The sequence below is a fragment of the Microbispora cellulosiformans genome, assembly GCF_008728085.1.
GTDB lineage: Bacteria > Actinomycetota > Actinomycetes > Streptosporangiales > Streptosporangiaceae > Microbispora > Microbispora amethystogenes.
In genome coordinates this window covers 114,434-229,776 of record NZ_VYTZ01000002.1, presented here as the reverse complement: position 1 = coordinate 229,776, position 115,343 = coordinate 114,434, and the positions used below count along the sequence as shown (strand labels likewise).

Here is a 115,343-nt window from a genome sequence, read left to right as displayed (position 1 = left end):
CACCCTCTTCGCGCAGGATCTGTCCCGCCACGACGGCCACGTCGAACGGCTGCACGCCGGCCGCCTTCACACGAACGCGGACCTGACCGGCACCCGCGTGCGGCTCGTCCACCTCAATCAGCCGCAACACCTCCGGACCGCCATACTCGGCAATCGCAGCCGCGCGCATTCCTCTGGTCACCTTCTGCCCCTCGCGTTGACGAAGTTCGCTTGATGTACAGTGAACTTCATCAAGTGGACTTGATGTCAACGCGGTGATCCGCTCAATCCGGAGTGCGGGATGCCCCAAGTCGAACCCGACATGGTCTGGCTCAAACCCGGCCAGGTCGCGGCCCGTGCCGGCGTCGCCGTCTCGGCGCTGCACTACTACGAGAGCCTCGGTCTCATCTACAGCCGCCGCACGCCGGGGGGCCGACGGGAGTACCGCCGCGACACCCTGCGCGCCATCGCGTTCATCCGAGCGGCTCAACGCGTCGGAGTCTCGCTGGAGAGCATCAAGGAAGCGCTCGACCAGCTCCCCGACCAGGGCGTGCCGACCAAGCGCGACTGGGCCCGCATCTCACGGCAGTGGCACGACGATCTGACTCGCCGGATCGAAGAACTCATCGTGCTCCGCGACCGGTTCTCGGACTGCATCGGCTGCGGCTGCCTGTCCCTGAGATCCTGCCCGTACTCCAACCCGGACGACGTGCTCGGACGGGATGGCCCCGGCGCGAGACGCCTCCCCTAGATGTGATGTCTCAGGACGTCGGTTCCACGAAGTCCTCGATCGCCGGTGGCCGCACGAGGGGAGGCGGGGCTCAGCGCGTCGACGCCGTGGGCTGCGCGCCGCAGCCGTCCTCGATCGGGCTCGGCGTCCCCGGCGACGGCGGCACAGGCGCGGGGGAGGGCGACGGCGGAGAGTGCCGATGCCGGAGCCGCCCCGGACCGGTCGAGGGGGTGGCCGGAGGGGTGGTCTGGGAGTTCAGCGAGTCGCGGATCGCCCTCGCCGTGAGCAGCCGGATCCGGTCCCAGTCGGGATAGGCGGTGTTGACCAGCGGTGGCACGAACTGGAGGCTGGTGACCCCGGCGTGCTTGACCTTCCAGGCCAGCGGCACCAGGTGCTCCAGCATGGGCCTCGGCACGTCGGTGCTGAGGATCCTGCGGGTGGCCGCCGCGATCTGGGTGAACCGCGTGAGCACCGTCGCCGGGTCGGCCTGGCCGAGCAGCGCGCCGAGCAGGCACCGCTGGCGGTGCATCCGGTCGAAGTCGTCGCTGAGGGTGCGGGACCGGGCGTACCACAGCGCCTCTGTGCCGTTCAGGCGGCGGGTCCCGGCCCTGACCACCCCCTCGTCGTACCGGCCGTACACGATGTCGCGGTCCACGGTGAGCACGATCCCGCCGAGAGCGTCGATCATCTTCGCCAGGCCCCAGATGTTGACCAACGCGTACCAGTCGATCCGCAGGCCGAGGATGTAGCCGACCGTCTCCTTGAGGACCTGGGCGCCCATGTGCCGGTGGCCGCCGAACAGTTCGGGATGGTCGTCGGCGTACTGCCACACCGAGAACAGCAGGTCCTCCCGCCAGCCGGGACGGTACTCCGGAAGGCGGAACCCGAAGGGGAACCGGACGGCCATCGGGCTGCCCGGAGGGAACCGCACGTGCTCCAGGTTGCGGGGCAGGCCGAGCAGCACGGCGCGGCCCGTGCGGACGTCGACGCTGGCGACGTTGATGCTGTCGGTGCGCATCCCGATCCGGTCGGCGCCCCAGTCGCCGCCGAGCAGCAGCACGTTGACCCGGTCCCGGCCCGCCCACGGATCCTGTGGCCCCGCCCCCGCACCCGCCGGGCCGCCCCCGCCGGGCGTGGTGAAGATCGCGTCGAGTGTCCGCTCGGACAGGGCGACGTACCGCGCGGCGACCGCGAACGGCACCGCGACGACGACCGCGAGCGTGCCCGCGGCCAGCCCGGTCAGGATCTGCCCCGAGCGCGGCAGCGCCGCGGGGCGCAGGACGACGTACGAGTGGACGACCAGCCAGAACCAGGCGACGGCGCAGGCCACGAAGACCAGGGAGATCTGGCTCAGCCACCCCAGGGCCCGCCCGGCGAGGCCCGCGTCGGCCCCGGCGGCGACGCCCGCGACGCAGACGACCGTGGTCAGGTAGCCGCCGAGGAGGATCAGCCCCGCGCGGCGGCGGCCCGCGCGCAGGTGCGCCGCGCCCGGCAGCACCGCCGACAGCGCCACCCAGGCGATGAGCGCGACGGCCCCGCGCGCCGGCCCGGCGCGACGCGCCGCCTGCGCGGCGCCCTTCCGGCGTGCCAGACCAGGGGTGACCACGGCTCAATTGAAGCGACACGGACCGCGGAAAACCCGTGACCGCCACGAGCCGGACCAGCCCTTGCCGAATCTTGACCGGGGCGCGGCCCTACCAGGGGAAGGCGAACAGGCCGTAGTAGGCCGCGGTCAGGAGCAGCAGGGCCGTGCCGCCGAGCACGCCCGCGAGCACGCTCTTCTGCCAGGGCGTCGGCTCCCAGCCGTCCCGCTGGCCGGCGGCGACCGCGGCGAACGTCGCCACCGTCTGCGCCAGCATCGCGACGGCGAGCAGCCGCACGACCAGCCACCCGGCCTGTACGGCGGGCCAGGCGCCCGCCTGGTTCACCGAGAACAGCACGATCAGCGTGATGAACGCCATGACCGCGGCGAGTTCTCCGAGCCCGATCCAGGCCATCCGGCGCAGCCGCCGCCGGATGGCCGGCCACCGCTCGACGTTCGCCTGGAAGCGCAGGTCGCGTCCGCGCAGGCGGACGACCATCTCGGTCACCGGCGCCGCGACGTAGCCCACCGCGGCCAGGCAGAGCGTCAGCCACAGGATCGTGCTGTCGCCCCACCACGGCGCGGCCGGCACGTCGGCCGCCTCGTAGCGCTGCACCGGCGTCGCCCCCGCGATGGGCACCGAGGGTCTCGCCGTACGCGGCAGGTCCCTGATCCAGTTCGCGAGCGTGGGCAGGTAGCCGGCCGCGAACGTCCCGCCGTTGACCCGCATGGCGTGGTCGGCCCCGGCGAGGAAGCGGATGGTGTAGTCGGCGTCGCCGCCCTGCCGCAGCGCCCGGGTGAGGGCCTGGGTGCTCTCCACGAAGGGGATGGAGGGGTCGTCGGTGCCGTACAACGCGAGCACCGGCTGGGTGATCCCCCGCAGGGCGGGCGCCCCGTCGTAGCGCAGGAAGTCGAAGCCGACGCCGCCCATGACCCTGGTCAGCAGGTCGCGTACGCCGGTCGGGGCGTGCAGGCGCAGCAGTTGCTCGTTGAGCGCCCAGGCGACCTGGCGCAGCGGCGAGACGTTCGGCGAGGAGACGAGGACCACGAACGCCGCCCGGGGGTCGCGCGCGGCGGCGATCGGGACGACCCAGCCGCCCTCGCTCACCCCCCACAGTCCCGCGCGCGCCGGGTCGACGTCGGGCCGCTGGCGCAGCACCCGCAGCATGCGCAGGGCGTCGTCGGCGAGCAGCCCGAAGTCGCGGCTGCGGAAGGAGTAGCCGACCGTCCGCTTGTCGTAGGCGAGCGTCACGATGCCCGCCCGCGCGAGCCACTCGGCCTGCTGGGTGAACTCCCCGCCGTCGCCCGAGCCCGACCCCTGCACGAACACGAACGCGGGGTGGCGTCCGGGGGACAGCGGCGACCTGATCGTCGCCCGCAGCGTCTCGTTCCTCGCCGGCACGAGCAGTTTCTCGGTGCGGAAGGGCCCGCCGCGGAAACCCGCTCCGGCGATCGGCCGCACCTCGGCGGCGGGCTGCGCGGGGATGTCCCGGAACTGGGGCGAGGCGGGCAGCGGCGGCGGGTCGAAGGCCGGAGGGGAGAGCACGTGGCCGATGACGGCGAGCATGACCATCAGCACACCGGCGATCACCCCGAGAGTGCCCCGGCCGATGTTCATGAGGCGCTCCCCATGCGATCTCGTATCCCGAACCCAGGTTAAGTCATTACTCGCTTCCTGCGCGGTGCACGGATGTGACGATTGATGCGCCGTTTGTCGGCGGGACCTGTTAGCTTCCTGCGACATGCGTGTCCTGCACACCTCCGACTGGCATCTCGGCCGCTCCTTCCATCGGGAGAGCCTGCTCGGCGCGCAGGCCGCGTTCGTCGACCACCTCGTCGAGACCGTGCGCGCGGAGCGGGTGGAGGTCGTGCTGGTCTCCGGCGACGTCTACGACCGCGCCCTGCCCCCCGTGGACGCGGTCGCGCTGTGCAACGAGGCGCTCGCCAGGCTCAAGGCGCTGGGCGCGCACACCGTGCTGATCAGCGGCAACCACGACTCCGCCGTACGGCTGGGCTTCGGCGCCGATCTCATGGAGCGCGTCCACCTGCGCACCGACCCCGCCCGGGCCTGGGAGCCGGTCACGATCGGTGACGTCGCGTTCTTCGGCATCCCCTACCTGGAGCCCGAGCTCGTCCGGGGGCCGTGGGAGCTCGCCGAGCGCAGCCACACCGCCGCGCTCTCGTACGCCATGGACCGGGTCCGCGCGCACCCGGCCGCGCGCAGAGTGGTGCTCGCGCACGCGTTCGTCACCGGAGGGGAGGCGAGCGACAGCGAGCGGGACATCAGCGTCGGCGGGGTCTCCCACGTGCCGCTGAGCGCCTTCGACGGCGCCGACTACGTCGCCCTCGGCCATCTGCACGGGCGCCAGGCGATGAGCGAGACGGTGCGCTACAGCGGCTCGCCGATCGCCTACTCCTTCTCCGAGGCCGGTCACCTGAAGGGCTCCTGGCTCGCCGACCTGGACGGCGGGCGGACGGAGTTCGTCCCGGCGCCGGTGCCGCGCCCGGTCGCGCGAGTCCGGGGCCGCATCGACGACCTGCTGACCGACGCCCGCTTCGCCCGGCACGAGGACCACTGGCTGCAGGTGACGCTGACCGACCCGGTGCGCCCGCGCGAGGCGATGGAACGCCTGCGCGGGCGCTTCCCGCACACGCTCGCGCTCGCCTTCGAACCGGACGGCGCGACCGGGAGCCCCGCTCGTACCCCGAGGATCGCCGGGAGGGCCGAGATCGACGTGGCGCTCGACTTCGTCCAGGCGGTGCGCGGCGAGCAGGCCGACGACGACGAACGGCGTCTGCTGGAGGAGGCGGTCGAGGCGTGCCGCATCAGGGAGAGCGTGTGAGCGGCCGGCCCGCGCCGGGTGAGGAGGCACGGTGAGGCTGCATCGGCTGAGCATGGTCGCGTTCGGATCCTTCCCGGGAACGGAGGAGGTCGACTTCGACGCGCTCGGCGAGGCGGGCCTGTTCCTGATCCACGGGCCGACCGGCGCGGGCAAGACGACGGTGCTCGACGCCGTCTGCTACGCCCTGTACGGACGGGTGCCCGGCCAGCGGGAGAGCGCCCGCAGCCTGCGCTGTGACCACGCGCCGCCCACCCGGGGGCCGTCGGTGACGCTGGAGGCGACGATCCGGGGCAGGCGCCTGCGCGTCACCCGTTCCCCCGCGTGGATGCGGCCCAAGCTCAGGGGCTCGGGTCTGGTGGAGGAGAAGGCCAAGGCCCTGGTCGAGGAGCTGACCGAGCCCGGCGGGCGGTGGGTCGCGCGCAGCACCCGCAGCGACGAGGCCGGCGACTTCATCGGCACGCTCACGGGGATGAACGCCGCCCAGTTCTGCCAGGTGGCGCTGCTGCCGCAGGGCGACTTCGCGAAGTTCCTGCGCGCCGGGGGCGAGGAGCGGCGCGAACTGCTGGAGCGGCTCTTCTCCGTCCGGGTGTTCGGCGAGGTGGAGCGGTGGCTGGCCGACCACCGCACGCGCTCCGGGCGGGAGGCGCAGGAGCTGGCCCAGCGGGTCGACTCCGTGCTGGACCGTATGCGCGGCGCGGCGGGAGACCTGGCGCTGCCGGAGGACGCGGCCGAACCGGAGGCCTGGTCGGGTGAGGTGCTGAGCCTCGCCGAGGGCGCGCTCGCCCACGCGGCGACGGCCTGCGCCGCGAGCCAGGCCGGCCTGCTGTCGGCCCGGAGCCGCCTGGAGGACGGCCGGGCCCTCGCCGATCGGCAGCGCAGGCACGCCGCCGCCCTGGCCCGGCGCCAGGAGCTCGACGCGGCGGCGGACGAGCGATCCGACCTGGAGGCGATGCTCGACGAGGCCGCGCGCGCCGACCGGGTGCTGCCGCTCGTCCGCCAGGCCGAGCAGCGTGCGGAGGCCGTGGCGAAGGCCCGCCGGGTGGCCGCCGACGCCATGCTCCGCGCGTTCCCCGGCAACTCGGACGGCGCTTCGGACGGTGCCTCAGGTGGAGCTCCGGAGCGCCCGGGCGCGGGGGCTGGCGTGCCGGGCCTGGACCCGGAGCGGCCGGATCCGGAACGGCTGGCCGCGCTGGAGCGGGAACGGCGCGACGAGATCGCCCGGGTGCGCCAGATCCTCCCGGAGGAGGCGCGCCTGCGGGAGGTGCGGGACGAGCGGGCGGGCGCCGAGCGCCTGCTGGCGGAGCTGTCCGGGGAGGAGGCCCGCCTGGCCGGACGGCTTGTCGCGCTGCCCGGGGAGCGTCTCGGCGTCGAGGAGCGGCTCGCGGCGGCGCGCCGCTCGGCGGCGAGCCTTCCGGGCCTGACCGCCGCCAGGGACGCCGCGCTGCGGCTGCGCGCGGTCACCGAGGAGGCCGCGCTGCTCGACGCGGAGCTGACCCGGCTCTCCGGCGACGAGGCGCGGGCGCGGGCCGACCAGCAGGACCTGCCCGCGGCCCTGGCCGACGCCGGGGAACGGCTCCAGGGCCTGCGCGACATGGCCGCGCTGATTCCCGCGCTGGAGGCCGCCGCCCGGACGGCGGAGGAGCGGCTCGGCAGCGCGCGGCTCCGCGACACGCTGACCGCCGAGCTGGACGCGGCCGAGCGGGACCGCCGCACGACGGTCGACCTGGCCCAGGAGCGCCGGGACCGGCTGCAGGAGGTGCGGCAGGACCGCATCGACGGGATGGCCGCCGAACTGGCGGCCGGGCTCGTGGACGGCCTGCCCTGCGCCGTCTGCGGCGCCACCGGGCATCCCCGCCCGGCCGAGCCCGCCGTACGGGCCGCCACGGCCGAGGACGAGCAGGCGGCGCAGGACGCGTTCGACGCGGCGCAGCGCGCCCGTGAGGCGGCGGAGGCGAACGTCGCGGGACTCTCCTCGCGCCTCGCCGACGCGGAGTCGCGTGCCGGGGACCTGTCCCAGGAGGACGCCGGGGCCGCCCTGGACGAGGCCCGGGACGAGCTGTCGCGGCTGCGCTCGGCCGCTGCGGCGGTCGAGGCGGCCGAGGCGGAGGCAGGGCGGCTCGCCGCCGCCCTGGAGGACGCCCGTGAGCGGGCCGTGCAGCTGGCCGGGCTGCTGACCGAGACCAGGACCAGGCGAGACGCCCTGCTCGCCGAGGGAGAGCGCCTCGCCGCAAGCTTGGAGGGCGACCTCGCGGACGTGGAGGCCCGGCTCAGCCGGGCCCGGTCGGAGGCGGAGACGGAGGAGGAGCTCGCCGCCCGCGCCGCCCGGCTCACGGCCGAGCTGGAGGAGCTGGGCGAGCGGGCCGCGCGGGCCGGGGCGGAGCTGGCCGAGGCCCGCGCCCACCGGGACATGCTGGAGACCGGTGAACGCCGGCTGGCCGGGGTGATCGACGCCGCGCGGGGCGCGGACCCGTCGCTCGCCGCCCGTCTCGACCGCCTCTCGGAGGAGGCCGGCCTGCTGCGTGAGGCGGCCGACGCGGCGCGGACGGCGGCGGCGGCCGGGCGCGAGAGCGAGGCCGCGCGGGCCGCGGCGGCCCGGGCCGCGTCGGGGGAGGGGTTCGCGAGCGTGGAGCACGCCGCCGCGGCGGTCCGCACCCCGGAGGACCGGGAGGTGATGACCGAGCGGCTGGCACTGCTGGACGCCGAGCGCGCCACGGTGGAGGGGCTGCTGGCCGATCCCGAGCTGGTCGCGGCGGCCGCCGAGCCGCCCGCCGGCCTGACCGAGCTGAGCGCCGCGCACGACGCGGCCGAGCACGAGCACGGCGTGCGCACTTCGGCCCGCGACCGTGCGCGGAGCAGGCTCGACCAGCTCACCGCGCTCGCCGGGGAACTGGACGCCGCGGTGCGCGCCCACCGGCCGGCGGAGGAGCGGCACCGCCTGGCCCGGCGTCTCGCCGAACTCGCCAACGGAACCTCCGGCGACAACCGCTGGCACATGAGGCTGTCGGCGTACGTGCTCGGCGAGCGACTGCGGCAGGTCGTGGACGCGGCCAACGAGCGCCTCGACCACATGTCGGGCGGGCGCTACCTGCTGCGGCACGACCTGAACCGGACCGCGGGCGACCGGGGCCGGTCGGGCGGCGGGCTGGGCCTGCGGGTGCTCGACGCCTGGACCGGGGTGGAGCGCGACCCCGCCACCCTGTCCGGCGGCGAGAGCTTCATCACCTCCCTCGCCCTCGCGCTGGGGCTGGCCGACGTCGTGACGCAGGAGGCCGGCGGCGCGGAGATCGGCACCCTCTTCGTGGACGAGGGCTTCGGCACGCTCGACGAGGACACGCTCGACGACGTGCTCGACATCCTCGACGGGCTGCGGGAGGGCGGCCGGGCGGTCGGGGTGGTCAGCCACGTCGCCGAACTGCGCGTGCGCATCCCCGCCCAGCTCCGCGTGCTGAAGAACCGCGGCGGCTCCACCCTGTCGCACGCCTGACCCTCGCGGGGGCGAGTGGGCTCAGGGGGTCAGCAGGTAGGCGTTGTCCTTCCACCAGGTCCAGATGGTCTGCCGGTCGCCCGCCTCGGCGACGACCGCGACGTCCTCGCCGTCGAAGGTCCACGCGGCCAGGTAGGAGCCGTTCGCGCCGGGCTTGCAGACGAGCGTCCCCGTGGCCGTTCCCTCGTGGTTCCAGGGGCCGGAGGAGTCGCCGTTGGCGCAGCCGCGCGACCCCAGGCCCGCGGACAGCCCGGCGAGCCACGCCTTCAGCGCCTTCGCGTCGATGAACCGCATCACCAGCGGGTTCCGCGCCGGGCCGGGGCGCACGACCGCGCAGTTCACCGCGGCGATCACCTTGTCGTTCTCCTGGGCGGGCGCCGGGACGCATCCGGCCAGCACCCGGGAGTCGACGCGGTCGACCAGGGCCTGCTGCCCCACCGTGAACCCGGCCGGAGCCGGCGCGATCGGCGTCGGAGGCGCGGTGCCCATGACGGCCAGGCACTCGGTCAGGCCGAGCCGCCGCGCGCCGGCCGTCCAGGACGGCATCGTGGTGCTCGCCAGCGCCTGCATCGCCGTCATCGTGGCCTGGATCTGGAGCGGGGTGCTCTGGCCCACCTGATGGTTCACGAGGAACGTCGCGATCGTGGTGAACGTGGCCGCGAAGTTCCGGGTGTCGCGCAGGAGCCCGTCGATGTCGCGGCGGTCGTATCCCTCCGGCACCGGGATCTCCGCGAAGTCGGCGCTCATCGCGCGGAACGCCGAGGCGACCTCGTCCATCGACGTCACGACCGAGGCCAGTTCGGGGCTGCGCGTGCCGGCGGGCGGCATCGCCCGTACGGCCTGGGCCATCTGGAGCATGGCCGAGTGCAGCGAGGTCTGCATGTCGCCGACGTCGCGCTGGCAGATGTTGTTGGCCTTGAGACGCCACTCGTCGATCGTCGGCCCGGGGGTCCGGTCCACCAGCGCGATCCAGAACGCGCCCACGGTGACGGCGAAGGTGATCAGGGCGCCGGCGCTCTTCCCCGCCAGCACCAGCTTCTCCCGGCCGGTGCGCGGCCGCCTCGCCGGCGGTTCCTCCGGCTCCTGGTCCGGGCTCACGCGACGGTCACCCCTCGCGCGCGGACGTGCCGCCCGCCCGATCGAGGTCCGCCCGATCGAGTTCGCCTCACCACTCGTCCCTTTCCAGCCAGGCCCCGACCAGCAGACGAACCACACGTAACCATAAAAGGGGGATGGCCACGAGCAGAAGAAATCGAATTGTCACCAGGGATTTTCCCTTCCTGGACTCCCCAACGAAACGCGCCCGCGAGAAAGTGCCCGACCAGCTTACGGAGGGCCGAATCGGGATAATTGTCGTGCCCATGGCACAAACGCGCGCAGATTTATCCCATTCACTCCACCGCCCGGCCGCGATTCGATCAGCCATCAGGCGAAGATTTCCCCCACCTTATGATCTACAACGTAAAGGCGCTCAGGCGGATTCGATCACCTGGGCGATGGCCCGCATCGCCGCGGGCGGATCGTCGGCGAAGAAACGCAGCCGCCGGGCGCAGACGGACCAGCACGAACGACAGGGCCGCCATCATCGGCGTCTGCTCCCCGCTGTATCCGATGGCGTGCCTCACCGGGCCGCCTGCCGCGTCAGCAGGTCCATGGCCCCCGTACGACCTCGGCCTGGGCGGGGGACAGGCCGTCCAGGAAGGCGCCGGCGAACGGGTGCGCGGAGCCGGGCATCGCCGTGCGAGCCGCTCCCGCCTGGCCCGGACGGATGGACACCCCGACGAGAGGTCAACTCGTGCTACATCGGCAGCCAGCGGGAGGCCAGAAGGTAGCCGCCGTAGACGAGCGACGCGGTGGAGACCAGCAGAAACAGCAGCACCCAGAGCGTGCCGGGCACGTGGGTCAGCCGGGCGAGCTGGTCGGCGTCGGAGTCCGGGGCGTGGCCGACCCGGCGCTTGGCCTGCAGTTCGAGGATCGGCCGCACGCCGCCGAGCAGCAGGAACCACGCCGCGGCGTAGGCGCCGGCGGACTGCACGTCGGGCGGGGCGAACCAGGACAGCGCGAAGACCGCGCCGCCCACCACGAGCAGGGACACCGCGCCGAAGACGTTCCTGATCATCAGCAGCATGCACGTCAGCAGCGCGAGCACGGCCCACAGCAGCAGGGTGATCCGCCCGTCCGCGACCAGCCAGGCCGCGCTGAGGCCGATCAGGGACGGCGCGACGTATCCCGCCGCGGCGGTGGCGACCATGCCGGGCCCGGTCGGCCGGCCCCGGGTGAGCGTCACTCCGGAGGTGTCCGAGTGGAGCCGGATGCCCCGCAGCTTGCGCCGGGTGAGCACCGCCACGAGCGCGTGACCGCCCTCGTGCGCGATCGTGATCAGGCCGCGGGAATAGTGCCATGAGATCGGATAGGCGACTACCGCCAGAGCGGCGAACCCGGACAGGACGACCAGCCAGAGCGGGGGCGCGACCTGGGTGGCGGTCAGATGGTTCCAGAGGGCCTTGAGGGGGGTCACGCCCGGAATCGTACGGCGGCGGCTCCCCGCGTGCTCGCCGCGGGCGGCGTCGGGTCGTGGGCGGTGGCGGGTCGCGAGACGGCGCCGGATTAGCCGGGGCCATACGGTCCTCGTGCCGGCGGTTGGATCGCCGGAGATCAGCCGCCCTATCCAGGATGTAGCGGTCGTAGGGATCCGCGCGTGCCCGCGCAGGGCGGTGCGTCGGCGGCCTCGGCGGCGGGGTTACCTTCTACGTGTGGCTGAGCGGCGTATGCGCGGACTGCGCGGATTGAGTGGACTCATGAGGACGAAGCCGGAGCAGGCTCCCGAACACTCCATGGACCCTCGGGCCGGCGAGCGCGAGGACTCCTTCAGGCACAGCGTGATCGACAACGCGGTGTACGTGGACGGCGAGCGGGTGGACTCGCCGCTGTCGCTCGGCGACGCGATCGCCTCGCTGCGCTCACGCCCGGGCGCGATGGCGTGGATCGGCCTCTACCGGCCGGAGGAGGCGGAGCTGATCAAGGCCGCCGAGGAGTTCGGGCTGCACGAGCTCGCCATTGAGGACGCCATCGTCGCCCACCAGCGGCCCAAGGCCGACCGGTACGGCGGCACGCTGTTCGTGGTGCTGCGGGCGGCGCAGTACCTCGACAAGCCGGAGAAGGTCGCCTTCGGCGAGTTGCACGTCTTCGTGGGCCCCGACTTCGTGCTGACCGTGCGGCACAGCGAGGCGCCCGACCTGTCGAAGGTGCGCCGGCGGATGGAGTCGGACCCCGACCTGCTCCGCCAGGGCCCGCAGGCCGTGCTGTACGCGATCCTCGACGCGGTGGTGGACGGCTACGCGCCGGTGGTCGCCGGGCTGCAGAACGACATCGACGAGATCGAGGTGCAGGTCTTCGGCGGCGACCCGGCCGCGCCGCGGCGCATCTACGCGCTGTCGCGCGAGGTCATCGAGTTCCAGCGGGCGACCAGCCCGCTCGTGCCGATGCTCGACGGCTTCATCGCGGGGTCGCCCAAGTATGGCGTGAACGAGGAGTTGCAGCGTTACCTGCGTGACGTGTCCGACCACGCCATCACGGTCACCGAGCGCGTGGCGGGCTTCCGGCAGATGCTCCAGGACATCCTCATCGTCAACTCCACCCTCGTGAGCCAGCAGCAGAACGAGGAGATGACCAAGCTGACGACCACGAGCATCGCCCAGGGCGACGAGGTCAAGAAGATCTCCGCCTGGGCCGCCATCCTGTTCGCCCCGACCCTGGTCGGCACGATCTACGGGATGAACTTCGATCACATGCCCGAGCTGCACTGGTGGCTCGGCTACCCCGTGGCGATCATGCTCATGGGCCTCGTCTGCCTCACGCTCTACCTGGTCTTCAAGCGCCGCGACTGGCTGTAGGACCCTCCGCTTCGAGCACCGAGGCACCGGTTCGGGCCTTGTCGTGACAACTATCTAGATATATCGTTCACGTATCTCGATAGTTGGAGGTTCAGATGCACGACGATGGATGGCCCCCGCAGGCATCCCCGCCGCCACCACCCCCGCCTCCGCCGCACCACGGCGCCGCGCCGCCTCCACCGCCGGTCCCGCCCGGTCTCGGCCCGCGCGTACGGCGAGGCGACGTCCGTACGGCTCTGCTGCGCCTGCTGACCGAGGAGCCGCGCAACGGCTACCAGCTCATCGAGGAGATCGAGCGGCGCAGCGGCGGGGTCTGGCGGCCCAGCCCCGGCTCGGTCTACCCCGCCCTCCAGCAGATGGAGGACGAGGGACTGGTGGCGGGGGAGGACGCGAGCGGCAGCCGCGCCTACCGGCTGACCGGGGAGGGCAGGAGCCACGCCGACCCGCGGGCCGAGCCGTGGGCCGACGTCCGCCGCAGCCTCCCCGAGGACCGGCATGAGCTGCGGCTGCTGTGGGGCCAGCTCGGCGAGGCGTTCGTCCACCTCACCCACGTCGCGGACGACCGGCAGGTCGCCGAGACCAAGAAACTGCTGCGGAGCACCCGGCAGGCGATGTTCCGGATCCTCGCGGAGGACACATGAGCGTGAACGGGGGAGATGTGAACGCGGCGGTGGCCGTGCGCGGGCTGCGCAAGACGTACGGCAAGGTCGAGGCCGTCAAGGGCGTCGACTTCGAGGTCGCGCCCGGTGAGGTGTTCGGCTTCCTCGGGCCGAACGGCGCGGGCAAGACCACCACGATCAGCATGCTGTGCACGCTCGCCACCCCGACCGGCGGCACCGCCCTCGTCGCCGGGCACGACATCGTGACCGAGCGCGACGCCGTACGCCGCAACATCGGGCTGGTGTTCCAGGAGCCGACGCTGGACGGCTACCTGACCGCCGAGCAGAACCTGCGCTTCCACGCCGAGCTGTACGGCGTGCCGAAGGACCTGGTCGGCGACCGGATGCGCCAGGTGCTGGACATGGTCGGGCTGTGGGACCGCAGGGACGGCAAGGTCATGACGTTCTCCGGCGGCATGAAGCGCCGGCTGGAGATCGCCCGGGGGCTGCTGCACTCGCCCCGGGTGCTCTTCCTGGACGAGCCCACGGTCGGCCTGGACCCGCAGACCCGATCCGCCATCTGGGGATACATCGGCAAGCTGCGGCACAGCGAGGACATCACGATCTTCATGACGACGCACTACATGGACGAGGCCGAGTACTGCGACCGCATCGCGATCATCGACCACGGCGAGATCGTGGTGATCGACTCGCCGGAGGCGCTCAAGGCGAGCGTCGGCAAGGACCGCGTGCAGATCCAGACCGGCGACGACGAACGCGCGATGGCCCTGCTCAAGGAGAACTTCGGCGTCGAGGCCGCCGTACGGGAGGGTCAGGTGACGTTCGCGGTCCCGTCGGGGGAGGAGTTCGTGCCGCGGCTGTTCGCGGGTCTCGGCGTGCCGATCAGGTCGGTGAGCGTGTCGCGCCCGTCGCTCGACGACGTCTTCATGTCCTACACCGGCTCCACGATCCGCGACGCCGAGTCGTCGGGGACCGGCAACCAGTGGATGCGCGCGATGGCCAGGGGAAGGTGACCTGATGACGACCGATGTGGTCCGGGTGAGCGTGCCGCGGGCGGGCGGAGGCCACGACCTGCGGGCGGTCAAGGTGGTGCTGCACCGGGAGTTGCTGCGGTTCGCCAACGACCGCACGCGGATCGTGTCCTCGCTGGTCCAGCCGGTGCTGTGGCTGTTCGTGATGGGCACCGGGCTCGGCACGCTGGTGCGCGGATCGGTCCCCGGGGTCGACTTCCGGACGTTCATGTATCCCGGCATGATCTCGATGACCGTGATCATGACGGCGATGTTCTCCGCGGGGTCCATCGTGTGGGACCGCGAGTTCGGGTTCCTGCGCGAGATGCTGGTCGCGCCGGTCAGCCGGGGCGCGATCGTGGTCGGCAAGTGCCTGGGCGGCGCCGTCGTCGCCACCCTGCAGGGGGTGATCATCCTCGCGCTCGCGGGGCTGGTCGGCGTGCCGTACTCGCCGGGCCTGATCCTCACCCTGCTCGGCGAGATGTTCCTCGCCGCCTTCACGATCACCGCGTTCGGCGTGACGCTGGCCGCCCGGATGCGCACCATGCAGAGCTTCTTCGGCGTCATGCAGATGGCGATCATGCCGATGATGTTCCTGTCGGGCGCCATGTTCCCGCTGGCCGGCCTGCCGTCGTGGCTGCACGTGCTGACGACGGTCAACCCGCTGACGTACGCCGTGGACCCGATGCGCCGGGCGGTGTTCGGCCACCTCGACGTGCCGCCGCAGGTGGACGCGATGCTCAACCCCGGCGTGAGCTGGTTCGGCCACCGGCTGCCGGTGCCGCTCGAACTCGGCCTGGTCGCCGCCGTCGGCGCGGTCCTGCTCGCCGTGGCCGTGGCCCAGTTCCGGCGTACGGACTGAGCGGCTCCGGGCACGGACCGACCGGTTCGGGTCAGTCCTCCCGGCGCTCCCGGAAGACGGCAACGAGCACGCGCAGCGCGAGGACGGCGCTCACCACCAGCAGGTTGTAGCCGATCAGCTGGTAGAGGGTGACGGCGGCGGTCACCCTGGGCCCGCTCTCCGAGCCGAGCAGCAGCACCGCCATGAGCCCTGCGGTGGCCGCCAGCACCGTCAGGAGAGCCTGGTGCAGCAGGCCGGTCACGTGCCTGCGGTCCCGGGGGTCGGCGAACAGGCGCACGTTGACGCTGAACCTGCCGCTCTCCGCCGCTCCGACGATGCGGTCCACACTCCGGGGCAGCCGCCGCAGCAGGGGCAGCAGGCGCACGGCCTCCTGGACCACCGCCGTACGGATCTCCTCCCGCCCGCCGGGTGGGGCCAGGCGGCGGCCGGCGAAGTCCCGCGCCTCCCGCACGATGTCGAACCCGGGCGCGAGGCGGGTGAGCGTGCCCTCGACCGTGCCGAGCGCCCGGAACACCGCGGCCACCTCTGGCGGCACCGACAGCCCGTGGGCGAAGACCATGCGGAACAGGTCGCCGAACATCCGGGAGTCCGGGGCGACGCCGGGGATCAGGTGCCGGGCCATGAAGCGGCCGATCGCCCGCTCCAGCTCGCGCTCGTCGATCTCGTCGGGCCGGGGCACCAGTTCGAGCAGGGCGTCGCCGACGCCCGCCGGGTCGGCGCGGTCCAGCGCGGCGAGCAGGCGCTGGAGCGCGGCCCGGAGGGCGCCGTCGAGCCGCCCGACGGACCCGTAGTCGAGCAACGCGACGCTCCGGTCGGACAGCAGCATGATGTTCCCCGGATGCGGGTCGGCGTGGAACACCCCGTTGAGCAGGATTTGCTCCAGAAGCGTGTGCAGGAGGGTCCTGGCGATCTCCTCCCGCTCGGCCGCGCCGAGGCCGTCCTGGCCGGCGGCGAGCGGAACGCCGTGCAGCCGCTCCATCACCAGCATGCGGCGGCCGCTCAGCCGCGGGTACGGCACGGGGGCCCGTACGGCCGGGTCCTTCGACGACGCGACGACGGCGGCCATGTTCGCCGCCTCGACCCGGAAGTCGAGCTCCTCGCGCAGCGCCTCGGCGAAACCCCGGGCGAGGTCGCCGAGGCCCGCTCCGCGGGCCCAGCGCGTGCGCCGCTCCGCCGTACGGGCGAGGCGGGCCACAATGTCCAGATCCCTCTCCACGACGGGAGCGATCCCGGGACGCTGGACCTTGACCACCACCTCCTCGCCCGACCGCAGCCGCGCGAGGTGGACCTGCGCGATCGAGGCCGCCGCCAGCGGCTCCCGCTCGAACGAGGCGAAGGACTCCTCCACCGGCCCGCCGAGCTCCCCGGTGACGACCCGCTCGATCTCCGCCCAGGGTGCGGGCTCGACCTGGTCCTGCAGCAGGCGCAGTTCGTCGAGAAACTCGGGTGGCAGCAGGTCACCACGGGTCGACAGGACCTGCCCCAGCTTCACGAACGTGACCCCACCCTCGTCGAGGGCCCTGCGCAGGGAGCGGGCCAGCCGCGCACGGCTGGAGGGTGCGTCCAGATCGGGGTCGCGCCCGCGCATATAGGGGCCGAGGCCGTGCCGGACGAGGATGCGGGTGATGCGCAGGTAGCGCCGCGACCGTCCGACCCGCCGCCGTAGCGCTCCCACCGCCTGCACGGGACCCGGGACCGACCCCGACGGCACCAGGGCTTCGGCGATCACCAGGAACACCATCGAGCCCAGCAGGGCGCAGGCGAACGCGAGCAGGAGGAACCACAAAGGGGTGATGCCGGGCTGGTTCCGCGCCACCGAGCCGACCAGGACCTGCGACACCGGACCGGCCAGCATGACGGCGAGGACGGCGCCGAGCAGGGTGCGGACCCTCCCGAAGCGCAGGCCGAGAAGCCGCCGGGCGGCCAGGGCGAACGCGGCGATCATCACGACGGCCGTCACCGCGAGAGCGGTCACTATCAACGCGTCCAACCGTCGCCCCCGATGCAGCGCCCACCGATGATCATCGACTCTAGCCGCCGGTACGAACCGGTCGTACGGGATTTCCGGCGCCGGTCCGCGATCACGCGGGAGGGTTCGCGCGTGCCGCACCCAACCTCTGTGGCCGGTACAGCTAGGGGGTCCCGGCGTACGGGCCGACCCCGCACACCCGGGGGACGGCGGCGAGCGGGACGTCCTCGTCGAGGGCGCGGACCAGCAGCGACTCCACGCCGAGGAGCATGGCGCGGGCCGTCTCCCGGGGCAGGTAGGCGGTGTCGGCGATGAGGCTGAGCTGTCCGGTGTCGGTGGCCGCGCCCACGGTGAAGAACGCCTTGAACCGGACGCCGGGCCAGGCGTTCGTGACGTACGTGCGGGTGTTCGCGGTCAGATCGGCGATCTCGCCGGACGCGGGCCGGGGCACGCCCGGCCAGGTGCCGACGGTGCGCCGGTCGTTGAAGAACGCGTCGAGGTCCGGCTCCCGGCCGCGGAGGCGGCCGATCTCCTCGCGCATGGCCTGCATGGCGAAGGGGTCGTAGTGCGCGTTGCGGTACGCCGTGAAGGCGGCGCGGTGCGCCTCCCGGCAGGCGTCGGCGAAGCCGTCGGAGGGCGGGTCGAGGACGAACAGGCCGTCCTGGCCGACGTTGCCGATCATGGTCCGGGTGCGCGGGTCGCGGCGGTTGCTGTGCACGAGCTGCATGACCGCCCTCTGGCGGCCGCTCACCGTGGCGAGGACGGTCGCGCACGCGCCGAGCAGGACGCTGGTCGTGCTGATGGTCCACCGCCCGGCCAGCGTCTCGGCCGCCGCGGCGAGCGCGACCGACTCCATGCCGACCTCGATGAACCGGGGGTCCTCCGGCTCGCCCGGAGGGTGGTCGAACACGTCGAGCGGCGCCTCCTCCAGGACGGCCCGCCAGTAGCGGATCGACCTGGCCGAGCGGGCCTGGAACGACTCCTCGCGCTCCAGGGCCGCCTGGTCCATCGGATGCCAGTCGGCGGGCGGCGGATCCTCCCCTCTGAGCAGGATCTTCCACTCCTCCGCGAGCAGGCTCAGGGCCTGGAAGTCCACGGCCAGGTGGGAGAAGGTCAGCGCCAGCGCCATGGGCCGCCCGGCCTTGAGGACGACGGCGCAGCGCAGCGGCAGGTCGCCGTCGTGGACGAAGGCCGTCGTGCTCAGCTCGCCGGCGATCCGTTCGGCCGCGCGCAGGGCCCGGTCCTGCCCCGCCTCCACCAGGTCCACGACGAGGCGGCCGTCGCGTCTCACCCGCTGCACCGGGCCCTCCGGCGTGCCGTGGAAGGTGGTACGCAGGGTCTCGTGCCGTTCGAGCAGCACGCGCAGCGCGTCCAGCACGGTGGCGAGGTCGCGCCTGCCGTACACCGGCAGCACCCAGGGGCAGTTGAGGAAGGACTGACTGTCGCCCATCAGGTGGACGGCGCGCCAGATCAGCCGCTGCCCCCAGGTCAGCGTCGCCTCGCCCTCCCGCGCGCCGTGGAACTCCACCGTCGCGCCCGCGGCCCGCGCCGGGGAGCCCTCCGGCGTCGTCACGCGTCTGCCGCGGTCCGGTCACCGGGCTCGGCGGCCCGGGACACCAGCACGGCGAGGGCGTCGACGCTCTCCAGCGAGGACCAGTCGCCGCCGAGGCCGACCTCGACCCCGAAGGTGTCCTCGATCGCGTCGACGAGCCGGACCCGGGCCACCGAGGTCAGGCCGAGCGCGGACAGCGACCGCTCGCCGGCGAGCGCCTCCTCGGCGCCGATCGCGCCGTCGGACACCTCGGCGACCAGTTCCGCCAGGGCCCGCCTGTACCGCCCGGCCGTCATGCCGCACCGCCCGTCATCTGACATCCTCCGTGGTCGCGGGGGAACCATGCCGACCTGGGATGGAAGCATAGGCAAATCGGTTCGGGTATGACAACGAAACAGAAAAGACGCCGTCCGAAAAGTTTCGGAAACGGGTTCTCTCCTTCGAAACGGAACGGCCCGGGGCGTGACACCCGCCCCGGGCCGATCGAGCGATTTCTCTAGTGCTTCACGCGGACCCGGTCGCTGCGGCTGGACGAGCGACGGGCGTCGTCGCCACCGGGGAAGACCACCTTCCAGCTTCCGGAGCGGGTCGCCTTGGTCTTGCCCCAGAACTTGCCGGAGACGTTCGTCCGCAGCGTCTTGACGTAGTGCCAGGAGCCGCCGGCCTTCTTGAACCACACGGTCACCTTCTGGTGGCCGTAGCCCTCCCAGCCGTCGTCCCACACCTGGAGTGTGCCGCGGAAGGTCAGGTATCTGCCGTACCTGACCGGCTCGGGGGAGGCGTCGAAACGGATCACCCGGGTGTCGGCGGCGGGCGGCGGCACGGGCCGGGGAGCGCGGACCGTGACGTAGTCGGACGAGCTCACCGAGCCCGTCGCGCCGGTGACGGTCTCGAACTCGGCCCGCCACCAGCCGGAGGTCCTCGCCCTGACGTCCGCGGCGAAGAAGCCGCGGTCGCCGGTCCAGGCCGAGGTGACGTAGTGCCAGCGGTAGCCGCCGTCGGGCTTGAAGAGGATCCGCACGCGGTGGTCGGGGTAGCCGCGCCAGAAGTCCCCGCCGTCGATCTCCAGCCGGCCGCGCAGGCGCAGGGTGTCACCGGCGCGTACGGGGTCGGGGGAGGCGTCGAAACCGGTGACGCGGGTGCGCCTGGCCGCGTCCCGCACGTCGACCCGGTCGCTGTCGCTCGTCGCGGGCTCGGCGGCGGTGGTGCCGTCGAACTCGGCGCGCCACCAGCCGGACCCGCCCGCCTTCTCGTCGGCCGAGAAACGGCCGCGCCCGTCGGTCGTCACCCAGCCGACCCGGCCGTAGGAGCCGCCGACCGGCTTGAAGGCGAGGTACACCCGCTGGCCGGCGTACCCGCGCGACGCGCCGTAGGTGAGCGTGCCGGTCAGCCGGACGACGCCGCCGCGGTCGACCACGTCCGGCGAGGCGGCGAAGTCGAGGCCGGTGCTCCAGTGAACCTGGAACTCCTTGGTGGCGGTGCCGCCCCCGGTCTTCACCTCAAGCTTCCAGGCGCCCGGCTCGTCCCTGAAGGTGAAGCCGTACCTGGCCGTGTAGGCGCCGGAGCCGGCGGAGCCGACGGCGAGCGGGACGGCCCGGCCCGACCCGTCGAGGAGCCGGGCAGCGCCCGCGTCCGCCGCCTTGTAGGTGAAGGTCGCGGTCGTGCCCGCGCCGCCGGCGACGATCACGGGGCTGGGGGAGACGGCGAGGTCGCTCGGCGCCGGAGCCGGAGACGGCGCCGTCGCCGCGCCGGCGGTGGCCGGGAGCGCCACGGCTCCGCCCAGGGCGACCGCTCCTCCCATGGCCGCTGCCGCGATCACGGCACGCATGCGTTTCAACATTCCGCTGAACCATCCTTCCCGGTGGTCGAACGGTGAACGCGGCCTGAGGGTGCCACGTCATTGCTCTCAAGTAGACGGGCGATAACCGGCATAGGTTGAGAGTAATGACATTCGTCATCAAATTGTGTCAATTAAGGTGATCAATAGCCGGAACGATGCCGGGAGTTCCCACTGCGCGGGACGGGGAGAGCATCCTGCGACATAATCGGCCGTGTGGTACGGGAAGCAGTGGAGACCCATTTCGCCGAGGCCGTGGGGGCGCTGACCCCGGGGCCCTCCGGGGACCCGGATCTGCCGGTCCGGCCCGGCTCCGGCCTCACCGGCGCCCGGTGCCGGGAACTGTTCGCGGTGCAGCTCGGCAGCCGGCTCCTGGACGTCGCCGCCCGCCTGATGCGCGGGCGCGACGAGGGCTTCTACACGATCGGGTCGTCCGGTCACGAGGGGAACGCCGCCGTGGCCGCGGCGCTCCGGGCGACCGACCCCGCGCTGCTGCACTACCGGTCGGGCGCGTTCTACCTGGCCCGCTCCGCCCAGGCCGGGCGGCTGGCCGAGGAGGGGCTGCGCGACGTGCTGCTGGGGGTCGCCGCGTCGGCCGAGGAGCCGATCGCGGGCGGCCGGCACAAGGTGTTCGGCCACCCCGGCCTCGCCGTCATCCCGCAGACCTCCACGATCGCGAGCCACCTGCCGAGGGCGGTCGGCGTCGGCTTCGCGATCGAGCAGGCGCGCGCGCTGGGGCTGCCGTCGCCGTGGCCGCGCGACGCGGTCGTCGTCTGCGGATTCGGCGACGCGTCGCTGAACCACGCCTCCGCCCTCACAGGCCTCAACACCGCGGCGTACGGCAGCCATCGCGGGCTGCGGGTGCCGGTGCTGTTCGTGTGCGAGGACAACGGCCTCGGCATCAGCGTGCGGACCCCGCGCGACTGGGTCGAGCGGGCCAGGCACCCGGCGCTGGAGTATTTCCACGCCGACGGCTGCGACCTCGCCGACGCCTACGACGCCGCGACGCGCGCCGCCCGCCACGTGCGCGACAACCGCGCCCCCGCGTTCCTGCACCTGCGCACGGTGCGGCTGATGGGCCATGCGGGCTCGGACGTCGAGAGCGCCTACCGCACCCGCAAGGAGATCGCCGCCGACCTGGAGCGCGACCCCCTGGTCCGTACGGCGCGACTGCTGGTGGAGGCGGGTCTCGCCCAGCCCGACGAACTGCTGGCGCGCTACGAGGCCGAGCGCGACCACGTGCTCAAGCTGGCGATGGAGTGCGGGCGGCGGCCCCGGCTGACCTCGGCGGCGGAGGTGATGGCGCCGCTCGCGCCGCGCGACCCTCGGGACGTGGCGGCCGGAGCCCTGCGGGCTGCGCCCGCGCGGGAGCGCGAGCGGGCCTTCGCCGCGCCGCCGGAGTCGGAGGGCGGGCTCACGCTCGCGCAGGCCGTCAACCGCGCGCTCGCCGACGCCATGGCGGCCGACCCGGGAGTCCTGGTGTTCGGCGAGGACGTGGCCCGCAAGGGCGGGGTGTACGGCGTCACGCGCGGGCTGCTGCGCAGGTTCGGCGGCGAGCGGGTCTTCGACACGCTGCTCGACGAGCAGGCCGTCCTCGGGCTCGCGCTCGGCAGCGGGCTGGCGGGGATGCTGCCGGTGCCGGAGATCCAATATCTCGCCTATCTGCACAACGCCCTTGACCAGATTCGTGGCGAGGCGTCGACCCTGCAGTTCTTCTCCAAGGGCGCCTACCGCAATCCCCTGGTCGTACGAGTCGCCTCATATGCCTATCAAAAGGGATTTGGGGGACATTTCCATAATGACAACTCAATTGCCGCGTTGCGCGATATCCCGGGTTTGGTCATCGCGTCTCCGGCGCGGCCCGACGACGCGGCGGAGATGCTCCGCACGTGCCTGGCCGCCGCCCGCGTGGACGGCGGTGTGTGCGTGTTCCTGGAGCCCATCGCGCTCTACCACACCCGCGACCTGTTCGAGGAGGGCGACGGCGGCTGGCTCGCGCCGTACGCGCCGCCGGCCCGCTGGGCGGAGACGCACGTCCCGGTCGGGCGGGCCCGTTCCTACGGCGACGGCCGCGACCTCACCATCGTCACCTACGGCAACGGGCTGCGGATGAGCCTGCGGGCGGCGGCGCGGCTCACGGCGGAGGGCATGGGCTGCCGGGTGCTCGACCTGCGGTGGCTGTCACCCCTGCCGGTCGACGACCTCATGCGCGCGGCCGACCTCACCGGCCGGGTGCTCGTCGCCGACGAGACCCGGCGCAGCGGCGGCGTCTCCGAGGGCGTGATGGCGGCGCTGCTCGACAACGGCTTCACCGGCCCGATCAGCCGGGTGACCTCCCGGGACAGCTTCGTACCGCTGGGCCCGGCGGCCGACACCGTGCTGCTGTCCGAGGCCGAGATCGAGCAGGCCGCCCGCGCCCTCCTGACCAGGGGTTGACAGAACGGCCGGTCACCCGATCTGACACCATTACCCGATCTGACACAGGGCGGCGCGGGCCATGGTGTGCAGCAGGCCGGCCATGGCCTCGGGGGAGAGCTCTCCCGCGCTGTGCGGGGTGGAGTTGAGCAGGCCGAAGACCGCGTGCGCGGCGGCCCTCAGCCGGGCCTGCGGGCAGTCGGGGTGCAGTTCGGCCAGCACGGCCACCCACTCCTCGGCGTACAGCCGCTGGAGCCGCCGGATCGCCCGCCTCGCCTGCTCGGGCACGTTGTCGAGCTCGCGCTCCTGCACCCGGATCAGCGCCGGATGGCGCAGCGCGAACTCGATGTGCCCGGCCAGCAGCGCGTCCAGGGCCGCCTCCGCGGTGTCCGGGTCGGCGGTGGTGGCGAGCCGCGCCCCCTGCTCGCGCAGCCGCTCGCTGATCCCGAGCAGCATCTCGGTGAGCAGGGCCTCCTTGCCGCTGAAGTGCCGGTAGAGCGCCGGCCCCGACACGCCCACCGCGGCGCCGATGTCCTCGATGGACACGCCGTGGAAGCCGCGCGCCGCGAACAGGGCGGCGGCCGCGTCGAGGATCTCGGCCCGCCGATTGCGGGTAGGGGTCTTCACGGCACCATGGTAGACGGAGCAAGTTAACGATGACTAACATTCCAGCATGAGCACAAGCGACTGGCCGGTGCTGGAGAGCCGGTGCGACCCGGGCGGCGAGGCGTACAAGCGCGACGCCGAGGCGAACGAGCGCCTGGCGGCGGAGCTGCGCGAGCGGCTCGCGGCCGCGGCGCGCGGCGGCCCGGAGCGGGCCCGCGCCCGGCACGCCGAGCGCGGCAAGCTGCTGCCCCGCGACCGTGTCGACACCCTCCTCGACCCCGGCGGGCGCTTCCTCGAACTGTCGCCGCTCGCCGCGACCGGCATGTACGACGACCAGGCCCCGGCCGCCGGGATCATCACCGGCGTGGGCCGGGTCGGCGGCCGCGAGGTCGTGGTCGTGGCCAACGACGCCACCGTCAAGGGCGGCACCTACTACCCCATGACGGTCAAGAAGCACCTGCGCGCCCAGGAGGTCGCGCTCCATAACAATCTGCCGTGCGTGTACCTGGTCGACTCGGGCGGGGCGTTCCTGCCGAAGCAGGACGAGGTCTTCCCCGATCGGGAGCACTTCGGGCGCATCTTCTACAACCAGGCGACGATGTCGGCGCGGGGCATCCCGCAGATCGCGGCCGTGCTCGGCTCCTGCACCGCGGGCGGCGCCTACGTCCCGGCGATGAGCGACGAGGCGGTGATCGTCCGGAACCAGGGCACGATCTTCCTCGGCGGGCCGCCGCTGGTGAAGGCCGCGACCGGCGAGACCGTCACGGCCGAGGAACTGGGCGGCGGCGAGGTCCACGCCCGCGTCAGCGGCGTCACCGACCACCTCGCCGAGGACGACGCGCACGCCCTGAAGATCGTGCGGGACATCGTCGGGTCGCTCGGCCCGAGAGGCCCCCGGCCCTGGGACGTCGCGCCGGCCGAGCCTCCGCTGCACGACCCGCACGACCTGTACGGGATCGTCCCCCAGGACACCCGCCGGCCGTACGACGTGCGCGAGGTGATCGCCCGGATCGTGGACGGCAGCCGGTTCCTGGAGTTCAAGACCGAGTACGGCCCGACCCTGGTGACCGGGTTCGCCCGCGTCCACGGCCACCCCGTCGGGATCGTGGCCAACAACGGCATCCTGTTCGGCGAGTCGGCGCTCAAGGGCGCCCACTTCGTCGAGCTGTGCGACCGGCGGTCGATCCCGCTGGTGTTCCTGCAGAACATCAGCGGCTTCATGGTCGGCAAGGCGTACGAGGCCGGGGGCATCGCCAAGCACGGCGCGAAGATGGTCACGGCGGTCGCCTGCGCCCGGGTGCCGAAGTTCACCGTGATCATCGGCGGCTCGTTCGGCGCGGGCAACTACGCGATGGCCGGCCGCGCCTACTCGCCCCGCTTCCTGTGGATGTGGCCGAACGCCCGCATCTCGGTCATGGGCGGTGAGCAGGCCGCCACGGTCCTGTCCATGGTCGGCGACGCCGACCCCGACGAGATCCGGGCCCGCTACGAGCACCAGGGCAGCCCCTACTACTCGACGGCCCGCCTGTGGGACGACGGGGTGATCGACCCGGTGGACACCAGGACCGTCCTCGGCCTGGCGCTCGGCGCCGCGGCCAACGCCCCCCTCGAACCCGTCGGCTACGGCGTCTTCCGGATGTGAGGCAGTGTGATGACTCGGGTTCTCTCGTGATGTTCACCAGCGTGCTGATCGCCAACCGGGGCGAGATCGCCGTCCGGATCATCCGGACGCTGCGCGCGCTGGGCGTGCGCGCGGTCGCCGTCCACAGCGACGCCGACCGCGACGCCCGGCACGTGCGCGAGGCCGACCTCGCCGTACGGCTCCCGCGCGGCTATCTCGACGCCGACGGGATCGTCGAGGCGGCCCGGACGAGCGGCGCCGAGGCGATCCATCCCGGATACGGCTTCCTCGCCGAGAACGCCGCGTTCGCCCGCCGCTGCGCGGAAGAGGGCCTGGTCTTCGTCGGCCCGACGCCCGAGGCCATCGAGGCGATGGGCGACAAGATCCGGGCCAAGGAGACGGTCGCCCGCGCGGGCGTGCCGGTCGTCCCCGGCGGCGCCGAGCCCCGCGACGACCTGACCGAGGCGGCCGGGCGCATCGGCTTCCCCGTGCTGATCAAGCCGTCGGCGGGCGGAGGCGGCAAGGGCATGCTGCGGGTCGCCTCGGCGGAGGACCTGCCCGCGGCGATCGAGTCGGCCCGCCGCACCGCCGTGGCCGCCTTCGGGGACGGCACGCTGCTGCTGGAGCGGTACGTTGACGGCCCCCGGCACATCGAGATCCAGGTCATGGCCGACGCGCACGGCAACGTCGTCCACCTCGGCGAGCGCGAGTGCAGCCTGCAGCGCAGGCACCAGAAGATCGTGGAGGAGGCGCCGTCCCCGCTGCTGGACGACGCGACGCGGGCGCGGATGGGCGCGGCGGCGGTGGAGGCCGCGCGGTCGGTCGGCTACGTCGGCGCGGGGACGGTCGAGTTCATCGTCCCGGCCGCCGACCCGGGGGGCTTCTCCTTCATGGAGATGAACACCCGGCTCCAGGTCGAGCACCCGGTGACCGAGATGGTGACCGGCCTCGACCTCGTCGAACTGCAGCTGCGGATCGCCTCCGGCGAGGCGCTGCCGTTCGGGCAGGACGAGGTGCGCCTGCGCGGCCACGCGGCCGAGGCCCGCGTGTACGCCGAGGACCCCGCCCGCGACTTCCTGCCCACCGGGGGCCGGATCCTGGCGCTGCGGGAGCCCGCCGGGCAGGGCCTCAGGTTCGACTCCGGGCTCGCCGAGGGCATGGTCGTGGGCAGCGACTACGACCCCATGCTGGCCAAGGCGGTCGCCTGGGCCCCGGACCGGGCGGGCGCGCTCGCGGCCCTCGACCGGGCGCTCGGCTCCACGGTGATCCTCGGCGTCACCACCAACGTCGGTTTCCTGCGGGCGCTGCTGGCCGATCCCGAGGTCGCGGCCGGGCGGCTCGACACCGGCCTGGTCGAGCGCCGGCTCGGCGACCTGGTGAACGGCCCTGCGGGCGGTGGCGTGCCGGACGAGGTGCTCGCCGCCGCGGCGCTCGTCTTCCACGCGGACTTCGCCGGGTCCGCCGGCGGTCCCTGGGACGTCAACGACGGCTGGCGGATCGGCGAGCGCGCCTGGACGGTCCACCACCTCGGTGTGCCGGTGCGGATCGCGGGATCGGCGGACGGCGCCGAGGTGGAAGTTAATGGTCGTTCACTCGGCCGGGCGCGGCTGACGCGGCCCGGCGACGGCGAAGCCGTCGTGTCGCTCGGCGGGGTCACCCGCCGGTACGCGGTCGCCCGCGACCGCGGCACGCTCTGGCTCGCCGAGGGCGGCCGGGCCTGGCCGGTCACCCGGCACGAGCCCGGCGACCCGGGAGACCGGGCGGGCGGCGCGCTCGCCGGGGACGGCGTGCTCCGCAGCCCGATGCCGGGAACGGTGCTGCTGGTGAAGGCGGCCCAGGGCGACCGGGTCACCGCCGGGCAGCCGCTGGTCGTGGTGGAGGCGATGAAGATGGAACACACCCTGACGGCGCCGGACGACGGCGTGCTCGCAGAACTGCGGGTGCGGCCGGGGCAGACGGTGGACCTGGACGCGGTGCTGGCGGTGGTGACACCGTGCGAGTGACGATCTACGAGGTGGGGCCGCGCGACGGCCTGCAGAACGAGTCGGCCGTCGTGCCCGTGGAGGTCAAGCGCGAGTTCGTCGCCCGCCTCGCCGAGGCCGGACTGACCACGATCGAGACGACGAGCTTCGTCCACCCCAAGTGGGTGCCCCAGCTCGCCGACGCGAGTGAGCTGCTGGAGAGCCTGCCCCGGGTGCCCGGGGTCCGCTACCCGGTGCTCGTCCCCAACGAGAAAGGCCTCGACCGGGCCCTGGAGCAGGGCGTCACCGACATCGCGATCTTCGGCAGCGCCACCGAGTCGTTCGCGCGGCGCAACCTCAACCGTACGGTCGAGTCGCAGTTCGAGATGTTCGCGCCGGTCGTCGAGCGGGCCCTGGCCCACGGCCTGCGGGTCAGGGCGTACGTCTCGATGTGCTTCGCCGATCCCTGGGAGGGGCCGGTCGCGCCCGCGCAGGTGGCCAGGATCGGGCGCAGGCTGCTCGACCTCGGCTGCCACGAGCTGTCGCTGGGCGACACCATCGGCGTCGGCACGCCCCGCCACGTCGAGGACCTGCTCGACGCCTTCGCCGAGGCCGGTGTGGGGCCGGAGCGGCTCGCCGTCCACTTCCACGACACCTACGGCCAGGCCCTCGCCAACACGCTGACCGCGCTGAGGCGGGGGATCACCGTCGTCGACTCCTCCGCCGGAGGCATCGGCGGCTGCCCGTATGCCAAAAGTGCCACCGGCAACCTCGCGACCGAGGACCTGGTCTGGATGCTCGACGGCCTCGGTGTCGAGACCGGGGTGGACGTCAGGTCGCTGGCCGCCACCAGCCTGTGGCTCGCCGGAATCCTGGGCCGGCCGAGCCCCTCCCGCGTCGTCCAGGCTCTGGCCAAGGAGATCTGAGATGCTCAACGACGAGCACGTCGAGCTGCGCAAGTCCGTGGAGGAGTTCGCCCGCGAGGTGGTCGCCCCCGTCATCGGCGACTACTACGAGCGGTGCGAGTTCCCGTACGACGTCGTCCGCAGGATGGGCGCGATGGGCCTGTTCGGCCTGCCCGTCCCGGAGGAGTACGGCGGCATGGGCGGCGACTACTTCACGCTGTGCCTGGCCCTGGAGGAGCTGGCCCGGGTCGACTCCTCCGTGGCGATCACCCTGGAGGCGGCGGTGTCGCTGGGCGCGATGCCGATCCTCCGGTACGGCACCGACGAGCAGAAGCGGCGCTGGCTGCCGGGCATGGCGGCGGGGGAGATCCTGGGGGCCTTCGGGCTGACCGAGCCCGGCGGCGGCTCCGACGTGGCGGGCGGCATGCGCACCACCGCCGCCCTCGACGGCGGCGAGTGGGTGATCAACGGATCCAAGGCGTTCATCACCAACTCCGGCACCGACATCACCGGGGTCGTCGCGGTGGCGGCGATCACCGGCCGCCGGGAGGACGGCCGGCCGGAGATCTCCACGATCCTCGTGCCGTCGGGCACGCCAGGCATGACGGTGTCGAAGAAGTATTCCAAGGTCGGCTGGTCGGCCTCCGACACCCGCGAGCTCTCCTTCACCGACTGCCGCGTGCCGGAGGAGAACATCCTCGGGGAGCGCGGTCGGGGCTACGCGCAGTTCCTGCAGACGCTCGACGAGGGCCGGGTGGCGATCGCCGCGGTGTCGGTCGGCCTCGCCCAGGGCTGCGTGGACGAGTCGCTGCGGTACGCGCGGGAGCGCCGGGCCTTCGGCCAGGAGATCGGGGGCTACCAGGCCATCCAGTTCAAGATCGCCGACATGGAGGCGCGGGCGCACACGGCGCGCCTGGCCTACTACCACGCCGCCGAGCGGATGGTGGCCGGCCTGCCGTTCAAGAAGGAGGCGGCGATCGCCAAGCTCGTCGCGTCGAACGCCGCGATGGACAACGCCCGCGACGCCACCCAGGTCTTCGGCGGCTACGGCTTCATGAACGAGTTCCCTGTCGGCCGCTTCTACCGCGACGCGAAGATCCTGGAGATCGGCGAGGGCACCAGCGAGGTCCAGCGCATGCTCATCGCCCGCGAACTCGGCCTGCCCACCTGACCCCGTTCCGCCTTGGCCCATCCGAGCTCGGCAACTCACCCGTTGTAAGCCGACCGCGATTCACGCCTCGCCGAGACCGGGCTGATCTTCACTCCGACGTGATCAAATCTGCGACGCTACGAGTTCAATCTCAGGTAGAGCGCGTGAGCTTCTCGTTCGTGCTCCGCGACATCTCCCGGGTCGCCTCCCATGAGCTGGTGCGGCACCGGCCCGGCTCTCGGCCACCTCCGGTGTGATGGGCTGGCCAGGTAGGCGCAGCGGGTGACGGATTCAGCCACGGGGTTTCCTGTCGGCCGGCATCACGTCTTTGATCAGGTCCTAATTCCGCAGGCCTAGTACGGCTTCTGGTCGGCGACGCGGTTGATTGGGATGAGCGTGCCGTCGAGGATGGTGTAGGCAAGCCGGCAGGCCTGGGCCGCAGCGGCGTGGACGTCGTCGGCCAGGGAGGCGAGAAGGTCGACCGACTCGCGCACGTACCGCCAAGCGGTGGCGGTGCCGATCGCAAAGTCCGCGGTCAGGCGAGCATAGGTGCCCCCTTACGCAGGTGAGCCGGTACCAGCAGCGCCTGCTGCCCTGGCTTCAGGCGCCGCCACCGGTTGCGGCGGTCGGCGCGGCGGACGTGGATGAGTTCGGACAGACGGGCAAGGGTGCGGTTCGTCAGGGGAATCGCGGCAGGGATGCTCCTATGGATGTCAAGCCGCCGTTTGAAGATCGCTTGAGGTGGTAGCGGGCGGTATCAGAACGCGATAGACCTCCCGAGCGATATACCGCTTGAGGCACCGCATGATCTCTGGCTTTGATAGGCCATCCTTCGTGCGACGGGCGACGTAGTCGCGGGTGCGCCCGTCCCAGCGCATCCGGCACAGCACGATGCGGTGCAGAGCGCAGTTGGCCTGGCGGTCGCCACCGCGATTGAGGCGGTGGCGGTCGGTGCGGCCGGAGGAGGCCGGCAGCGGAGCCACCCCGCAGAGCATGGCGAAGGCAGCTTCTGAGCGCAGCCGCCCGGCATTCTCGCCGGCGGTGACCAGCAACTGCCCGGCCACGTCAGGGCCGACACCGGTCAATTTCAGCAGGGCGGGATTGATCTGCTCGATGAGCGGGGCGATCAGCTCGTCGAGTTCGGTGATCTCGGCGGTGAGCCGCTGATGGCGGAGGGCCAGAACGCGTAGCGCGATCCTGCCCGCGGTGGCGGGGTCACCGGTGTGGACCCGCTCGCAGCGCCAGGCGGCGCAGGTGACGATCAGTTGCCGGACGGTCAGGCCGCGCAGCTGATCGCGCAGCGGCTCGGGGGCGGTGACGATCAGGGCTTTGATTTGCCGTTGGGTATCAGCGCGCTGGTCGACGGCCGAGCGGCGGGCCACGCGCAGGTTGCGCAGGGCCTCCACGTGGCCGTCGCGCTGCTTGGGGATGCCGGTGCGGTGCTGGGCGAGTGCGGCCCGGGCGGCGGCCACGGCGTCGACGGGGTCGGATTTGCCCTGACGGCGGCGGGTCTTGCGGTCGGGCCGGTCGACCTCCACCATCGCCACGCCCTGGCGGTGCAGGTAGCGGGCTAGGCCGGCACCGTAGGCGCCGGTGCCTTCGATACCGACCAGCATCAGGGTGCCGAAGGTACCCAACCAGGTCAGTAGGGCGACATATCCGGTGGCGGTAGCGGGGAACTGCTCGGTGGCCAGGACCCGTCCGGCGCTGTCGAGCGCAGCGGCGGTATGGGTGTCTCGGTGGGTGTCGACGCCGCCGACGATCTCGCCGGGACCGGTGACCTGAGGTGTAATGGAAGCGATCGCCGTCCTGTTCTCATCCTCTGGGGGAAGGGCGGCACGCACCAGCCGGGCGGGCGGACAAGACAGTGATGGGGCCTCTGGCCAGGCTCCTATGAGGTCACCCCGTCGCGTCGGTGAGTGCAGGTGAACGCCTCCCGAGTGAGGCCGACAGATCCCGTTGAGGACCCGAGGTCAGTAAGACAGTGGGTCAGAGCTCGCCGGGAGGCGTTCATCTACATCGTCACTGTAAGACAGCATCGAGCCTCCTGGGCCCCTCCTGACCAGCATGATCAGGATGAAAATGGCTCAGTGGCCAGGGTCTGCGCCGTCGGCCACAGCCGTCACTCGATCTTCAAATGTCTTCACAGACTCCGAGTGATCACTTAGGAGAGTGGTGGCCATACCGCCGAGGTAAGCGGCCTGAGCTGCATGGACGTCCAGCAAAGCCCAAACCTCTCCCACGATTATCCCAGGCACGCGTCCGCCCATGACTTTGGTGGTGCCCTTGGCCGCCCCCGCCCCCGCCCCCGCCCCCGCCCCCGCCCCGCGGCCACGCCCAGCTCACCGACACAGTGCACGAAACGACATCAAGTGTGCAGAAAAAGACAAGACACTCATATCCGTTCGCTTGCATGCTGGTTCGAGCGGATTCCGGCAAGCGGTCGAAGCGTAGCGTTACGCAGGATGAAAAAGGCTCACTGTGATTAGGCCTGCTGTCGATACGACGAGGTGCACATGGTAGGAGGATTGCGCTCCCTGCCTTAGTTCAAGGGGTTGACTTACGCGCTTTACGTAGGACAGTCTCCATCTGTAAGTGCAAATTAGGCTCATCCGTATCAAATGGACGATTCGCGTCTCGCTCTGCGAAGGAGATTTCCGTGAGAACCACAGGATCCTCACCCTCGCCTACACTCAAGAAGAGCCGTTCCAAACTGACCCGAATTATCGGCGTGATCGGCATGGTGGTCGCCGGCTTCGGTGGCACACTCCTGATGCCAGGTCAGGCAAATGCTGACGGTACGTACCGGTGGCAAAACGTCTGGACGGGCGGTTACCTCGAAATCTGGCAGTCCAGCACAAGCGACGGCGCCCGGGTGATCACCTGGCCGTACAATCCCGACTCGTTGAATCAGTGGTGGAGTGACTACAAACAATCAGATGGATACTACAGGCTGGTCAACTACAACAGCGGGAAGTCCTTGGATCGGTATGACCCGCCAGGCTCTGGCGCCTCCGACTGCAGCGTCTACCAGTATTACTGGACGGGGCAGTCGTGGCAGCACTGGAGGATCGCGAGCGCCTGGTCCAACTCCTACGGCCGCTACTTCGACCAGTGGATCAACAAGGCGGGCTGTAATGGCAACGTCTATTGGGACCATCTGACATCAACATCGAACGGTGATAGCGCAGAGCTCGACTATTCCGACCACTGCGAATACGATATGGGCTATCCCCAAGCGAGGTGCTGGTGGAAGCGGAACGGCGTCTAAGTCTTCGGGAAGGTGACTTGCAATGCCATACAACCCCCGTGTGCTCGCGCTTTCGGTGCTTGCGCTCGTCGGATCGGTCTCAGGGTGCGGTGCTTCAGTTGCTGCAGTGACCGGGGCGGAGCCTCAACCGGTCACGTCCCAGTCGCCGGCGTTATCCGAACTGCCGCCGACCAGCGGCCCGCCCATGGCCACCTCGACTGCCGAACCGTCGGTTGGAGCCATTCCGCACATCAGAGACGCCAGACCGGTACCGATGCCGCTCGACCGTTACATGACAGCCATCGATGACGTCAAGCGAATTGACAAAGCCCGCGACATCGCGGCTGCCGAATGCATGCGCAGGCTCGGTTTCACCAACTGGACGGCAGACACCATCCGCACCTGGGACCCCGCTGACTACACCGAGTACGACTACGTGGAGTACCTCGATCCGGATCTCGCGGCCAAGTCCGGATACCCGCGGCCGGCAGTCGGAGGAGCGAGCGTAAGCGCCCTTCGTGAGGATGGTCGAAGGCGGCATGAACCGACGAAGGAGGAGCGCAATGCCTTCGAGGGCGGGGCGAGGCAGACGGCCGCAGGTAAAGCCATCCCGGCGGGTGGTTGCGTCGAAGATGCAAGCTCACGGATTCACGGAGGCGAAGCCCGCCTTCCGGTCGACCCGCGGTCGCTGGCGGTAGATTCTCGACTGTCGGCATTGCATGACAGCAGGGTCCGGGAGGCCTTTGCCGCCTGGTCCGCGTGCATGGCACGCCATGGTCTCCCGTACCCGGATCCGGTGCTGTTGCGCAACGACCCGAGATGGGCCTCACGAGAAGCGTCGGAACCCGCCGGCGAAGAAGAGCGGAAGACGGCGTTCGCCGATGCGACATGCCAAGCGGAAGTCAACTTGGTCGGCGTTTACAAAACCATACGAGCTGCTTATGAACAGTCCCTGGTCGAGCAGAACAAGACAAAGCTAGCCGAGGCTGGACCCGTTTTCGAGGACTGGGTCGACAACGCGAAGGCTCTGATCGAATCAAACGGCTCCTGACAGGGCGGCCTCTGACGACCTGGCCGACAGGCTCCTGACCTGCGGCTGTTCATCGGAATCTCGCCTCGGAGCTGCTGATGGATGTGAGGAAGGTGCACCTGATCTGCAGGATGCGATCCGCTGGAGATCGCCTCCGCGCGAAGAGGGTGCACCTTCCGATGAACGGTACGGCATAGGGTCGCCGCCTTCGGTGCGAGGAGACGGACAAGATGCTCGTATTCAGACAGACAAGCGCACCTCCACCCCGTGCACCAAGGGAACCAGCAGCGCCTGCCGCCCGGGCTTGCGGTTCCGCCGCCATCGTAGGCCTGCCCAGCCCCAGATGGCGCCGCGCGGCCTGATCCACGCCGCCAACCTTCTCGCGACCAGGGCAGTCGCGTCATCGCGACGGGCACGCTGGCGATGCTCATATCTCCGTACCGGGGTCGCCGTCGGCAAACGCGATCAAAGCGGTCATCGCCGCTCGACCAGGTTCCTGTGCCGAACGCCAAGGAGTTTCCCCCCGGTGTGCGGCAGCCTCCTCTTCTCTGCATCGATGGCAGAAGCAACCGCTGCGGCTCAAGGCCCGATGTGCCGCTATTCCGATGGTCTCGCCTCCACAACGGAAAGCACGGAAAGTCCCAATAGGGCGGAACGGAATTACAGTCAAAAGATAGGGGAGTCAATGATCACGCGCGGTGCCTTACTCGCACGTATCGCGGCCCTCGCCTCACTGGTGGTTCCGTTGTTACCAGTCGTTCCTGCCACCGCAGAGTCCGGCCCTGATCGAATGGGCCCGCAGGCAACGAGTTCGCAGATGCAGTCCAGGGATGACTCCGCCGCCCGAGGTCCCGGGGGCTCGGTGGACAGTTCCCGACGTGACGCGGTGCTGGCCAAAGGCTGGCGTAATTCGCCAGATGTGGCGGTGGCGACCGCTGGGGACGGATCGGGATTCCATGTGCTCATGGCGCGGGCGCGTGATGGGTACGAATGGCGGACGCTGGCGACCTTGAGCGAGCCGGGCATGGACACCGACCAATGGATTGGGAACGCGTGCCTGACCGGAACCGGCAAGCATGTCATGGTCGTCTACGCTCCGCGCCACTTCACCAACCGTGCCCGGCTCTTCGCCCGGGGCGCCTTCGCCGCAAGCGTCGACGTGGACAGCGGCGACGTGACGAAGCTCAAAGATCAGGTCACTTTGGCCTACTTCAACCCTGGTTGCAGTGCGGACGGGACGGTCGCGCTCACCCAGGGGGCGGATGAGGAGCACCGCACCAGCAGGCTCCTCCGGGTGGAGACCCGCAGCGGGAAGGTCACCGATTCGGTTGTGATCCCTGGACAGATCAGTTCGGCCGTGCCGTACCGGGACGGCTTCGTGGCCGCCCGGGGTAATGCGCTGGTGTCGCTGTCCACTGCCGGAAAGATGAAGAGCCTGGCCACGGCAGCTTCCGTGCCGTTCGACGTACACGTGGACGCGGAGGGGGGCGTGGCGTTCGCCGAGCAGGCAGACGGAGACATCACCGTCCGCTATCACGCGGAGGGCAGGACGCGTACGTTGGCGAAAGGCCGGCTTGGAGCATTGTCGGTCCGTTCCGGGGGCGACGGCAGGGTCTTTCTTCTGGGTGAGGCGGACGAGATCCGGAGCCTGCCGGGGAAGATGAGCCTCCTGCCCGGCCCTGCCGGCGGGCAGATCTCTTCGGACGGGAAGCTGGTCGTGAAGAGCGCCGCTCGAAGCGGCCTCAGGGAGGGACTGCGTACGGATCCGAAAGACACCGATATCTCGGGCGTCGGAAAGGACAGCGGGGGACCCGAAGCGATCGACGTGGCGGCGGAGGTCCCGGCGACAGAGGCGAAGCTGGACTTCGAGGTCTCACCGGCGGCGAGGCAGGCCCCCCAGATCCGTACAGGAAGCGTGCCGAACCCTCGTCTTGCGACAATCGCCAAAAGCAGTGCGAAGAAGACCGCGGGAGCGGCGGATAAGACGGCCACCACGTCCGCGAGCGGGGCGGCCCTGGCCGCGGAGAGCCCGATCGACGCGGGCTACACGTGCGCTGTCCCGCGTAACGATCCGGAACTGCAGGTGTACCAGCCGCACTGGCGCCAGGTGGAATGGGCCGTCGATCAGCTGGTCCAGAAGCGCTTGCAGGTGACACGTACCAATTGGAAGAGCCTGAAGCTCACCAACTGGTCTCCGCAGGCGGAGTTCCCCGCCTACGACCTTGAGGGTGGAGGGCGGGTGCCGACGAACATCATGCTCGGCATCCTCGCTCAGGAGTCGAATCTCTGGCAGGCTCAACGGAGGGTCGCCGAGGGCGAACTCGGCAATCCCTTGGTGGGGAACTATTACGGGGTCGACATCTACGACAGCGATCCCTCCAACGACTGGGCCATCGATTTCTCCAAGGCGGACTGCGGGTACGGGATATCGCAGCAGACCGACCACATGCGTAAGGCCGGGTCGGAGCGGCCGGGAGAGACGGCGTGGCCTGCGGACAAGCAGAAGGCGGTGGCTCTGGACTATGTCACCAACATCGCCGCGGGGCTGCGCACACTGACGGAGAAGTGGAACCAGATCTGGACCGACAGCCACGCCACCATGAGGGCGAACAACGGTGCTTCGGCCAAGCTCGAGAACTGGTACTTCGCGATCTGGGCCTACAACTCCGGCTGGCACCCTCAGGCGGAGGCCAACGGCACCGACGCCAACGGTGAACCGAACAACGGTGCCTGGGGGCTCGGCTGGACGAACAACCCCTCCAACTCCTACTGGAAACCGGGCAGGCATCCGTTCCTCGACGGGAACACCTACGCGGATGCGGCGACGCCGCAGTATTGGCCCTACCAGGAGAAGGTGCTCGGCTGGGCGGCCTGGCCCATCACCAAAACCTACTGGGACCCGGCACAGGGCAAGAACGTGGAGCAGGCCGGCTACAACGCAGCGTGGTGGAACCACAACGACTACCGCTCGGCCGTGGTCCCCGTCATTCAGAAGGTGACCCTCTTCGCCGTCGACGCCAACGCCTTCTGCACCGCTGACAACAACTGCCGGCCCGGCACCACAAACTACGAGTCACCGGCCACCAGTACAGCCGGCACCTGCCTGCGCGCCGACTTCAAATGCTGGTGGCACCTGCCGAAGGTCTGGAAGCCCGACTGCGCGACGCAGTGCGGGAACGAAGGCACGATCCGGTACTCGGATGACGTCTGGAAGAGCACTGAACGAGAGGACCCGCAGGACTACTGGTACCCATGTCAGACTCCCGGGCTACCGTCCGGCGCAAAGATCGTCGACGACGTTCCCAGCACGGTGCCGGCGTTCCGCGGGGGCTGTAACAACAGCGGCTGGACCAACTCCGGGACTTTCTCGCTCGAGTTCGGCCGCGATTCCGCCGGCCGCGTGCCGGCCAAGGCGGATTTCCAGCAGCTCGGCAACGGCTTCGGCGGCCACGAGTGGTTCGGCTACGCGCGGAACGCGAGCCACAACGGGGCCGTGATGAGAGTCATCGGCACCTGGACGCTGAACCAGCAGATCAACGGACCGGCACAGGTCTTCGTCCATCTGCCGGATCACTTCGGGTACACCAGGCAGGCGCGCTATGACGTGCACACCGCCCAGGGCATCAGGTCGAGGGTCATCTCCCAGCGGCCGGTGAAGGCGAATGCGGGGCAGCAGGCCAACCGCTGGGTGTCACTCGGCGTTTTCGCCTTCTCCGGATCGCCGAAAGTCTCCCTGAGCACGCTCAACGGCGAGGGCGTCGGAGACGAGAGCGTGGTTTTCGACGCCGTGGCCTTCTTCCCGACCACCTGTCCGTAAGCGCCCACTCGTCTGTCAACGGAGCCTCGAAGGCCGTGGCTGAAGTCTGCGCTGCGACAAGGCTGCCCAGTCCATCTGTTCGTCGTGTCCCCCGATAGGCGGAGCATTGTTACCTCCACATCGAAACCGTCTCCTGACACGGTTGGCGGCGCTGACGGTGGTCGGCGTTCTCGCATCGGTTCTCCAGTCGGCCACGCCGTCAAACGCCGAGGCACCGATGTCGGCTCCGACTCCGGCGGCCGTCTCGCCTACACCGGATCCGATCCTCGGGACAGAGTCACCCCGTCCGTATAGTCCCGTAGAACGGCCGGAGAGCGAACTGCATAAGAAGCTCGCAGCCCGCAAACCCGACTTCGGCGATGACGACAAGATCTCCAAGGCCTGGTCACGAGGAGAGATCGGCGTCGACGAGTACGTCCGGAACACGATCCTCAGAATCGCGGATCCGAGCCGGCTTCCGAAGAGATTCAAGTCGGATGCGAAAACGACCCATGAGGACAGGCTCACGCTGACATATGCGCTTTCGCTGGTGGACAAGACGTCGGCAGAGACGCAAGCCTGGGTGCGGAGCCTCGATGTCCGGCCAGGAGAGAGTCGCGGCTCATCCAAGTCGGCCTCCCCCTGGGTCGACTGCGCCACGCCCTACATCCAGTTCCTGAGCTGGTTCACCTGTAAACGGTCGTTCTCGATGAACCATGAGTTCGATATCTACTACAACATCGACGGGTTCTCCATGAACCCCGACTACAACATTCCGATCGACGGACTACCGAACACCGACGTATCCCCGGCGAACGGCGTGCCCGACGCGATCGACAAGATCGAGGCATCACTACGGGTGGCCTGGGCGCAGTACCAGTCGATGGGGTACAGACTGCCCGGGACCACGACCGAGATATACGTCGGTTTCGATGCCAACAACAATCCCGGCGTGACCTTCCCCTTCGGGGATATCTTGGGCGGCGACAGTAAGGTGGTCATCTTTCTACCGGTGGACCCCGCGGAGTTCGAGGACAACCAAGGCACTACCTTGCGCGACGAGGGTTGGTACACCTATCTTATCCGGCACGAGCTCTTCCACGCGGTGCAGTACCACTACCTCCCGAATCTCCATTTCTTCGGCAACCTCATCTCGATCAACTGGTGGATGGAGGCGACCGCGGAGTGGGCCGCTGATGTGGTGTACCAGCAAAACGACCCCAACGGGCCCGATTGGCACGCTTATGCCCGAACCCTGGATTCGTTCCTCGGAAATCCGGAAAGCGCGGTGAACTCGAGCGACGGCCTGGCCGGAAGCAGACAATATGGGGCATTCATACTCGCGCAATACCTGGCCGAGCGCACCGGTACGGTCGACTTCGTCAGAAAGACCTGGGAAGTGATGGACAGCAAGCTCCCGCTCGAAGCCATCGACCAGGTACTGGCCGGCTACGATCTCAATCTGAAGAACGAAATGTTCGGCTTCGCGGTAGCCAACTACCGGCTAAGCGGCAAAACCGCAAGCCTGTCCGCTTTCCTCGGAAGCGCGGACGGGTATGCGCATACGCACGCATCAACCCTCTGGCGCGACAATGCTAATCAAGACGGGTCCAACAACTCGTCTGACGGTCGACCCACGCGATCCGCGGCGAAAACCATGAGCTGGGGTGATTCGGCCAGCGGGAGCACTAGGATCTGGCCTGGCGGCGCCTCCTACATGGAGTTCACTCCTACCGGAACGGGGGATGGCAGACTGTCCGTCCGCGTCGACGCGTCCGACGACAGCACAGTCGACGATGACGAGATGGAGTTGAGCTATCTCCTCGTCGCGTGGAACAACCACTCCTCAATGACTCCATTGCGCTGGGCACGCGCCGACACCAGCGAAGACGAAAAGACGCACGATATCACCATCAAGATAAGCGCGGGGGAGACCGCGACCTTGATCGCCGTCCGTACCGACCTCAGGGCTGAATCGCTGAAAATTCCGAACGATATCGCCTACGGGCAGCCCGTGAACTGGACCGCCTCGATGGCGAGGGAGGCCAGTGCAGGGCCGGACTCTGCGTTGAACACCATGTGGGACGGGTACGCGAACAACGCCGGTTGTGCCGACTGGAGCGGCGGGGACGCCGCCCAAGCCGTGAAACTCTTATCGGGAAAGCGAGCGTGGTTCTTCTCGGACACTTTCCTCGGCAACCCGAGCAAAAGGTCGACCGGCAGCGAGACCAGCTACATCCGCAACTCCATCGTGATGCAGAACGGGTCCGCGCTACGCACCATCACGGGGGGAAGCACCTGCCGGGAGACGGACACCAGTACGGATTTCTGGTCGCGATACGCGAAGACCCCGGTGGGTGAGGGCGGCCAGTTCTGGACCGGAGACTCGATGGTCACCTACGGAAACGAAGTGATCAAATTCTACTACGAGGGGGTGGGAGACGAGAACACACGCGGCGCCTACGCGCGATTCCCGGGCAGCGATCTGGAGACGAAGACGACGCTCGCCGTCACTCCGACGAGACTGCAGGAATGCTCGGCCCGACCTCCGGCCCCCGTCATCTGGGGTTCCGTCCTGCTCAGCCACCAAGGATATACCTACATCTATGGCTGGGAGGCGAGCGGAGCCGCCGCGGAGAAATCCCTCTACCTCGCCCGCACCGACGGACCGGATTACGACCTCGTCGACCAGAGCAGGTGGCGGTACTTCGCCGGCGTGGGGAGCGACGGATCCGCTCAGTGGACGGCGTCCTGTGCCCAGGCGAAGCCGCTGCAGCCAAAGGCCGAAGTGGACTTCAGCGTAGTCCGGATCAACGGCCTGTTCTGGCTGGTGCGGCACACGCCCGCCTCCGCGGCCCCCGGGAAGATCGTCGCGATGCCGGCCAGGAGTCCGTGGGGATTCGGCTCCGAGCAGGTGGACCTGTACACACCGCCAGAGACGAAGACCAATCCTCAATACTCCAGTGTCTACGGAGCGAGGGTGCAGCCTGGCCTGCTCTCGGACACCACCAAGATAGTCCTCTCGTACACGGTCAGTACGAGCGCCGTGAATCTCAGCTGTTGGACGCGCGGCTACTCGTTCCCTGACAACCAGTACCCCCGCTTCGTCGACATTCCGGTGAGCCAGTTCGTCACCTCCAAGCTTCCTTAGCAGGAGCGCAGCCAGAAGTGCGCGCCTCGCGATCCAGCCGGGGCCCGGCAGGCTCCGGCCGGATCGCAGAGCGGGTAGGAGCTTCCGGGCAGACTGTGGGCGTCATTGCCCGGGTATGCTGAGATTGGGCGAATTGGAAGCGACCGAGTATGACTAAGCGCAATACGGTTGGAGCCATAGCGACCATGAAGGTCCACATGCTGTCTACCGGACTGGTCATCGCTGGCGCTCTGGTCTTGAGTGCGTGTCAACCGCGTGCTGAAGCGATGTTCTACATCATCAACACCACGCAGGAAACCGTCACGGTAAAATGGAGCTCAGGCACCAGGACTCTCTTGACCCTTGATCCCGGGGAAGGATATTCCTATGGCTTCGCGGACAGCAGATGCACCGATCCAGAGCCGGGAGCGATCCTGATCGCGACAAGCGAGACCGGAAAGACCTATACCTACGGCCCGCGAATGTGCAAGGGAACGTCCTGGCTGATAGGGAAAGGGCGCGGGTAAGCAATCAGAAGGTTCTGTGACGCTGGGTGATAGGTGCTGATCAGGCGTTGAGTGCGACGGGCGGCATTCAGAGGTTGCCGGTGAAGGCGCGGTGGATCGCGTTGAAGGCGCTCAGTCCGTGTTTGCGGGCGCTGTCGAGGTAGGAGCAAACGGTCAGCCAGTGCGCGGCGCCATCTTCGGATTGATGGCAGCCGGAGATCTTCACCCGCGGTGGAAGGATTCGAGGTAGATCCGCGCCCGCTCGGGCGGGATCTCGGTCAACCCGCTCTCACGGGCCTTGACGGGGTGTTTGTTCAGCTCGGCCAACGCCCAGCGGATCTGTGCCGGCCACCGCTGTACGGGGTGGTCTTCGGCCGCGGCGGTCAACTCTCTGGCCAGGTGGGCACCGCACAGTCGGTGCCGGGCGTGCGGGTAGCCGTTGTACAGCGGCAGCGAATCGTGCACCAGCACCCCGCGACACTGCGGCAGGTGGTCTTCGACCTCGTCCGGATCGTCCAGCCGCGCCCGCGCCGCGCTCGCCGTCGCCGGGGCGCTGGGACAGTCGGTGGGTGAGGTGACCGGCCTCATCCGGGGCCGGCTCGTCGCGCTCATCATCGCGGACGGCGAGCCTTCGCAGTCGCGTCGGCGTGAGAACCGTGGGAGACTTCCTGATTGGACGTATGTGCCCAGGTACTCCTAGAGTCCCTTTCATGACGTCTGGTGATCTCCAGCTCCGTAAAGCCGAGAAATCCGACGCGGACGAGATTTTCGCACTCGCCCGCGAGTTCGCGGTGACGTTCCGGCCCGAGCGCGCGCCGTTCGACGCGGCGCTGCCGCAACTGCTGGAGAACGAGGACGCCTTTCTCATCGTCGCCACCGTGGACGGGACCGTGCGCGGCTACCTGCTGGGCTTCACCCACATCACGCTCTTCGCCAACGGCAGGGTCGCCTGGGTGGAGGAGGCGATGATCGAGAGCGGTTACCGCCGCCACGGCATCGGGCGCAGGCTGCTGGAGGAGTTCGAGACGTGGGCGCGCTCGCGGCAGGCGGGGTACGTCGCGCTCGCGACCCGGCGGGCCGCCGAGTTCTACGGCGCCCTCGGCTACGAGATCTCGGCGACCTACTATCGGAAGATGCTCAGGCCGAAGGCCTGACGTCCGCCCCGCGAAATTTCTCCGGGACCGTGTCGATCCGTGCGCCGCTCGTTCGACGTACGGGTGCGAGGGCCGAGAGGCGGCCCCGCCGGACGAGGAGAACGCGATGGCGAAGTACATGCTGATCATGCGGGGCACCGACGAGTCGAACGCGGCCATGATGGCCGGCATCGACGAGGCGATGGCCGCGACCCGCCGGTTCATCGAGGAGATGGTCAAGGCAGGCGTGCTCCTCGCGGCCGAAGGGCTGGACGATCCGCGCCGGGGCGTCGTGGTCGACTTCGGCGGGGAGGCCCCGGTGGTCACGGACGGGCCGTACGGCGAGACCAAGGAACTGTTCGGGGGCTACTTCCTGGTCGACGTCGCCTCGAAGGAGGAGGCGGTCGAGTGGGCCACGCGGGTCCCGGCGGCCCGCGGGTCCAAGATCGAGGTCCGCCGGGTGGCCGGGAGCGACGAGGTCCCGCAGGCCGGCGAGTGATCAAGGGGCGCGAGAGCCGGGGCCGGGTCTGATGGGCACGGCCGACGTCGAGGCCGTCTGGCGGATCGAGTCGGCGCGGATCGTCGCGGCGCTGACCCGGTTCACCGGTGACTTCGGGCTGGCCGAGGACGTGGCCCAGGAGGCGGTGGCCGAGGCGCTGGTGTCGTGGCCGCTCGCCCCTCCGGCGAATCCGGCCGGCTGGCTGATGGCCACGGCCCGGCGGCGGGCGATCGACGCGATCCGCCGCCGGACCGCCCTCCAGGACCGGTACGCCCTGCTGGCGGCCGCCTCGGCGGCCGGTTCGGCCGTGGACGAGGAGATCGACCCCGACAGGATCGACGACGACGTCCTGGCGCTGATGTTCGTCAGCTGCCACCCGGTGCTCTCACCCGAGGCCCGGGTGGCGCTGACCCTGCGCGTGGTCGCGGGCCTGTCCACCGAGGAGATCGCCCGCGCGTTCCTCGTCTCCGTGCCGACCGTGCAGGCCCGCATCACCAGGGGCAAGAAGACGATCGCGGCGGCCGGGGTGCCGTTCGAGCTGCCGGCGGCCGGCGAACGCCGGGAGCGGCTGGGCGGTGTGCTCAGCGTGCTTTACGTGATCTTCACCGAGGGGTCGACGGCCACGTCGGGTGACCGGCTGCTGCGCCCCGACGTGGCGTACGAGGCGATCCGGCTGGCCCGCACGCTGGCCGCGCTGCTGCCGGACGAGCCGGAGGCGCACGGCCTGCTCGCGTTGTTCGAGCTGACGGCCGCGCGCTTCCCGGCCCGGACCGGCCCGGACGGTTCGCCGGTCCTGCTGGAGGACCAGGACCGGCGGCTGTGGGACGTCTCGGCGATCCGCCGTGGGCTGGCCGCGCTGGCCAGGGCGTCGGCTCGCGGCCTCGGCCCCTACGGCCTGCAGGCCGCGATCGCCGCCGTCCACGCGTCGGCGCCCTCGGTCGAGGAGACCGACTGGGACCGGATCGTGGTGCTCTACGAGGCGCTCGGCCGGGTCGCGCCCTCGCCGGTGGTCGAGCTCAACCGGGCCGTCGCCGTGGCCATGGCCTCGGGCCCGGAGCAGGCCCTGGCCATCGTGGACGAGCTGATCGCCGCGAACCGGCTCCCCGGTTCGCATCTGGTTCCGACCGTACGCGGTGAGCTGCTGGCCCGGCTCGGACGGCGGCCGGAGGCGCGCGCCGAGCTGGAGCTGGCGGCCCGGCTGTGCGCCAACCAGCGCGAACGCTCGGTGCTGCTGCGCAAGGCGGCCGCGCTGAGCTGACTTCTCCGCTGACCTCTCCGGCCCGCCCGGCCGGGGGTGGTCAGACGGCCGAGGTGAGCTGGGCGTCGAGCCGGTAGCCGTCCACGGTCACGTAGACCGAGTCGCCCGGCCGGGCGTTCAGCCGCATGAGCACCGGCTGGAGCGAGTCGAACACCGGCTGCCGGTCACGCCACACCAGGACGACGGCGTTGTTGCCCGGGCCGGTGACCGACAGCAGCGTCCCCGGACGCATGCCCAGCTGGGCGGCGTACCCCTCGGGGACGGCCACCGGCTCGCCGCGCAGGTGACCGCTGGTGACGTCGATGCGCTGCCAGCGGCGCGGGTCGGAGGCCGGGCCCGAGGTCGGACGCGGGTTCGGCACCAGGTGCGGCAGGGGCACGCCCCCGCCCCGGGTGCCGCTCGCCAGAGCGTTCAGCGCGGCCAGCGCCGTCGCGGCGTCGGGCCCGTTGCCGGCCTGGGAGGGGACCGGGATTCCGCCGCGGCCGTGGTGGTGGCCGTTCGCCCCCGGCGTGCGGCGCGGCAGCGGCGCGGGCTTGGCCGCCGGTCCGCCCGCCGGCCCGCGCCGGGTCGGCAGCGCGCCCGCTTCGGACGGCGCGGCCGCCTGCGGCAACGAGTCGAGCCACGCCTTCGCCGAGTGGGCGCGGATGCCGAGCTGGCCGAGCAGCTCCACGACATCGGCGTCGGCGGGCTTGTTCGCCAGGAGGTGGCGGGTCCTGTCGCGCAGCCCGGCCAGGTCGCCGAGCACGAGCCAGCCGTCCTGCAGGCGGCGGTCGGGCATCAGGGTGACCAGCACCCGCCACAGCGGGGTGCCGAGGGCCGGGACCTCGACCGGGTGGGACGGGTCGGCCGCGATGAGCTGCTCCTGGGTGGCCGCCGTGCCGAGCCACTCGGTCAGCCCGAACAGGTGCCCGGTGAGCGGCGCGGTGTCGGGGGAGCGCAGCCACAGCAGCACCCGCTCCTCGGCCGTGCGCTGCGCCTGGGAGAGCAGATCGCGGTCGACGCCGAGGGTGTGCGCGAGTGCGCGCAGGCTCACCGGCTCGGCGGCGAACAGCCGCTCGGCGGCCACGGCGCGGGCGAGCGGGTCCCAGTCGCGGAACAGCCCCTCGACGACCCCGACCATCGGGTGCGCGGACAGGTCGGCCGGCTGCCGCTCCGGCGCCGCCGGAGCCTCCGGCCGCGCCTCGCCGCGGGCCTCCGTACGGGACTGTGCCGTCGGCTGGGCCGGGGACTGTTGGGCCGGGGATTGGGGGAGCGCGGGGGCGGGCTGCCGGGCGAAGGGCTGGGTGGCCGGCCTGACCTGCTCACCGAGGGGCGCACCCGCCGGAGGCGGGCTCGCGGGCTGTACGGCCGCCTGCTCCGCCTGGCTGGGAGGCATCGCGCCCGGCCGCGCGAAGGGCTGTGAGGGGGCCCCGTTGACCTGCGAGGGCGGCTGGGAGCCGGGTCCCTGCGAACCGGGTCCCTGTGCGGTCGCGGGGAAGGGCTGCGAGGTCGCGCCCGGAGCGGCGGGGAAGGGCTGCGATGCGGGAGCGCCCGGGACGGCGGGGAAGGGCTGGGAGGGCGCTCCGTCGGCCTGCGGGGGCACCTGGGAGGCGGGAGCGGCGGGTCCCTGCTGACCGGCGGGCCCCTGTGGGGTGGGTCCCTGGGCGACGGCGGGGAAGGGCTGTGAGGCCGCTCCCGGGGTGGCCGGGAAACCCTGAGCGGTCGCGGCGGGCTGCTGGGGGAACGGCTGCGCCGTGGTTCCGCGTGCCGGGGCTCCCTGGGCCGGGGCCACCGGCGCCGGGGTTCCGTGCGGCGGGGTCCCCTGGGGGGCCTGCGGGAACGGTGCGGAGACGGGACCGGCGGCGGGCTGGGCCGTGGGGGCGCCCGGGCCCGCCTGCGTACCCGGAGCGGCCTGTGTACCCGAAGCACCCTGCGTACCAGAAGCGCCCGATGCGCCCGGCATGGCGAGAGCGCCCGGAGCACCCGATGCGGCCGGAGCGCCCGGCGTACGCGTGCCCGAGGCGCCCTGTGCGGCCGGAACCGCCGACGCCCCCGCGGTGGCCTGTGCGCCCGGGACCGCCTGGGCGGCCGGAGCGGAGGCCTGCTCGCCGGCCGGCCCCTCCAGGTGCCCGAACACCTCTCGGAAGATCGTGGTGAGGAGGGCCTCCGGAGAGGCCGAGGCGCTGGGCGTCCGCAGGTCGACGGGCGTCATGCGGCGGAGCCGGTACCACCCGCCCAGGTGGGTCACCACCGTACGGACCGGTTCGGGCCACCCGGCCATGGCCGGGTCCACGGTGTGGACCTGGAGCGCGGGGAGCAGGTCGGTGAGAGGCAGATGGTCCCAGCGGCCGACGGCCAGCCGGGCGAGCCGTTCGCAGAGCCAGTCAACTCCGGTCGCCCGCACCGCGTGGCCGATGGCGACGGATGCCCACCACCCGCCCGGCAGGCGCGGGTCGGCCAGCATCTCGGCCACCTGCTGAGGACGGCTCCAGCGCAGGGCCGGGACCAGGTCGCTCAGGCAGATCGTTGACTCGGCGTCCATCGGTATGACCGCACCCTCCCGAGAGTGACGCATGTTGCTAATGGTGCAGCTTACGCCGCAAACCAGCAATTGGTGTCAATAGGGTAAAGTTCCCAGACTTCGGACGGCCGCCCACCTGCGCGACCGCCATCGCCCCCGCCTCGCACCCCGTTCGCAGCGCCTCCTCGGGGGTGCCGCCCGCCAGCGTGGCGGCCAGGAACCCCGCCGCGAAGGCGTCTCCGGCACCCGTCGAGTCGATCACCGCCGCCGGGGGAGCGGGCGCCCTGGCGACTATACGGCCCCCACGGGCCAGCAGCGCGCCGTCGGCCCCGAGCTTGACGACCGCGGTGCCGTAGCGGGCGCTCAGGACCTGCCCGGCCGTGTCCGGATCGGACGCCCCCGAGAGCAGCAGCGCCTCCTCCCGGTTGGGGATCACGATGGACGCCGGCGCGGTCTCGCGGAGGAACCGTTCGGGGCCGAACTCCCGCAGCGGCCCGCAGGAGGCCGGGTCGACGCTGACCGGGACGCCCCGCCCGGCCGCCTCGCGCATGGCCAGCCGGGCCAGCTCCAGCCCCGGCCCGGCGAACATCGTGTACGCCGACAGGTGCAGGTGGCCGACCCCGTCGAGAAGGCCGGACGCCCAGTCGTCCACGCCGATGTGGCCGCTCGCGCCCCGGTTGGTGAGCATGGACCGCTCCCCGCTCGCGTCGACCATCGCGATGACGACGGCCGACGGACGCTCGGAGTCGATCCGCAGGTGCGGCCGTACGCCCGCCTTCGTCAGCTCGGCCGCGTGCCAGTCGCCGGTGTCGTACCCGGCCCGCGCCAGCAGGCGGGTGTCGGCGCCGAGGCGGGCGGCCCAGGAGGCGGTGTTCGCCCCCGAGCCGCCCGGACGCAGCGCGATGTCGGCGGGCGTGTCGGTGCCGGTGGCCGGGGGCCCGTCGTGCAGCGCGACGACGTCCGTGACCACGTCGCCGATCACCAGCAGGCCGGTCGCCGGCGGAGCGCTCACCCGGCCGCCCAGGCGGCGGCGATCCGCCCGGCGAGGGCGGTGTTCCCGCGTACGGCGGCGAGGTTGGCCTCCAGCGACGCCCCGTCCGTGCCCTCGACCAGGTACTCCAGCAGGAAGGGGGTGATGGCCTGCCCGGTGACGCCGCGCTCCTCGGCGGCGCGCAGGCCCTCGGCGAGCACCCGGTCGTGCAGGTCCGGGTCGAGCTGGAGGTCGGCGGGCACCGGGTTGGCCACGATGAGCGCGGTCTCCAGCCCGCCGAGGGCGTCCTGGGCCCGCATGATCCCGGCGGCCTCTTGGGGAGTCTCGACGCGCCAGTCGACCGGCTCGCCCGAGCTGTGCAGGTAGAAGCCGGGGAACTCGTCCGTACGGTAGCCGACCACGCTGACCTGCTTCGTCTCCAGCCGCTGCAGGGTCGCGGGCACGTCGAGGATCGACTTCACGCCGGCGCACACGACCGTGATCCTGGTCCGGCCCAGGGTGTCGATGTCGGCCGACTCGTCCTGCACCGTCGTCCAGCCGCGGTGCACGCCGCCGAGGCCTCCGGTGGCGAAGACCCGCACGCCCGCCCGGGCCGCGAGGAACGACGTGCCGGAGACGGTCGTGGCGCCGCTGAGGCCGAGCGCGGCGGCGGGGGCGAGGTCGCGGTAGCCGAGCTTGCGCAGGCCCGGCTCGGTCGCGATGCGGTCCAGCCCGTCCTTGTCGAGGCCCACCCGGGGGACGCCGTCGAGCACCGCGACCGTCGCGGGCACCGCGCCCGCCTCCCGGACGATCTCCTCCAGTTCGAGGGCGACCTGGAGGTTCCGGGGCTGGGGAAGCCCGTGGGAGATGATCGTGGACTCCAGGGCGACGACCGGCCGGCCGGCGGCCAGAGCCTCGGCGACCTCATCGGAAACGCGCATGGTGCTCCTGTTCGTGTTAGCGGAAAATTGTCCGGCTTCGTCATATTCTGCCCGGGTCCAGAGGGCAATCTTGCGATACCTTTCGGGCACCGCGCCTCGTACGACCCGGGAGAACGCTCCATGCCACGTTCGCACTACGACGTCGTCATCGCCGGTGCCGGGCACAACGGTCTCGTGGCCGCCGCCTACCTCGCCGGGGCCGGACGCCGGGTGCTGGTCCTGGAACGGCTCGGCCACGTGGGCGGTCTCGCCGTGTCGGCGCGGGCGTTCCCCGGCGTGGACGCGCGGCTGTCGCGCTACTCCTACCTGGTCAGCCTGCTGCCGTCGAAGATCGTCAAAGAGCTGGGGCTCCGGCTCGACCTGCGCCGCCGCCGCTTCTCCTCCTACACCCCGGCCGGCGGCACCGGCCTGCTCGTGGACAACGAGGACGCCGCCCGCACCGCCGCCTCCTTCGAGGCCGTCACCGGCGGACGGCGCGACCTCGAGGCCTGGGAACGGTTCTACGCGATGACCGCCCACGTCGCCCGGCGGGTCGCGCCCACGCTGCTCGACCCCCTGCCCGGCCGTACGGACCTGCGCGGGATCGTGGGCGACGACGAGGCGTGGCGCGACCTGTTCGAACGGCCCATCGGGCAGGTCGTGGACGAGCGGTTCGCCGACGACACGGTGCGCGGGGTGGTCCTCACCGACGCGCTGATCGGCACCTTCGCCGACCCCGCCGCCGACCTACTGGCCAACCGGTGCTTCCTCTACCACGTCATCGGCGACGGCACGGGCGACTGGAACGTCCCGGTGGGCGGCATGGGCGCGGTGACCGCCGAGCTCGCCGACGTCGCGCGGCGGCGCGGCGCCGAGATCCGTACGGGGGCCGAGGTGCTGGCCGTCGACCCCGCCACGGGAGAGGTCACGTTCCGGGAGGCGCCCGACGGTGCCGAGCACGTGGTGACCGGCGCGAAGGTGCTCGCGAACCTGCCGCCCGCCGTGCTCGCGCGGCTGCTCGGGGAGGCGCCCGAGACACCTGAGGGCGCCCAGCTGAAGATCAACATGGTGCTGTCGCGGCTGCCCCGGCTGCGCGACCCCGCCGTGACGCCGGCCGAGGCGTTCAGCGGCACGTTCCACATCAACGAGAGCCGCGACCAGCTCGCCGCGGCGTACGCGCAGGCGGCCGCGGGGCGGGTGCCGGACCTGCCGCCCGCGGAGGTCTACTGCCACTCGCTCACCGACCCCTCGATCCTCGGGCCGGAGCTGCGCGCGGCGGGGGCGCAGACGATGACGCTGTTCGGCCTGCACATGCCCGCCCGGTTGTTCACCGACCCGGCCGCCAAACGGGAGGCGCTGGACCGCACCCTCGCCTCGATCGACTCCGTGCTCGCCGAGCCCATCGGCGACTGCCTGCTGCGCGCCCCCTCCGGAGAGCCGTGCCTGGAGGTCAAGACGCCGCTCGACCTGGAACGGGACGCGGGCCTGCCCGGCGGGCACATCTTCCACCGCGACCTTTCCTGGCCGTACGGCGAGGAGGACGGTGAGGGGGACGGCCCAGGCGGTCACGGGCCGTGGGGCGTCGAGACGGCGCACGAGCGGGTGCTGCTGTGCGGCGCGGGCGCGCGGCGCGGCGGCGGCGTGAGCGGCATCCCGGGCCACAACGCCGCGATGGCCGTCCTGACCTCGGCGGGTTGACGCGCTCCGGCTTCGGCTTCGGGTTCGTGTCGCCGGGCGGGTGCGACTCAGCGGGATAAATCCGCCCTTAACCGGATTCTCATGACGCTCGGATAACGTGTGCCGGTGCGTGAGGAAGCCGCGAAGCTGCTGGTGGTGGACGACGAGCCCGCCCTGCGGGAGGCGCTGCGCAGCAGCCTGGAGTTCGAGGGATACGAGGTCGAGACGGCCGGTGACGGGCTGGCCGCGCTCGGGCTCCTCGATCACGCCGCGCGGGGCCGGGAGGCGTACGACGCGATGCTCCTCGACGTCATGATGCCGCGGCTCGACGGGCTGACCACCTGCCGGCGGCTGAGGTCGGCGGGCAACCGCGTCCCCGTCCTCATGCTGACCGCGCGTGACGCCGTCGGCGACCGCGTCTCCGGGCTGGACGCCGGGGCCGACGACTATCTCGTCAAGCCGTTCGAGCTCGACGAGCTGTTCGCCCGGGTGCGTGCCCTGCTCCGGCGCGGCGGGCAGTACGCCGCCCGGGGCGGCGACGGCGACGTGCTCGCCTTCGGCGACCTGCGCATGGACGCCGCGAGCTGGGAGGTCACCCGGGCGGGCCGGCGGCTGGAGCTGACCCGCACCGAACACCTGCTGCTGGAGCTGTTCCTGACCCATCCGCGCCAGGTGCTCACCCGGGAGCAGATCCTCAGCGCCGTGTGGGGCTTCGACTTCGAGCCGACGTCGAACTCACTCGACGTGTACGTCATGTATCTGCGCCGCAAGACGGAGGCGGGCGGGCTGCCCCGCCTCATCCATACGGTGCGCGGGGTGGGCTACGTGTTGCGGCCGTCGCCGTGAGGCGCCGCTCGCTCCGGTCGCGGCTCACGCTGCTCATCGCGGCGGCGGTCGCGCTGGCCGTCGCGGTGTCGGCGGCGGCCTGCTGGCTGCTCGCCCGCGCCGAGATGCGCGACCAGATCGCCCGCTCGCTGACCCGGCTGAGACCGGCGGCCGACCAGGTCGTGATCGCGCTGCGCGACTGCCGCGGCGACGAGACGCAGCGCCGCGGCCCCCGCCCCGACTGGGACCCCTCCGGGCGGAGCTGGCAGATCGTCGCCCCCGACGGCACGGTCTGCGTCTGGGCCGGCTCGGCCCACGTACGGCCGTCCGCGGCGGAACGCACGCTGACCTCCGGCTCGATCCTGCGTGACGCGGTCACCACCGACGGGACCTCCGTGCTCGTCCACACGACCCGCTACGTGCCCCCGCTGCCGGGGCCGCCGGGCCGGTTTCCCGAGCCCGCCCAGCCGCCCGCGCCGGTGACGATCAGCGTGTTCCGCTCCACCGCCGAGATGGACCAGACCCTGGGCATCCTCGCCGTGGTCTTCGGGTCGGTCAGCGTGCTCGGCGTGGCGGGCGCCGCCGTGGCCGGCCTCTGGCTCGCCCGTACGGCCCTGCGGCCCGTGGCGCGGCTGACCGGCGCGGTCGAGCACGTGGCGCGGACGGAGGACCTCACCGTCACGATCCCCGTCGAGGGGGAGGACGAGATCGCCCGCCTCGGCCGGTCGTTCAACACGATGACCGCGGCCCTGTCGAGCTCCCAGGAGCGGCAGCGCCGGCTCGTCGCCGACGCCGGGCACGAACTGCGCACCCCGCTCACGAGCCTGCGTACCAACATCGACCTGCTGCTGCGCAGCGAGGCCACGGGCCGCGCCATCGAGCCCGCGGCCAAGCGGCGGCTGCTGGCGAACGTCAAGGAGCAGTTCGAGGAGATGTCGAGCCTCGTCGGCGACCTGCTGGAGCTGTCCCGCGAGGCGGAGAGCGGCGAGTCGTCGGCCGAGATCGACTTCCACGAGGTGGTCGCGGCGGCGGTCGAGCGGGCCCGGCGGCGCGGCCCGGGGCTGCGCTTCGACGTCGGCCTCGACCCCTGGCAGGTCCACGGCGACGCCCGCGGCCTGCACCGCGCCGCGGTGAACGTGCTCGACAACGCGGTGAAGTTCAGCCCGCCCGGCGGCCTCGTCACCGTGCGGCTCGGCAAGGGCGTGCTGACCGTGCGCGACGAGGGGCCGGGCATTCCCGAAGACGAGCTGCCGCACGTCTTCGAGCGCTTCTGGCGCTCGCCGTCGGCGCGCGGCCTGCCCGGCTCCGGCCTCGGTCTCGCCATCGTGGCCCAGGCCGTACGGGACGCCGGGGGCCGGGTCTCCGTGGAGAACGCCCCCGGCGGCGGCACCCTCGCCACCCTCGAACTCCCCGGCACCGCGCCGAGCACCTGACGGTGGATGCTCCCCGACTCGCCGATCTCGGCGGCGACCAGCGCAGGGCGATCACGCGATGGCCGGGCCGGACGCTCGGCAGTGTGCGAGCGGGGGCACGCGAAGTCTGATCGCCTACTGGGACGACCGGCCTGGTGACGCGGTGATCCTGGCACGCTTGTGGCTCGGGGACGTCGACGCGCGTCGCTATCAGCTGGCTGAGCGCCTCGCTGCCGCCGCGGTGGGCGGGGAAGAACTCCAGAAAGACGTAACCCCGGCGATGTGCCTGACCTTGCGGCCGGTAGGGATCACGCGGCCGCCGCCAAGTGGATCGAGCACAACAGCCGAGTACCGGCAGTACTGGCTCTCCGGTCGTAGACGGGCCTGTCGCAGCGAGCCGTTCGCCCAGATCGTCCCACCACTCCTCCGCGTCGAGCTTTGCCACGCAGGCGCGGACCTCGATGAAGAACTGGACCACGGATCCGGCCCGTGCCGGCTCTGGCGGCTTGCCGCGCACCGGCTTGCGTGCGCGGGGTGTTCTCGTTTCTCCGGAATCACCCGTTGAAAGGGAATACCCTTTTTCCGGGATGATCTCCGTGGATATGGTGCGCTGGACGGTGTGACGGAGGCTGTTCGGGTGGAGTCGGGGAAGCGGTTCGGACGGCGGCCGCGGCGAACGCGGCCGGAAGCGGAACCCGCTGCGCCGAGCTCCCCGCCGGCGCCTCCAGCGCCGGAGGCCGGACCACCTCGCCGCCGGGGAGACTGGCTGCGGCTGTACGGCTGGCTGGCCGCCATCATGGCCGCGGTTCTCGTCGGCGGCTACATCCTTTTCGCCGCCGGGCCGCCGACCGAGGCCGAATTACGCGAGCAGGCCCGGCTGACGGGGAAGAAGAAGCTGTTGATCGGGGTGAAGGACGACACTCCGGGCATCGCCTTACGCGACAAATCCGGCGCCTTCTCCGGCTTCGACATCGACATCGCCTACATGATCGCCGGTGAGCTCGGCTTCCGGCCAGATCAGGTGGAGTTCCTGTCCATCGAGACCGAGGACCGGGCCCGCCGCCAGGCCACCGACGCCGACGGGAACTTCGTCACCGTCGACCTCGTCGTGGCGACGTTCAGCATCACCGCCAAACGGCTGCAGGATCCGTCGGTCGGCCTCTCCAGCCCCTATTTGTACACCGAGCAGTCGGTGGTGACACGGGCCGATCACGCCCGGGTGACCTCTCTCGGCCAGCTCGCGGGCGAGAAGGTCTGCACGCTCGGCACCTCGACCTCGGAGGGTCCGCTGGCCGAGAGCGGCGCCAGGGTGACGGCGGAGAACAAGATCAGTGCCTGCTTCGAGGGACTGGAGGCCCACCTGTACGACGCCGTCAGCACGGACGCCGCGATCATGGCGGGATTCGTCGCCAAGTCCGGCGGCACGTTGACACACCACGACATCGGGCTGGAGACGACCGAGATGTGGGCGGTGAACACGGGCACCAACACCGCCCTGCGCACCCTGGTCGAGCTGGCGTTGTACCGCTCCTACGCCGATCCCCAGAACAGGATGTGGGAGGAGGCCTACGACCGGCACATCCGTCCGATGCTGGCGGCCAATCCCGGGGTGAACGTGGCCCAGAGCACCCAGCCGTGCCTGAGATCGCCGCAGGTGCGCCGGTGGCCGTGGGAGCGAGCCCTCTCCGCCGATGGCTGCTGAGGCCGGGGAGAAGGGAAGGGTCCGCGCGCCGCAGCGCAACCAGGAGTGGGTGCTGACGCTCCTGCCCGCCTTCCCGCTGGTGCTGCTGGTGATGCGGCTCTGGTACGCCAGCCGGCAGGACACGCAGACCCTGCTGCTGCTCGTGCAGTACGTCAGCCCGCTCGGCCTGCTCACCACGGTGCTGCTGACGCTGGTGTGGGTGCTGCCCGCGGTGGTCCTGGCCGGCCGGGTGCTCGGGCCGCTCTACCGGCTCAGCACCCGTCGCTCCTTCTGGGTGGCGCGGGCCGCCGACCGGGTGCCCGACTGGGTGGCCGCGGTGGCCGTGGGCGTCGGGCTGCTGGGCTGGCAGCTCCGTTTCCTGCCGACCCTGCTCATGCTCACGCTCGCGGTGGCCGGGCTGACCGTGCGGGAACGCCGCCCACTGGACCGTACGTGGATCCGGGCCGTCTGCCTGGTGGTGCCGGTGGTCTCCGGCGTGCTCGTCCTCCTGCTGCTCCGCCCGGCGATCATGCAGGCGCTGGCGCAGCGCGACGTCGCCACGCTGATTCTTCTCACCGCGCCGCCCGTGCTCGCCCCGCTGGTCACCGGGCCGGTCCCGGCACCCGCCGCGCCGTTGGTGGTGCACGGCCTGACCTGGACGCTCGCCGTGCTCTTCCCGCTGGTGGCCGGAGTGGTGGTGCTGCGCTCGCCGATCCTGCCGCTCACGGCCATGGAGATCGCCACCGAGCCGAACGGCAAGGCCGAGCAGGTCACGGTCGGCTACGTGATCGCCAGCGACGACCGTCTCGTCACCATCCTCGAACGCTCCGGCGCGGTCCGTTTCGTCCGCAACGACCTGCTGGTGTCTCAGGTGCTCTGCCCGGAGCCGGGCGCGGTCCCGCACACCACCGTCGACCTTTACCAGTGGAACGTCGAGCGGAGCGCCCTTTCCTGGCTGGCTCCCGCGCCTGTGGCGATCCCGCCCGACTCCCGCTGTGAGGGCCGTCCGGCGTCACCGTACGACCTCACCCCCGACGAGGCCGCGGTCTCCGGGGGAGGCCCGCGCCGCTGACGACACCTCAGGTGATCGCCGGTGCGCCAAGGGTCCGGCGGACGGCGTCGCGGAGCCAGCGGTGCGCTCCGTCGGCGGCGTGACGGGGGTGCCAGGCCATGCCGATGGTCAGCGGCGGCAGTGGGAGGGGAATGTCGAGGAGGCGGAGGCCGAGGGCGCCGGCGGGGTCGGTGAGGGGCGAGGGGCCGGCGCCGGGGGGTGCGGTGGGGATGAGGCAGACGACGTCGCTGCGGGCGGCGAGGGTCATCGCCGCCAGGTGGCCGGGGAGGACGGCGACGACCCGCCGGTGGAGGTTCCGCTCGGCCAGGGCGGTGTCGAGGGGGCCGGTGAACCGGCCGCGGCGGCTGACCGCGACGTGCTCGGCGGCGGCGAGCCGGGCCGGGGTCAGGGTTCCTTCGGTGAGGGGATGACCGGGCCGGACGGCCGCCGCCATCCGGAGGGTGACCAGCTCTTCCACCCGGGTTTCGGGGTCGACGTGGTCGATGGATCCGATCTCCAGGTCGATGCGGCCGTCGCGGAGGGCCGGCCCGGCCTCCAGCTCTTCGGCCCGGAACCGCAACGAGACCCCTGGTGCCTCCTGCCGGGCCCGTCGCAGCAGTCCGGGAGCCAGCGCCGCGCCGACGAGGTCGGCGGTCTGCAGGGTGAAGGTGCCGCGCAGGGTGGCGGGATCGACGTCGGCGCCGGGGGTGAGCAGTGCTTCGAGGCGGCGCACCACCGCGGCGGCTTCGTCGCGCAGGGCCTGGGCGCGGGGGGTGGGGACCATGGCCTGCCCCGCCCGGACCAGGAGCGGGTCCTGGAGGATGCGGCGGAGGCGGGCCAGGGTGCGGCTCATGGCGGCGGGGGAGGTGCGCAGGCGGGCGGCGGCGCGGGTGACGCTCTGCTCGGCCAGCAGGGCGTCCAGCGCGACGGCGAGATTGGCATCGATGATCGGCTCTGAGCTGTTCATCAGGGTAATTCCATTTCGGGCAATGATTCCATGCTGAAGTTCCCATTGTGGCAACACTGTGGCCCTCCTCAGGATTGGAGGCGTTCCGATCCGACGCGACCCACGAGGTTCTCATGATCGTCATTACTGCTCCCACCGGGAACATCGGCCGCCGCCTGCTGCCCCTGCTCCTGGAGTCCGCCCCCGCCCGTGGTGAGGATCTGCGCGTGGTCGTGCGCGACCCCGCCAGGCTCCCCGGCCCGGTACGCGAACGCGTCGAGGTGGTCACCGGCTCGCACGGCGACGCCGAGGTCGTCGACCGGGCCTTCGAGGGCGCCGACGCCGTCTTCTGGCTCGTCCCCCCGGACGCCTCCCTGACCCCGGCGGACGCCTACTGCGGCTTCACCCGCCCCGCCGCGAAGGCGCTCGCCGCCCACGGCGTCGGCCATGTCGTCGGCGTCTCCGCGCTCGGCCGCGGCACCCCGGTCGCCGGACACGCCGGACTCGTCACCGCGTCCCTCGACATGGACGACCTCATCGCGGGCACCGGCGTCGCCTACCGGGCCCTGGCCTGCCCCTCCTTCTTCGAGAACCTTCTGGAGGAGGCCGACTCGATCCGCGAGAAGGGCGTCTTCACGGACGTCGTCGCCGCCGACCGCAGGGCCCCCCTCGTCGCCGTCGCCGACGTCGCGGCCGTCGCCGCCCGCCTGCTGCTGGACCGCTCCTGGACCGGCACCGGCAGCGTCCCCGTCCTCGGGCCCCGGGACCTTTCCCCGAACGACCTGGCCCGCATCATGACCGAGCAGTTCGGCCGTCCCGTCCGCTACGAACGCCAGTCGCTCGACGACCTGCACGCCACTCTCGCCGGTTACGGCCTCAACGAGGCGTTCGTCCAGGGCGTCGTCGACATGAAGCGGGCCAAGGACGACGGCCTCGACGCCGGCGTCACCCGTACGCCGGACACCGCCTCCCCCACCACCTTCGAGCAGTGGTGCGCCCGGGCCCTCACGCCCGCCGTCCTCGCCTGGCACCTGCCGGCGCATCCGTGACGTCCACCGGACCAGGACCACCTGCCACCACAAAGGGACCATGTCATGCCCGCTGAGACGACCGAACCGCCGATCACCGCGTTCATGCTCGTCAAGACCACGCCCGAATGGCTCGCCATGACCGTCCGGGAACGGGTGGACGCCTTCACCACCCAGGTCGTCCCCGCGATCGAGGCCAGGACCACCGGCGTCCGGTCACGCTTCTACGACACGGAGTTCTACTCCGCGCGCGTCACCGACGTCTGGGTCTGGGAGGCGGACGACCACCACGCCTATCAGCTCCTCGTCGACGCGCTGCGCGAGACCCCCTTCTGGGACCGCTACTTCGAGGTCGTCGACCTCCTCGTCGGCGTGGAGAACGGCTACGCCCGCACCTACGGCCTCGACCCCGTCGCCACCGTCACCACCTGACACACCGCCGGTCCGGCGAAGTTCACAACCCGCCATCGGAAAAGCCTTTCGACGCTCCGCCCTCGGCGCCCGTTGGGCCGCTTATCGTCCCGGATCATCCTTTTTCGGTCCAGGTCGAATGTCTTCGAAACCTGATCGGCCCTTGCGAATACTGAATATGTCCACGCAGAAGAGTTACGGGGAAAAGGCACCGGACACCCGGTCTCTGAATTCAGCTGCTTGGATGGTCCGCGTCCAATGGGCGCGGTTCTGGGAAAGTTTTCGCACCCGAGGAAGGAACACTCAACCATGCGTCGATCCGCCGCGTCCGTGCTGGCCACCGGAGCCCTTCTCTTCTCCGGTCTGGCCGCCCTCGCGCCGACAGCCGCTCAGGCCGCCACCTGCGATGTGCAGATCGGCAAGACCTACAAGAGCGGCAGTTCCATCGTCGGATACGGCAGCCTCAGCGACTGCCCCAGCGCGTCGACCGCCACCCTGATCATTCAGCGGTGGACGGGCTGGTACTGGAAGGATTACGCCACGGCCACCGCGCACCAGGGATACGACACCTACGTCTACCAGAACTGCAGCGGAACGGGTACGCAGACCTGGCGGACACTCATCACCGGAACGACCATCGGCGGCTCCTACCGGACCAAGGCGTCCAATGAGCTGCGGGTGTCCTGCTAGGAAGCCGTCGTCCTACGTTCGGTTCTCTCGGCAGCGGACCACGGGTTCCGTCAGGTGCCCGTGGGCCGCTGCCGTGCGCTCCTTGGCTGTGCAGCCGTGTACGGCCAAGGAGCCTTCGACGACTCACGGGGGCGGTCATCTCCCCTGACCGGTTCAGGCGTCACATACTTCCGGTAGGAAACAGTCGCCCGCCACGTGGCAGACCGCTCCGGTGCCATACTGGCCGTATGCCCCGGCGACCCAGGACAGAAGGAAGCGGCTCCGAACCATCGACGATGCTCCGGACGCAGCACGCCGAGGCCACTCGCCGCGCCGTGCTCGCCGCCGCCCGTTCTTCGTTCGGCAGGAAGGGCTACGCCCAGACATCGATCGACGAGATCGCGGCCGCGGCCCGGGTCACCAAGGGCGCCGTCTACCACCACTTCGCCGGCAAGGAGGCGTTGTTCCGCGCCGTGTACGCGGAGGTGGAGGCCGAGACGGAGGCGCGTGCGGCCGGAGCCGGAGATCCGGGCGGGACACCGATCGACCAGATCATCGCCAGGATGAACGCCTACCTGGACGCCGCGCTCGACGAGGAGACCCGCCGGATCGGGCTGATCGACGGGCCGGTCGTGCTCGGCCGGGAGATACTGGATGCGGCTGACCAGCAGCGGGGCCATGTGGATCTGCGCTCGTTCATCGCCGCGTCGATCGCGCGCGGTCAGATCGTCGATCTCGACCCCGACCTTCTCGCTCACCTCATCCGAGGCGCGTTCGGGCTGAGCGGCATGCTCATCGCCCATGTCGGCGATCCGGAGAAGACCAGAGCGGCGCTCGGACAGGCACTCGACGCGATGCTTCGAGGTTTGACCGCCGGCAAGGGGTGATGGCGTCGCCGGCAGGAGACGCGGGCGTTCGCGGTCTCACGCTCGCGATGGCGTGAGCACCACCGCGCCGCGCCCAGCGGTCTCCGAATGCCTTCCATCGCACCCGGCACCTGGCCGGAACGTATCACCCGAGGTCTCGTCACCCTCTGATCGCTGATGGAGCGACCGGTCTTGCGGTTTTTGACATACCAAGAGTATGTTTAATACCCATGGGATCTGGAGGACCGTACGTTCCTCGGAGATCGTTCTCGTCCGTCGGCGGCATGCCCGAGGAGATGTCCTCTTCCCGTGAACGCGGGCCCGTCCTGTGCGGGGCTCGCTGATCGGTACGTGGGGGCCGGTTTCGCCGGCGAAGACGATGTCAGGGGGCAGTCGTGGTTTATCGCATTCATTTCACCGTCCAAGATCTGGCGCGGACACGGATGGTCGAGGCTCCGATGCCGGCCGTGGAGTTGTTTCTCGCGATCAGGGCGTTGCAGGACCAAAGCCAGCCGGCCCGGCTGAGAAACTGGCGGCGCCAGGTTCATGGAAAGTTGTCCACGGACGCTCGACTGGTGATGTCGATGATGCCGTCGGCCGGTAATTCGCCGTCGTTCGGGGCTCCCGCCCTGATGGGAGTTCCTGAGAATGTAATGGAAAAGGTGGGGGTCACGCCCCGCACGCGCCTGCGGGAGGACCTCGCGCCATTGGCCGGGCGGCAGCCCCTGCCATGGTGGGCCCGTCACATGGCCGACGACCCCAGCCACCTCAAACGACTTCACGCCGGGCTCGCCAGCCTGTACGAGCTCCTTGTGGCCCCGCACTGGAAGCGGCTCACCCGCCAGTTCGCGGCGGAGCGGGCGGTGCGCATGCGTCAGGTGATCAGTGGTGGCGTCGAGCGGATGCTCACCCAGGCCGATCCGCGATGGCTGCGATGGAACCCACCCGTACTGGAAATCCGTACGCTCGACGGAGCCGAGCATGACCTGTATCTGAGAGGGCGGGGCATCCTGCTCGTGCCGTCCTGGTTCCTCACCCGCGTGATGGTCGGCATCTGCACCGACCCGCCCATCCTCTGCTACCCGGCGAGCCAGGACGGGGCCGTACAGGCCTTGACCACTTCGGCACCCGGAAACGTCAGATCAAGGACCGAGACACTGCTCGGCCAGACTCGGGCAACGGTGTTGGCCACCGTCGCCGAACATCCCGCCTGCTCGACGAAGGAACTCGCCGCCCTGACCGACATCGCACCGGCGAGCGCGAGTGAACACGCCACGGTCCTTCGTGAAGCCGGCCTCATCTGCACCGTCAGGCACCGCAATTCGGTGCTGCACAGTCCCACCGAACTCGGTATCGCCCTGCTGAACGGCCCAGCCGCCTGAAACCGCAGCCGGACTCGCCACCGTGCGGGAGTGGGCCACGGCATAACGCGAGCGAGCACCGACGGGGAAGAACCCGCCGCGAACTCTTCATACGAGCGCGAATCCGAGTGCTTCGGCGGCCTGCGCCTGAAAGCGATCGCGGCTGGCGAAGCCGAGCTTGTCTCCCTCTTCCTCCAGAAGAGGAATCGCCGCGATCTCGGCCAGGGCGAGGTGAATCGCGTCGAGCCCGCGCAACGCATGGGCATAGACGATCTCGGTGGCGGGCCGCTCGACTGCCTCACGTGGAGCGGCGAGCAGCGTGACAGGACCGTCTTCGCCAAGGTCGGACGACAGAGCCGCGAGAGTCCCGTCCAGGTCCATCAGCCGTTGCGTGCGTGCCGCGCGCACCAGAACGCCGGTCACTTCGACCACCGTTAGGGTCCCTGTGACCAAGAGATGATCAGGGTCCAGCAGCTCACGAGCCCGACCATGACCAGGCTCGTCACGGAGGTAGGCGCAGGTGAGGACGGAGGAATCGACGTAAGTGAGCATGGCGACGGTCAGCGACCTTCCGCCCATAGCCGGTCGAGTATGGGGCCGATACCCGCAGTCGTGCCCAGAGCGCGCTCGCGGTCGGCGCTGGTCACCCGTGGAGTCTTGGGTACACAACCTTCCGCGAGGACACCCAGGCGGCGGGCCCGCGCGCGCAGCTCTGCCCGTGCGTCGAGCGCCTCATCGGCGACGTCTCTCGCGAGGATCTCTCCGGCGGTCGCGTTGATGGATCGGCCCGTGCGGTGAGCTCGGCGCGTGATGCGCCGATGCAGGTCGTCACCGATCCGAAGCAGAAGTCGTTTCACCGTTCGATGCTGTCACTGAAGGCCGCCCTGTTGACATCACTTGTGGTGGCCGGCGCGGTAGAGGGTTCTCATGCGGTGTTAATCGACGCCTCAGGGCGGTCCCATGAGGGCGCCCGAGCGTGGGGCCATGAGCGTAACGATGGTGTCCGGGCCGGAGGCGGGGGCGTCCCGCCGGACCCGGCTGGTCGAGGTGGTCGTCCCCGTGCACAACGAGGAGCGCGTGCTGGCCGCGAGCGTGCGGCGGCTGCACGGCTACCTCGCCCGCGAGTTCCCGTACGGCTTCCGCGTGACGATCGCGGACAACGCGAGCGCCGACGCCACGTGGCGGATCGCCGAGCGGCTGGCGGGGGAGCTGCCCGGGGTGCGGGCCGTACACCTGGACCTGAAGGGCCGGGGCCGGGCCCTGCGGAGGGTGTGGGAGGCCAGCGACGCCGACGTCGTCGCGTACATGGACGTCGACCTGTCGACCGACCTGGACGCCTTCCTGCCGCTCGTCGCGCCGCTGCTGAGCGGGCACAGCGACCTGGCGATCGGCACCCGCCTGTCTCCCTGGGCCAACGTGGTGCGCGGCCCGAAGCGTGAGATCGTCTCCCGGGCCTACAACCTGCTCCTGCGGTCGCTGATGGGTGTGCGCTTCTCCGACGCGCAGTGCGGCTTCAAGGCCGTCCGTACGGAGGTGGCGCAGGCGCTGCTGCCGGCCGTGCGCGACGAGGAGTGGTTCTTCGACACCGAGTTGCTGCTGCTCGCCGAGCAGCACGGCCTGCGCATACACGAGGTGCCGGTCGACTGGGTGGACGACCCCGACAGCCGGGTCGACATCGTGAGAACGGCCGTCGGCGACCTGCGCGGCATGTGGCGGGTCGCCCGCACAAGCATGCGCCGTCCACCGCTCGGCCCGGCCACCACATCGGTCAGGAGGCAGATCCCGGCGTTCGCGGTGATCGGCGTGATCAGCACGATCGCCCACCTCGCGCTGTTCTGGACACTGCGCGCGGTCCTGCCGCCGGTGGCCGCCAACGCGGTCGCGCTGCTGGTGACGGCGGTGGCCAACACCGCCGCCAACCGGCGCTTCACCTTCGGCGTACGCGGCCGGGCGGGGGCCCTGCGCCACCACCTGGGCGGGCTGGTCGCCTTCGTGGCGGGGCTCGCGCTGACCAGCGCGGGCCTGGCCGCGCTGCCCGCCGGAGCGCCGCGCGCGGCCGAACTGGCCGCCGTGATCGTCGCGAACGGTCTCGCCACACTGCTGCGCTTCCTGCTCCTGCGATCCTGGGTCTTCGCGCCCGGCAAGGACTCCCGTTGACATCCTCCCCTCCCTGAAGGGAGGGGATTCCAACCCTCACAGGTTGGTCTTCCTGCTTCGCTGCCGGTTGCCCGCTCGGAGGACTCCGTTGAGGTCTTACACCAGCTCCACAGGCGTTTCACCTCTCCGCCAGCCCGGCGGCGAGAATGTTCCTGGCGGCGTTGACGTCCCGGTCATGGACCGCGCCGCAGGCGCACGCCCATTCCCGGACGTTCAGCGGCATCGACTTCTGCAGGGTCCCGCAGGCCGAGCACAGCTTCGAGCTGGGAAACCAGCGGTCGGTCACCACGAGTTCCCGCCCGTACCAGGCCGTCTTGTACTCCAGCATCGACCGCAGCTCCCGCCAGGAGGCGTCGGAGATGGCGCGGGCGAGGGAGTGGTTCTTGACCATCGCGCGGACGGCCAGGTCCTCGATCACGACCGTTTGGTTTTCACGGACGAGCGAGGTGGTCAGCTTGTGCAGGAAGTCCCGGCGCCGGTCGGCGATCCGCGCGTGCAGGCGGGCGACCTTCACCCTGGCCTTGGCCCGGTTGCTGCTACCTGCGGTTTTGCGGGCGAACGCACGTTGAGCCCTGGCCAGCGCGCGCCGGTCGGCCCGCTCATGCCGGGGGTTGGTGATCTTCTCGCCGGTCGAGAGGGTGACCAGGGCGGTGATCCCCGCATCCACCCCGACCGCGTTCCCGGTGGGGTGGAGCGGGTCCATGGTCTGTTCCACCAGGAGGGACACGAACCACCGCCCGGCCGCGTCCTTGCTCACGGTCACCGTGGACGGCTGCGCCCCTTCAGGGAGCGGACGCGACCACACGATGTCCAGCGGCCCGTCCATCTTCGCCAGCGTGAGCCGCCCGTCCCGCCAGCGGAACGCCGAGCGGGTGTATTCGGCCGACGCCCGCGACTTCTTCCGCGACTTGAAGGTGGGGTACTTGGCCCGCCTGGCGAAAAAGTGGGCGAAGGCGGCCTGCAGGTGCCGCAACGCCTGCTGCAACGGCACACAGGACACCTCGGCCAGGAACGCCAGCTCCTTTTCGCGCTTCCATGCCGTCAGCGCGGCCGAGGATTCCGCGTAGGAGACGCGGCGGCCTTCCCGGGTGTAGGCGCGTGTGCGTTCTTCCAGGGCCTTGTTGTAGACGAGGCGCACGCATCCGAACGTCCGGGCAAGCTCGGCGGCCTGCTCGGGGGTGGGGTAGAAGCGGTACTTGTAGGCCCGCTTCACCGTCTGCGCCACGCCGCACATCATGCCACCCGATCAGTTCCCGATCGTGTGAGTTCGTACGACGGTTCGCCTTCCGGCGAAACGCCTATCCCTGCCCTGCTCCGCAGGGAGTCCGATTCCTCCCCCGCTTGAAGGCGGGGATTTCCTCGGAGGCTTTGATGACCGTGCTCACCACCATGACCCCGATCGGCCGGCGAGCCTCGGCCGGCCGCGTCACGCCGCTCCTGCGCTGGGGCCGGTGGGCCGTCCTGGTCCTCGCGGCCGTCCTCTACACGTGGGCGCTCGGCCGCAACGGGTACGCCAACGACTACTACGCCGCCGCGATCTACTCCGGCACCCGGAGCTGGAAGGCGTTCTTCTACGGCGCGCTGGACGCCGGGTCGTTCATCACCGTCGACAAGCCGCCGTTCGCGCTGTGGGTCATGGGCCTGTCGGCCAGGATCTTCGGCTTCGGCACGTGGAGCATGCTGCTGCCGCAGGCCGCCGCCGGGGTCGGGTCGGTGGCCCTGGTCGGCTCGGCCGTACGGCGGTCGCTGCGCGGGCTCGACGAGCGGGCGGCCGGGGCGGCGGCCCTGCTGGCGGCGCTGGTGATGACGCTGACGCCGATCACCGTCGCCATCAACCGGGACAACAACCCCGACACGATCCTGGTGTTCCTGCTGGTGGCGGCCGGGTGGTTCTGCCTGGAGGCGATCCGCACCGGGCGCCTGCGCACACTGTCGGCCGTCGCCGTGCTGGTGGGCCTCGCCTTCACCACCAAGATGCTGCAGGCCTACCTGGTGCTGCCCGCGTTCGCGCTCACCTACCTGTACGCCGCGCCGGGGCGGCTCGTACGGCGGATCGGGCACCTGCTCGCCGCCGGAGCGGTGCTCGTCGTCTCCAGCGGGTGGTGGATGGTCCTGGTCGACCTGACCCCGGCCTCCTCCCGGCCGTACGTCGGGGGCAGCACCGACAACAGCGTGTGGGACCTGGTGATCGGCTACAACGGCCTCGGCCGCGTCTTCGGCGGCGCGGGCAACGGCGGGCCGGGACGTCCTCCCGCCGCGGCGTCCGGCGACCTGCCCGAGGGCCTCACCCGGGCCTTCGGTGGCGGCGGCCCGGGAGGTGGCCCAGGAGGCGGGTTCGGCGGCACGGCCGGGGCCGGACGGCTGTTCAACGACGTCATGGCCGGGCAGATCTCCTGGCTGCTCCCGTTCGCCGTGATCGCGCTCGTCTGCGGCCTGCTCCTGGCCGCCCGGCACGCGCACGGGCCCGCGACGCGGCCCGTCCGCGCCGCGCTGCTGCTGTGGGGCGGCTGGCTGGTGGTCCACTACGCCGTGTTCAGCTTCTCCAGCGGCACCTTCCACCCCTACTACACGACCGCGATGGCCCCCTCGATCGCCGCGCTGACGGGCGCCGGCGGCGTGCTGATGTGGCGGGCGGCCCGTACGTCCCGGACCTGGAGTCTGGTCCTGGCGGCGGCGGTCGCCGTGACGGGCGCCTGGTCGTTCGCCGTGCTGCGCCGTACGCCCGAGTTCGTGCCCTGGCTCGCCTGGATGATCGTGGGCGCGACGGCGGTGGCCGTCCTCGCCCTGGTGGCCTCGTCGTTTTTCGCCGCGAAGCGGAACGTGGACCGCGACGGCCCCGCTGGCCGGGGCGCGGACCGTGATTCCCCGGCCGGGCGTGGACGCCGTACGGCGGCGCGGGTCACGGCAGGCACACGGGTCGTGGCACTCGCATCGGCCGTGGCGGTCGTGGCCGGGCTCGCCGGTCCGGCGGCGTACGCCGTGACGCCGCTCGGCGCGGCGGTGAACGGCACCAACCCCACCGCCGGCCCCTCCGGGCTCTCCGGCCGAGGCGGTCCCGGCGGTATGGGCGTGATGGGCGGGATGGTTCCGCCCGGCGGCATGCGACCGGCGGCGGGCACGGCCGCTTCCGGGGCCCCGGCGTCCGGTGGGGACATGCAGGGCGACCGGGGCATGCGCGGCCCCGGCGGCCAGGTGGAGGCGGGGATGGCCGCCTACCTGAAGCGGAACAAGGGCGACGCCACCTGGCTGGTCGCCGTGGGGAGCGCGCAGAGCGCCTCCTCGCTCATCCTGTCGACCGGAGAGCCGGTCGTCGCGATGGGCGGCTTCACCGGCTCCGACCCGGCGATGACCGTGGACCTGCTGAGGAGGTACGCCGCGGACGGCAGCCTGCGCTACGTCCTGCTCGGCGACGGGCGCGGACCCGGTGGAGGGCCCGGCGGCGGACCCGGTGGCGGGGCCGACTCGTCCGTCACCGCCTGGGTGAAGGCCAACGCGACCCTCGTCCCGGCGTCCGAGTATGGCGGAACCGGGACAAGCACCCTTTACCGCCTGAGCTGAGCGGCGTAAGCGGGCCGATATCCAGGGCCGATATCGGGGCCGGACGCGTTCGGCCGTCACCTTGGCGGGTACGGGAAGGGCCTCTCGATGACGAAAGGACGATCACCCATGGACACGGAGGCCTTCATCGCCCTCCTGAACGAGGATCTGGAGAGCGAGTACCGCTCGATCGTGCAGTACGTCCAGCACGCGGCGACGATCAAGGGCGCGCAGTACCTGTCGATCATCGAGGAGCTCAAGCAGCACCTCGGCCAGGAGCTCAACCACGCGAGCACGCTGGCCGAGCAGATCGACTTCCTCGGCGGGGTGCCGAGCGTCCGCGTTCCCGAGATCCCGGTCGCGACCGACAGCGCGCAGGCGTTGCGGCTCGACCTCGAACTGGAGCAGGAGCAGCTGCGCCGCTACCGTGAGCGGGTGGAGCAGGCCCAGCAGCTCGGCCTGAGCGACGTCGCCGAGGCGTTGCGCCCGCTGCTGCAGCAGACGCAGGACCACGTCATGGACCTGCAGACCGTGCTGGGCGAATGACGGCGCGCTGAATCACGGCACGCCGAGGGGCGGACGGGTGGCCCTTCGGCGGAGCGGACGGGCGGCGGCCCGGCGACGGGCCGCCTGAACCCGTCGGCGCGCTCAGCGCGGCGGGTGGGCGGTGTAGTCGTCGAGGGCGCGGACGATCAGCGCCCTCGCGTCGTCCCGGAAGGCCGCCACCTCGCAGAACTCCTCGAACGCCCGGGCGTAGAACTCCACCTCGCCGGCGTCGCGCAGCAGCAGGTCCCGGGTGCCGGTGGCCACCCCCACCAGGGCGTTGTCGTAGATCCAGAACGAGTTCGTCAGCGCGGACGGCAGCGGCGCCTCGAACGGCAGCAGGCCGAACTCCACGTTCGGCAGCGTCGTCACCGCGATCAGCCGGTCGAGCTGGCCGCGCATCACCTCGGGCGGCGCCAGCCGGTAGCGCAGCACCGCCTCGGGCATGACGAACCGGAACCGCCGCGCCGGGTCGTACAGGATCTCCTGGCGCCGCATCCGGATCCGGATCGCGTCGTCCACGTCGGCGGCCGACTTGTACAGCCGCCCGAGCTTCCCGAAGACGTGCCGCGCGTACTCCGTGGTCTGTAGCAGCCCGATCACCACCCCGGGCTCGAAGGCCCGGAACAGCAGGGTCCGCGTCTCCAGGTCGCGGATGTCGTCCTGCAGGGCGGCCAGGCCGGTCCGGTGCCGCTGCCGCCAGGAGTCCTGCCGCTCCTGGAGCCCGGCCGCCTGCCTGACCAGGGCGTCCATCGTCTGCGGGTCGGCCTCCACGGCCTTCCCCCAGGCGGCCACGTCGTCCTCGGAGGCGGTCTGGCGGGCGTTCTCGATGCGCGAGACCTTCGACGGCTGCCAGTGGAGCCGTTCGGCCAGCTCCTTCCCGGACAGGCGGGCGTTCTCCCGCAGCCGGCGCAGCCGGACCCCCAGGTCCATGCGGGCTTGATGGAAACCGCTCACTTCCACCTCCGCATGCGGGCGGTCCTGCGATTGCGCAATCCTAGAGCGAGATCACGACGGAACCGGTACGCGGACCGCGCGCAGGCGTTCCCCGAGCGCCTTGGCCTGCGCGTCGAGGAGCGGGCTCGCGGCCACGCCCCTGCCCAGCAGGCCGTGGACCACGAAGTTGAGCGCGTGCAGGTTGGGCAGCGCGAACCGCTCCACCGGCAGCAGGCCGACCTCAGGCAGCAGTTCCCTGAGCCGCTCCACGGTCAGGAACGCCGCGAGCCACGGGTAGTGGGCGGGGTCGCGCACCCAGACGCCGAGGTTGGCGTCGCCGCCCTTGTCGCCCGACCGCGCGCCTGCGATCCTGCCCAGTGGCCGGACCGGCCCGCTCGTGAGATCACCCGCGTACGGCGGCGCCGCCCCGTGATCCGCGACGTCGCCGGTCGCGCCGTACAGGTCCGAGGAGAGCAGTGGCCCGGGCGGCGCGTACGGCACCTCGATGCGGACCCCGCCGACGGTCACGACCGGAAGCACGGCACGGGCGTCGACCGAGGACGGCCAGTAGACGCCGTAGGGAGAGGCGTCGGCGGGCGGCGTGAGCGCGAAGAAGCCGGGGTAGCTCGCCAGGCCGGTCTCCACCACCGCCGAGGAGAACGCCCGTCCCGCCTTGCGTGCGTCGGAGTCCATGACCGTGATCCGCAGCAACGCCGTCCCATTCGTCTCCGGAACGCCCTCGTCCTCCGCGTCCCCAGCCCTCGTCTCCCCGGCCCTCGCGTCCCCCGTGTTCTCGCGGCCTGTGTCCGTGTCCAGCGTGACCGGCGCGCCGGCGCGGGCCGTTCCTGTTCCGGGTGTGGCCGGCTCGGCTGGGCCCGGCTTGTATGGGTGCGGGCCGAGGGGGGTCAGCTCCACGTGGACCTGCTCGAACGAGTCGCGGGGCACGCGGGCCCAGATCGCCTCCTGCGCGACCCGGGCCTTCGCGGCGATGTCCAGGCCGGTGAGCACGAGGGTCATCGTGTTGCGGAAGCCGCCGAGGCAGGTGACCGCCACCTTCAACGTCTCCGGCGGGGCCTCGCCGCGTACGCCTGTGATCCTGACCCGGTCCGGACCCTCCTGTTCCAGGCGTACGGTGTCGAACCGGGCCGTCACGTCAGGGCCGAGATAGCGGGGTGAGGCGATCTCGTACAGCAGTTGCGCGGTCACGGTGCCGGTCGAGACCAGGCCGCCGGTGCCCGGGTGCTTGGTGATGACGCTCGACCCGTCCGCGTGCAGTTCGGCGATGGGGAAGCCGCAGCCGGGCAGGCCGGGCACCTCCTCGAAGAAGGCGTAGTTGCCGCCGGTCGCCTGGCAGCCGCACTCGATGACGTGTCCCGCGACGACCGAACCGGCCAGCGCGTCGAGGTCGCCGGGACGCCAGCCGAACCACCACATGCCGGGCCCGGTGACCAGCGCCGCGTCGGTGACCCGCCCGGTGACGACGACGTCCGCGCCGTGCTCCAGCGCCACCGCGATCGGCCGTCCGCCGAGGTAGGCGTTGGCGGTGAGCGGGGTCTCCCGCAGGATCTCGCCGGTGCCGGCGTGGACCGGCGGCTCGGCGAGCGGCATGAGGTCGTCGCCGGTGACGTGGGCGACGTTCACGCGCAGCCCCAGCCGGTCGGCCAGGGCGGAGACCGCCTCCGCGCAGCCGGCCGGGTCGAGGCCGCCCGCGTTGGAGACGACTTTGACGCCCTGGTCGAGACAGGTGCCGAGGACCTGCTCCATCTGGGTGAGGAAGGTGCGGGCGTAGCCGGGGCGGCCCTTCAGCCGGTTGCCGGCGAGGATCGACATGGTGAGCTCGGCGAGCCAGTCGCCGGTCAGGACGTCGATCGGCCCGCCCTCGACCATCTCTTGCGCCGCCGAGAGCCGGTCGCCGTAGAAGCCGCCGCAGTTGGCGACCCGCAGCGGTCCCGGTCGCCCGGCCTCGGCCGTCATCGCCCGGCTTCCGCGCCCGCGGTCTCGTCGGGGACCCAGGCGGCGGAGCGTTTCTCGGCGAAGGCCCGGATGCCCTCCTGCCCCTCTTCGGAGGTGAACCGCTCGGCGGACAGCGCGGCCATCTCCCGCAGGCCCTCCTCGACCGGCATCAGCGGCACCTCGCGGACGAGCCGCTTGGTGATCGCCAGCGCTTCGGGGCCGCCGCGCAGCAGCATGCCCGTGTAGTGCGCCACGGTCGCGTCGAGGTCCTCCTCCGGGACGGCCCGGGTGAGCAGCCCGATCTCCACCGCGCGTGCGGCGGTGAAGACCTCGCCGGTCAGGAAGTACTCGGCCGCGGCCCGGGGCTCCAGGCGGCGCAGGCAGGTGGCCGCGATCATCGCGGGGACCACCCCGAGCCGCACCTCGGTGAAGGCGAACGACGCGCTCTCCGGGGCGATCGCGAAGTCACACGCCGCCACCAGGCCGAGACCGCCCGCCCTGGCCGTGCCGTTGAGGCGGCACACGACCGGCTTCGGGCTCTCCCAGATCCGCAGCATGACGGCGGGGAACGACGCGGTGACCGGCGCCCCTCCGCCGCGTTGCTCCTTCAGGTCCGCCCCGGCGCAGAACACCGGCCCGGCGCCGGTCAGCACGATCACCCGTACGGCGGGCTCGTCCAGCGCCCACGAGAGGGCCTCGTCGAGCCGCGCGAGCAGCCGGGACGACAGGGCGTTGCGGTTGTGCGGCGAGTCGAGCGTGATCGTGGCCACGCCGCCCGCCCGCTCCCACCGCACGAGTTCCCCCGACGGGTCGCCGGTCGCGTTCACCGCTGCCCCACCTCCCCGCTCGGAGCCGTGCCCGGGTCCGCGCCGCTCGAATGCGAGCCCTGCTCCGCACCCGGAACAGCGCCGCTCGGAGGCATGCCTGCGCCAGGAGGCGGGCCGGGGTCGGTGTCCATGGGGAAGTCGCCCCGCGTGTCCAGACGGGGGTTCTCTCCGGTGCCGCCGTCCTGGCCCGCCGCCCAGCCGCGCGCCGGGTCGGTCGCGTCCACGGGTGCCTGGCCGAGGGCGGGGGCGGGGATGGCGTTCGCGGGCGGCGCTGGCAGCTCGACGCCGGCCGAGATGCGGGCCTCTGCGTGGCCCTCGGTGCGGGCTTCGGCGGGGGTCGTGCCCGCAGGGGGAGCCGGCGGCTCGGCGCGGGCCTCACTATGAGCCTCGGTGGGGGCTGCCTCGTAGGCCTCGATATCGGGCGCGCCATCGGTCACACGCGTGGTCTCGGCTGCGGGCGCGGTCTCGGGCGCGGGAGTCTCGGGTGCCGACGTGGTCTTGGGTGCGTGCGTGGTTTCGGGCTCGCGCTCGGGTTCGATGTCGGCGAGGGGCGCGCCCGCCTCGACCCGCGCGCCCGGCGCCACGTGCAGGGCGGCCACGGTGCCTGAGGCAGGGGCCACGATCAGGTGCTCCATCTTCATCGCCTCCAGCACGACCACCGGCTGCCCGGCCTCGACGACGTCGCCGGGCTTCACCTCGACACGCAGGACCGTACCCGGCATCGGGGCGGGCAGTGCCCCTGGCGACGTCCGCGCGGCGGGCTCGGGCAGCCGCTCCACCGGGACGAGCCGCACCGGCCCGAGAGGCGAGTCGACATGCACCACGCCCGGATAGGCCGCCACCTCGAACGCATGCCGCAGGCCGTCCGTCTCCAGCACCACCCGGCCGGGCTCGGCCGACACCAGGGCGACGTCCTCGAAGCCCTCGGCCCGCAGCCCGTCCCTGGTCAGGCGATAGGCGATCTCCAGGCGGCCGCCGTCCTCGGCGTCGTACGCGGTGCGCCGGGGCTGCGAGGGCACGTTGCGCCAGCCGCTCGGCAGCCCGCCGAGCACCCCGTCGCGCCGCGCCGCCGCCCGGTTCGCCGCCGCCCCGGCGAGCGCCGCCGCGAGGGCCGACAGCCGTACGGCCCCGGGCCCGGCGAGCGTCGCCGGAACGGGACGCCGGTCGAGGAACCCGGTGTCGAGCGCCCCGGACAGGAAGTCGGGGTGCCGCAGCACGCCCACGAGGATGTCGCGGTTGGTCGTCAGCCCGTGGATGCGGGCCCGCGCGAGCGCGTGCGCGAGCCGCCGGGCCGCCTCCGCCCGGTCCCCGCCGTACGAGACGACCTTGGCGAGCATCGGGTCGTAGTGGACGCCCACCTCGCCGCCGGAGACCACCCCGGAGTCGAGCCGCAGCCGGGCGCCGAGACCGAACTCGCCGTCCACTCCGGGGATCTCGAAGCGGTGCAGCACGCCGCTCTGGGGGCGTCCCTCGGCGTCCTCCGCGTACAGGCGGGCCTCGATCGCGTGGCCCACCGGGCTCGGCGGCAGCGCGGCGAGCCGCGCGCCCTCGGCCACCTCGATCTGCAGCCGGACCAGGTCGACTCCGTAGACGCACTCGGTCACCGGGTGCTCCACCTGCAGGCGGGTGTTCATCTCCAGGAAGAAGAAGCCCTCGTCCGACACGAGGAACTCGACGGTGCCCGCGCCGGTGTAACCGATCGCGCGGGCGGCCCGGATCGCGGCGTCGCTCAGCTCACGGCGCAGTTCGGGGGTGACGGCGGGGGAGGGGGCCTCCTCGATCACCTTCTGGTGGCGGCGCTGGATGGAGCACTCCCGCTCGCCGAGCGCCCAGACCGTGCCGTGCTCGTCGGCGAGGATCTGCACCTCGATGTGGCGGGCGCCCTCCTGCAGTGGCTCGGCGAACAGCGTGCCGTCGCCGAAGGCCGACAGGGCCTCGCGGCGGGCCGACGCGACCGCCTCGGCGAGGCCGGCCGGGTCGCGCACCACCCGCATGCCCCGCCCGCCGCCGCCCGCCGACGCCTTGACCAGCACGGGAAGCGTCAGCTGGGGTGTGGCGTCCGGGGACAGCGGGATGGTCGGCAGGACCGGCACCCCGGCCTCGGCCATCAGCGCCTTCGCCTCGATCTTCGTGCCCATCGCGGCGACGGCCTCGGGCGAGGGGCCGATCCAGGTCAGGCCGGCGTCCAGCACGGCGCGGGCGAACCCGGCGTGCTCCGACAGGAACCCGTACCCGGGATGCACCGCGTCGGCCCCCGACCGCCGGGCCGCCTCGACCAGGCGGTCCGGGTCGAGGTACGCCAGCGGGGCGCCCAGCCGTACGGCCTGGTCGGCCTCGGCCACGTGCGGCGCGTCCGCGTCGGCGTCGGAGAAGACGGCGACGGTCTCCACGCCCAGCTCACGGCAGGTGCGGAACACCCTGCGGGCGATCTCCCCGCGGTTCGCGACCAGCAGCCGCCCGATCATGAACTACCCCCACAGGTGTGGATGCGGATGAGCATGCCCCGTCACATCCGGAAGACGCCGTAGCCGGCCCGCCCGGGGTCCGGCGCCCCCGCGACGGCCGACAGGCACAACCCGAGCACCGTGCGGGTGTCGCGCGGGTCGATGACCCCGTCGTCGTAGAGGCGGCCGGACAGGAAGAACGCCGCCGACTCCGCCTCGATCTGTGTCTCGACCGCCGCGCGCATCGCCGCGTCGGCCTCCTCGTCGTAGACCTGCCCGCGTGCCTCGGCTGCGGCCCGGCCCACGATCGACATCACCCCGGCGAGCTGGGCCGGGCCCATGACGGCCGACTTGGCGCTCGGCCAGCTGAACAGGAAACGGGGGTCGTAGGCCCGTCCGCACATGCCGTAGTTGCCCGCGCCGTAGGAGGCGCCCATCACGATCGTGATGTGGGGCACGGTCGAGTTGGCCACCGCGTTGATCATCAGCGAGCCGTGCTTGACGATGCCGCTCTGCTCGTACTCCTTGCCGACCATGTAGCCCGTCGTGTTCTGCAGGAAGACGAGCGGTGTGCGCGTGGCGTTCGCGAGCTGGATGAACTGCGCGGCCTTCTGCGACTCGGCCCCGAACAGCACCCCCTGGGCGTTGGCGAGGACTCCGACCGGATGGCCGTGGACGCTCGCCCATCCGGTGACCAGGCTCGGCCCGTAGAGCGGCTTGAACTCGTCGAAGTCGCTGCCGTCCACCACCCGGGCCAGGACCTCGCGGGGATCGAAGGGGACCTTCAGGTCCTCCGGCACGATGCCGAGCAGTTCGTCCTCGTCGAACAGGGGGGCCGGGTAGTCGCGGGCGGCGGCGTGCCCGGCCGTGCGCCATCCGAGCCGCCGCACGATCCGGCGGCCGATCCGGAGCGCGTCGTGCTCGTCGGCCGCGAGGTGGTCGGCGAGGCCGGAGGCGCGGGCGTGCATCTCCGCCCCGCCCAGCGACTCGTCGTCGGACTCCTCGCCGGTCGCCATCTTCACCAGCGGCGGGCCGCCGAGGAACACCTTGGCCCGCTCCCGCACCATCACGACATGGTCGCTCAGGCCGGGGACGTATGCCCCGCCGGCGGTCGCGTTGCCGAAGACGAGCGCGATCGTCGGAATCCCGGCGGCCGACAGCCGGGTCAGGTCGCGGAACACCTGCCCGCCGGGGATGAAGATCTCCTTCTGCGTCGGCAGGTCCGCGCCGCCCGACTCCACCAGGTTCACGTAGGGCATGCGGTTGCGCAGCGCGATCTCGGCGGCCCGCAGCGTCTTGCGCAGTGTCCAGGGGTTGGACGCGCCGCCGCGCACGGTCGGGTCGCTGGCCGTGATCACGCACTCGACGCCCTCGACGACCCCGATCCCGGTCACCACGCTCGCGCCGACGGGGAACTCGGTGCCCCAGGCGGCCAGCGGGGACAGTTCGAGGAACGGCGCGTCGGGGTCGACCAGCAACTCGATCCGCTCCCGGGGGAGCAGGCCGCCGCGCTCGCGGTGCCGCTCGACGTACTTCGGCCCGCCGCCGGCGACGGCCTTCGCGTGCTCGGCCTCCAGTTCGGCGATCTTCGCCAGCATGGCCTCGCGCCGCGCGCCGTACTCGGCGCCGGAAGCGTCCAGCCGGCTCACGAGCACGGTCATGGCGCCACCGAACCGACTTGTGTCACGGTGAGATCCTCCGGGTTGGTCCGCGATCACGTCAACGAGCCGAGTCTGCCACCGGGCGGTGACATTCCTGCCGCACGCCCGTGGCCGGCCAGTGGTCCGGCCGGGGGTCCGGCGTGGTTCAGCGTGCAGTCGTGGTCAGCCGCAGTGGGACCACGCACTGCTCCAGGAGGCGCCCCCGTATCCGCCACCCCAGATGACACATCTACCCTTGGCGGGCAGCCGGAGCGGCCCTGCGTAGACGGTGTAGGCGCCGGCGTCGGCGGCCGACGCGCCGCCCTTCACCTTCAGCACCGCGCTCATTCTGATCTTAGCGGGCAACGAGTAGCGAGAGAGCGTGATCACGCAGTTGCGGCCGGTGGAGGAGTTGTAGAGCAGGTACGTCGTCGCCTGCCCGCCGTAGGAGTGGGAGTCGACGACGGCGAAGCCGGCCCCGCACACGCCCTTCGCCGTGTACGGGTTGGGCTTGGGCGCCGCGGTTCTGGTGGGGGTCGCCTTCGCCGTCGGGCTGGGCCTGGGCGTCGCGGTGGCCCTCGTCGGCGCCGGACTGGCCTTCGGGGTCGGACGTACCGTCGGAGGGACCTCGGTGGGCCCGGTCGCCGGCCCGGTCGCGGTGGGCGACGGCCGTGCCCGGCGGCCGTGCGAGGGCGAGGCGGCGGGCTTCGCGGTCACACCGGGCCGCCGGGTCGCGGGACTCGGCGAGTGACTCCGGCTTCGGTGCCCCGAGGGAGCGACCGGCTCGGACGGCGACGGGATCGGCGGCTCGGCGGGCGCGGACGCCGCCGGGCCGGGGGCCTCCGTCGCGGCGGTCTCGCTCCCGGCCGCCCGCGTCGAGATCCAGGACGGCGCCACGAGGGCCGCGGCCACCAGAGCGGGCACCCCGATCCCGGCCGCCGTCCAGGTCAGCACCGTACGGCGGGGTCTCCTCGCCGCGCCGGGCACGGTGGCGTGCCCGGCGGAAGCCACCGCCCGCGCCGGGGGAGCGGAGGAGGCGGGCGTCTGCCCGGTGAGGGGCGGCGCGGAGGCGCCGGCCTGCCCGCCGTCCCCCGTGCCGGCCGGTGCGAAGGGCGCGGCGATGGAGTGGGACTGGCCGGTGAGCTGGGCGACGATCTCCTGGGCCGAGGGACGCGTCGCGGGGTCCTTCGACAGGCAGGCGGCGACGATGTCCCGCAGGGGCGCCGCGAGGTCGCCGAGGTCGGGCTCGTCACGCAGGATGCGGGTGATGACCGAGGGGATCGAGTCCGCGCCGAAGGCGGGCCTGCCGGTGGCGGCGAACACCATCGTGACGCCCCAGGCGAACATGTCGGCCGGGGCGCCGGCCGTGCCCCCCGACAGCACCTCGGGGGCCAGGTAGGCGGGAGTGCCGATGGACGCGCCGGTCGCGGTGGCCTGCGGCGAGTCGAACGCCCTGGCCACCCCGAAGTCGATCACGACCGGCCCCTCCGGGCCCATCAGCACGTTGGCCGGCTTGAAGTCGCGGTGGGTGATGCCCGCGCGGTGGATGGCGGCCAGTGCCGTGGCCGTGCTGATGGCGAGCCGTTCGAGCGCGGCTCCCCGGCGCGGCCCCTCGCGGTCCACCAGTTGCCGCAGCGACGGCCCCGGCACGAACTCGCTGACGATGTACGGCTGGTTGCCGGCGAGGTCGGCGTGCAGCACGGGGGCGGTGCAGAACGGCGCGACCCGCTGCGCCAGCGCCACCTCGCGCAGGAAGCGCTCCCGCGCCTCGGGATCCGCCGTCAGCCGCGTGTGCAGCAGCTTCACCGCAACCTGCTCGCCCTGCGGTCCGCGGCCGAGGAAGACGACCCCCTGGCCACCCTCCCCGAGCCGGTCGAGGAGCGTGAACAGGCCCAGGCGGGCCGGGTCCCCAGCCTCCAACGCCACCATCGCCCCCGATTACCCCATGAACCCCAACAACGGTGCCAAACGCTACCGGATCGGGGACGGCGGTCAGATGGCCTTTCCGGGGTTGAGGATGTCGAGCGGGTCGAAGACCTGCTTGATGCCCTGGTGCAGTTCGGCGGCCACCGGCCCGGTCTCCAGGCCGAGCCAGCGCTTCTTCAGCAGCCCGACGCCGTGCTCGCCGGTCAGCGTCCCGCCGAGGGCGAGCGCGGCGCGGAACACCTCGTCGGCCGCGGCCCAGACCTCGGGCGGCGGCTCGGCCAGGCCGCGGTCGAACACGAACACCGGGTGCACGTTGCCGTCCCCCGCGTGGGCGACCGTCGAGATCAGGACGCCGTGCCGGGCGGCGGTCTCCTCGATCGTGGTGATCATCTCGGGGAGCGCCGAGCGGGGCACGCACACGTCCTCGACCAGGCACTGGCCCAGGCGCTCCTTGGCCGGGTAGGCCAGGCGCCGGATGCCGACGAGCTCGGCCGCCTCCTCCGGCGTGGACGACACCGCGACGAACGACGCGGCGGCGCACAGCTCCGCCATCCGGGCGGCGGACTCCTCGGCCGGGCCCTCGGCCTGGGCGATGAGCATGGCCCTGGTGGACGGCTCCAGCCCGATGTTCTTCCAGTCGTCGATGGCCCGCAGGGTCGTACGGTCGAGGAGCTCCAGCATCGACGGCTGACAGCCCTCGGCGATGATCGCCGCGACCGCCTCGGCGGCGTCGCGCAGCGAGGTGAACTCGGCCGCGACGGTGGACAGCTCGCGCGGCGCCCGCCGCAGCCGCAGCGTCGCGGCGGTGATCACGCCGAGCGTGCCCTCCGACCCGACGAACAGGCCGGTCAGGTCGTAGCCGGTGACCCCCTTCATGGTGCGGCGGCCGGTAGTGAGCACCCGCCCGTCGGCCAGCACCACCTCCAGCCCGAGCGCCGAGTCGCGGGTCACGCCGTACTTGACGCACCGCAGCCCGCCCGCGTTGGTCGCCAGGTTGCCGCCGATCGTGGAGATCTCGTACGACGAGGGGTCGGGGGCGTACATCAGCCCGTGCGCGCGGGCCGCCCGGTCGAGGTCGGCGGTGATGACCCCGGGCTCCACGACCGCGATCTCGTCCTGCGGCGACAGCTCCCGGATCGCGGTCATCCGTGCGAGGGAGAGGACCACGCAGCCGTCCACGGCCGTCGCCCCGCCCGCCAGGCCGGTGCCGGCGCCGCGCGGGACCACCGGCACCCGGTGCGCGCTCGCCCAGCGCAGCGTGGCCACGACGTCGTCGCGCGACTGGGCGAGCACCACCCCGAGCGGCTTGCCGGGCGGCGCGAACGTGCGGTCCCGCGCGTACGCGTCCATGACGTCGGGATCGGTGAGGACGCGCCCGTCCGGCAGCGCCGCGGACAGCGAGGAGATCGGCCCAGAAGTCGGTGCGGTCACGTCTGGACTGTACGACACGACCCCGTATCGGCTCTCAACCGGAATTACTAACGGATATTGGTACAGATTACATTTTGACAACCATGCTTGGCGGCTCTTTACGATCCCTTTACCCCCTCGTCTAAGGTCCCGCATGCGCGCTCATCCCGGCGCGCTGTGCATGGTGTCCGGGGAACCCGGACGGGAAGGGATCTCGTTGTCCAAGAGAATCCGGCGTCTCGCCGCGATCGTGCCCGCGCTCGGGCTGGCGGCAGGAGGTCTGGCCGCGGCCGGTGCGGCGGCGGCGCCTACGGCGAGTTACCAGCCGTCGGCCTCCGACCACTACATCAACTACGCGCCGCCGCGTGTGCAGGGCGACTTCACCACCACCGAGGAGAAGGTCCCGCCGAAGGGGGCCAAGCGCACCGCCGCCCTCGCCGCGGCGATCGACCACAAGTTCGCGGCCGGCAACCCCGTCGCGGCGCGCGTGCTGGCGCAGCACGAGAAGCAGGCGATCAGGACCGGCAAGAACCCCTTCGACTTCATCTACAAGAAGGCGAAGACGACCCGCACCGCCAAGCTGCTCACGCTGCTGGTCGAGTTCAACGACCAGGCCAACGACGACTTCTCCGGCTGGTCGCACCCGAAGACGACCGACGACGTCAACGACTGCGTGACCGAGCCCGCCGGCACCAAGCTGAACGGCCCGCTGCACAACAACATCCCCAACCCGGCGACGGCCGGCGGCGGGGGCAAGGACAACAACTCCATGTGGGTGGCGGACTTCAACACCGCCCACTACAACAACATGCTCTACACCTCCAAGGGGATCACGACCCGGGTCCGGCCGGACCTGAAGGACCCCCGGGACGGCAAGAAGGGCATCGACATCTCCGGCTCCACCATGAAGAACATGTACGAGGAGCTGTCGAAGGGCGCCTACACCGTCACCGGCCAGGCGGTCGGCTGGCTGAAGGTCCCGCACTCCGAGGCGTGGTACGGCGCCGGCAAGTGCGGCACCTACCCGCAGGACATGACCGGCCACCCGGACAACCCGCGCGGCGCCGCCCAGCTCGCGGTCGACGCGGTCGACACGCTGGTGAAGTCGAACCCCTCCTTCCCCTGGGCCGACTACGACGTCGAGGACGTCTCCGACGCCGACGGCGACGGCAACTTCGACGAGCCCGACGGCGTCATCGACCACCTCGTGCTGATCCACGCGGGCGAGGACAAGTCCGGCGGCGGCGGCAACGAGGGCACGTTCGCCCTGTGGGCCCACTCCAGCGACGTGGCGGGCGGCTACACGATCCCCGGCACGAACAAGAAGATCTCCAACTACATCCTCCAGCCCGAGGACTCCGGCGTGGGCGTGTTCGCCCACGAGTACGGCCACGACCTCGGCCTGCCGGACCTGTACGACACCTCCGGCGCGGGCGACTCCGACGTCGACTTCTGGGACCTGATGTCGAGCGGCTCGCACTCCGGGCCGATCTTCCAGTCCCTGCCGACGCACATGAGCCTCTGGGACAAGTGGGTCCTCGGCTGGGCCAACCCGAAGATCATCGAGCCGGGCGCGGCCAAGCAGCTCGCCGTGATCGGGCAGGCCTCGCGGACGCCGAAGGGCACCGAGGACGGCGTACGGATCAACCTGCCGGACAAGCTGAACATCATGTCCACCCCGCACAGCGGGTCGAACATGTGGTGGTCCAACAGCGACCAGAACTGGGCCGACCAGAAGCTGGTCAGGACCGTCGCCGTGCCGGCCGGCTCGGACGTGAAGTTCCGCTGGTGGAGCGACTGGGGCATCGAGGCCGACTGGGACTTCGGCTTCTTCGAGGTGTCCGCCGACGGCGGCGCCACCTGGGCCGAGCAGAAGATCTTCGACGAGGACGGCACGCTCGTCAGCACCGGTGACGACTACACCGACCCCAACGGCCGCCTGAAGGACTACGGCAACAAGAAGTACGGCCTGACCGGCGAGAGCGACGGCTGGCACCACCTGTACGCCGACCTGGCGCCGTTCGCCGGGAAGACCGTGCAGATCCGCTTCCGGTACAACACGGACGCGGCCTCGGTGGAGCGCGGCTGGTTCAACGACGACTTCTCGGTCACCAACGGCGCCACGGCGGTCTGGACCGACGACGTCGAGGGCGGCGCCAACGGCTGGACGACCGTCAAGGGCACGTTCACCGACTCCACCGGCGCCGGCTGGATCATCCACTCCGGCCGGGTGCAGGCGGCGCAGTACTACCTCGCCGAGTGGCGCAACTTCGACGGGTTCGACCAGGGCCTGAAGTACGCCTACGACACGACCTGGCTGCGCGACGGCGCGTGGAAGGTCGAGAAGGTCGCGTACAACGCCCCCGGTCTGCTCGTCTGGTACCGCGACACCTCGCAGGGCGACAACAACGTCTCCGACACGACGTTCGACCTGCCGTCGGTGGGCCCGAAGGGCCAGCTGCTCCTCGTCGACTCGCACTTCGAGCCGCTGCGCCGTACGGGCGAGGCGGCGGCGCACGACCCGAGCACGCTGAAGAACCTCCCGTCGCGCCCGCAGTCGTCGAACGCCGCGTTCAACTTCGCCGGGACGTACCCCTTCAAGGAGTGCGTCGAGGGCGAGCCGTTCACGGAGTACTGCACCTCGTTCGGCAAGCAGTCCGCGGTGAAGGAGTTCACGGACGCGAAGGGCTGGTACCCCGGCCTGGAGCTTCGCAACGGCAGCCTGTACTACCGCCACCGCGACGCCTCCGTCGTCATCCCGTCCAAGGACAACCAGCCGTACTCGACCAGGATCGTCAACCCCGACGGCACGCCGGTGACGGACCTCTACGGCACCGACATCGGCGGCGCGATCCTCGGCAGCGGCAACCCCGGTGACGAGGGCAAGCAGCTCGGCGTCCAGATCAAGCTGGTCAGCCCGCTGCCGCTCAACATGGGTGCGATCGTCCAGATCACTCCCGCCAAGAAGTAACGGCCCCCGGGTGGCGTGAGGCCACCCAAGGGTCGCAGTGCACGACACCGTGCCCGGCCGCCGTCCGCTCCCGGACGGCGCGCCGGGCACGTCCATGTCCGGAGGCGTCCCGATCCGGGGCCGGGTACGGCCGGCGGCGATGCGCGCCCGCGCCCGGCGGCCCCTAGCATGTCAGCGTGCGGAGCAAGGCGAATCACACCGCGGCCATCCACCGGGACCGGAAGGCCGCCGTCGTCGTGAACACCAGGTCCAGGCGAGGCCGCCGCCGTTACGCGGAGGTGCTGCGGCTGCTGAAGGAGGGAGATTTCCGGCTCACCGGCGTCCATCCGGTGACCGACCCCTCCCGGCTGCGCGACGTGCTCACCCGCGCGCTCGACGCCGGGCCCGACCTCCTCGTGGTCGGCGGCGGAGACGGCACCCTGAGCAGCTCGGTCAGGCATGTGGCCGGCCGCGACGTCGCCCTCGGCGTGCTGCCCCTCGGCACCACCAACAACTTCGCCCGCAGCCTCGGGCTGCCGCTCGACCTCGCCGGGGCGGTCGGCGTGTTCAGCGGGGGCAAGGTGGCCGACATCGACCTCGGGATGTGCGGCGACCGGCCCTTCGCCAACCTCGCGAGCTTCGGCGTGTCGGTCGAGGTGGCCGGCACCGTCAGGCCGTGGGTCAAGCGTGTGCTCGGCCGGGCCGCCTACCCGCTGACCGCGCTCACCATCCTGCCGGGGCACCGCCCGTTCCGCGCCTACATCACCGTGGACGGCAAACGCCACGAGCTGCTGACCCACCAGCTCAACATCGCCAACGGCCGGTTCCACGGCGGCTGGCAGATCGCCCGGGACGTCAGCATCGACAACCGCAGGCTCGTCGCCTACCAGCTCGGCTCGGGCAAGCGGCTGCGGCTGCTCGGCGAGACGCTCGTACGGGCGACCACCGGCAAATGGACCAGCCTCGCGGGCGGCCCGTTCGTGACCGGCCAGGAGATGCTGCTGGAGACCGACCCGCCGCTGGCCGCCGACATCGACGGCGAGGTGCGGCTGCGTACCCCGCTGGTGCTGAAGACCATCCCCAACGGCCTGCGGGTGATGGTCCCGCGCGACTTCGTCGACACCTGACCCGGCGCGTCCCTACGCGTCGTCCTCGGCGGCGAAGGCGCGGTACGCGGGCCGCAGCAGGTCGAGGAGCGGGATGTGCCTGGCCTTGACCGGTGGCGGGTCGAGCGCGCGCAGCAGCAGGTCGGAGGGCGAGCCGGGATCGGCCGGCGGGCCGAGGCGGGCCGGTGAGGCGCCTGTCTCGTAGAAGTCGCCGACGCGCTCCGCGAACGGGACGTCGGCCACGTCGAGCAGGGCCGGCCTCCCGCCGCCCTTCCCATCGGCCCGCCCTCCGGTGTGGCGAAGGGCGTCGAGCAGCGCGTCCCTGGCCATGCCGCGCCAGGCCAGCACCAGGAACGGATCCTCGTCGAACGCCTCGGCCAGCAGGTAGAGCACCGCCGACAGGTGCTTGCAGGGGAACCCCCAGTCGGGGCAGGAGCACTCCATGTCGAGCCCGCGCTCGCCCGGGAAGAGCGGCAGCCCGCACTGTTCGAAGACGTCCTCGATCTCCGGCGGCATCTCCCCGGCGAGCAGCTTGGCGCGGTGCACGGCCCGCGCACCCAGCGCCCCGGTCAGCTCCGCCCACTCGTCCGCGCCGTACGCCGTGATCCGCACGCTCACGTCGTACGGCTCGGGGCGCGAGCCCTGCACCCTGGCCTTCACCAGGCCGGGACCGAGGTCGAGGCCGAGCACCTGGCCCCGCCGCGCGTACGCGCGCCCCCGCTGCAGCCGGCCCGCGTCGCAGACGAGTTCGAGGAGGTCCACGAACCGCCGCGACCACCACTGCTCGCCGATGGACCCCCGCTTCGAGCGCGCCCGGATGCCGCCGTCGACCCTGATGGGCCGCGCGGCCTCGAACCAGCCGTCCCGTCCGGCGGGCACTCAGCTCACCGCCTCGGGGGACAGGCGGAACAGCTCGCGCAGTTCCGCCGTGGACAGCCCGGCGATCCAGTCCTCACCCGTCCCGACGACGCTCTCGGCCAGGGTCTGCTTGCGCTCGATCATCTCGTCGATCCGCTCCTCCAGGGTGCCCGTGCAGATGAACTTCCTGACCTGCACGTTCCGGGTCTGCCCGATGCGGAACGCCCGGTCGGTCGCCTGGTTCTCCACGGCCGGGTTCCACCACCGGTCCACGTGGACGACGTGGCTGGCGGCGGTGAGGTTGAGCCCGGTGCCCGCCGCCTTCAGCGACAGCAGGAAGATCATCGGCTCGTCGCCGGTCTGGAACCGCTCCACCAGCGCGTCGCGCGTCTTCTTCGGCAGCCCGCCGTGCAGCCAGAGCACCGGGCGGTCGAGACGCGCCGCCAGGTAGGGCTGCAGCATCGAGCCGAACTCGGCGTACTGCGTGAAGACCAGCGCCTTGTCGCCCTCGCTGACGATCTCCTCGGCCAGTTCCTCCAGCCGGGCGAGCTTCCCCGACCGCCCGGCCAGCCGCGAGCCGTCCTTGAGCAGGTGGGCGGGGTGGTTGCAGACCTGCTTGAGCCGGGTCATCGCGGCCAGGACGTTCCCGCGCCGCTCGATGCCCTCGCTGCCGGCGATCCGGCCCATCATGTCCTCGACCACCGCCTGGTAGAGGCTCGCCTGCTCCGGGGTGAGCGTGCACCAGACCTTCATCTCCATCTTGTCCGGCAGGTCGGAGATGATCGTCTTGTCGGTCTTGAGGCGCCGGAGCACGAACGGGCCCGTGGCCCGCTTGAGCGCGGCGGTCGCCGCCTCGTCGCCGTGCCGTTCGATCGGCTCCTGGTAGCGGTCGCGGAAGGCCCGCGCCGGTCCGAGCAGACCGGGATTGCAGAACTCCATGATCGACCACAGCTCGGCCAGATGGTTCTCGACCGGCGTGCCGGTCAGCGCCAGCCTCGTGCGCGCCGGGAGCGAGCGCACGGCCTGCGCCTGCCGCGCGGCCGAGTTCTTGACGGCCTGCGCCTCGTCGCAGACGACCCGGGCCCAGGAGAACCCGGCGAGGACGTCGCGGTCGCGCAACGCCGTGCCGTACGTGGTGAGGACGATGTCGGCTCCGGCGACCCGCTCGGCCAGTTCCTCGCCGCGCAGGCGGCCCGGGCCGTGGTGGAGGTAGACCTCCAGCGACGGCGCGAACCGGGCGGCCTCCTTCTGCCAGTTGCTGAGCAGCGACATCGGGCACACCAGCAGCGTCGCCCCCACCCGTCCTTCCTGCTCGCGTTCGCGCAGAAGAAGAGACAATGTCTGAAGCGTCTTACCTAATCCCATGTCGTCCGCGAGGATGCCGCCGAGTCCGATTTGGGACATGAAGGTGAGCCAGGCCAGGCCGCGCTCCTGATACGGCCGGAGCGTCCCGTGGAAGGCGGCCGGGGTAGCCACGGGTTCGAGACGGCGGTCGGCCTCGCCCGACAGCAGGTCGCCGAGCAGGCCGTCGGCGTCCACGCCGACGAGCGGCAGATCGTCGTCCCCGCCGTGCACCACCTCGCGGACGACCTCGCCGACCGTCATCTGACCCGACCCGTGGCGCTCCACCGCCTTCAGCGCGGCCCCGATCTGCCGGGCGTCCAGCTCGACCCACTGCCCCCGCAGCCGGACCAGCGGCACCTTGAGCCGGGCCAGCTCGGCCAGCTCCGCCTCGCTGATCGTCTCGTCGCCGACGGCCAGCTCGGCCCGGAAGTCCACGAGTTGCTCCAGCCCGAACCCCTGACCGGCGACGGCGCCCGGCCCGGAGCGCGACCGCGCGGTGAGCTTCAGGCCCAGCCGGGCGCGGCCCGCCCACGCGGGCAGCTGCACGCCGAACCCGGCCGACTGGAGGAGCGGCGCGGCGTGGCGCAGGAAGTGGAAGGCGCCCTCCACGTCGAGGTCGACGTGCGCCGGCCGGGCCTCCCGGAGCGCGTCGTCGATCCTCGGATAGAGGCGGGCCGCCCGGCCCAAGCCGGCGAGCAGCGTCTCGTCCGGCCGCCCGGGCAGACCGGGCACGGTCTCGCCCGCCCAGACGAGGGAGGCGGGCAGATAGAGGCTCGGATCCTCGGCCGACTGGAGGGCGAACTCCACCCGCCACCTGCCGCCGCCGGCCTGGGCCGCGGCGTCCGCACCGGCCACTGCTCCGGCGGCGTCCGCCTGGACGGCGGCGTACTCGGCGGCGATGTCCGGGCCCGCGCCCGTTCCGCCGCCGGGCTCGTACTCGGACTCGGACTCGGACTCGGACTCGGGCTCGGGCTCGGGCTCGGGCTCGGGCTCGACGAGGCGGAAGCACACCCTGACCGGGCCGTCGAGCCGGCAGGCCGCGCGGAACCAGTCCTGCAGCGGCCGGGCCAGCGCCTCCACCTCCTCCTGCCTGGCCCCCGGGAGGTCCGCCGCGTCGCCGGTGAGCGCCACCGTCCACCGGTCGGCCAGCGGAGAGCGCCGCCCCGGACGGTGCCCGCCCAGCAGGCGCTCCGGCAGTGCCTGCCGTACGGCGGCGTCGGCCAGGCCCGCCAGCGCGTCGATCAGCACGCGTGCGGACGGACGCTCCTCCTCCACGGCCCGGCAGACCGGCGGCATCGCGGCGGCGAGCTCCCGGAAGCGGTCGGCGTACGGCCCGGTCAGCACCGGCCGCCAGCGCGCCGCGTAGCCGCCGTCCTCGGTGACGAGCTGGGGCAGCACCCTGCCCCGCCGCACCAGCTCCCGCGCGTGGGCCGCGACGACCGCGAGATAGCGCAGGGACGACCCGGGCAGCAGGTCGGCGGGGCGGTCATCCGGTTCCGGCGACTCCGCCGTCGGGTGGTCCGCCTCGCCGAAGGCGGTCAGCAGGCGCATCGCCGCGCCGGCGCCGACCAGCAGCGCGGGCACCCGCCACGGCCTGATCCCGGGCCGGCGCGCGACGACCCGCAGCCCGGTCTCCGGTGAGGGCAGGGGACCGGACGCCGAACCGGGCAGGAGCAGCACCACCTCACCCGGCACGGCCTTTCCGGCCGCCTCGGCGGCCGCGTCGCCCCAGCCCGGCAGCGCGGCGATGAGAGCGCTCGCCGGGGCGGCGAAGGGATGGGGCCGAACTTTGGCCCGGGAGGTCACCGGCTCCGCGCCGGCCGCCTCCTCCGCCCAGAGCACGAGCCGCCCGCCGTCCCAGGCCGCGTGTAGCACGAGCACGCCGTCTCCTCCCGCCACCCCGGAACGCTAGCAGCGGTCCCGGAGCCCTCAGACCGCATGACACCGGCCACCCGGAAGGCCGCTCCCCGGCCCGTTTCGCGGGATCCTCGTCCTCGGGTCCGCCGGTGGCGACGCACAGCACTCCGGTCACGGTCGTCGCGCGGCCGAGGCCGGCGGTCAGGTGGGCGGAGGGGCGTCGGCCGTGGTGTAGCGGCGCAGGGCGTCGGCGTCGAGCGCGGCCCCGGGAAGAGGTGACCCCCGGTCGGCGCGCAGGCCGTCCAGCATGATCTCCACCATCCGCGCCAGGGCCTCCTCACCGGGCACGGCCGGTGGCGTGTAGACGTGCAGGGTCATCAGCAGCGCGATGTCGCCGGGGCCGATGTCGGGGCGCAGCGCGCCGTCGGCCTGCGCCCGTTCGGTGAGCCGCAGGACGGCGGCGACCACCCCCTGCCGGATCTCCCGCAGGTCGGCGCCGACGCGCAACCGCTGGTGCAGGAGGGGATCGAGCTTCGCGGCGAGGACGCCCAGCCGCAGGGCGACCGCACCGCGCAGGAAGCGGCACAGCGCGTGCCACGCGTCCGGCTCCTCCCGCCCGGCGGTCTCCACCAGGTCCGCCAGGCGGCGCAGGCTCTCCTCGCCGACGGCGCGCAGCAGCGCGTCCCGGTCGGGAAAGCGGCGGTAGAGCGTGCCGACGCCCACACCCGCCCGGCGGGCGACCTCCTCCAGCGGCACGTCGACGTTCTGCTCCAGGAACAGCTCACGGGCCGCGGTGACGATCAGATCCCGGTTGCGGCGCGCGTCGGCGCGCAGCCCCTTCTCCACGGCCACCTCACAGGGATCTGGACGATTTTCCTCCGGTTAGGATACCGTCTGAATGCGGAGGAAATTCCTCCGGTTAGGGGTGTGTCATGAGCACGGTGCTGATCTCGGGGGCCGGGGTCGGGGGACCGACGCTGGCCTACTGGCTGGCCAGGCACGGGTTCCGGGTCACGGTCGTGGAACGCGCGGACGAGGTGCGGTCCAGCGGAAACCCGGTGGACGTCAGGGGGCCGGCCGTCGAGGTCGCCGAACGGATGGGTGTCCTGGCCCGGCTGCACCAGGCCGCCACGGGGACGACCGGGCTCAGCTTCGTCGACGCGGCGGGCAGGCGGATCGCCCGGATGGACATGCGCGCCGTACAGCGGCCGGGCGAGGTCGAGGTGCCGCGCGGCGACCTCGCGTCGATCCTGTACGAGGCGAGCCGCGCCCACGCCGAGTTCCTCTTCGGCGACTCCATCGCGACGCTCGCCCAGGACGAGCACGGGGTGGACGTCACCTTCGAGCGCGCCGGCCCCCGCCGCTTCGACCTGGTGATCGGAGCCGACGGCCTGCACTCGGTGACCCGGCGCCTGACGTTCGGCCAGGAGAGCGGCCTCGTACGCCACATGGGCCTCTACGTCGCGACGACACCGCTCGGCGGCGAGGAGGTGGCCGGCGAGGGCCGGGACATCCTCATGCACAACGCTCCCGGCAAGGCGGTCGCCGTCAGCCCCATGTCGGCGGGTGCGTTCTTCCTCTACCGGAGCCCGGCGGAGCCCGGATTCGACCACCGCGACACCGGGCAGCACAAGCGGATGCTGACCGCCGCCTTCGCGGACGTGTCCTGGCGGGCGCCGGAACTGCTCGAACGGGTGCGTACGGCCGACGACCTCTACTTCGACTCCGTCAGCCAGGTGCGCCTGCCCCAGTGGTGGAAGGGCAGGGTCGCGCTCCTCGGCGACGCCGCCTCCTGCGTCTCACTGTTCGGGGACGGCTCCACGCTGGCGATGACGGGGGCGTTCACCCTCGCCGAGGCCCTGGCCGCCCATCCCGGCGACCCCGGCGCGGCCTTCCGCCGGTACGAGACCGTCCACCGGCGCCTGGTCGAGCCCAAGCAGCGCGCCGTCGGGCAGGCGTCGGCACTCCTGGTCCCCGCGACGCGCGGCGGCATCCTCGCCCGCAACCTGGCCACCCGCATGTGGCCCGCCGTGACCGCCACCACCCGCCTCAGGCAGGCCCTCGCGCGTTGACGCTGTTCGCTTCCGCCTGCCGAGCGAGCGCCTCGGCGCCGGTCTCGCCGTCCGCCGGCGGCGCGGCTGGACCATTCCGGCGCTCGATGCCGGCGGGCGTCGGCGAGACTGTGGGCGTGGAGTACGTGTCCAGAGTGCCGCGACCGCCGCTGGACGGGCTGATCGACGACCTTTACTACCTGGAGGGTGCGCCGCCGTACGCCCGGCTGACGCTGCCGCCGATGCCGGCGGCGTTGCTCATCGTCAACCTCGGGGCGCCGTTCCGCATCCGCGCCGGCACCGACATCGAGACGGCTGAGTACGCCGACGGCTGCGTGGTCACCACGCCCACCCGTGCCTTCGAGTTCGGCTATCCGCCGGGGACCCGGTCAGTCGGTGTGCACTTCAAACCGTGGGGGCTGGCGCCGTTCCTGCCGATGCCCGCGGCCGAGCTGTGTGACCGGCCGGTGACAGTGGAGCAGGTTTGGGGCCGGCCCGCCATCGCCGAGCTGCGGGACCGGCTGGCCACGGCGGCCGGGCCGTACGAGATGCTGACGCTGCTCGAGGAGGAGCTGACGCGACGGCTGTGCGAGAGCGCCGGTCTGGGGCTGGTCCGCCATACGAGCAGCGTCATCGCGGCGACCAGCGGGGCGGTGGCGATCGGCGGCCTGAGCGTGGCAGCCGGTGTCAGCAGCACTCATCTGGCGCAGCGGTTCAAGGAGCTGATCGGCGTTACGCCGAAGCGGCTGGCCCGCACCTACCGCTTCGCCGCCACCGTGTTCGCGATCGACCCCGCCGGACCGGTCGACTGGGGCGAACTCGCCGGTGGCGCCGGCTACTTCGACCAGGCCCACTTCGGCCACGAGTTCCGGGCGTTCACCGGGCTCACGCCGACCCGGTACGTCGAAGTCCGGCGGCGGTTCCTGCGTGAACATCCCGGCCACGTGCTGGACGGCTGGCCGCTGCCGGCCGATTGATTTCGTACAAGAGCGACAGCTCACGACACGTTAATTTTGGGGCACCCCAAAGCAGAGGAGAGCCCCATGGGCAGGGTGGTCATGTACAGCTCGGTGTCGGTGGACGGCTTTGTCGCGGACGAGAATGACCAGCCCGGACCGCTGTTCGACTGGTTGTCCAGCGGTGACGTCCCGTTGGACGAGAGTGGCGAGCTGAAGGTGTCGCAGACGTCCTACGACTACACCCGGCCGTACTGGGACCAGATCGGAGTCACGATCGTCGGCCGTCACGTCTTCGACATGACGGACGGCTGGGACGGCAAGCCTCCGGGCGGCATCGACCACGTGGTCGTCGTGTCGCACCGGCCGATGCCCGAGGGCTGGGACCCCGGGGCGCCGTTTCATTTCGTCGATGGCGTCGAGGCAGCCGTGGCCAAGGCGCAGGAGCTTGCGGGTGACCGCATAATCGAGGTCGCCGCGGGCGACGTCGGTGGACAGGTGCTTGCCGCGGGCCTGGTCGACGAGGTGCGCATGGACGTCGTACCCGTCGTGTTCGGGTCCGGCAAGCGCTACTTCGGGTCGGTCCACGCGCAGAACCTGTTGGAGGATCCTGACGTGGTGATACAGGGCGACCGGGTGCTTCATCTGCGCTATCGGGTGCGCCGTTGACCGATCTGAGCGGGCGCGCGAGGAAGTCCACTGCGAACGGTGACACAAGATCGGGCCGCTGACCGCCGCCTGCTGATTCAGTCATCGCCTCGGTGCCGGCCTCGCCGTCGACGACGGTGGGCGTACGGCGAAGGTGCCGGCAAGGTCAGGCCGTGACCCGGGGGTGGAAGCCGGAGGTGTGCCAGGTGGCGCCGGAGGGGGTGACGGCGAAGGCCTCGTAGCCGTGCAGCCCCTCCACCCAGTCTCTGGCGGCGGACCCCATGGCGAAGGCGCTCGTGGCGTACGCGTCGGCAAGGGTGAGATCGGGCCCGACCACCGTCACCGAGGCCAGCCCGGTCGCCGGGCGGCCGGTGTGCGGGTCGACGACGTGCGTGCCGCGTTCGGCAGTGCCCGAGGTCGCCACGGCGAGGTCGGTCGCCGACACCACGGCGGCGAGTTCGCCCGGCCGGAGCGGGTGGGCGACGCCGACCCGCCAGGACCGGCCCGGAGCGGGCGAGCCGGACAGCCGGATGTCCCCGCCGCCGTTCACGCAGTGGTCGGAGGCGCCCGCCTCGCGCAGGATGGCCGAGGCGCGCTCGACCGCCCAGCCCTTGACGAGGGCGGAGGGATCGAGGCGGCCCCCGGGATGAAGGGTGAAGTAGCCGTGGGACACCAGCGCCACCGACTCGCAGAGGCGCAGGACGTCCGCCACCTCCTCGGGGCAGCCTGCCAGGGTGATCTCACCCCGGGCCAGGCGGCTCACCGCGCTGTCCGGCCGGTACGTCGAGAACACCTCGTCCACGTGGTGCAGCCAGGCCACCGCCTCCGCGACACACGGCCCGGGGTCGGAGGCGCGTACGTCGAAGGAGAAGACGGTGCCCATGACGTGCTCGGTGTGGCGCATCAGAGACCGGCCTTGTCGAGGGCGCTCTGCAGCGAGCGGATGTAGCCGTCACTCGTGTAGGTGGCGCCGGAGACCACGTCGATCTGGGCCGACCCGGCCGACAGCGCCTCCTCGTCGAGGATCGGCAGCGCCTCGTTGTTGATCGCGATGTCCCGGTGGTTGTTCTGCGGAGCGACCAGCACCCTGATCCCGGCCATCTTCCCGCCCGAGATCACGATCTCCACCTGCACCGGCCCCCACCGGGTGTCGGCGGAGTCACCGGTGACGGTCTTCTCCCCGCTGGTGGCGCCGGCGGTGGCGCCCGCCCCGGTCCAGCTTCCCCGTGTTCCCTGGGATCGTGTCTCCTGCGACTGCGTTCCCTGCGGCTGCGTTCCCCGGGACCCGGGAGGGGCCGGGAATCCCCGGCCGAACCGGTCCCCGTCCTCGTCCCCGTCGTCGTCTCCGTTCCCCTCTCCGCCGTCATCGTCATCGTCGGTCCTGGGGTGCGGGTCGCCGGGGCCGGAGTCGGTCCCCTCGGTCACGGCGGCGGGGCGCGCGGCGGGCGAGGTCACCTCGTGGGGCTTGAACGACAGCAGCAGCACGAGGCCGACGGCGGTCGCGAGCACGGCCAGAATGGCTCTGCGCATGGAACTTCCAATCCGGGCTGGTCAGAACTCGAACGACTCGTGGTGGACGCGGCGGCGGGGCACCCCGGCGGCGCGCAGCGCGGCGATGACGGCGGCGGTCATCCCGTCGGGCCCGCAGACGTACACCTCGTGGTCGCGCAGGCCGGGCACGAGCGCGGCCAGCGTCTCGGGCTTGAAGGGGTCGCCGACGAGGGCGCGCGGGCCGACGCAGTAGTGCAGGGTCGCGCCCCGCGCCGTCGCGATCTCCTCCAGTTCGGCCCGGAAGACCATGTCTCCCGCGTCACGGGCACGGTAGAGGAGGGTCAGGTCGCCGGGGGCGGCGGGCAGCGCCTCGAACAGCGCGCGCATCGGGGTGATGCCGATGCCGCCCGCGACGAGCAGGACCTTGCGCGCGCGCCGCGCCCGCCCGGTCAGGGCGCCGTACGGGCCCTCGGCGAGCACGCGGGTGCCCGGCCGCAGGCCGGCGAGTGAGCGGCTCTGGTCGCCCAGGTCCTTCACGGTGATCCGCAGTTCGCCGTTCCGCGGCGCGGCCGACAGTGAGTAGGGGTTGGGGGACCACCACAGGTCCCTGGTGAGGAACCGCCAGCGGAAGAACTGGCCCGGCTCGGCCCCCAGCCGGTCGAGCCGCCGGCCCGTGACGTGGACGCTGACGACGCCGGGCGCCTCCCGCACCACCCGCGCCACCCGGAGCCGGTGGCGCAGCGCCAGCCGTACGGGCGTGAGGAAGCGGTACCAGACCAGCAGCGCGGCGACGCCCAGATAGAGGGCGTACCACGCGACCTGGGCGGGCCGATCGCCGATGAACTCCTCGCCGGTGGCCAGCTGGTGACCGAAGGCCAGCCAGGTGGCCAGATAGGTGTAGAAGTGCAGGTGGAACCACGTCTCGTACCGCATCCTCGGGCGGATCCTGCGGGCGGAGACGACGCCGACGCCCACCAGGAGCAGCAGCGCCGCCGTGGCCTTGAGCACGTCCGGATAGGTCAGGTTGAGCGTGACCGTCTCGCTCACCACGTCGGTGTGCTCGGTCACGGCGTAGCCCCAGGTGATCAGCAGCACGTGGGCGACCGCCAGGCCGACCACGTAGCGGCCGCCCATCGAGTGCCAGCGGGCGAGCCTGTCCGCGCCGACCCCGCGCTCCAGCGCCGGGACGCGGGCCATCAGCGCCAGCAGGACGGCGATCGCGTAGCCGGCGAGCAGCCCGGTGACCCGGCCCGCGTTGGTCAGCCAGCCGTCGAGGCCGGCGACCGCGGGCGTGTGCGCCCACCACAGGCCGATGACGGCGGTCGCCCCCGCGGCGATGACCGCCAGGACCGCCTCCGGGCGGGCGCGCACCCCCCGGGGCGGGGGCTGCGCGTGCCCGGTGGCCGCCGCCCGGCCGGCGAAGGTCGTGGTCAAAGGTGCCTCCCTTTCCTCGTACGCGACTCACGCTGCCAACCGAACCTCTCGTTTTCCTATGAACGGGGGCATACCGACACCCCTCATAGGATTTCCAGAGCGTTCTCAGAGGAAGCGCCGGAGCGGCGGGGGGGACCCTGGCATCATCATGCGTACGACTTCGAACAGCCTGCCTGATCTGGTCCGCCCCGACGGGACGCCCGTGCGCGTCCTCGTGGTCGACGACGAGCCCGACCTCGTCGAGGTCCTGGGCGCTGTCCTGAAATACGAGGGGTGGGACGTGCGCACCGCCGGCGACGGCGCGTCGGCGGTGCGCACCGCCCGCGAGTTCCTGCCCGACGCGGTGCTGCTGGACGTGATGCTGCCCGACTTCGACGGGCTGGAGGTGCTGCGCCGCCTCCGCACGGAGACCCCGGACGTCTGCGTGCTGTTCCTCACCGCCCGCGACTCCGTCGAGGACCGCATCGCGGGCATCACCGCCGGCGGGGACGACTACGTGACCAAGCCGTTCAGCCTGGAGGAGGTGCTCGCCCGGCTGCGCGGGCTGCTGCGCCGCGCGGGGATGGCGCGTACGGCCGAGGGCGACCGGCTGACGGTCGGCGACCTCGTGATGGACGAGGACGCCCGCGAGGTGACCCGGGGCGGGGAGCTCGTCGAGCTCACCCCGACCGAGTTCGAGCTGCTGCGCTTCCTCATGCGCAACCCCCGGCGGGTGCTCAGCAAGGCGCAGATCCTCGACCGGGTCTGGTCGTACGACTTCGGCGGGCAGGCCCACGTGGTCGAGCTGTACATCAGCTATCTGCGCAAGAAGATCGACGCGGGCCGGCCCGCGCTGATCCACACCGTGCGGGGCGTCGGATACGTCCTCAAGCCGTGAGGGTGCGGGTGGGGCCGCCGCGCACGCTGCGGGCCCGGCTGGTCGCCGGGACGCTCGTGCTGCTCGTGCTGGCCTGCGCGGCGGCGGGCGCCGCGTCCTCCCTGCTGCTCGAACGCTTCATGGTGGACCGGGTGGACCAGCAGCTCGCCATGCAGGCCGGCCGGTACGCGGCCAGCCTGGAGCACGAGGAGCGGGAGGAACACCCCCGCGGGTACGACGGGCGGAGCCCGTTCGACGACGAGCGCGGGGACACCCGCGGTCAGGCGCCCGGCACCCTCGGTGTCCGGGTGGTGGACGGCCGGGTGGGCACGCCCGCCGTGGTGGGCCAGGCCGACCCGTCCCTGCCGGCGGCCGACGAGAGGGCGCTGGCCTCCGTGCCGCCCGACGGCCTGGGGCACACCCTGGCCCTGTCGCGGCTCGGGCGGTACCGCCTGATGGCCGTGCGGAGCTCCGGCGGGGCCGTCCTCCTCACGGGCCTGCCGCTGGCGGACGTGCACGCCACGGTCCGTCGTCTGCAACTGGCGGAGATCGCGGTGTTCGCCGTCGTCGTGCTCGTGACCGGCGTCGCCGGGGCCGTGTGGGTGCGGCTCTCGCTGCGCCCGCTGGACCGGGTCGCGGCCACCGCCCGGCGCGTCGCCCGCCTGCCGCTGTCGGACGGCGAGGTGGCGCTGCCCGACCGGGTGCCCGACGAGGACCCCCGTACGGAGATCGGGCAGGTGGGGCAGGCCTTCAACCGCATGCTCGGCCACGTCGGGCAGGCGCTGGCCCACCGTCACGCCAGCGAGGAACGCATGCGCACCTTCGCCGCCGACGCCAGCCACGAACTGCGCACCCCGCTCGCGACCGTCCGCGCCCACGTCCAGCTCGCCCGGCGCGACCCCGCGGAGGTGCCTCCGAACGTGCGGCACGCCCTGGAGCGCGCCGACGCGGAGTCGTCCCGCATGGGCAAGCTGGTCGACGACCTGCTGTTGCTGACCCGGCTCGACGCGGGCCGGCCGCTCGCCCGCGAGGAGGTGGACCTGACCCGGATGGCGATCGACGCCACCGGCGACGCCCGCGTCTACGCTCCCGGCCACCACTGGCGGCTGGACCTGCCCGAGGAGCCCGTCATGGTCCCCGGCGACCCCGACCGGCTGCACCAGGTGGTCGTCAACCTTCTGGGCAACGCCCGCGCGCACACCCCGCCCGGCACGACCGTCACCGTGGCGCTGCGGGAGCGTGCCGTACGCGAAGGGGCGCCGTCCGGCTCCGGTTCCGGACGGGCCGAGCTGACCGTGGCCGACGACGGCCCGGGCATCCCCGCGGACCTCCAGGGCGAGGTCTTCGAGCGCTTCGTCCGCGCCGACAAGGCGCGCTCGCGCGCCTCCGGCGGCAGCGGCCTCGGGCTCGCGATCGTCCGGGCGGTCGTGGCCGCCCACGGAGGAACGGTCGACGTCGAGAGCCGCCCCGGCCGCACCGTCTTCCGGGTGAGCCTGCCCTCCGCGTGACACCCTGCTGACCCGAACCCCCATTCGAGGGGGTCGCCTGAAACATATGTTGCATATGAGGAATACTTGGACGAATGGGGGGCAGGGGGGTCTTTCTGAGCGGGGGTCCCCGCGATAAGAGAGGTGTGCAATGACCGCGACCGCTATCGAGCGCCGCACCCTGGACGGGCTCGCCCATCCGTGGCCTGACGACCGCTACGAGGTCAGGTGTGACAGGGAGAGCCCGTACACCGGTAGCCGTGACCGTTACCACTACGCGAAGAACGCGGTGGAGTCCGCGAAGGCGCTGGAGAGAGCGGGGCTGGCCCGCCGTGTGGTGGTTGTCAGGCTTGCGGACGAGACTGTCATCTACGACCGGGTCGGCGACGTGAACCTGCCGCCGGAGGCCTGGTGAACGAGGCCCGCGCCTGACCTGTGGCCCGACAGAGCGCATGACGACGATCCCCCAGGGAGGAGGCCTCCCGGGGGGATCGTCGTGTGACCGCCGCCTTCAGGCGCCGGTCATGAGGGCGTGCAGGTGACGGCCGGAGCGGCGCTGCCGCCCCCGCTGGTCAGCAGGCTGAAGACGGCCGAGCCGCCCACCGGGAGGGCGCCGTTGTAGCTCTCGTTGCCGAACGCGTACATGCCCGGCAGGCCGATCACCGGAAGTGACACGGCTCCGCCGACCTGGTTGACGACCGTGCCGTCGGTGTAGCGCCACGACACGCGCCAGCCCTTGATGGCCGACGACCCGCTGTTGCGCACGGTCACCTGCACGAGCGCGCCGTGGCTCTGCGAACCACCCCACACGCTGCTGATCACATAGCTCGCCGTGCAGCCGATCGAGTCGGCGGAGGCGGGAGCGGCCGTGGCCGCCGTGACTACCGCGGACGCCAGGGCCAGCGCCGCCGCGGCGATTGTCCTCCTGAACATCGAGCCTTCCTTCCCTCGGTCATGTCCGTATGGGTGGTGCCGGCTTGCCTGGAAACATCTCAGGAAAAAGGTGGATGCCCGCCTTCCCCAGAGAGGGGTCCGACTGGGGAAGGCGGGCGATCAGGGCGAGCCCGGGACGGGGGCTACGCGGGTGTGCAGGTGACGGGGGACGGGACGGAGCCGTTGCCGTTGCCGGTGAAGCCGAAGCTCGTGGTGGCGCCGGGGGCCAGCGATCCGTTCCAGGACAGGTTCTTCACCGTGACGCTCGACCCGCTCTGGCTGAGCGTGCCGCTCCACAGCTGGGAGATGCTCTGACCGCTCGGCAGCGTCCAGCCGACCGTCCAGCCGGTGATGGCCGCGGTGCCGGAGCTCTTCACGGTGACGTCCGCCTGGAAGCCGCCCTGCCACGAGCTAGTGATCTTGTACGTGGCGGTGCAGGCCTTGCCCTGCTGCGTCGGGCTCGCCGACGGGCTGGCGGACGGGCTCGCCGAAGGGCTGGGAGACGGTGACGGGCTGGGCGAGGCGGAGGGGCTGGGCGACGGAGACGGGCTCGGCGAGGCGGAGGGGCTGCCGGACGGGCTGGCGGACGGGCTCGGCGACGGGGACTGCTCCGTGCCGGGCGCGTTGCCCCAGATCTTGTTCGAGCCCGAGTACAGCGTGATGTTCTCCACGGTCACCGGCGTGGACCCCGGCGTCGTCGCGACGCCCTTGTACGACCAGTCGTTCGACGGGTCCCAGGTGCCCGAGCTGGCGATCCGGAACTGGACCTCGCGCCGCGACTGCGACTGCCCCTGCGGGGCGACGACCTGCCCCGAGCAGTCGATCGTGACGTAGTAGATCTTCCCGGAGAACTGCGTCGGGCCGGTCGGCTGCTTGCACTGGGTGTACGCCGAGCTCAGCGTGATCTGGCCGGGCGTGGTGTCGCCGTCGAGGGTGAAGTAGTAGCGGAACGAACCGTCGCTCAGCGCCCGTGCGGGCCAGGCCGAGTGGTTGACGACGAGCGCCTTGATCTCGGTGAAGGTCGAGCCCGTGGCGTTGACCGACGCCTGGAGGTAGATCTCCGGCCCGTCCGGGGTCTCCGTGCCGGGGAAGCCGGCCAGCGGCGTGCCGCCGTACTCCTTGACCAGCCGGACCAGCGCGCTGGTGAACCCGGCGTTGTAGTCGGTGGCGACCTCGTTCATCGTGTAGTCGCTGCGGCTGTCGGTGTAGGCGTCGTTGGCCGACGTCGGGCCGCCGACGAGCGCGCCGTACAGGATGTGGCGGCTCTGCGCCGGCTCGTTGAGGTTGTCGGACCAGGAGCCGTGCGCGGTCCGGTGGTGCGGGTTGCGCGGCGGGTTCGCCCCGAAGCCCACCATGTACGACGACTTGCGTGGGTTGTCGCCGAGCGCGTAGTTGATCTGCCGGACGGCGAAGTCGTGGTAGCGCGCCTTACGGGTCGCGTCGGTCAGCCAGTCGCTGTAGTCGAGGGCGACGAAGGCGGTGTTGGCCGCGTAGCGCAGCGACCCCCACTGGTCGAGCACGGCCTCGCCGCCGGGGGAGTACGCGACCTTCTGCCCGTTGACGCCGACCGTCCACCAGTCGAGCCAGCGGTTGGCGTCGTCGGCGTACTGCTGCTTGCCCGTCAGCTTCGCGAGCAGCGCGTAGCAGCCGTAGGACTTGTCGTCCCAGGCGATCGTCCACTTGTACGACTTGGTGGTCGACTGCGGCTCGGTGCCGAGGCCGGAGTAGGCTGACTCGGCCTTCGCGAGGTAGGAGGAGTCGCCGGTGGCGCGGTAGAGCCAGATCGCGCCCCAGACCAGCTCGTCGTTGTACCCGCTCCAGGACTTGTAGTAGCCGGCCGCGTCGGTGATGCAGTCGCTGTACTTGCCCCGCACGGTGTCGGCGAAGGTGTAGAGCTGCTTGGCGTGGGTGAGCAGCTTGTCGGCGTACGCCGCGTCGGTGGGCCGGAAGACCATCGAGGAGGCGGCCATCGCGGCGGCGGTCTCGCCGGCCAGGTCGGAGCCGCCGCACGAGGCGTCGATCTTGTAGGCGGGCCGGGCCATCGGCAGCACCTCGGCCGGTCCCCACCACTTGTGGTCGTCGCCGCCGTTGCCGACCTGCCCGTACAGGACGTTCGCGGACGGGTGGGCCTTGATGAAGTAGTCGTTGACGAAGCGCAGGTTGTCGAGCAGGTAGGAGATCTGCCCGGACGAGGTGTAGGCGTCGCGGTAGTCGACCGCGCCCCAGGCCAGCATCGTCGTGCTGAACGCCATCGGCAGGCCGAACTTGACGTGGTCGCCCGCGTCGTACCAGCCGCCGGTCAGGTCGAGGCCGACGTCCTTGCCGTCGTTCAGGGCCGAGTCGCCGCGCCAGGAGACGCGGTTGGTGGACGGCAGCTTGCCGGACTGCTGGGCCTCGTAGAAGAAGAGCGACTTCTGCAGGGCCTCCGCGTAGTTGTACGCCGGGGCCGCCGCGGCGGTGGAGGGGACGGCGGCCGGGACGACCGCCGAGGAGATGATCAGCGCCGCCAGAGCCGGGAACGTACGCCGCATGGAGATGTGCCTCGCATAGGTGGGGGGATCGGTGGCGCGGCGGCGGGTCAGGCGCCGCCGCGCCCCGGCTTACTGGGGGTGCGGTGAAGGGTCAGGCGACACCGCACCCCGGTCTACAGGGCGTGCTCAGCCATTCGGGAAGAGCAGGCCGTACTGTCCGAGAGCGGTGGCGACGTCGGTCTGCGCCCAGAAGCGGTGGTAGCGGAAGACCGGCGCGGAGCCGCCGTTCAGGTACGACTGGACCTTCGGCCAGTCCGGGTCGTTCTTGTACCAGGACCGGATGGAGATGAAGGTCGAGTTGCTGTTGATCGGGTCGCCGTTCGGCATCTTGCCGCTCCAGCCGGACGGGACGTAGATCGGGTCGTCGAGGCGGTTGTAGTCGGCCTTGGTCTCGTTGACCGACACGCCCTTGGCGTCCTGGTTGTTCTTCCAGATGCCGTCCAGGAGAGCCTTGGCCGTGGTCTTGGCCTGCGCGTTGCCCGACTTGGCCGCGTAGAACATCAGGACCTTGGCGTACGAACCGGCCACGCCGATGTCGTCGGTGTAGTCCCGGATGCTCACGTGCAGGCCGGTGTTGGCCGCCGGCATCCCGGTGCCGCTGAAGCTGGAGTCCGGCTGACCGGTCCACACCAGCGTCGAGGGGATCTGGAAGGTGCCGTCGGAGTTCACCGTGGTGCCCGCCAGCGCCCAGGCGACCCACTTGTCGAGGATGGCCTTGGCGTCGGTGTTGCCGCTGGCGTAGTAGAGCTCGGCCACGCGCTCCATGCTCCAGGCCTGGAAGCCGAACCACTGGTTGGACGGCGGGTCGTGGTAGACCGGCTGCCAGTCGTAGGCCATGCCGAAGAACTTCGGCAGACCGGACGGCGGGGCCGCGTAGTGGCCCTCCCAGCTGTTGGTCGCGCCGCCGGCGATGCCGCCCTCGGCCGACTGCAGCCACTTGTAGAACTGCAGCTGGCGGGTGAGGCTGGTCGACCAGTCGGTGACCGCGGTCGAGCCCTTGGGCTTCAGGGCGTTGACGTTGGACAGAGCCCAGGCCGCGAGCGGGTTCTGGTAGCCCGAGTGGTTGTGGCTGGAGCCGATGCGCCACGCCCAGCCGGCCGACGTGTCGTACGCGCCGCCCCAGGCGTAGTACCAGGACAGCAGGTAGTTCGACGCGTTCTTACCGGTGCCCGCGGGGCAGGAGGTGCTGGTGCAGTTGGGCTGCTTGAAGTACTTGTCGTACATCGAGTAGCGCAGGTAGTCGCCCATCTTCGCCGCGTTCGAGACGGAGGTGGAGATCTGCGACTGCTTGCCCTGCTCGGTCGCCCAGGTCAGCGCCCAGTAGGCGGCCTGGACGGCGCGGGCGTCGGCGTCCGGCGCGTTCGTGTACTTCCACTGCTTCGCGTACGACGCGTCACCCGTGAACAGGTCGAGGAACCCGTTCGGACCGCCGAACTTGAAGGTGTCGCAGGACGGCTGCGGGATGGTCTCGAAGACCGACTCCTCGGGGCCGCGCTGGTAGGTGTTGATGTACGCCGGCTTGGTGGTGCCGTCGCCACAGCGGCCGAAGCCGTAGGTGTTGTCGACGTCCAGCAGCCAGTGCATGCCGTAGATGTCGGAGGTGCCGTACGCGCTCTTCAGCTCGTTCGCGATCGGGTCGGTGCCGACGCTGACGCCGCTGTCGAGCTTGGACGGGTACCCCGAGATGTCGTTCCACTCACCCGCGTACGTCGCCGGCTTGCTGGGGTCGTACTTGTCGTTGGTCGGCTGGTCGGCGCGCGCCGGGATGATGTACTTCTCCATCGACTGCCACGCGGTGTTGAACTTCGTCCAGTCGCCGGTGACCTTGCCGTACATCGCCTCCAGCCACAGGTAGTAGCTGTAGGCCTCGGACGTCGTCTCGTGGCCCTGGTCCGGCGCCTCCACGAGCAGCGTCTCGACCGAGTGGTACGGCACGCCCTGCGGCGAGAAGTACCCGTTGGCCGGGTCGTGGATCTTGTTGTACATCGTGAGGAAGTTCTTGACGTACTGGTTGTCCGTCCCGGGGCTCGTCGACGGCGACGCGGAGGGGCTCTGCGACGGCGACTGCGAGGGCGACTGCGAGGGGGACTGGGACGGCGACTGCGAGGGGGACTGCGAGGGCGACTGCGAGGGGGACTGGGACGGCGACTGCGACGGGCTCTGGGTGGCCCCGCAGGTCACCCCGTTGACGGAGAACGAGGCGGGCTTGTTGTTGCTGCCGGTCCACGTTCCCTGGAACCCGACGTTGGTCGTCGCGCCGGACCCGAGGTTGCCGTTCCAGGACATGTTCGTTGCCGTGACGGTCGTGCCGCTCTGGCTCCAGTTGGCCGACCAGCCGTTCGACAGCTTCTGCCCGTTGGGGAAGTTGAACTTCAGGGTCCAGCTGCTGATCGGGTCGCCCAGGTTCTTGATGTCAAGGCTGGCGGTGAAACCGCCGGAGCCCGAACCCCAGGAGTTGAGCGCGTACTGGACATCACAGGCCACGGCGGCGGACGCAGGCGTCTGCGTCAGCCCGACGAGGAGGCCACCGGACACGGTGGCGGCCGCCAGCAGGGCGATCCGTCTCCGCGATCGTGGGAGCGCTCCCGTGCTAAGAGCTCTCGTTCGCATTTGCGGGGGGTCTCCAAAAAGAATAGGGGTGGGAAGCATCGGATGAAGAAATGCCAGGTAGCGGATTCGACAGCCGATGCGGGCAGGGGTGGATCTGAACCGATACGATGGGAGCGCTCCCACCTCAGGATTGTGGATTGGGCCCCCCGTATGTCAATGACGCGTTGCGGGAGCCTCACGCTGTAACCGTGCGGTGCGGTGAGCCGAGGCCCCTTGCTGGCCTTTTGCCGGTCCGTGACAAAAAACGTGTGCGTAAGGAACTGAAACTTTCATCTGTTCCGGTCTCCCCGTTCACCCCGGGGACGGCGGTGGTTAGGGCTCTTGGCTGCGGGTAGGCGCTTCCCAACCTGGAAGGGAGGCAGGCCATGACCATCCAGAAGGAGTCGCCGTCCACAGGCGATCTCGTCCGCCGGTTGTCCGAGGACGTCTCCCGGCTGATCCGCGACGAACTGCGACTGGCGCGGCTGGAGATGACTCGCAAGGGCAAGCGCGCCGGCATGGGCGCCGGCCTGCTCGGTGCCGCCGGCGTCGTCGCGTTGCTCGGCGGGGGTGCCCTCGTGGCCACGGCGATCCTGGCGCTCGCGTTGATCCTGCCGGCCTGGGCCGCCGCGCTGATCGTGGGCGCCGCGCTGCTGGCGATCGCCGGGCTGCTCGCCCTGGTGGGCAAGGAGCAGATGTCCCGGGCGGCGCCGCCCACCCCCGACGAGGCGATGCGCAGCCTCAAGGCAGACATCGACGTCATGAAGGAGAGTGCGCGCAGATGACCGAGACCGACCCCGGTGCGGCCCGGCCCAACGCCGGGACCGTGGGAGTGCACAGACAGGACGTGTCAGAGCCGGTCACCGAGCCTGAGTCGCTCAACGCCGTACGGCAGGCCAGGCCCGGCCCGGAGCCCGTCGAAACGGCGAGGGACACGGCGGGGCACACGGAGACCAGGAGAACCGGCGAGCACGAGAAGGGGCACGACGAGATCTCGGAGGTGCGCCGGGACATCGAGCGCACCCGCGACGACCTCGGTGACACGATCGAGGCCCTGGCCGCGAAGGCCGACATCAAGGGGCGGGCCCAGGAGCGCGTGCACGCGACCATGACCGCGGCGCGGGCCAGGGCCACCGGAGTGGCCGGGCGGGTGCGCGAGGCCGCCCCGCCGCACATGCGCGAGGCGGCAGGCCGGGCCGGTGAGCAGGTGAGGACCAGTCCGGGCCTCGTGGCCGCCGCCGGAGCCGTCGTCGCCGCAGGGGGCGCGGTGCTGCTGCTGCGCCGGATGACCGGGGGCAGAGGCCGTCCGGCGAAGACCACCGGGCTGAGCATGCCGCTCTTCCTGAGCGGGACGGGTCTGGGCAAACGGGGTGGGATGGTCAGGCGGAGCCTCTCCGAGAAGGCCGGCCTGCCGGCGCGGATCCGCCTGTACGGCAAGAAGACCCGCATGCGCGGACGCCCGGCGATGTTCCGCACGACGCCCGGCAGGGGCGTGTTCGGGAAGAGCATGCTCGGCGGCAAGGGCATGTTCGGCCGCGGCGGTGTCTTCGGCGGAAAGGCCATGTTCGGCAAGGGCACGTCCGGCAAGGGCACGTCCGGCAAGGGCACGTCCGGTAAGAGCATGTTCGGCAAGGGCATGCTCGGCGGGAAGGGCATGTTCGGGAAGAGCGCGTCCGGCAAGGGCGTGTTCGGCGGGAGCCGCACGACGCGCGGAGCCCGGATGTTCCCGACAGCGAAGCACAACAGCACGTTCACCCGGAGGTTCGCCCACCGATGACCGACCCCGAGGACGGGCAGGGGCCGCTGGAGAGGCTGTCGCGACGCGACTGGATCGGGGTCGCCAAGCGCACGGCCAAGGAGTTCAAGGAGGACAACGTCCAGGACTGGGCGGCTTCGCTGACCTACTACGCCGTCCTTTCGATCTTTCCGGGTCTGATCGTGCTGGTGTCGATCCTCGGCCTGCTCGGCCAGGACGCCATCGGCCCGCTGCTCGACAACGTCAAGTCGCTGACGCCGGGGCCGGTCCAGGAACTGCTGCAGACCGGCCTCGCCAACGTGCAGCAGCACCAGGGGACCGCCGGCGTGTTCGCGATCGGCGGTCTGCTGCTCGCGCTGTGGGCCGCCTCCGGCTACATGGGCGCCTTCATCCGGGCGGCCAACGCCATCTTCGACATCAGGGAGGGCCGTCCGTTCTGGAAGGTCACCCCGCTCCGGGTCGGGCTGACGCTCCTGCTGGTGGTCCTGATGGCGGCCTCCGTGCTCGCCGTGACCTTCACCGGCCGCCTCGCCGAGATCGCCGGGGGGATGCTCGGCCTCGGGCCCGCCGCGGTCACGATCTGGGGCATCGTGAAGTGGCCGGTCCTGGTGCTGCTCGCGACCGGCATGATCACGCTGCTCTACTACGCCGCGCCCAACGTGCGCCAGCCCGGCGTGCGCTGGCTCAGCCCGGGCAGCCTGCTGGCCGTCGTGGCGTGGGTCGTGGTCTCCGCGGGCTTCGGGCTGTACGTCGCGCGGTTCGGCTCCTACAACAAGACGTACGGCACGCTCGCGGCGGTGGTCGTCTTCCTCATCTGGCTGTGGCTGTCGAACATCGTCATCCTGACCGGGGCCCAGCTCGACGCCGAGCTCCAGCGCGGGCGCAGGATCGCCGACGGCGAGTCCCCCGCGGAGCCGTACGTCGATCCCCGGGATCCCCCCAAGGAACCCGAGCCCGAAGAAGGTCTCGACGAGGCCCCCGCCGGCCGAACCTGAAACCCTGCCCTGCGGACTGTCATTGACGTTGTCTGCGCGGTTTTTCTCGGTTCATGCGCAGCCGTCGTCGTACTGCACGGAATTCCGGTAATCCCGGGGAGACGTGCCGTAGGCGGCGCGGAAGATCCGGCTGAAGTGCGCGCTGTCGGGGAAACCCCAGCGGGCCGCTATCGAATGGATCGGACGCGAGCGCAGGTGGGGGTCGCCGAGATCGCGCCGGGAGCGCTCCAGCCTCTGCCGGCGTATCCATCCGGCGACGCCGAGGTCCTGGTCGTCGAAGAGCGTGTAGAGGTAGCGGGTCGAGATGTGGTGAGCGGAGGCGATGACGTCCGCCGTGAGGCTGGAATCGCCGAGCCGTCGCTGGATGAAGTCGCGAATCTGCGCGCGCAGGACCTGCCGACGCGCCTCCGGCCCCAGCCCGGCGCCGGGCTCGGCATGGAGGTGGTGAGCGCACAAGGCGCCCAGTAGGTCCAGGGTGAGAGAGGACAGGCGAGCGGCCTCGGCCGGGGTCAGATCGCCGGCCTGCCGGGCCGTTTCACGGAGGTGGTTCGACAGCAGGGCGCCGATCCCTTCCCGGGCGGGCAGGCGGACCGCGGCGAGCCGGCCGAGCTCGGCGGAGGACTGTGGCAGCGCGTCCCTGGAGATCTGGACGACCATGTGTGAGACGTCGCCGCCGTCGCGGGGGGCGATCCGTCCGTGGAAGGGCCGCGAGGTCTCGTAGAACATCAGATCCTGCGGGCCGCATTCGGCTTCCCTGCCGGATTGGGCGAATCGCAGGGTGCCGCGGAGCGGAAGCGCCAGGCAGTACGTGCCGGGATCGGACTGCCGGATGCCTTTCCGGGTTCGCTCCACCCGCAACGACGGGTGGGTCAGTGAGGACATCTGTATCGTGCCGAGTCGAAGCACGCGCAACGTGGCCCGGAAGTCCTTCTCGTGTTCACTGCGGACCATGGTGGGCACATGGGCCTGGCAGGCCATGTCGCGCCACCTCGTGAACCGGTCCGTCACGGGGAGATCCTCGCTCCGGAACACCGTTTCCTTCATCACCGATTCCCTCACCCCGTCAGTCGTGGGCCGCATCTGCCGCGGACAGTTGCCAATGGCCTGAATCTCCGCGCCGGGCAGGAACACGGCGCCGTCGCCCCGAACGCGGCCATTCGTCTCCGGTGACCTCGCACCGGCGCTCCCCCATTTGCCGATCATCTGGTTGACAGCTTCGGCGTGGCACCCGAGCGGTCACAAGGAACGCCGGCCGTCCCGGACACAGCGCGGACAGGATCCCCTGGTCACGGTCGTGTCCGGCGATGGTCCCGGACAGCCCGGACAGGACGCCGCGGTCCGCGGTTGACGCCGGCCACAGTCGACCAGAAGCATTGCGGGGATGACTGCGGCAACGGGGGACCCGCGCCAGGCGGGTAGCGCGGCTGAGTTCGTCGCCTTACTACGGCAGCTCAAGGAGCGGTCGGGGTTCACGTACCGGCAACTGGAGGAGAGGGCCGCACGCGGAGGAGAGGTCCTCGCGCGCAGCACCGTCGCCGACACCCTGCGCCGGCAGGCGCTGCCCCGGACGGAGACGCTGGTCGCCTTCCTCCACGCTTGCGCGCCCGCTGAGGATGTCGCGATCTGGCTGGAGGCAAGAAGCCGTCTCGCCCGCCAGGCCCCGCCTGCCCGAGGCGACTCGGCCGCCTCGGGCCCGTACGCGCCGGACGCGTCGCAGCACACGGGGAGAGGTCCGGGCGCCGACCTGCCGGCGGTTCCTCGCCAGCTTCCGGCGCCGCCCGCGTTCTTCGCGGGAAGAGCCGATGAGCTCGCTCATCTGGACGAGGCGGCGGAGAACCGCGGTGAGACCGTTGTCATCTCCGCGATCGGTGGCGCCGGTGGCATCGGCAAGACATCGCTGGCGCTGCAATGGGCACACCTGCACCTCGATCGTTTTCCCGACGGGCAGCTCTATGCCGACCTTCGCGGCTTCGGTCCGGAACCGGCGCCGGTGGCGCCACAGGTGTCGTTGCGGAATTTCCTTGAGGCACTGGGCGTTCCGCCGGCTTCCGTGCCGAAAGACCTCGACGTGCAGGCGGCGCTCTACCGGAGTGTCGTCGCCGGGCGACGGATGCTGGTCGTATTGGACAACGCCCGGGACACCGGTCAGGTCGTCCCGCTCCTCCCCGGCAGCCCCACATGCACCGTGCTGGTGACCAGCCGCCACCGGCTACGAGGCCTCACCGTGACTCACGGCGCGCGCCTGCTGACTCTGGACCTCCTCTCGGTCCGCGAGGCCCGGGACATGCTGGCGGGACATCTGGGCCGGCGGCGCGTGGCCGACCAGCAGCAGTCACTCGACACGCTCGTCGAGCACTGCGGCGGCCTGCCTCTGGCGCTGGGCATCGTCGCCGCGAGGGCGGCAGCGAATCCCGCCCATCCCCTTGACGCGCTCGCTCAGGAGCTCCGGGATGCCTCCGCCCGGCTCAGCGCCCTGAGTGCCGGCGAGGCGAGAACCGACCTGCGCGCGGTCTTCTCCTGGTCCTATCGTGCGCTGGAGCCGCAGGCCGCGACGGTTTTCGACCTGCTCGGCGCGGTTCCCACCGTGGACCTCGGCCTTGCCGCCGTAGCCGGCCTGACCGCCACCCCCTTGGCGACGTGCCGGGAGCTGCTGCAGCAACTGGAGGACACATCGCTGGTGCACCAGTACGTACCGGGCCGGTACCGCATGCATGATCTGGTTCACCTGTACAGCGCGGACGGGGCGCGGCCGAGGTCGCGGAGTAAGAGCCGCGACGCGGCGCTGCGCCGGTTGGTCGATCACTACCTGCACACCGCCTACGCCGCGGACCGGCTGCTGGACTCACGCCGTCCACCGGTCGCCCTTGCCCCGCCGGCGACGGGATGCGCGCCTCAGCCGCTTCGCGACACGGCGGAGGCGATGGCCTGGTTCGACCTCGAACACCCCCGCCTCATCGAGATGCAGCAGGTCGCGATGCGCCGAGGGCGGTATCCGCAGGTATGGCAGCTGGCTCGCACACTGGTCACCTTTCACGCGCGTCGCAGGCGGAGCCGCGATCAGCTGGCCGTCTGGCAGCTTGCGCTGCAAGCGGCGGAAACAGGAGAAGACCTGGCCATGCAGGCGATGGCGCATCGGTATCTCGGTCAGGCATACACGGCGGAAGGTCAGGACGACGATGCTTTCGAGCAACTTGACCTGGCCCTGGTCTGCGCCAAATCGGGCGGTGTGACGGGAGAGGAGGCCCGAACCCATTACGCGCTCGCAGTGGGGTGGGAGCGGTACGGCGACCTGGAACGGGCGCTGGTCCACGCGCGTCAGGCGCTCGCACTCTTCCGGAGCATCTCCGATCTGGTGGAGGAGGCGCGGGCCCTGAACGCGATCGGCTGGATCTGCGCCGGACTCCGGCGCTACGAGGAGGCCGAGGCGAGCTGCCGGCGGGCTCTCGCCCTGTTCCGCCGGCATGAGCATCCGGACGGCGAAGCGGACACCCTGCACAGTCTCGGCCTGATCGCGCAGAACAATGGGAAACACGCCGAATCCTTGACCTACTACGGTCAGGCATTGACGACGTATCGCGGAGTCGGCAACACCAGAGGGGAGGCGGAATCCCTCGCCAGCCTCGGTGACGTCTATGCCGCGCTCGGCCGATACGCTGACGCCCTCCAGGTCTGGCAGGGGGCACTCGACCTGCTGCAAAGGCAGCAACGGGTCAAGGAGGCTCTCCTTCTGCGGGAGCGCATGAACGACTTCGCCACCCTTGTCTGATCTCCCGTCCATCGCGAGTCGGCCCCGCATATCGCCACAGGGCGGTCCTCCTACGGCAAGATGCCGCTGCGGCCAGGCCGCGTACGTCGAGCCGGATGGCGACCGCGGCTGCGGACAATGAACAGGTCCGGGCCGGCCGGTAAAGGACAGGGGTGCGATTACAAGAATCCATCATCGCTGTAAAGAGCGATTGTTCACGAACGTGCGCCGTGATCTCGATCTGGTCTGGCGCGAGAATTTCCGAATACATGGGCTCATTGTTGGGCGGTGGCAGATTCCTGCCGTGAGAGCACCCCCCACCCAAAGGCAGAGCCCATGGTCAAACGCGCCCTCACCGCCGCCGCCCTCTCCTTCGCCGCGTTGCTCGCGTCGCCTCTCCCCGCACACGCCGTGACCCTCGAACAGAAGCTCGCGGCACTGTCCACCTTCACCCAGGCCACGGCCTCCAGCGCCGCCAGTTGGCGCTCGGCCTGGCAGAACCAGTCGGGCTGGGCCGACTACGCCTTCGACTGGTCGACGGACCTGTGCTCCAGCAGCCCCGACCAGCCGCTCGGGTTCGACTTCAGGATGCCCTGCCGCCGGCACGACTTCGGCTACCGCAACTACAAGGCCGTGAACCAGTTCTCCGGCAACAAGTCGCATGTGGACGACGCGTTCTACTTCGACATGAAGCAGGTCTGCGCGGGATACTCCGGCGTCAGCAAGAGCACCTGCGACGGCCTCGCCTGGACCTACTACCAGGCGGTCAAGCAGTTCGGCGCGCTGAACGTCACTCAGGCGCAGATCGAGCGGGTCCAGAAGGACGCTCAGCGGGCCGCGAAGAACGCCGAGGAATAGGTCCCTTGGGGTGCCGGGCATCCGCCGTACGCCGGCCCGCACGGGGACGGCGGCGGATGCCCGGCCTCCGCGCGGCGCCCCCCGGCGGTTGATCCAGAATGGTGTCCGTGGACGGCTGCGTGTTCTGTGAGATCGCGGCGGGGGAGCGGCCCGCGCGGGTGGTGCTGGACGACGAGGTCGCCGCCGCGTTCCTCGACACCCGCCCGGTGTTCAAGGGGCACGTGCTCGTCGTCCCGCGCGGCCACGTCGAGACCCTCGCGGACCTGCCGCCGGAGGAGGTCGGGCCGTTCTTCGCCCGGGTCCGGGCCGTCACGCGGGCGGTCGAGGCGGGCACCGGCGCGGCCGGCACGTTCGTCGCGATGAACAACCGGATCAGCCAGAGCGTCCCCCACCTGCACGTTCACGTCGTGCCGCGCAACCGCAAGGACGGCCTGCGCGGCTTCTTCTGGCCCCGGGTGAAGTACGACGGCGACGCCGAGATCGCGGACTACGCCGCTCGCATCCGCGCCGCACTGGACGCCGGTGACGATCTCTGAGTGAGATGTCGGAGAGGACGGTGCCCGTGCGCCCCCTCGTTCGCCTGATCCTGACGGCCGTCGTCGTCATGGTCACGACGGCCGGAAGCGCGGCCGACGGCCCACGCCTGTATCTGAACAGCTCCCCCTACACCGACGACGAGGTCTCGATCGGTGTCGCGCTTCCCGACGTCGTCGCCCACCGGCCCTATTCACTGGGCGGCTGGGTCATGTGCGTGGACGGGCCAGGTGCGGCCGTCATCGACAGGATCGACCTGATCAACCCAAGTGGTGGAATCGTCCTACAGGCGTTCTCGTTCCGGCGGCGAGGTGACCACCCCATGCTCGGCAACGCCGAGCGGCCGCTGACCGAGCTCGGCTTCCCGGCCCGCGGTTCCGCCGTCACCACGGTCTGCGCGAAGAACGGGGAGTCCCTCGGCACGGAGCTCGGCCTGCAGTACGGGAAGACCGGTGAGGTCACCGCGCACGCCGAAGGCGTTCGCGTCCACTACACGTCGGCGGGCCGCCGGCGCACCGTCGACTTCGCCCTGGACGTGCGGCTGTGCGCTCCCGGCGACATGAGTACGGAGCAGTGCCGGGAGATGTACGAAAGCGACGAGTAGCCGCGCGCTGGTTGCCGTCGCGCGCGGATCTGTCACCACTGCCTGTACGGCTCCCACAGGACCGCGAGCGCCGCCACGGTCGTGAGGGCCGTGAGCTGTATGATCACGATCTCGTGGCGTCCACGCCGCCGGCCGACGACCAGACTGACGATCAGGATCGCGGCCATGACGGCGAAGGAGCCGTAGGCGACGGCGGAGCGGAAAGCCATCTCCGCCTGCCACTGCGCGAAAGCAGGGTCCCCGCCCGCGCAGAACACCGTGCCGCCGTCACACAGCACGCCGCGGTCGCGTGCCCGGCGGATGGCGAACCCCGCGGTCATCAGCAGGACGAGATCCATGATGAGCACCGCGGCGGCGGTGATGACACGATCGACGAACCCGCCCGTCTTCACGAGGACGAGCCTAGAAGGCACGCGGCTCCGGCGTGCTCGCCCTGGTGTTCCGGCGACCGATGAGGACCGCTCACCGCCGCGCGAGCGGGCGTCCGGCGGACGGGGGGTAGGCTGCGGCGGCGTGGAACCGGTCGTCACGGCGCTCGTCGTCGCCGTCCTCGTCAGTGTGCCGGCCGTCGTGCTCTGGCGGGTCCTGCGCGGCCGGCGCGACCTCGGCAGCAGCCCCGCGGAGCGGGCGACCTTCGAGACGCTGCACACCGCGTCGCTGGCCGCGCCGCCGCTGCGGGCCGGGCTCACCCAGGCCGGCGCGCTCAAGGCGTCGCGGCACCTGCGCGAGCTGCTCGGCTCCCCGGCCATCGCCATCACCAACGGCGAGGAACTGCTCGTGTACGACGGCGCGGGCGACCACCATGCCGCCGACGCGTTCGAGCACGCCGCCGAGACGCTGAAGGACGGCCGCACCCAGGTGCGGGCGCTCGCCTGCGCGCTGCCCGAGTGTCCCGTCCGGCACGTCGTGGTCGTCCCGCTCACCACCGACGACCGGGTGGTCGGCTCGCTCGCGGCGTACGGCGACCACGCCTCGGCCGGTCTGGTGCGGGCGGCCCAGGAGGTCGCGCGGTGGGTCGATTCCCAGCTTGAGCTGGCCGAGCTCGACCGGTCCCGGACGATGCTGATGGAGGCCGAGGTGCGGGCGCTGCGGGCGCAGATATCGCCGCACTTCATCTACAACTCGCTGACCACGATCGCGTCGTTCGTCCGCAGCGACCCGGAGCAGGCCAGGGAGCTGCTGCTGGAGTTCGCCGACTTCACCCGCTACTCCTTCCGGCGGCACGGCGACTTCACGACGCTGGCCGAGGAGCTGCGGTCCATCGACCGCTACCTCACCCTGGAGCGGGCCCGGTTCGGCGACCAGCTTCTGGTGACACTGCGCATCGCCCCGGAGGTCCTGCCGGTGGCGGTGCCGTTCCTGTGCCTGCAGCCGCTGGTGGAGAACGCCGTACGGCACGGGCTGGAGGCGAAGCCCGGCGCCGGCCGGATCACGATCATCGCCGAGGACGACGGCGCCGAGTGCGGCATCACCGTCGAGGACGACGGCGTCGGCATGGACCCCGAACGGCTGCGGCGCGTGCTCGCCGGGGAGGACCGCTCGGGGGCGGGCGGCATCGGCGTGGCCAACGTCGACGAGCGGCTGCGCCAGGTCTACGGAGACGAGTACGGGCTGGTCGTGGAGACCGGCCCCGGCGCGGGCACCAAGGTCACGGTGCGCATCCCCAAATACCACCCCGGAGTGTCGGTGCTCTGACACCGTCTCGTGACACGCGCAAACGTTGACTTCCGGTCGTCCTGGTCATCACTCTCTAGAGCATCGGCCGGTGAAAGGGGTGATCGTGAGCGGCCTGCGGGTCCTGGCGGTGGACGACGAGCAGCCCGCGCTGGAGGACGTCGCCTACCTGCTCAGAGCGGACCCCCGCATCGGCGAGGTGCTGACCGCCCGTGACGGCGCCGCAGCGCTCAAGCTGCTCGACCGCGCCATCGCGGACGGCAGGCCGGTCGACGCGGTGTTCCTCGACATCCGCATGCGCGGGCTCGACGGTGTGGTGCTGGGCCGGCTGCTGACCCAGTTCACCCGTCCGCCGAAGATCGTGTTCGTCACGGCGTACGACGACCACGCCGTGGACGCCTTCGAGCTCAAGGCCGAGGACTACCTGCTCAAACCCGTACGGCCGGAGCGGCTCGCGGAGGCGATCCGCCGGGTCTGCGGCAGCCGCGGCGAGCCGGGGGAGGGGCCGCAGGCCGACACCATCCCGGTCGAGCTGGGCGGAGTGACCCGGTTCGTGGCGAGCACCGAGGTGCGGTACGTCGAGGCGCAGGGCGACTACGCGCGGCTGCACACCGCGACCGGCAGCCATCTGGTCCGCATCCCGCTGGCGACGCTGGAGGAGCGCTGGGCGACGGCCGGGTTCCTGCGGGTGCACCGCAGCCATCTCGTCGCGGTCAGGCACATCGACGAACTGCACATCGACTCGGGCAAGTGCGTGGTGCGTGTGGGCGACACCGAGATCCCGGTGAGCCGCCGGCACACGCGGGAGTTACGCGACCTGCTCGTCCGCCGGGCCCGCAAGGGCCAGGCCCGATGACGGGCAGGCCGCGCCGGGTGACGGTGACCAGCCCGCGCACGGCGGCGGCCCGCCGGCCCCGCCATCCGCTCACCCGGGAGATCGACGAGCAGACCCGCCTGGGTGAGGTCTACATGCGCTCCCTGGTGCGTACGCAGTTCCGGCTCGCGCTGTTCGTGTGCACGGTGCTGGCGTGCGTCGTGGGCGGGCTGCCGCTGCTGTTCCTGCTGGCTCCCGAGCTGCGCGCGGCCGAGCTGTTCGGGCTGCCGCTGCCGTGGGTGGTCCTGGCCGGGCTGATCTATCCCGCGCTCGTCGTCGGGGCCTGGCTGTACGTCCGGCAGGCCGAGCGCAACGAACGCGACTTCGCCGACCTCATGGAACGCCGGTGAGGACGTGCGCCGGTGAGGACGGAGCGTAGGTGAGTCAGATCACCGCGGTCGGCGTGGTGCTGCTGGCGACCGTTCTCATCGGCGCGTTCGGCATCCGGATGTCCCGCACCACCTCGGACTTCTACGTCGCGTCCCGCACCGTCTCGCCGTTGTGGAACGCCTCGGCGATCGGCGGGGAGTATCTGTCGGCGGCCTCGTTCCTCGGCGTCGCGGGGCTGATCCTCACGTTCGGCGCCGACATGTTGTGGCTGCCGGTCGGCTGGACCGGCGGCTACCTCGTGCTGCTGGTGCTGGTGTCGGCGCCGCTCCGCCGTTCGGGGGCCTACACGCTGCCCGACTTCGCCGAGGCGCGGCTGGAGTCGATGGCCGTGCGGCGGCTGTCGAGCGTCCTCGTCGTTTTGATCGGCTGGCTCTACCTCATGCCGCAGTTCCAGAGCGCCGGGCTGGTCTTCCGTACGATCACGGGGGCGCCGCCGTGGGCGGGCAGCCTGCTGGTGGCGGCGGTGGTCGCGGCGAACGTGCTGTCGGGCGGCATGAGGTCGATCACCTTCGTGCAGGCGTTCCAGTACTGGCTGAAGCTCACCGCGCTGGCGCTGCCGCTGGTGTTCATGCTGATGGCCTGGTGGTCCGGCGGCGCGCCGGGGCTCGCCGCCGGAGACGAGTGGGCGCTGCCGCTGCACGGCCGCGACCACCCGGTGTACGAGACGTACTCGATGATCCTCGCGACGTTCCTCGGGACCATGGGACTGCCGCACGTGCTCGTCCGCTTCTACACCAACCCCGACGGCCGGGCCGCGCGCCGCACCACGCTCGTCGTGCTCACGCTGCTCGGCGCCTTCTACGTGATGCCCGCCGTGTACGGCTACCTCGGCCACGTCTACGGCGTGCCGGCGGGGGACACGGTCGTCCTCACGCTCCCCGGGCGGCTGGTGGGCGGCCCGGTGGGGGAGTTCCTCACCGCGCTGGTGACGGCGGGGGCGTTCGCGGCGTTCCTGTCCACCTCGTCGGGGCTGACGGTGTCGGTCGCCGGGGTGATCGCGCAGGACATCCTGCGCGGCGGGGTGCGCTCGTTCCGCTACGCGACCGTGCTCGCGGTGGTCGTGCCGTTCGCGCTGGCGGGGGTGGCCCGGTCGCTGCCGGTGGCGACCGTGGTGGGGCTCGCCTTCGCCGTGGCCGCCTCGTCGTTCTGCCCGCTGCTCGTGCTCGGCATCTGGTGGCGCAGGCTGACCACGACGGGGGCGTTCGCCGGGCTGCTGGCCGGGGGAGGGCTGGCCTGCACCGCCGTGGTCGTGACGATCAGCGGCGGCCCGCACACCGGCTGGGCGGGGTCGCTGCTGGCCGAGCCGGCCGCCTGGACGGTGCCCGTGTCGTTCACCGTCATGGTGACGGTGTCGCTGCTGACGCCCTCGCGGGTGCCGCGCGGCGTGGCCCGCACGATGGTGCGCCTGCACACGCCGGAGACGCTGAACGTCGACCGCGGCGACTGGCGTCCTCGTCACATGTAGCCCGGCGTCTCCCTGTGGTCCGGCGTTCTCCTGGGGGCTGAGGGACATCGCAACGAGAACCGGTTTCGCACGATCACGCCCCGCCGCTCGGTGTACGAGGCTGTTCCAAACACACTTACATGTGTAAGTTACTACTGACACGTGTCAGCACGAGCTAGAAGGGAGCGTCATGGGCTCCGATCTTGTTGGGGTGCTGGCAGTGCTGGCGAGCCCGCAGCGGCTGCGGTTGATCGCGGCGCTGGCCGGTGGCAGCAACTACGTCAGTCAGTTGGCTCGTGAGCTCCAGCTGAGCCGGCCGTTGGTGCACATGCACCTGCGCCGGCTGGAAGAGGTGGGGCTTGTCGTCGGCCGGATGGAGCTGTCCGCTGACGGCAAGGCGATGCGGTTCTTCGATGTCGCGCCGTTCGCCTTTCAGCTCACCCCGGAAGCGATCCAGGACGCGGTACGAACAATGGAGGAGAAGTGACTCAATCGGTGGACGAGAGCATTGATCTGGTTGCTTGGCAGGGCACCTTCGGATTTGTGATCACACTCGCCGTGGTAGCCCTGCTGGCGGTTTACGTGACCAGGCAGTGGCGCCGCGCGTGGGAGGCCCGGGCCGCGGTCGACCGCGACAACGCGTTGCGTGATCTCGCGGTGAAGTCCCTCGCCGCCCAGCAGGCACAGGCGGATGAGATAGCTGCGCTGCGCTCAGAGTTGGCTGCGGTGAAAGCGGACACGGGCGGTATCCACGAGCTGCTCCGCAGCGTGAGCTGACATGCGAAGAGTTCTGCTATGGGCGGTCGTGTCCTTGCTGGTGGCGGCCTCAACGCTCGCGCTGCTGACGTTCACCTACTTCTGGCGGTCGCCGGCCTATTACCCGCAGCCGCCGGCGACATCCCTCGCGGAAGCGCGCATCATTCCACGGTCGCAGTACTCCGAAGAGCACCGCCGTCCCTACACCTACCGCCATGGCAACGTGGTCGTCTTCGGGGCTGAGCACAAGCCCGCATCCGTCGATCGGCAGCTCCGGCAGATCGACGAGATGTGGCGGGAGCTGCGCCCCACCGTTGCCCTGGTCGAAGGCAGGTTGGGATTCCTCGCACCGGGTTTTATGGATCCGGTGGAGCACTATGGCGAGTCGGGTCACGTGTACGCGCTGGCGAAGAAGGACGATGTGCAGGCGTACACGTGGGAGCAGCCGCTTGACGAGCACATCGCCTATCTCGCCCGCGTGCACGCGAAGGACCGGGTAGCGCTCTTCATGGTGTTGCGGCCCTACTTCAGTAAGCTGCGGTTCGGCAAACCTGAGTCGCCGGAGGCCTTCGTGGAGGAGTTCCTCGGCCGGGCGGATCACCCGGCGATACGCGGAGAGATCAATAGCGTCGCCGACATCGACCGCATCTGGCAGCGCGATTTCGCCGGCGGCAAAGACTGGCGGGACGTGTCCGACGAGACCGTTCTCCCCGGTTATCTCGAGCGGCTGACCGAGGATTCCAACGATCAACGTAACAGGTATCTGGTCCGCCTCGTCTCCCATCTCAGCGCCCAAGGCGAACGAGTGTTCGTGATCTGCGGCTCCAGTCACGCCGTAGTGATAGAGCCGGCCTTGATGTCGCCTTCGCACCGCGACGGCTGAAGCGTTTCACGTACCGCGGTGGCGTGACCGTTCGGCGCGTGCAACCGACCATTCGTCGCATCGCCGCGCCATGTGAACGATCCGGCGACACGGCTGGGCGACGCGGCGGTCCCCGGGGCTCGTCGGCGGGCGCACCACGCTCCTACGTTGTGGTGATTCAGATCACTTGCCCAAGGAGATCTTGTGACCGCCCAGCACGATCCATCGGTCTACGAACGTATACAGGCGGGTGAGCAGTTCCAGGAGCTGCGCCGCCGCTACCGGTCCTGGGCCTTCCCCATGACCGTCGCCTTCCTGGTCTGGTACCTCCTCTATGTGCTTTTGTCCGGCTTCGCCCGGGATTTCATGGGCACCAAGCTGTTCGGCAACATCAACGTCGCCCTCGTCTTCGGCGTGCTGCAGTTCGTCTCGACGTTCCTGATCGCCTG

The 115,343-nt window shown here is 71.3% G+C and carries 93 protein-coding genes and 3 pseudogenes (2 of these 96 running past the window's edge); 56 read left to right on the top strand and 40 right to left on the bottom strand.

Features of this window, described 5'->3' with window-relative positions; all coding sequences use genetic code 11:
* Nucleotides 1-181: the beginning of an NADP-dependent oxidoreductase gene (locus tag F5972_RS05170; RefSeq protein ID WP_318527506.1), read on the bottom strand. The gene continues 755 nt to the left of window position 1, outside the view; the window shows 181 of its 936 coding nt (coding positions 1-181); the start codon lies at nucleotides 179-181; its stop codon lies off the left edge, out of view.
* A gap of 99 nt (nucleotides 182-280) precedes the next feature.
* On the opposite strand from F5972_RS05170, the gene soxR reads away from it, so the two are divergent.
* The gene (soxR, locus tag F5972_RS05165; protein ID WP_150931618.1) at nucleotides 281-730 is read left to right on the top strand and encodes a redox-sensitive transcriptional activator SoxR; all 450 of its coding nucleotides are present in this window, start codon (nucleotides 281-283) and stop codon (nucleotides 728-730) included.
* Nucleotides 731-800: 70 nt separating this feature from the next.
* On the opposite strand, the gene F5972_RS05160 is transcribed toward soxR, so the two are convergent.
* A complete protein-coding gene (locus tag F5972_RS05160; RefSeq protein ID WP_150931616.1) occupies nucleotides 801-2,315 on the bottom strand; it encodes an LCP family protein in 1,515 nt (504 codons plus the stop codon).
* Nucleotides 2,316-2,403: 88 nt separating this feature from the next.
* Entirely contained in the window at nucleotides 2,404-3,909 is a 1,506-nt protein-coding gene (locus tag F5972_RS05155) for an alpha/beta hydrolase family protein (protein WP_150931614.1), read from the bottom strand.
* A gap of 124 nt (nucleotides 3,910-4,033) precedes the next feature.
* Between F5972_RS05155 and F5972_RS05150 the strand changes: the two genes are divergently transcribed.
* Nucleotides 4,034-5,134: an exonuclease SbcCD subunit D gene (locus F5972_RS05150; RefSeq protein ID WP_150931612.1), complete on the top strand. Its 1,101-nt coding sequence runs from the start codon at nucleotides 4,034-4,036 to the stop codon at nucleotides 5,132-5,134.
* 31 nt (nucleotides 5,135-5,165) lie between these two features.
* A complete protein-coding gene (locus tag F5972_RS05145; RefSeq protein ID WP_150931610.1) occupies nucleotides 5,166-8,618 on the top strand; it encodes an AAA family ATPase in 3,453 nt (1,150 codons plus the stop codon).
* Between the two features lie 21 nt (nucleotides 8,619-8,639).
* On the opposite strand, the gene F5972_RS05140 is transcribed toward F5972_RS05145, so the two are convergent.
* The 3 genes from F5972_RS05140 to F5972_RS05135 form a co-directional block, all read right to left on the bottom strand.
* A complete protein-coding gene (locus F5972_RS05140; RefSeq protein WP_150931609.1) occupies nucleotides 8,640-9,716 on the bottom strand; it encodes a hypothetical protein in 1,077 nt (358 codons plus the stop codon).
* Between the two features lie 543 nt (nucleotides 9,717-10,259).
* Nucleotides 10,260-10,394, bottom strand: a complete 135-nt coding sequence (locus tag F5972_RS38720) for a hypothetical protein (protein WP_263641795.1) — start codon at nucleotides 10,392-10,394, stop codon at nucleotides 10,260-10,262.
* A 22-nt stretch (nucleotides 10,395-10,416) separates the two neighbouring features.
* A complete protein-coding gene (locus F5972_RS05135) occupies nucleotides 10,417-11,136 on the bottom strand; it encodes a M50 family metallopeptidase (protein WP_150931607.1) in 720 nt (239 codons plus the stop codon).
* A gap of 280 nt (nucleotides 11,137-11,416) precedes the next feature.
* Between F5972_RS05135 and F5972_RS05130 the strand changes: the two genes are divergently transcribed.
* The 4 genes from F5972_RS05130 (at nucleotide 11,417) to F5972_RS05115 (ending at nucleotide 15,003) form a co-directional block, all read left to right on the top strand.
* Nucleotides 11,417-12,511, top strand: a complete 1,095-nt coding sequence (locus F5972_RS05130) for a magnesium and cobalt transport protein CorA (RefSeq protein WP_225311179.1) — start codon at nucleotides 11,417-11,419, stop codon at nucleotides 12,509-12,511.
* A gap of 95 nt (nucleotides 12,512-12,606) precedes the next feature.
* Complete coding sequence (locus tag F5972_RS05125; RefSeq protein WP_150931605.1) at nucleotides 12,607-13,152, top strand: PadR family transcriptional regulator; 546 nt, start codon at nucleotides 12,607-12,609, stop codon at nucleotides 13,150-13,152.
* Nucleotides 13,149-14,144 (top strand): ATP-binding cassette domain-containing protein, encoded by a 996-nt coding sequence (locus tag F5972_RS05120; RefSeq protein WP_150931603.1) that lies wholly within the window; start codon nucleotides 13,149-13,151, stop codon nucleotides 14,142-14,144. The genes F5972_RS05125 and F5972_RS05120 overlap by 4 nt, the downstream gene beginning before the upstream one ends.
* Before the next feature lie 4 nt (nucleotides 14,145-14,148).
* Nucleotides 14,149-15,003 carry an ABC transporter permease gene (locus F5972_RS05115; RefSeq protein WP_150931602.1) on the top strand — a complete coding sequence of 285 codons (855 nt, stop codon included), beginning with the start codon at nucleotides 14,149-14,151 and terminating at the stop codon, nucleotides 15,001-15,003.
* A gap of 31 nt (nucleotides 15,004-15,034) precedes the next feature.
* Here the strand turns inward: F5972_RS05115 and F5972_RS05110 are convergent, their stop codons facing one another.
* From F5972_RS05110 to F5972_RS36930, 4 genes are all read right to left on the bottom strand, one after another.
* A complete protein-coding gene (locus F5972_RS05110; RefSeq protein WP_225311178.1) occupies nucleotides 15,035-16,993 on the bottom strand; it encodes an ABC1 kinase family protein in 1,959 nt (652 codons plus the stop codon).
* A gap of 142 nt (nucleotides 16,994-17,135) precedes the next feature.
* Nucleotides 17,136-18,545: a condensation domain-containing protein gene (locus F5972_RS05105; protein WP_150931599.1), complete on the bottom strand. Its 1,410-nt coding sequence runs from the start codon at nucleotides 18,543-18,545 to the stop codon at nucleotides 17,136-17,138.
* Nucleotides 18,542-18,820: an acyl carrier protein gene (locus F5972_RS05100; RefSeq protein WP_150931597.1), complete on the bottom strand. Its 279-nt coding sequence runs from the start codon at nucleotides 18,818-18,820 to the stop codon at nucleotides 18,542-18,544. Before F5972_RS05100 ends, F5972_RS05105 begins: the two co-directional genes overlap by 4 nt.
* Nucleotides 18,821-19,020: 200 nt before the next feature.
* Nucleotides 19,021-20,352: a hypothetical protein gene (locus F5972_RS36930; RefSeq protein WP_191909957.1), complete on the bottom strand. Its 1,332-nt coding sequence runs from the start codon at nucleotides 20,350-20,352 to the stop codon at nucleotides 19,021-19,023.
* A 225-nt stretch (nucleotides 20,353-20,577) separates the two neighbouring features.
* Here F5972_RS36930 and F5972_RS05090 point away from each other — a divergent pair, with 225 nt between their 5' ends.
* Nucleotides 20,578-22,797, top strand: a complete 2,220-nt coding sequence (locus F5972_RS05090; protein ID WP_150931595.1) for a thiamine pyrophosphate-dependent enzyme — start codon at nucleotides 20,578-20,580, stop codon at nucleotides 22,795-22,797.
* Nucleotides 22,798-22,827: 30 nt separating this feature from the next.
* On the opposite strand, the gene F5972_RS05085 is transcribed toward F5972_RS05090, so the two are convergent.
* On the bottom strand, nucleotides 22,828-23,403 hold the full coding sequence (locus F5972_RS05085; RefSeq protein WP_150931593.1) for an SACE_7040 family transcriptional regulator: 576 nt from the start codon (nucleotides 23,401-23,403) through the stop codon (nucleotides 22,828-22,830).
* Between the two features lie 46 nt (nucleotides 23,404-23,449).
* On the opposite strand from F5972_RS05085, the gene F5972_RS05080 reads away from it, so the two are divergent.
* From F5972_RS05080 to F5972_RS36925, 5 genes are all read left to right on the top strand, one after another.
* Nucleotides 23,450-25,024, top strand: coding sequence for a carboxyl transferase domain-containing protein (locus tag F5972_RS05080; protein WP_150931591.1), 1,575 nt, complete (start codon nucleotides 23,450-23,452; stop codon nucleotides 25,022-25,024).
* Between the two features lie 29 nt (nucleotides 25,025-25,053).
* Entirely contained in the window at nucleotides 25,054-27,006 is a 1,953-nt protein-coding gene (locus tag F5972_RS05075) for an acetyl/propionyl/methylcrotonyl-CoA carboxylase subunit alpha (protein ID WP_150932556.1), read from the top strand.
* A complete protein-coding gene (locus F5972_RS05070) occupies nucleotides 26,997-27,890 on the top strand; it encodes a hydroxymethylglutaryl-CoA lyase (RefSeq protein ID WP_150931589.1) in 894 nt (297 codons plus the stop codon). Before F5972_RS05075 ends, F5972_RS05070 begins: the two co-directional genes overlap by 10 nt.
* A 1-nt stretch (nucleotide 27,891) precedes the next feature.
* Entirely contained in the window at nucleotides 27,892-29,040 is a 1,149-nt protein-coding gene (locus F5972_RS05065; protein WP_150931587.1) for an acyl-CoA dehydrogenase family protein, read from the top strand.
* Nucleotides 29,041-29,183: 143 nt separating this feature from the next.
* On the top strand, nucleotides 29,184-29,276 hold the full coding sequence (locus F5972_RS36925; RefSeq protein ID WP_191909956.1) for an FAD-dependent thymidylate synthase: 93 nt from the start codon (nucleotides 29,184-29,186) through the stop codon (nucleotides 29,274-29,276).
* Between the two features lie 99 nt (nucleotides 29,277-29,375).
* Here the strand turns inward: F5972_RS36925 and F5972_RS05055 are convergent.
* Nucleotides 29,376-29,731 (bottom strand): annotated as a pseudogene (locus tag F5972_RS05055) (transposase family protein); the annotation flags it as partial.
* A gap of 1 nt (nucleotide 29,732) precedes the next feature.
* Nucleotides 29,733-30,863, bottom strand: a complete 1,131-nt coding sequence (locus tag F5972_RS05050) for an IS110 family transposase (RefSeq protein WP_449843634.1) — start codon at nucleotides 30,861-30,863, stop codon at nucleotides 29,733-29,735.
* Between the two features lie 815 nt (nucleotides 30,864-31,678).
* Between F5972_RS05050 and F5972_RS05040 the strand changes: the two genes are divergently transcribed.
* The 4 genes from F5972_RS05040 (at nucleotide 31,679) to F5972_RS05025 (ending at nucleotide 40,246) form a co-directional block, all read left to right on the top strand.
* The gene (locus F5972_RS05040) at nucleotides 31,679-32,290 is read left to right on the top strand and encodes an RICIN domain-containing protein (protein ID WP_150931584.1); all 612 of its coding nucleotides are present in this window, start codon (nucleotides 31,679-31,681) and stop codon (nucleotides 32,288-32,290) included.
* A 22-nt stretch (nucleotides 32,291-32,312) separates the two neighbouring features.
* On the top strand, nucleotides 32,313-33,320 hold the full coding sequence (locus tag F5972_RS05035) for a hypothetical protein (protein WP_150931582.1): 1,008 nt from the start codon (nucleotides 32,313-32,315) through the stop codon (nucleotides 33,318-33,320).
* 841 nt (nucleotides 33,321-34,161) lie between these two features.
* Nucleotides 34,162-37,116 (top strand): golvesin C-terminal-like domain-containing protein, encoded by a 2,955-nt coding sequence (locus F5972_RS05030; RefSeq protein WP_150931580.1) that lies wholly within the window; start codon nucleotides 34,162-34,164, stop codon nucleotides 37,114-37,116.
* 142 nt (nucleotides 37,117-37,258) lie between these two features.
* Nucleotides 37,259-40,246, top strand: coding sequence for a hypothetical protein (locus F5972_RS05025; protein WP_150931578.1), 2,988 nt, complete (start codon nucleotides 37,259-37,261; stop codon nucleotides 40,244-40,246).
* A 573-nt stretch (nucleotides 40,247-40,819) separates the two neighbouring features.
* Here F5972_RS05025 and F5972_RS36920 read toward each other — a convergent pair.
* Together F5972_RS36920 and F5972_RS05020 are read right to left on the bottom strand one after the other, a co-directional pair.
* Nucleotides 40,820-40,957, bottom strand: coding sequence for a hypothetical protein (locus F5972_RS36920; RefSeq protein WP_191909955.1), 138 nt, complete (start codon nucleotides 40,955-40,957; stop codon nucleotides 40,820-40,822).
* Complete coding sequence (locus F5972_RS05020; RefSeq protein ID WP_191909954.1) at nucleotides 40,954-41,319, bottom strand: IS66 family transposase; 366 nt, start codon at nucleotides 41,317-41,319, stop codon at nucleotides 40,954-40,956. Before F5972_RS05020 ends, F5972_RS36920 begins: the two co-directional genes overlap by 4 nt.
* A 122-nt stretch (nucleotides 41,320-41,441) precedes the next feature.
* Between F5972_RS05020 and F5972_RS05015 the strand changes: the two genes are divergently transcribed.
* The 3 genes from F5972_RS05015 to F5972_RS05005 all read left to right on the top strand — a co-directional run bounded on the left by F5972_RS05015 (nucleotide 41,442) and on the right by F5972_RS05005 (nucleotide 43,621).
* Nucleotides 41,442-41,885 (top strand): GNAT family N-acetyltransferase, encoded by a 444-nt coding sequence (locus tag F5972_RS05015; RefSeq protein ID WP_150931574.1) that lies wholly within the window; start codon nucleotides 41,442-41,444, stop codon nucleotides 41,883-41,885.
* A 106-nt stretch (nucleotides 41,886-41,991) separates the two neighbouring features.
* Nucleotides 41,992-42,363, top strand: coding sequence for a YciI family protein (locus F5972_RS05010; RefSeq protein WP_150931572.1), 372 nt, complete (start codon nucleotides 41,992-41,994; stop codon nucleotides 42,361-42,363).
* A 31-nt stretch (nucleotides 42,364-42,394) separates the two neighbouring features.
* Nucleotides 42,395-43,621 (top strand): RNA polymerase sigma factor, encoded by a 1,227-nt coding sequence (locus F5972_RS05005; RefSeq protein WP_150931570.1) that lies wholly within the window; start codon nucleotides 42,395-42,397, stop codon nucleotides 43,619-43,621.
* Between the two features lie 40 nt (nucleotides 43,622-43,661).
* Here F5972_RS05005 and F5972_RS05000 read toward each other — a convergent pair whose 3' ends face one another.
* The 3 genes from F5972_RS05000 to F5972_RS04985 are packed head-to-tail and all read right to left on the bottom strand — an operon-like array spanning nucleotide 43,662 to nucleotide 48,032.
* Nucleotides 43,662-46,142 carry a hypothetical protein gene (locus F5972_RS05000; RefSeq protein WP_191909953.1) on the bottom strand — a complete coding sequence of 827 codons (2,481 nt, stop codon included), beginning with the start codon at nucleotides 46,140-46,142 and terminating at the stop codon, nucleotides 43,662-43,664.
* 37 nt (nucleotides 46,143-46,179) lie between these two features.
* Nucleotides 46,180-47,133, bottom strand: a complete 954-nt coding sequence (locus tag F5972_RS04990; RefSeq protein WP_150931566.1) for a carbohydrate kinase family protein — start codon at nucleotides 47,131-47,133, stop codon at nucleotides 46,180-46,182.
* Nucleotides 47,130-48,032 carry a pseudouridine-5'-phosphate glycosidase gene (locus F5972_RS04985; protein WP_150931564.1) on the bottom strand — a complete coding sequence of 301 codons (903 nt, stop codon included), beginning with the start codon at nucleotides 48,030-48,032 and terminating at the stop codon, nucleotides 47,130-47,132. Before F5972_RS04985 ends, F5972_RS04990 begins: the two co-directional genes overlap by 4 nt.
* Before the next feature lie 120 nt (nucleotides 48,033-48,152).
* Between F5972_RS04985 and F5972_RS04980 the strand changes: the two genes are divergently transcribed.
* From F5972_RS04980 to F5972_RS04960, 5 genes are all read left to right on the top strand, one after another.
* A complete protein-coding gene (locus F5972_RS04980; RefSeq protein WP_150931562.1) occupies nucleotides 48,153-49,709 on the top strand; it encodes a phytoene desaturase family protein in 1,557 nt (518 codons plus the stop codon).
* Between the two features lie 105 nt (nucleotides 49,710-49,814).
* Nucleotides 49,815-50,534, top strand: coding sequence for a response regulator transcription factor (locus F5972_RS04975; protein ID WP_191909952.1), 720 nt, complete (start codon nucleotides 49,815-49,817; stop codon nucleotides 50,532-50,534).
* The gene (locus F5972_RS04970) at nucleotides 50,531-51,946 is read left to right on the top strand and encodes a sensor histidine kinase (protein WP_150931560.1); all 1,416 of its coding nucleotides are present in this window, start codon (nucleotides 50,531-50,533) and stop codon (nucleotides 51,944-51,946) included. Before F5972_RS04975 ends, F5972_RS04970 begins: the two co-directional genes overlap by 4 nt.
* 598 nt (nucleotides 51,947-52,544) lie before the next feature.
* On the top strand, nucleotides 52,545-53,627 hold the full coding sequence (locus tag F5972_RS04965) for a transporter substrate-binding domain-containing protein (RefSeq protein WP_150931558.1): 1,083 nt from the start codon (nucleotides 52,545-52,547) through the stop codon (nucleotides 53,625-53,627).
* On the top strand, nucleotides 53,617-54,678 hold the full coding sequence (locus tag F5972_RS04960) for a hypothetical protein (protein ID WP_150931557.1): 1,062 nt from the start codon (nucleotides 53,617-53,619) through the stop codon (nucleotides 54,676-54,678). Before F5972_RS04965 ends, F5972_RS04960 begins: the two co-directional genes overlap by 11 nt.
* Nucleotides 54,679-54,685: 7 nt before the next feature.
* Here the strand turns inward: F5972_RS04960 and F5972_RS04955 are convergent, their stop codons facing one another.
* On the bottom strand, nucleotides 54,686-55,624 hold the full coding sequence (locus F5972_RS04955; protein ID WP_191909951.1) for a LysR family transcriptional regulator: 939 nt from the start codon (nucleotides 55,622-55,624) through the stop codon (nucleotides 54,686-54,688).
* Between the two features lie 113 nt (nucleotides 55,625-55,737).
* Between F5972_RS04955 and F5972_RS04950 the strand changes: the two genes are divergently transcribed.
* From F5972_RS04950 to F5972_RS04930, 5 genes are all read left to right on the top strand, one after another.
* A complete protein-coding gene (locus F5972_RS04950; protein ID WP_150931554.1) occupies nucleotides 55,738-56,652 on the top strand; it encodes an NAD(P)H-binding protein in 915 nt (304 codons plus the stop codon).
* Nucleotides 56,653-56,697: 45 nt separating this feature from the next.
* Entirely contained in the window at nucleotides 56,698-57,063 is a 366-nt protein-coding gene (locus tag F5972_RS04945) for a darcynin family protein (RefSeq protein WP_150931552.1), read from the top strand.
* A gap of 288 nt (nucleotides 57,064-57,351) precedes the next feature.
* Complete coding sequence (locus F5972_RS04940; protein ID WP_150931550.1) at nucleotides 57,352-57,732, top strand: hypothetical protein; 381 nt, start codon at nucleotides 57,352-57,354, stop codon at nucleotides 57,730-57,732.
* Between the two features lie 275 nt (nucleotides 57,733-58,007).
* Nucleotides 58,008-58,598, top strand: a complete 591-nt coding sequence (locus F5972_RS04935; protein WP_150931549.1) for a TetR/AcrR family transcriptional regulator — start codon at nucleotides 58,008-58,010, stop codon at nucleotides 58,596-58,598.
* Nucleotides 58,599-58,972: 374 nt separating this feature from the next.
* Nucleotides 58,973-59,959 (top strand): ArsR/SmtB family transcription factor, encoded by a 987-nt coding sequence (locus tag F5972_RS04930; RefSeq protein WP_150931547.1) that lies wholly within the window; start codon nucleotides 58,973-58,975, stop codon nucleotides 59,957-59,959.
* Between the two features lie 87 nt (nucleotides 59,960-60,046).
* On the opposite strand, the gene F5972_RS04925 is transcribed toward F5972_RS04930, so the two are convergent.
* Together F5972_RS04925 and F5972_RS04920 are read right to left on the bottom strand one after the other, a co-directional pair.
* Nucleotides 60,047-60,490, bottom strand: coding sequence for a type II toxin-antitoxin system VapC family toxin (locus tag F5972_RS04925; protein ID WP_191909950.1), 444 nt, complete (start codon nucleotides 60,488-60,490; stop codon nucleotides 60,047-60,049).
* Nucleotides 60,491-60,498: 8 nt separating this feature from the next.
* Nucleotides 60,499-60,795, bottom strand: a complete 297-nt coding sequence (locus F5972_RS04920) for a hypothetical protein (protein WP_150931543.1) — start codon at nucleotides 60,793-60,795, stop codon at nucleotides 60,499-60,501.
* Between the two features lie 127 nt (nucleotides 60,796-60,922).
* Between F5972_RS04920 and F5972_RS04915 the strand changes: the two genes are divergently transcribed.
* Nucleotides 60,923-62,095, top strand: a complete 1,173-nt coding sequence (locus tag F5972_RS04915; RefSeq protein ID WP_191909949.1) for a bifunctional glycosyltransferase family 2/GtrA family protein — start codon at nucleotides 60,923-60,925, stop codon at nucleotides 62,093-62,095.
* A gap of 37 nt (nucleotides 62,096-62,132) precedes the next feature.
* Here F5972_RS04915 and F5972_RS04910 read toward each other — a convergent pair.
* Nucleotides 62,133-63,329, bottom strand: a pseudogene (locus F5972_RS04910) (RNA-guided endonuclease InsQ/TnpB family protein); the annotation flags it as partial.
* A gap of 137 nt (nucleotides 63,330-63,466) precedes the next feature.
* Here F5972_RS04910 and F5972_RS04905 point away from each other — a divergent pair.
* On the top strand, nucleotides 63,467-65,653 hold the full coding sequence (locus F5972_RS04905; RefSeq protein ID WP_150931536.1) for a mannosyltransferase YkcB-related protein: 2,187 nt from the start codon (nucleotides 63,467-63,469) through the stop codon (nucleotides 65,651-65,653).
* A gap of 108 nt (nucleotides 65,654-65,761) precedes the next feature.
* Nucleotides 65,762-66,178, top strand: coding sequence for a ferritin-like domain-containing protein (locus tag F5972_RS04900; RefSeq protein WP_117409557.1), 417 nt, complete (start codon nucleotides 65,762-65,764; stop codon nucleotides 66,176-66,178).
* A gap of 102 nt (nucleotides 66,179-66,280) precedes the next feature.
* On the opposite strand, the gene F5972_RS04895 is transcribed toward F5972_RS04900, so the two are convergent.
* The 7 genes and pseudogenes from F5972_RS04895 to F5972_RS04865 all read right to left on the bottom strand — a co-directional run bounded on the left by F5972_RS04895 (nucleotide 66,281) and on the right by F5972_RS04865 (nucleotide 77,332).
* A complete protein-coding gene (locus tag F5972_RS04895; RefSeq protein WP_225311177.1) occupies nucleotides 66,281-67,108 on the bottom strand; it encodes a helix-turn-helix domain-containing protein in 828 nt (275 codons plus the stop codon).
* Between the two features lie 75 nt (nucleotides 67,109-67,183).
* Nucleotides 67,184-69,085, bottom strand: a complete 1,902-nt coding sequence (locus tag F5972_RS04890; protein WP_150931532.1) for an acyclic terpene utilization AtuA family protein — start codon at nucleotides 69,083-69,085, stop codon at nucleotides 67,184-67,186.
* On the bottom strand, nucleotides 69,082-69,891 hold the full coding sequence (locus tag F5972_RS04885; RefSeq protein ID WP_150931530.1) for an enoyl-CoA hydratase-related protein: 810 nt from the start codon (nucleotides 69,889-69,891) through the stop codon (nucleotides 69,082-69,084). Before F5972_RS04885 ends, F5972_RS04890 begins: the two co-directional genes overlap by 4 nt.
* Before the next feature lie 527 nt (nucleotides 69,892-70,418).
* Nucleotides 70,419-72,356, bottom strand: a pseudogene (locus F5972_RS04880) (acetyl/propionyl/methylcrotonyl-CoA carboxylase subunit alpha); the annotation flags it as partial.
* A gap of 41 nt (nucleotides 72,357-72,397) precedes the next feature.
* On the bottom strand, nucleotides 72,398-73,996 hold the full coding sequence (locus F5972_RS04875) for an acyl-CoA carboxylase subunit beta (RefSeq protein ID WP_150931526.1): 1,599 nt from the start codon (nucleotides 73,994-73,996) through the stop codon (nucleotides 72,398-72,400).
* Between the two features lie 162 nt (nucleotides 73,997-74,158).
* Nucleotides 74,159-75,904 (bottom strand): serine/threonine protein kinase, encoded by a 1,746-nt coding sequence (locus tag F5972_RS38715; protein WP_263641794.1) that lies wholly within the window; start codon nucleotides 75,902-75,904, stop codon nucleotides 74,159-74,161.
* A gap of 63 nt (nucleotides 75,905-75,967) precedes the next feature.
* A complete protein-coding gene (locus tag F5972_RS04865; protein ID WP_404803033.1) occupies nucleotides 75,968-77,332 on the bottom strand; it encodes an FAD-binding oxidoreductase in 1,365 nt (454 codons plus the stop codon).
* A 196-nt stretch (nucleotides 77,333-77,528) separates the two neighbouring features.
* Between F5972_RS04865 and F5972_RS04860 the strand changes: the two genes are divergently transcribed.
* Nucleotides 77,529-80,282 (top strand): immune inhibitor A domain-containing protein, encoded by a 2,754-nt coding sequence (locus F5972_RS04860; RefSeq protein WP_225311176.1) that lies wholly within the window; start codon nucleotides 77,529-77,531, stop codon nucleotides 80,280-80,282.
* 176 nt (nucleotides 80,283-80,458) lie between these two features.
* The gene (locus tag F5972_RS04855) at nucleotides 80,459-81,388 is read left to right on the top strand and encodes a diacylglycerol/lipid kinase family protein (RefSeq protein WP_150931524.1); all 930 of its coding nucleotides are present in this window, start codon (nucleotides 80,459-80,461) and stop codon (nucleotides 81,386-81,388) included.
* A 12-nt stretch (nucleotides 81,389-81,400) separates the two neighbouring features.
* On the opposite strand, the gene F5972_RS04850 is transcribed toward F5972_RS04855, so the two are convergent.
* The 3 genes from F5972_RS04850 to F5972_RS04840 all read right to left on the bottom strand — a co-directional run bounded on the left by F5972_RS04850 (nucleotide 81,401) and on the right by F5972_RS04840 (nucleotide 86,278).
* On the bottom strand, nucleotides 81,401-82,246 hold the full coding sequence (locus tag F5972_RS04850) for an SWIM zinc finger family protein (RefSeq protein ID WP_150931522.1): 846 nt from the start codon (nucleotides 82,244-82,246) through the stop codon (nucleotides 81,401-81,403).
* A complete protein-coding gene (locus tag F5972_RS04845; RefSeq protein ID WP_225311175.1) occupies nucleotides 82,247-85,450 on the bottom strand; it encodes a DEAD/DEAH box helicase in 3,204 nt (1,067 codons plus the stop codon).
* A 177-nt stretch (nucleotides 85,451-85,627) separates the two neighbouring features.
* On the bottom strand, nucleotides 85,628-86,278 hold the full coding sequence (locus F5972_RS04840) for a TetR/AcrR family transcriptional regulator (protein WP_150931520.1): 651 nt from the start codon (nucleotides 86,276-86,278) through the stop codon (nucleotides 85,628-85,630).
* Between the two features lie 80 nt (nucleotides 86,279-86,358).
* Here F5972_RS04840 and F5972_RS04835 point away from each other — a divergent pair, with 80 nt between their 5' ends.
* The 3 genes from F5972_RS04835 (at nucleotide 86,359) to F5972_RS04825 (ending at nucleotide 89,102) form a co-directional block, all read left to right on the top strand.
* The gene (locus F5972_RS04835; protein ID WP_150931518.1) at nucleotides 86,359-87,498 is read left to right on the top strand and encodes an FAD-dependent monooxygenase; all 1,140 of its coding nucleotides are present in this window, start codon (nucleotides 86,359-86,361) and stop codon (nucleotides 87,496-87,498) included.
* 116 nt (nucleotides 87,499-87,614) lie between these two features.
* Nucleotides 87,615-88,454 (top strand): helix-turn-helix domain-containing protein, encoded by an 840-nt coding sequence (locus F5972_RS04830; protein WP_225311174.1) that lies wholly within the window; start codon nucleotides 87,615-87,617, stop codon nucleotides 88,452-88,454.
* A gap of 66 nt (nucleotides 88,455-88,520) precedes the next feature.
* On the top strand, nucleotides 88,521-89,102 hold the full coding sequence (locus F5972_RS04825; RefSeq protein WP_150931516.1) for a dihydrofolate reductase family protein: 582 nt from the start codon (nucleotides 88,521-88,523) through the stop codon (nucleotides 89,100-89,102).
* Between the two features lie 145 nt (nucleotides 89,103-89,247).
* Here the strand turns inward: F5972_RS04825 and F5972_RS04820 are convergent, their stop codons facing one another.
* Genes F5972_RS04820 through F5972_RS04810 form a run of 3 tightly spaced genes read right to left on the bottom strand, consistent with a single transcriptional unit; the run spans nucleotide 89,248 to nucleotide 92,006 of the window.
* Nucleotides 89,248-89,985 (bottom strand): FAD:protein FMN transferase, encoded by a 738-nt coding sequence (locus F5972_RS04820; RefSeq protein ID WP_225311173.1) that lies wholly within the window; start codon nucleotides 89,983-89,985, stop codon nucleotides 89,248-89,250.
* Nucleotides 89,985-90,611 (bottom strand): FMN-binding protein, encoded by a 627-nt coding sequence (locus F5972_RS04815; protein ID WP_150931514.1) that lies wholly within the window; start codon nucleotides 90,609-90,611, stop codon nucleotides 89,985-89,987. The genes F5972_RS04820 and F5972_RS04815 overlap by 1 nt, the downstream gene beginning before the upstream one ends.
* 21 nt (nucleotides 90,612-90,632) lie before the next feature.
* On the bottom strand, nucleotides 90,633-92,006 hold the full coding sequence (locus tag F5972_RS04810; RefSeq protein ID WP_191909948.1) for a ferredoxin reductase family protein: 1,374 nt from the start codon (nucleotides 92,004-92,006) through the stop codon (nucleotides 90,633-90,635).
* Nucleotides 92,007-92,154: 148 nt separating this feature from the next.
* Between F5972_RS04810 and F5972_RS04805 the strand changes: the two genes are divergently transcribed.
* The 3 genes from F5972_RS04805 (at nucleotide 92,155) to F5972_RS04795 (ending at nucleotide 94,764) form a co-directional block, all read left to right on the top strand.
* Nucleotides 92,155-92,883 (top strand): response regulator transcription factor, encoded by a 729-nt coding sequence (locus F5972_RS04805; RefSeq protein WP_150931513.1) that lies wholly within the window; start codon nucleotides 92,155-92,157, stop codon nucleotides 92,881-92,883.
* Complete coding sequence (locus F5972_RS04800; protein WP_225311172.1) at nucleotides 92,880-94,370, top strand: sensor histidine kinase; 1,491 nt, start codon at nucleotides 92,880-92,882, stop codon at nucleotides 94,368-94,370. Before F5972_RS04805 ends, F5972_RS04800 begins: the two co-directional genes overlap by 4 nt.
* 130 nt (nucleotides 94,371-94,500) lie before the next feature.
* A complete protein-coding gene (locus F5972_RS04795; protein ID WP_150931511.1) occupies nucleotides 94,501-94,764 on the top strand; it encodes a hypothetical protein in 264 nt (87 codons plus the stop codon).
* Between the two features lie 107 nt (nucleotides 94,765-94,871).
* On the opposite strand, the gene F5972_RS04790 is transcribed toward F5972_RS04795, so the two are convergent.
* The 3 genes from F5972_RS04790 to F5972_RS04780 form a co-directional block, all read right to left on the bottom strand.
* Complete coding sequence (locus F5972_RS04790) at nucleotides 94,872-95,282, bottom strand: cellulose binding domain-containing protein (RefSeq protein ID WP_150931509.1); 411 nt, start codon at nucleotides 95,280-95,282, stop codon at nucleotides 94,872-94,874.
* Between the two features lie 143 nt (nucleotides 95,283-95,425).
* Entirely contained in the window at nucleotides 95,426-97,813 is a 2,388-nt protein-coding gene (locus tag F5972_RS04785) for a glycoside hydrolase family 9 protein (RefSeq protein WP_150931507.1), read from the bottom strand.
* A 126-nt stretch (nucleotides 97,814-97,939) separates the two neighbouring features.
* Nucleotides 97,940-100,423 (bottom strand): glycoside hydrolase family 48 protein, encoded by a 2,484-nt coding sequence (locus tag F5972_RS04780; RefSeq protein ID WP_150931505.1) that lies wholly within the window; start codon nucleotides 100,421-100,423, stop codon nucleotides 97,940-97,942.
* A 365-nt stretch (nucleotides 100,424-100,788) separates the two neighbouring features.
* Between F5972_RS04780 and F5972_RS04775 the strand changes: the two genes are divergently transcribed.
* Genes F5972_RS04775 through F5972_RS04765 form a run of 3 tightly spaced genes read left to right on the top strand, consistent with a single transcriptional unit; the run spans nucleotide 100,789 to nucleotide 103,153 of the window.
* A complete protein-coding gene (locus F5972_RS04775) occupies nucleotides 100,789-101,187 on the top strand; it encodes a phage holin family protein (RefSeq protein WP_117409578.1) in 399 nt (132 codons plus the stop codon).
* On the top strand, nucleotides 101,184-102,179 hold the full coding sequence (locus F5972_RS04770; protein WP_150931503.1) for a DUF3618 domain-containing protein: 996 nt from the start codon (nucleotides 101,184-101,186) through the stop codon (nucleotides 102,177-102,179). The genes F5972_RS04775 and F5972_RS04770 overlap by 4 nt, the downstream gene beginning before the upstream one ends.
* The gene (locus F5972_RS04765; protein ID WP_150931501.1) at nucleotides 102,176-103,153 is read left to right on the top strand and encodes a YihY/virulence factor BrkB family protein; all 978 of its coding nucleotides are present in this window, start codon (nucleotides 102,176-102,178) and stop codon (nucleotides 103,151-103,153) included. Before F5972_RS04770 ends, F5972_RS04765 begins: the two co-directional genes overlap by 4 nt.
* Nucleotides 103,154-103,204: 51 nt before the next feature.
* Here F5972_RS04765 and F5972_RS04760 read toward each other — a convergent pair whose 3' ends face one another.
* Nucleotides 103,205-104,284, bottom strand: a complete 1,080-nt coding sequence (locus F5972_RS04760; protein ID WP_225311171.1) for an AraC-like ligand-binding domain-containing protein — start codon at nucleotides 104,282-104,284, stop codon at nucleotides 103,205-103,207.
* A 250-nt stretch (nucleotides 104,285-104,534) separates the two neighbouring features.
* On the opposite strand from F5972_RS04760, the gene F5972_RS04755 reads away from it, so the two are divergent.
* The 4 genes from F5972_RS04755 (at nucleotide 104,535) to F5972_RS04740 (ending at nucleotide 108,894) form a co-directional block, all read left to right on the top strand.
* Nucleotides 104,535-106,919, top strand: coding sequence for an ATP-binding protein (locus tag F5972_RS04755; RefSeq protein ID WP_150931499.1), 2,385 nt, complete (start codon nucleotides 104,535-104,537; stop codon nucleotides 106,917-106,919).
* Nucleotides 106,920-107,234: 315 nt separating this feature from the next.
* A complete protein-coding gene (locus F5972_RS04750) occupies nucleotides 107,235-107,756 on the top strand; it encodes a phospholipase (RefSeq protein ID WP_150931497.1) in 522 nt (173 codons plus the stop codon).
* Nucleotides 107,757-107,863: 107 nt separating this feature from the next.
* Nucleotides 107,864-108,292, top strand: coding sequence for an HIT family protein (locus F5972_RS04745; protein ID WP_404803032.1), 429 nt, complete (start codon nucleotides 107,864-107,866; stop codon nucleotides 108,290-108,292).
* A 26-nt stretch (nucleotides 108,293-108,318) separates the two neighbouring features.
* Entirely contained in the window at nucleotides 108,319-108,894 is a 576-nt protein-coding gene (locus F5972_RS04740) for a hypothetical protein (protein WP_150931493.1), read from the top strand.
* 32 nt (nucleotides 108,895-108,926) lie between these two features.
* Here the strand turns inward: F5972_RS04740 and F5972_RS04735 are convergent, their stop codons facing one another.
* Complete coding sequence (locus F5972_RS04735) at nucleotides 108,927-109,286, bottom strand: hypothetical protein (protein WP_150931492.1); 360 nt, start codon at nucleotides 109,284-109,286, stop codon at nucleotides 108,927-108,929.
* Nucleotides 109,287-109,407: 121 nt separating this feature from the next.
* Here F5972_RS04735 and F5972_RS04730 point away from each other — a divergent pair, with 121 nt between their 5' ends.
* The 8 genes from F5972_RS04730 to F5972_RS04695 form a co-directional block, all read left to right on the top strand.
* Nucleotides 109,408-110,589 (top strand): sensor histidine kinase, encoded by a 1,182-nt coding sequence (locus F5972_RS04730; RefSeq protein WP_150931490.1) that lies wholly within the window; start codon nucleotides 109,408-109,410, stop codon nucleotides 110,587-110,589.
* Nucleotides 110,590-110,674: 85 nt separating this feature from the next.
* Nucleotides 110,675-111,424: a LytR/AlgR family response regulator transcription factor gene (locus tag F5972_RS04725; protein WP_150932528.1), complete on the top strand. Its 750-nt coding sequence runs from the start codon at nucleotides 110,675-110,677 to the stop codon at nucleotides 111,422-111,424.
* The gene (locus tag F5972_RS04720) at nucleotides 111,421-111,792 is read left to right on the top strand and encodes a DUF485 domain-containing protein (RefSeq protein WP_150931488.1); all 372 of its coding nucleotides are present in this window, start codon (nucleotides 111,421-111,423) and stop codon (nucleotides 111,790-111,792) included. The genes F5972_RS04725 and F5972_RS04720 overlap by 4 nt, the downstream gene beginning before the upstream one ends.
* 29 nt (nucleotides 111,793-111,821) lie before the next feature.
* Entirely contained in the window at nucleotides 111,822-113,297 is a 1,476-nt protein-coding gene (locus F5972_RS04715; protein WP_225311170.1) for a sodium/solute symporter, read from the top strand.
* Between the two features lie 169 nt (nucleotides 113,298-113,466).
* On the top strand, nucleotides 113,467-113,763 hold the full coding sequence (locus tag F5972_RS04710; protein ID WP_150931486.1) for an ArsR/SmtB family transcription factor: 297 nt from the start codon (nucleotides 113,467-113,469) through the stop codon (nucleotides 113,761-113,763).
* An 8-nt stretch (nucleotides 113,764-113,771) separates the two neighbouring features.
* A complete protein-coding gene (locus F5972_RS04705; RefSeq protein ID WP_150931485.1) occupies nucleotides 113,772-114,053 on the top strand; it encodes a hypothetical protein in 282 nt (93 codons plus the stop codon).
* A 28-nt stretch (nucleotides 114,054-114,081) separates the two neighbouring features.
* Nucleotides 114,082-114,915, top strand: coding sequence for a hypothetical protein (locus F5972_RS04700; protein ID WP_150931483.1), 834 nt, complete (start codon nucleotides 114,082-114,084; stop codon nucleotides 114,913-114,915).
* A gap of 183 nt (nucleotides 114,916-115,098) precedes the next feature.
* Nucleotides 115,099-115,343: the 5' portion of a DUF485 domain-containing protein gene (locus F5972_RS04695; RefSeq protein WP_150931481.1), read on the top strand. It continues 100 nt past the right edge of the window; the window shows 245 of its 345 coding nt (coding positions 1-245); its start codon is at nucleotides 115,099-115,101; its stop codon lies beyond the right edge, outside the window.

Excerpts from the sequence above, each read along its gene's own strand:
- soxR (WP_150931618.1), top strand. The coding sequence starts at position 281 with ATGCCCCAAGTCGAACCCGACATGGTCTGGCTCAAACCCGGCCAGGTC.
- F5972_RS05155 (WP_150931614.1), bottom strand. The coding sequence starts at position 3,909 with ATGAACATCGGCCGGGGCACTCTCGGGGTGATCGCCGGTGTGCTGATG.
- F5972_RS05150 (WP_150931612.1), top strand. The coding sequence starts at position 4,034 with ATGCGTGTCCTGCACACCTCCGACTGGCATCTCGGCCGCTCCTTCCAT.
- F5972_RS05130 (WP_225311179.1), top strand. The coding sequence starts at position 11,417 with ATGAGGACGAAGCCGGAGCAGGCTCCCGAACACTCCATGGACCCTCGG.
- F5972_RS05125 (WP_150931605.1), top strand. The coding sequence starts at position 12,607 with ATGCACGACGATGGATGGCCCCCGCAGGCATCCCCGCCGCCACCACCC.
- F5972_RS05120 (WP_150931603.1), top strand. The coding sequence starts at position 13,149 with ATGAGCGTGAACGGGGGAGATGTGAACGCGGCGGTGGCCGTGCGCGGG.
- F5972_RS05115 (WP_150931602.1), top strand. The coding sequence starts at position 14,149 with ATGACGACCGATGTGGTCCGGGTGAGCGTGCCGCGGGCGGGCGGAGGC.
- F5972_RS05100 (WP_150931597.1), bottom strand. The coding sequence starts at position 18,820 with ATGACGGCCGGGCGGTACAGGCGGGCCCTGGCGGAACTGGTCGCCGAG.
- F5972_RS36930 (WP_191909957.1), bottom strand. The coding sequence starts at position 20,352 with ATGCGTGCCGTGATCGCGGCAGCGGCCATGGGAGGAGCGGTCGCCCTG.
- F5972_RS05080 (WP_150931591.1), top strand. The coding sequence starts at position 23,450 with ATGAGCACAAGCGACTGGCCGGTGCTGGAGAGCCGGTGCGACCCGGGC.
- F5972_RS05075 (WP_150932556.1), top strand. The coding sequence starts at position 25,054 with ATGTTCACCAGCGTGCTGATCGCCAACCGGGGCGAGATCGCCGTCCGG.
- F5972_RS05065 (WP_150931587.1), top strand. The coding sequence starts at position 27,892 with ATGCTCAACGACGAGCACGTCGAGCTGCGCAAGTCCGTGGAGGAGTTC.
- F5972_RS05035 (WP_150931582.1), top strand. The coding sequence starts at position 32,313 with ATGCCATACAACCCCCGTGTGCTCGCGCTTTCGGTGCTTGCGCTCGTC.
- F5972_RS05020 (WP_191909954.1), bottom strand. The coding sequence starts at position 41,319 with ATGAGGCCGGTCACCTCACCCACCGACTGTCCCAGCGCCCCGGCGACG.
- F5972_RS05015 (WP_150931574.1), top strand. The coding sequence starts at position 41,442 with ATGACGTCTGGTGATCTCCAGCTCCGTAAAGCCGAGAAATCCGACGCG.
- F5972_RS05010 (WP_150931572.1), top strand. The coding sequence starts at position 41,992 with ATGGCGAAGTACATGCTGATCATGCGGGGCACCGACGAGTCGAACGCG.
- F5972_RS05005 (WP_150931570.1), top strand. The coding sequence starts at position 42,395 with ATGGGCACGGCCGACGTCGAGGCCGTCTGGCGGATCGAGTCGGCGCGG.
- F5972_RS05000 (WP_191909953.1), bottom strand. The coding sequence starts at position 46,142 with ATGGACGCCGAGTCAACGATCTGCCTGAGCGACCTGGTCCCGGCCCTG.
- F5972_RS04985 (WP_150931564.1), bottom strand. The coding sequence starts at position 48,032 with ATGCGCGTTTCCGATGAGGTCGCCGAGGCTCTGGCCGCCGGCCGGCCG.
- F5972_RS04980 (WP_150931562.1), top strand. The coding sequence starts at position 48,153 with ATGCCACGTTCGCACTACGACGTCGTCATCGCCGGTGCCGGGCACAAC.
- F5972_RS04960 (WP_150931557.1), top strand. The coding sequence starts at position 53,617 with ATGGCTGCTGAGGCCGGGGAGAAGGGAAGGGTCCGCGCGCCGCAGCGC.
- F5972_RS04955 (WP_191909951.1), bottom strand. The coding sequence starts at position 55,624 with ATGAACAGCTCAGAGCCGATCATCGATGCCAATCTCGCCGTCGCGCTG.
- F5972_RS04950 (WP_150931554.1), top strand. The coding sequence starts at position 55,738 with ATGATCGTCATTACTGCTCCCACCGGGAACATCGGCCGCCGCCTGCTG.
- F5972_RS04945 (WP_150931552.1), top strand. The coding sequence starts at position 56,698 with ATGCCCGCTGAGACGACCGAACCGCCGATCACCGCGTTCATGCTCGTC.
- F5972_RS04940 (WP_150931550.1), top strand. The coding sequence starts at position 57,352 with ATGCGTCGATCCGCCGCGTCCGTGCTGGCCACCGGAGCCCTTCTCTTC.
- F5972_RS04935 (WP_150931549.1), top strand. The coding sequence starts at position 58,008 with ATGCTCCGGACGCAGCACGCCGAGGCCACTCGCCGCGCCGTGCTCGCC.
- F5972_RS04925 (WP_191909950.1), bottom strand. The coding sequence starts at position 60,490 with ATGCTCACTTACGTCGATTCCTCCGTCCTCACCTGCGCCTACCTCCGT.
- F5972_RS04915 (WP_191909949.1), top strand. The coding sequence starts at position 60,923 with ATGAGCGTAACGATGGTGTCCGGGCCGGAGGCGGGGGCGTCCCGCCGG.
- F5972_RS04905 (WP_150931536.1), top strand. The coding sequence starts at position 63,467 with ATGACCGTGCTCACCACCATGACCCCGATCGGCCGGCGAGCCTCGGCC.
- F5972_RS04900 (WP_117409557.1), top strand. The coding sequence starts at position 65,762 with ATGGACACGGAGGCCTTCATCGCCCTCCTGAACGAGGATCTGGAGAGC.
- F5972_RS04895 (WP_225311177.1), bottom strand. The coding sequence starts at position 67,108 with ATGGACCTGGGGGTCCGGCTGCGCCGGCTGCGGGAGAACGCCCGCCTG.
- F5972_RS04890 (WP_150931532.1), bottom strand. The coding sequence starts at position 69,085 with ATGACGGCCGAGGCCGGGCGACCGGGACCGCTGCGGGTCGCCAACTGC.
- F5972_RS04875 (WP_150931526.1), bottom strand. The coding sequence starts at position 73,996 with ATGACCGTGCTCGTGAGCCGGCTGGACGCTTCCGGCGCCGAGTACGGC.
- F5972_RS38715 (WP_263641794.1), bottom strand. The coding sequence starts at position 75,904 with ATGGTGGCGTTGGAGGCTGGGGACCCGGCCCGCCTGGGCCTGTTCACG.
- F5972_RS04835 (WP_150931518.1), top strand. The coding sequence starts at position 86,359 with ATGAGCACGGTGCTGATCTCGGGGGCCGGGGTCGGGGGACCGACGCTG.
- F5972_RS04825 (WP_150931516.1), top strand. The coding sequence starts at position 88,521 with ATGGGCAGGGTGGTCATGTACAGCTCGGTGTCGGTGGACGGCTTTGTC.
- F5972_RS04820 (WP_225311173.1), bottom strand. The coding sequence starts at position 89,985 with ATGCGCCACACCGAGCACGTCATGGGCACCGTCTTCTCCTTCGACGTA.
- F5972_RS04815 (WP_150931514.1), bottom strand. The coding sequence starts at position 90,611 with ATGCGCAGAGCCATTCTGGCCGTGCTCGCGACCGCCGTCGGCCTCGTG.
- F5972_RS04805 (WP_150931513.1), top strand. The coding sequence starts at position 92,155 with ATGCGTACGACTTCGAACAGCCTGCCTGATCTGGTCCGCCCCGACGGG.
- F5972_RS04795 (WP_150931511.1), top strand. The coding sequence starts at position 94,501 with ATGACCGCGACCGCTATCGAGCGCCGCACCCTGGACGGGCTCGCCCAT.
- F5972_RS04790 (WP_150931509.1), bottom strand. The coding sequence starts at position 95,282 with ATGTTCAGGAGGACAATCGCCGCGGCGGCGCTGGCCCTGGCGTCCGCG.
- F5972_RS04785 (WP_150931507.1), bottom strand. The coding sequence starts at position 97,813 with ATGCGGCGTACGTTCCCGGCTCTGGCGGCGCTGATCATCTCCTCGGCG.
- F5972_RS04780 (WP_150931505.1), bottom strand. The coding sequence starts at position 100,423 with ATGCGAACGAGAGCTCTTAGCACGGGAGCGCTCCCACGATCGCGGAGA.
- F5972_RS04775 (WP_117409578.1), top strand. The coding sequence starts at position 100,789 with ATGACCATCCAGAAGGAGTCGCCGTCCACAGGCGATCTCGTCCGCCGG.
- F5972_RS04770 (WP_150931503.1), top strand. The coding sequence starts at position 101,184 with ATGACCGAGACCGACCCCGGTGCGGCCCGGCCCAACGCCGGGACCGTG.
- F5972_RS04765 (WP_150931501.1), top strand. The coding sequence starts at position 102,176 with ATGACCGACCCCGAGGACGGGCAGGGGCCGCTGGAGAGGCTGTCGCGA.
- F5972_RS04755 (WP_150931499.1), top strand. The coding sequence starts at position 104,535 with ATGACTGCGGCAACGGGGGACCCGCGCCAGGCGGGTAGCGCGGCTGAG.
- F5972_RS04750 (WP_150931497.1), top strand. The coding sequence starts at position 107,235 with ATGGTCAAACGCGCCCTCACCGCCGCCGCCCTCTCCTTCGCCGCGTTG.
- F5972_RS04720 (WP_150931488.1), top strand. The coding sequence starts at position 111,421 with ATGACGGGCAGGCCGCGCCGGGTGACGGTGACCAGCCCGCGCACGGCG.
- F5972_RS04710 (WP_150931486.1), top strand. The coding sequence starts at position 113,467 with ATGGGCTCCGATCTTGTTGGGGTGCTGGCAGTGCTGGCGAGCCCGCAG.